At 33.6% G+C, this 115,343-nt stretch carries 114 protein-coding genes (2 of these 114 running past the window's edge); 68 read left to right on the top strand and 46 right to left on the bottom strand.

Going from position 1 to position 115,343, the window contains the following annotated elements; genetic code table 11:
- Positions 1 to 274, top strand: the 3' portion of a protein-coding gene (pdxH, locus tag I5M07_RS03665) for a pyridoxamine 5'-phosphate oxidase (RefSeq protein WP_200104835.1). 374 nt of this gene lie to the left of the window's left edge; the window shows 274 of its 648 coding nt (coding positions 375-648); its start codon lies off the left edge, out of view; it ends in the stop codon at positions 272 to 274.
- 174 nt (positions 275 to 448) lie between these two features.
- Complete coding sequence (locus I5M07_RS03660; RefSeq protein WP_200104834.1) at positions 449 to 976, top strand: CAP domain-containing protein; 528 nt, start codon at positions 449 to 451, stop codon at positions 974 to 976.
- A gap of 157 nt (positions 977 to 1,133) precedes the next feature.
- Here I5M07_RS03660 and I5M07_RS03655 read toward each other — a convergent pair whose 3' ends face one another.
- A complete protein-coding gene (locus tag I5M07_RS03655; RefSeq protein ID WP_200104833.1) occupies positions 1,134 to 1,682 on the bottom strand; it encodes a DUF4494 domain-containing protein in 549 nt (182 codons plus the stop codon).
- Between the two features lie 237 nt (positions 1,683 to 1,919).
- On the opposite strand from I5M07_RS03655, the gene I5M07_RS03650 reads away from it, so the two are divergent.
- From I5M07_RS03650 to I5M07_RS03615, 8 genes are all read left to right on the top strand, one after another.
- Positions 1,920 to 2,204, top strand: coding sequence for a hypothetical protein (locus I5M07_RS03650; protein WP_200104832.1), 285 nt, complete (start codon positions 1,920 to 1,922; stop codon positions 2,202 to 2,204).
- A gap of 183 nt (positions 2,205 to 2,387) precedes the next feature.
- Positions 2,388 to 4,274 (top strand): molecular chaperone DnaK, encoded by a 1,887-nt coding sequence (dnaK, locus tag I5M07_RS03645; RefSeq protein ID WP_200104831.1) that lies wholly within the window; start codon positions 2,388 to 2,390, stop codon positions 4,272 to 4,274.
- A gap of 632 nt (positions 4,275 to 4,906) precedes the next feature.
- The gene (locus I5M07_RS03640; RefSeq protein ID WP_200104830.1) at positions 4,907 to 5,938 is read left to right on the top strand and encodes a helix-turn-helix domain-containing protein; all 1,032 of its coding nucleotides are present in this window, start codon (positions 4,907 to 4,909) and stop codon (positions 5,936 to 5,938) included.
- A gap of 325 nt (positions 5,939 to 6,263) precedes the next feature.
- Positions 6,264 to 7,493 (top strand): sensor histidine kinase, encoded by a 1,230-nt coding sequence (locus I5M07_RS03635; protein WP_200104829.1) that lies wholly within the window; start codon positions 6,264 to 6,266, stop codon positions 7,491 to 7,493.
- 21 nt (positions 7,494 to 7,514) lie between these two features.
- Positions 7,515 to 11,075, top strand: a complete 3,561-nt coding sequence (locus I5M07_RS03630; protein ID WP_200104828.1) for a response regulator — start codon at positions 7,515 to 7,517, stop codon at positions 11,073 to 11,075.
- A gap of 15 nt (positions 11,076 to 11,090) precedes the next feature.
- The gene (locus tag I5M07_RS03625) at positions 11,091 to 11,456 is read left to right on the top strand and encodes a response regulator (RefSeq protein WP_200104827.1); all 366 of its coding nucleotides are present in this window, start codon (positions 11,091 to 11,093) and stop codon (positions 11,454 to 11,456) included.
- Between the two features lie 7 nt (positions 11,457 to 11,463).
- Positions 11,464 to 12,273, top strand: a complete 810-nt coding sequence (locus I5M07_RS03620; protein ID WP_200104826.1) for a CheR family methyltransferase — start codon at positions 11,464 to 11,466, stop codon at positions 12,271 to 12,273.
- Positions 12,270 to 12,839: a chemotaxis protein CheB gene (locus I5M07_RS03615; RefSeq protein WP_233621930.1), complete on the top strand. Its 570-nt coding sequence runs from the start codon at positions 12,270 to 12,272 to the stop codon at positions 12,837 to 12,839. Before I5M07_RS03620 ends, I5M07_RS03615 begins: the two co-directional genes overlap by 4 nt.
- On the opposite strand, the gene I5M07_RS03610 is transcribed toward I5M07_RS03615, so the two are convergent.
- From I5M07_RS03610 to I5M07_RS03585, 6 genes are all read right to left on the bottom strand, one after another.
- On the bottom strand, positions 12,833 to 13,402 hold the full coding sequence (locus I5M07_RS03610) for a pentapeptide repeat-containing protein (protein ID WP_200104825.1): 570 nt from the start codon (positions 13,400 to 13,402) through the stop codon (positions 12,833 to 12,835). The genes I5M07_RS03615 and I5M07_RS03610 overlap by 7 nt on opposite strands.
- A gap of 42 nt (positions 13,403 to 13,444) precedes the next feature.
- Positions 13,445 to 13,879: a DUF6526 family protein gene (locus I5M07_RS03605; protein WP_200104824.1), complete on the bottom strand. Its 435-nt coding sequence runs from the start codon at positions 13,877 to 13,879 to the stop codon at positions 13,445 to 13,447.
- 290 nt (positions 13,880 to 14,169) lie between these two features.
- A complete protein-coding gene (locus I5M07_RS03600) occupies positions 14,170 to 14,745 on the bottom strand; it encodes a PhnA domain-containing protein (protein ID WP_200104823.1) in 576 nt (191 codons plus the stop codon).
- 34 nt (positions 14,746 to 14,779) lie between these two features.
- Entirely contained in the window at positions 14,780 to 15,241 is a 462-nt protein-coding gene (gene coaD / locus I5M07_RS03595) for a pantetheine-phosphate adenylyltransferase (protein ID WP_200104822.1), read from the bottom strand.
- A gap of 55 nt (positions 15,242 to 15,296) precedes the next feature.
- Complete coding sequence (locus I5M07_RS03590) at positions 15,297 to 15,986, bottom strand: DUF421 domain-containing protein (protein ID WP_200104821.1); 690 nt, start codon at positions 15,984 to 15,986, stop codon at positions 15,297 to 15,299.
- 6 nt (positions 15,987 to 15,992) lie between these two features.
- Positions 15,993 to 16,964 (bottom strand): D-alanine--D-alanine ligase, encoded by a 972-nt coding sequence (locus I5M07_RS03585; RefSeq protein WP_200104820.1) that lies wholly within the window; start codon positions 16,962 to 16,964, stop codon positions 15,993 to 15,995.
- A gap of 108 nt (positions 16,965 to 17,072) precedes the next feature.
- Here I5M07_RS03585 and I5M07_RS03580 point away from each other — a divergent pair, with 108 nt between their 5' ends.
- Together I5M07_RS03580 and I5M07_RS03575 are read left to right on the top strand one after the other, a co-directional pair.
- Positions 17,073 to 17,693, top strand: a complete 621-nt coding sequence (locus I5M07_RS03580; protein WP_200104819.1) for a PASTA domain-containing protein — start codon at positions 17,073 to 17,075, stop codon at positions 17,691 to 17,693.
- The gene (locus tag I5M07_RS03575) at positions 17,683 to 18,720 is read left to right on the top strand and encodes an RluA family pseudouridine synthase (protein WP_200104818.1); all 1,038 of its coding nucleotides are present in this window, start codon (positions 17,683 to 17,685) and stop codon (positions 18,718 to 18,720) included. The genes I5M07_RS03580 and I5M07_RS03575 overlap by 11 nt, the downstream gene beginning before the upstream one ends.
- A gap of 37 nt (positions 18,721 to 18,757) precedes the next feature.
- Here the strand turns inward: I5M07_RS03575 and I5M07_RS03570 are convergent, their stop codons facing one another.
- On the bottom strand, positions 18,758 to 19,360 hold the full coding sequence (locus tag I5M07_RS03570) for an NUDIX hydrolase (protein WP_200104817.1): 603 nt from the start codon (positions 19,358 to 19,360) through the stop codon (positions 18,758 to 18,760).
- A 7-nt stretch (positions 19,361 to 19,367) separates the two neighbouring features.
- On the opposite strand from I5M07_RS03570, the gene pyrE reads away from it, so the two are divergent.
- From pyrE to I5M07_RS03545, 5 genes are all read left to right on the top strand, one after another.
- Complete coding sequence (pyrE, locus tag I5M07_RS03565; RefSeq protein ID WP_200104816.1) at positions 19,368 to 20,009, top strand: orotate phosphoribosyltransferase; 642 nt, start codon at positions 19,368 to 19,370, stop codon at positions 20,007 to 20,009.
- A 27-nt stretch (positions 20,010 to 20,036) separates the two neighbouring features.
- The gene (locus I5M07_RS03560; protein ID WP_200104815.1) at positions 20,037 to 20,429 is read left to right on the top strand and encodes an SRPBCC family protein; all 393 of its coding nucleotides are present in this window, start codon (positions 20,037 to 20,039) and stop codon (positions 20,427 to 20,429) included.
- Positions 20,430 to 20,576: 147 nt separating this feature from the next.
- A complete protein-coding gene (locus I5M07_RS03555; RefSeq protein WP_200104814.1) occupies positions 20,577 to 21,014 on the top strand; it encodes a response regulator in 438 nt (145 codons plus the stop codon).
- Positions 21,015 to 21,023: 9 nt separating this feature from the next.
- Positions 21,024 to 21,638 carry a biliverdin-producing heme oxygenase gene (locus tag I5M07_RS03550; protein ID WP_200104813.1) on the top strand — a complete coding sequence of 205 codons (615 nt, stop codon included), beginning with the start codon at positions 21,024 to 21,026 and terminating at the stop codon, positions 21,636 to 21,638.
- A 3-nt stretch (positions 21,639 to 21,641) separates the two neighbouring features.
- Entirely contained in the window at positions 21,642 to 23,903 is a 2,262-nt protein-coding gene (locus I5M07_RS03545) for an ATP-binding protein (protein ID WP_200104812.1), read from the top strand.
- Here I5M07_RS03545 and I5M07_RS03540 read toward each other — a convergent pair.
- On the bottom strand, positions 23,900 to 24,628 hold the full coding sequence (locus I5M07_RS03540; protein ID WP_200104811.1) for a biotin--[acetyl-CoA-carboxylase] ligase: 729 nt from the start codon (positions 24,626 to 24,628) through the stop codon (positions 23,900 to 23,902). The two genes, I5M07_RS03545 and I5M07_RS03540, sit on opposite strands and share 4 nt — an antisense overlap.
- A 92-nt stretch (positions 24,629 to 24,720) precedes the next feature.
- Here I5M07_RS03540 and rsfS point away from each other — a divergent pair, with 92 nt between their 5' ends.
- From rsfS to I5M07_RS03505, 7 genes are all read left to right on the top strand, one after another.
- Entirely contained in the window at positions 24,721 to 25,092 is a 372-nt protein-coding gene (gene rsfS / locus I5M07_RS03535; RefSeq protein ID WP_200104810.1) for a ribosome silencing factor, read from the top strand.
- Between the two features lie 15 nt (positions 25,093 to 25,107).
- The gene (ftsH, locus tag I5M07_RS03530; RefSeq protein ID WP_200104809.1) at positions 25,108 to 27,024 is read left to right on the top strand and encodes an ATP-dependent zinc metalloprotease FtsH; all 1,917 of its coding nucleotides are present in this window, start codon (positions 25,108 to 25,110) and stop codon (positions 27,022 to 27,024) included.
- Positions 27,025 to 27,137: 113 nt separating this feature from the next.
- Entirely contained in the window at positions 27,138 to 27,740 is a 603-nt protein-coding gene (locus tag I5M07_RS03525) for a lactate utilization protein B/C (protein WP_200104808.1), read from the top strand.
- Position 27,741: 1 nt separating this feature from the next.
- Positions 27,742 to 28,545, top strand: a complete 804-nt coding sequence (locus I5M07_RS03520) for a phosphatidate cytidylyltransferase (RefSeq protein ID WP_200104807.1) — start codon at positions 27,742 to 27,744, stop codon at positions 28,543 to 28,545.
- Positions 28,535 to 29,191 carry a phosphatidylserine decarboxylase family protein gene (locus tag I5M07_RS03515; protein WP_200104806.1) on the top strand — a complete coding sequence of 219 codons (657 nt, stop codon included), beginning with the start codon at positions 28,535 to 28,537 and terminating at the stop codon, positions 29,189 to 29,191. The genes I5M07_RS03520 and I5M07_RS03515 overlap by 11 nt, the downstream gene beginning before the upstream one ends.
- On the top strand, positions 29,192 to 29,479 hold the full coding sequence (locus I5M07_RS03510) for an acyl-CoA-binding protein (RefSeq protein WP_200104805.1): 288 nt from the start codon (positions 29,192 to 29,194) through the stop codon (positions 29,477 to 29,479).
- Positions 29,469 to 30,248, top strand: coding sequence for a superoxide dismutase (locus I5M07_RS03505; RefSeq protein ID WP_200104804.1), 780 nt, complete (start codon positions 29,469 to 29,471; stop codon positions 30,246 to 30,248). Before I5M07_RS03510 ends, I5M07_RS03505 begins: the two co-directional genes overlap by 11 nt.
- A gap of 61 nt (positions 30,249 to 30,309) precedes the next feature.
- On the opposite strand, the gene I5M07_RS03500 is transcribed toward I5M07_RS03505, so the two are convergent.
- Both I5M07_RS03500 and I5M07_RS03495 read right to left on the bottom strand, forming a co-directional pair.
- A complete protein-coding gene (locus tag I5M07_RS03500) occupies positions 30,310 to 30,735 on the bottom strand; it encodes an HIT family protein (RefSeq protein WP_200104803.1) in 426 nt (141 codons plus the stop codon).
- A gap of 121 nt (positions 30,736 to 30,856) precedes the next feature.
- Positions 30,857 to 33,115, bottom strand: coding sequence for a TonB-dependent siderophore receptor (locus I5M07_RS03495; protein ID WP_200104802.1), 2,259 nt, complete (start codon positions 33,113 to 33,115; stop codon positions 30,857 to 30,859).
- A 280-nt stretch (positions 33,116 to 33,395) separates the two neighbouring features.
- Here I5M07_RS03495 and I5M07_RS03490 point away from each other — a divergent pair, with 280 nt between their 5' ends.
- Positions 33,396 to 34,559 (top strand): MFS transporter, encoded by a 1,164-nt coding sequence (locus tag I5M07_RS03490; protein ID WP_200104801.1) that lies wholly within the window; start codon positions 33,396 to 33,398, stop codon positions 34,557 to 34,559.
- 92 nt (positions 34,560 to 34,651) lie between these two features.
- Here the strand turns inward: I5M07_RS03490 and I5M07_RS03485 are convergent, their stop codons facing one another.
- Positions 34,652 to 35,371 carry a hypothetical protein gene (locus I5M07_RS03485; protein ID WP_200104800.1) on the bottom strand — a complete coding sequence of 240 codons (720 nt, stop codon included), beginning with the start codon at positions 35,369 to 35,371 and terminating at the stop codon, positions 34,652 to 34,654.
- A gap of 401 nt (positions 35,372 to 35,772) precedes the next feature.
- On the opposite strand from I5M07_RS03485, the gene I5M07_RS03480 reads away from it, so the two are divergent.
- The 7 genes from I5M07_RS03480 (at position 35,773) to I5M07_RS03450 (ending at position 44,962) form a co-directional block, all read left to right on the top strand.
- On the top strand, positions 35,773 to 36,111 hold the full coding sequence (locus I5M07_RS03480; RefSeq protein ID WP_200104799.1) for a P-II family nitrogen regulator: 339 nt from the start codon (positions 35,773 to 35,775) through the stop codon (positions 36,109 to 36,111).
- Between the two features lie 36 nt (positions 36,112 to 36,147).
- Positions 36,148 to 37,350, top strand: coding sequence for an ammonium transporter (locus tag I5M07_RS03475; RefSeq protein ID WP_200104798.1), 1,203 nt, complete (start codon positions 36,148 to 36,150; stop codon positions 37,348 to 37,350).
- 157 nt (positions 37,351 to 37,507) lie between these two features.
- Positions 37,508 to 38,443 carry a YihY/virulence factor BrkB family protein gene (locus tag I5M07_RS03470; protein WP_394369041.1) on the top strand — a complete coding sequence of 312 codons (936 nt, stop codon included), beginning with the start codon at positions 37,508 to 37,510 and terminating at the stop codon, positions 38,441 to 38,443.
- Positions 38,440 to 38,970 carry an NADPH-dependent FMN reductase gene (locus I5M07_RS03465; protein WP_200104797.1) on the top strand — a complete coding sequence of 177 codons (531 nt, stop codon included), beginning with the start codon at positions 38,440 to 38,442 and terminating at the stop codon, positions 38,968 to 38,970. The genes I5M07_RS03470 and I5M07_RS03465 overlap by 4 nt, the downstream gene beginning before the upstream one ends.
- Positions 38,971 to 38,974: 4 nt before the next feature.
- A complete protein-coding gene (pncB, locus tag I5M07_RS03460) occupies positions 38,975 to 40,156 on the top strand; it encodes a nicotinate phosphoribosyltransferase (protein ID WP_200104796.1) in 1,182 nt (393 codons plus the stop codon).
- A 158-nt stretch (positions 40,157 to 40,314) separates the two neighbouring features.
- The gene (locus tag I5M07_RS03455; protein WP_200104795.1) at positions 40,315 to 42,180 is read left to right on the top strand and encodes a DNA topoisomerase IV subunit B; all 1,866 of its coding nucleotides are present in this window, start codon (positions 40,315 to 40,317) and stop codon (positions 42,178 to 42,180) included.
- Between the two features lie 82 nt (positions 42,181 to 42,262).
- On the top strand, positions 42,263 to 44,962 hold the full coding sequence (locus I5M07_RS03450; protein WP_200104794.1) for a DNA gyrase/topoisomerase IV subunit A: 2,700 nt from the start codon (positions 42,263 to 42,265) through the stop codon (positions 44,960 to 44,962).
- Between the two features lie 25 nt (positions 44,963 to 44,987).
- On the opposite strand, the gene I5M07_RS03445 is transcribed toward I5M07_RS03450, so the two are convergent.
- From I5M07_RS03445 to I5M07_RS03405, 9 genes are all read right to left on the bottom strand, one after another.
- Positions 44,988 to 45,623: a 3'-5' exonuclease gene (locus I5M07_RS03445; protein ID WP_200104793.1), complete on the bottom strand. Its 636-nt coding sequence runs from the start codon at positions 45,621 to 45,623 to the stop codon at positions 44,988 to 44,990.
- Between the two features lie 4 nt (positions 45,624 to 45,627).
- On the bottom strand, positions 45,628 to 47,547 hold the full coding sequence (locus tag I5M07_RS03440) for a DUF294 nucleotidyltransferase-like domain-containing protein (RefSeq protein ID WP_200104792.1): 1,920 nt from the start codon (positions 47,545 to 47,547) through the stop codon (positions 45,628 to 45,630).
- 89 nt (positions 47,548 to 47,636) lie between these two features.
- On the bottom strand, positions 47,637 to 48,401 hold the full coding sequence (locus I5M07_RS03435) for a TerC family protein (protein ID WP_200104791.1): 765 nt from the start codon (positions 48,399 to 48,401) through the stop codon (positions 47,637 to 47,639).
- 25 nt (positions 48,402 to 48,426) lie between these two features.
- Complete coding sequence (locus I5M07_RS03430; RefSeq protein ID WP_200104790.1) at positions 48,427 to 48,801, bottom strand: DNA topoisomerase IV; 375 nt, start codon at positions 48,799 to 48,801, stop codon at positions 48,427 to 48,429.
- Positions 48,802 to 49,047: 246 nt separating this feature from the next.
- Positions 49,048 to 49,620, bottom strand: coding sequence for a pentapeptide repeat-containing protein (locus I5M07_RS03425; protein ID WP_200104789.1), 573 nt, complete (start codon positions 49,618 to 49,620; stop codon positions 49,048 to 49,050).
- A gap of 9 nt (positions 49,621 to 49,629) precedes the next feature.
- Positions 49,630 to 49,848, bottom strand: a complete 219-nt coding sequence (locus I5M07_RS03420; protein ID WP_200104788.1) for a DUF6095 family protein — start codon at positions 49,846 to 49,848, stop codon at positions 49,630 to 49,632.
- A 69-nt stretch (positions 49,849 to 49,917) separates the two neighbouring features.
- Positions 49,918 to 50,733 (bottom strand): N-acetylmuramic acid 6-phosphate etherase, encoded by an 816-nt coding sequence (gene murQ, locus I5M07_RS03415; protein ID WP_200104787.1) that lies wholly within the window; start codon positions 50,731 to 50,733, stop codon positions 49,918 to 49,920.
- 172 nt (positions 50,734 to 50,905) lie between these two features.
- A complete protein-coding gene (locus I5M07_RS03410; protein WP_200104786.1) occupies positions 50,906 to 51,577 on the bottom strand; it encodes a ZIP family metal transporter in 672 nt (223 codons plus the stop codon).
- A gap of 77 nt (positions 51,578 to 51,654) precedes the next feature.
- The gene (locus I5M07_RS03405; RefSeq protein ID WP_200104785.1) at positions 51,655 to 52,419 is read right to left on the bottom strand and encodes a class I SAM-dependent DNA methyltransferase; all 765 of its coding nucleotides are present in this window, start codon (positions 52,417 to 52,419) and stop codon (positions 51,655 to 51,657) included.
- Positions 52,420 to 52,545: 126 nt separating this feature from the next.
- On the opposite strand from I5M07_RS03405, the gene I5M07_RS03400 reads away from it, so the two are divergent.
- Positions 52,546 to 53,715, top strand: coding sequence for a THUMP domain-containing class I SAM-dependent RNA methyltransferase (locus I5M07_RS03400; RefSeq protein WP_200104784.1), 1,170 nt, complete (start codon positions 52,546 to 52,548; stop codon positions 53,713 to 53,715).
- 148 nt (positions 53,716 to 53,863) lie between these two features.
- A complete protein-coding gene (locus I5M07_RS03395; RefSeq protein ID WP_200104783.1) occupies positions 53,864 to 54,100 on the top strand; it encodes a hypothetical protein in 237 nt (78 codons plus the stop codon).
- A 37-nt stretch (positions 54,101 to 54,137) separates the two neighbouring features.
- On the opposite strand, the gene I5M07_RS03390 is transcribed toward I5M07_RS03395, so the two are convergent.
- The 3 genes from I5M07_RS03390 to rlmD are packed head-to-tail and all read right to left on the bottom strand — an operon-like array spanning position 54,138 to position 56,868.
- The gene (locus tag I5M07_RS03390) at positions 54,138 to 54,920 is read right to left on the bottom strand and encodes a DUF6048 family protein (RefSeq protein WP_200104782.1); all 783 of its coding nucleotides are present in this window, start codon (positions 54,918 to 54,920) and stop codon (positions 54,138 to 54,140) included.
- The gene (locus tag I5M07_RS03385; protein WP_200104781.1) at positions 54,892 to 55,431 is read right to left on the bottom strand and encodes a DUF6452 family protein; all 540 of its coding nucleotides are present in this window, start codon (positions 55,429 to 55,431) and stop codon (positions 54,892 to 54,894) included. The genes I5M07_RS03390 and I5M07_RS03385 overlap by 29 nt, the downstream gene beginning before the upstream one ends.
- Positions 55,432 to 55,455: 24 nt before the next feature.
- Positions 55,456 to 56,868: a 23S rRNA (uracil(1939)-C(5))-methyltransferase RlmD gene (gene rlmD / locus I5M07_RS03380; RefSeq protein ID WP_200104780.1), complete on the bottom strand. Its 1,413-nt coding sequence runs from the start codon at positions 56,866 to 56,868 to the stop codon at positions 55,456 to 55,458.
- Between the two features lie 157 nt (positions 56,869 to 57,025).
- On the opposite strand from rlmD, the gene I5M07_RS03375 reads away from it, so the two are divergent.
- The gene (locus tag I5M07_RS03375; RefSeq protein WP_200104779.1) at positions 57,026 to 58,075 is read left to right on the top strand and encodes a sensor histidine kinase; all 1,050 of its coding nucleotides are present in this window, start codon (positions 57,026 to 57,028) and stop codon (positions 58,073 to 58,075) included.
- A 693-nt stretch (positions 58,076 to 58,768) separates the two neighbouring features.
- On the opposite strand, the gene ilvD is transcribed toward I5M07_RS03375, so the two are convergent.
- From ilvD to I5M07_RS03350, 5 genes are all read right to left on the bottom strand, one after another.
- On the bottom strand, positions 58,769 to 60,457 hold the full coding sequence (gene ilvD, locus I5M07_RS03370) for a dihydroxy-acid dehydratase (RefSeq protein WP_200104778.1): 1,689 nt from the start codon (positions 60,455 to 60,457) through the stop codon (positions 58,769 to 58,771).
- Between the two features lie 163 nt (positions 60,458 to 60,620).
- The gene (locus I5M07_RS03365) at positions 60,621 to 61,607 is read right to left on the bottom strand and encodes an aldo/keto reductase (protein WP_200104777.1); all 987 of its coding nucleotides are present in this window, start codon (positions 61,605 to 61,607) and stop codon (positions 60,621 to 60,623) included.
- Positions 61,608 to 61,675: 68 nt separating this feature from the next.
- Positions 61,676 to 62,563, bottom strand: coding sequence for a cysteine synthase CysM (cysM, locus tag I5M07_RS03360; RefSeq protein WP_200104776.1), 888 nt, complete (start codon positions 62,561 to 62,563; stop codon positions 61,676 to 61,678).
- A gap of 2 nt (positions 62,564 to 62,565) precedes the next feature.
- Positions 62,566 to 63,357: a serine O-acetyltransferase EpsC gene (gene epsC, locus I5M07_RS03355; RefSeq protein ID WP_200104775.1), complete on the bottom strand. Its 792-nt coding sequence runs from the start codon at positions 63,355 to 63,357 to the stop codon at positions 62,566 to 62,568.
- Between the two features lie 125 nt (positions 63,358 to 63,482).
- A complete protein-coding gene (locus tag I5M07_RS03350) occupies positions 63,483 to 63,716 on the bottom strand; it encodes a DUF2752 domain-containing protein (RefSeq protein WP_233621929.1) in 234 nt (77 codons plus the stop codon).
- A gap of 153 nt (positions 63,717 to 63,869) precedes the next feature.
- On the opposite strand from I5M07_RS03350, the gene I5M07_RS03345 reads away from it, so the two are divergent.
- Entirely contained in the window at positions 63,870 to 64,055 is a 186-nt protein-coding gene (locus I5M07_RS03345; RefSeq protein ID WP_200104773.1) for a hypothetical protein, read from the top strand.
- Positions 64,045 to 64,602: a DNA mismatch repair protein MutS gene (locus tag I5M07_RS03340; protein ID WP_200104772.1), complete on the top strand. Its 558-nt coding sequence runs from the start codon at positions 64,045 to 64,047 to the stop codon at positions 64,600 to 64,602. Before I5M07_RS03345 ends, I5M07_RS03340 begins: the two co-directional genes overlap by 11 nt.
- 125 nt (positions 64,603 to 64,727) lie before the next feature.
- Here the strand turns inward: I5M07_RS03340 and I5M07_RS03335 are convergent, their stop codons facing one another.
- Complete coding sequence (locus tag I5M07_RS03335; RefSeq protein WP_200104771.1) at positions 64,728 to 65,696, bottom strand: hypothetical protein; 969 nt, start codon at positions 65,694 to 65,696, stop codon at positions 64,728 to 64,730.
- A 123-nt stretch (positions 65,697 to 65,819) separates the two neighbouring features.
- Between I5M07_RS03335 and I5M07_RS03330 the strand changes: the two genes are divergently transcribed.
- Complete coding sequence (locus tag I5M07_RS03330) at positions 65,820 to 66,944, top strand: cysteine desulfurase family protein (RefSeq protein ID WP_200104770.1); 1,125 nt, start codon at positions 65,820 to 65,822, stop codon at positions 66,942 to 66,944.
- Positions 66,945 to 66,953: 9 nt separating this feature from the next.
- Here the strand turns inward: I5M07_RS03330 and I5M07_RS03325 are convergent, their stop codons facing one another.
- A complete protein-coding gene (locus I5M07_RS03325; protein ID WP_200104769.1) occupies positions 66,954 to 67,514 on the bottom strand; it encodes an L-threonylcarbamoyladenylate synthase in 561 nt (186 codons plus the stop codon).
- A gap of 214 nt (positions 67,515 to 67,728) precedes the next feature.
- On the opposite strand from I5M07_RS03325, the gene I5M07_RS03320 reads away from it, so the two are divergent.
- The 10 genes from I5M07_RS03320 to I5M07_RS03275 all read left to right on the top strand — a co-directional run bounded on the left by I5M07_RS03320 (position 67,729) and on the right by I5M07_RS03275 (position 78,281).
- On the top strand, positions 67,729 to 68,727 hold the full coding sequence (locus I5M07_RS03320; RefSeq protein WP_200104768.1) for a zinc dependent phospholipase C family protein: 999 nt from the start codon (positions 67,729 to 67,731) through the stop codon (positions 68,725 to 68,727).
- A 266-nt stretch (positions 68,728 to 68,993) separates the two neighbouring features.
- Positions 68,994 to 69,851, top strand: coding sequence for an ATP phosphoribosyltransferase (gene hisG / locus I5M07_RS03315; RefSeq protein WP_200104767.1), 858 nt, complete (start codon positions 68,994 to 68,996; stop codon positions 69,849 to 69,851).
- Positions 69,852 to 69,924: 73 nt separating this feature from the next.
- The gene (hisD, locus tag I5M07_RS03310) at positions 69,925 to 71,208 is read left to right on the top strand and encodes a histidinol dehydrogenase (RefSeq protein ID WP_200104766.1); all 1,284 of its coding nucleotides are present in this window, start codon (positions 69,925 to 69,927) and stop codon (positions 71,206 to 71,208) included.
- 115 nt (positions 71,209 to 71,323) lie between these two features.
- Positions 71,324 to 72,367, top strand: a complete 1,044-nt coding sequence (gene hisC, locus I5M07_RS03305; RefSeq protein WP_200104765.1) for a histidinol-phosphate transaminase — start codon at positions 71,324 to 71,326, stop codon at positions 72,365 to 72,367.
- A 2-nt stretch (positions 72,368 to 72,369) separates the two neighbouring features.
- The gene (gene hisB / locus I5M07_RS03300) at positions 72,370 to 73,506 is read left to right on the top strand and encodes a bifunctional histidinol-phosphatase/imidazoleglycerol-phosphate dehydratase HisB (protein ID WP_200104764.1); all 1,137 of its coding nucleotides are present in this window, start codon (positions 72,370 to 72,372) and stop codon (positions 73,504 to 73,506) included.
- 80 nt (positions 73,507 to 73,586) lie between these two features.
- The gene (hisH, locus tag I5M07_RS03295) at positions 73,587 to 74,168 is read left to right on the top strand and encodes an imidazole glycerol phosphate synthase subunit HisH (protein WP_200104763.1); all 582 of its coding nucleotides are present in this window, start codon (positions 73,587 to 73,589) and stop codon (positions 74,166 to 74,168) included.
- Positions 74,169 to 74,229: 61 nt separating this feature from the next.
- On the top strand, positions 74,230 to 74,952 hold the full coding sequence (hisA, locus tag I5M07_RS03290) for a 1-(5-phosphoribosyl)-5-[(5-phosphoribosylamino)methylideneamino]imidazole-4-carboxamide isomerase (protein WP_200104762.1): 723 nt from the start codon (positions 74,230 to 74,232) through the stop codon (positions 74,950 to 74,952).
- A 72-nt stretch (positions 74,953 to 75,024) separates the two neighbouring features.
- Positions 75,025 to 75,780 carry an imidazole glycerol phosphate synthase subunit HisF gene (gene hisF / locus I5M07_RS03285; RefSeq protein ID WP_200104761.1) on the top strand — a complete coding sequence of 252 codons (756 nt, stop codon included), beginning with the start codon at positions 75,025 to 75,027 and terminating at the stop codon, positions 75,778 to 75,780.
- A gap of 85 nt (positions 75,781 to 75,865) precedes the next feature.
- A complete protein-coding gene (gene hisIE, locus I5M07_RS03280; protein WP_200104760.1) occupies positions 75,866 to 76,462 on the top strand; it encodes a bifunctional phosphoribosyl-AMP cyclohydrolase/phosphoribosyl-ATP diphosphatase HisIE in 597 nt (198 codons plus the stop codon).
- A gap of 166 nt (positions 76,463 to 76,628) precedes the next feature.
- The gene (locus I5M07_RS03275; RefSeq protein WP_200104759.1) at positions 76,629 to 78,281 is read left to right on the top strand and encodes a M1 family metallopeptidase; all 1,653 of its coding nucleotides are present in this window, start codon (positions 76,629 to 76,631) and stop codon (positions 78,279 to 78,281) included.
- Here the strand turns inward: I5M07_RS03275 and I5M07_RS03270 are convergent.
- Positions 78,278 to 79,021 (bottom strand): Dph6-related ATP pyrophosphatase, encoded by a 744-nt coding sequence (locus tag I5M07_RS03270; RefSeq protein WP_200104758.1) that lies wholly within the window; start codon positions 79,019 to 79,021, stop codon positions 78,278 to 78,280. The two genes, I5M07_RS03275 and I5M07_RS03270, sit on opposite strands and share 4 nt — an antisense overlap.
- A gap of 92 nt (positions 79,022 to 79,113) precedes the next feature.
- On the opposite strand from I5M07_RS03270, the gene I5M07_RS03265 reads away from it, so the two are divergent.
- Together I5M07_RS03265 and I5M07_RS03260 are read left to right on the top strand one after the other, a co-directional pair.
- Entirely contained in the window at positions 79,114 to 81,177 is a 2,064-nt protein-coding gene (locus I5M07_RS03265) for a M1 family metallopeptidase (RefSeq protein ID WP_200104757.1), read from the top strand.
- A gap of 43 nt (positions 81,178 to 81,220) precedes the next feature.
- Complete coding sequence (locus I5M07_RS03260; protein WP_200104756.1) at positions 81,221 to 82,126, top strand: patatin-like phospholipase family protein; 906 nt, start codon at positions 81,221 to 81,223, stop codon at positions 82,124 to 82,126.
- A gap of 56 nt (positions 82,127 to 82,182) precedes the next feature.
- Here the strand turns inward: I5M07_RS03260 and I5M07_RS03255 are convergent, their stop codons facing one another.
- Together I5M07_RS03255 and I5M07_RS03250 are read right to left on the bottom strand one after the other, a co-directional pair.
- Positions 82,183 to 82,533, bottom strand: coding sequence for a hypothetical protein (locus I5M07_RS03255; RefSeq protein WP_200104755.1), 351 nt, complete (start codon positions 82,531 to 82,533; stop codon positions 82,183 to 82,185).
- Between the two features lie 125 nt (positions 82,534 to 82,658).
- Positions 82,659 to 82,820, bottom strand: coding sequence for a DUF1328 family protein (locus I5M07_RS03250; RefSeq protein ID WP_200104754.1), 162 nt, complete (start codon positions 82,818 to 82,820; stop codon positions 82,659 to 82,661).
- A gap of 253 nt (positions 82,821 to 83,073) precedes the next feature.
- Between I5M07_RS03250 and I5M07_RS03245 the strand changes: the two genes are divergently transcribed.
- The 3 genes from I5M07_RS03245 to I5M07_RS03235 are packed head-to-tail and all read left to right on the top strand — an operon-like array spanning position 83,074 to position 85,381.
- Positions 83,074 to 83,832: an MlaE family ABC transporter permease gene (locus I5M07_RS03245; protein ID WP_200104753.1), complete on the top strand. Its 759-nt coding sequence runs from the start codon at positions 83,074 to 83,076 to the stop codon at positions 83,830 to 83,832.
- A 2-nt stretch (positions 83,833 to 83,834) separates the two neighbouring features.
- Positions 83,835 to 84,608: an ABC transporter ATP-binding protein gene (locus tag I5M07_RS03240; RefSeq protein WP_200104752.1), complete on the top strand. Its 774-nt coding sequence runs from the start codon at positions 83,835 to 83,837 to the stop codon at positions 84,606 to 84,608.
- A 26-nt stretch (positions 84,609 to 84,634) separates the two neighbouring features.
- On the top strand, positions 84,635 to 85,381 hold the full coding sequence (locus I5M07_RS03235) for an MlaD family protein (RefSeq protein ID WP_200104751.1): 747 nt from the start codon (positions 84,635 to 84,637) through the stop codon (positions 85,379 to 85,381).
- A 56-nt stretch (positions 85,382 to 85,437) separates the two neighbouring features.
- Here the strand turns inward: I5M07_RS03235 and fahA are convergent, their stop codons facing one another.
- Positions 85,438 to 86,721 (bottom strand): fumarylacetoacetase, encoded by a 1,284-nt coding sequence (fahA, locus tag I5M07_RS03230; RefSeq protein ID WP_200104750.1) that lies wholly within the window; start codon positions 86,719 to 86,721, stop codon positions 85,438 to 85,440.
- Positions 86,722 to 86,830: 109 nt separating this feature from the next.
- On the opposite strand from fahA, the gene glyA reads away from it, so the two are divergent.
- Both glyA and miaE read left to right on the top strand, forming a co-directional pair.
- Positions 86,831 to 88,105, top strand: coding sequence for a serine hydroxymethyltransferase (gene glyA / locus I5M07_RS03225; protein ID WP_200104749.1), 1,275 nt, complete (start codon positions 86,831 to 86,833; stop codon positions 88,103 to 88,105).
- Positions 88,106 to 88,214: 109 nt separating this feature from the next.
- Positions 88,215 to 88,808: a tRNA-(ms[2]io[6]A)-hydroxylase gene (miaE, locus tag I5M07_RS03220; protein WP_200104748.1), complete on the top strand. Its 594-nt coding sequence runs from the start codon at positions 88,215 to 88,217 to the stop codon at positions 88,806 to 88,808.
- Between the two features lie 55 nt (positions 88,809 to 88,863).
- Here miaE and tpiA read toward each other — a convergent pair whose 3' ends face one another.
- The 4 genes from tpiA to I5M07_RS03200 form a co-directional block, all read right to left on the bottom strand.
- On the bottom strand, positions 88,864 to 89,616 hold the full coding sequence (tpiA, locus tag I5M07_RS03215; RefSeq protein WP_200104747.1) for a triose-phosphate isomerase: 753 nt from the start codon (positions 89,614 to 89,616) through the stop codon (positions 88,864 to 88,866).
- A gap of 51 nt (positions 89,617 to 89,667) precedes the next feature.
- On the bottom strand, positions 89,668 to 90,162 hold the full coding sequence (locus I5M07_RS03210; protein WP_200104746.1) for a TlpA family protein disulfide reductase: 495 nt from the start codon (positions 90,160 to 90,162) through the stop codon (positions 89,668 to 89,670).
- Between the two features lie 226 nt (positions 90,163 to 90,388).
- The gene (locus I5M07_RS03205; RefSeq protein WP_200104745.1) at positions 90,389 to 91,489 is read right to left on the bottom strand and encodes a BT_3928 family protein; all 1,101 of its coding nucleotides are present in this window, start codon (positions 91,487 to 91,489) and stop codon (positions 90,389 to 90,391) included.
- Between the two features lie 26 nt (positions 91,490 to 91,515).
- Entirely contained in the window at positions 91,516 to 92,061 is a 546-nt protein-coding gene (locus I5M07_RS03200) for a DUF1599 domain-containing protein (protein WP_200104744.1), read from the bottom strand.
- A gap of 128 nt (positions 92,062 to 92,189) precedes the next feature.
- Between I5M07_RS03200 and folP the strand changes: the two genes are divergently transcribed.
- Together folP and I5M07_RS03190 are read left to right on the top strand one after the other, a co-directional pair.
- The gene (gene folP / locus I5M07_RS03195) at positions 92,190 to 93,020 is read left to right on the top strand and encodes a dihydropteroate synthase (RefSeq protein ID WP_200104743.1); all 831 of its coding nucleotides are present in this window, start codon (positions 92,190 to 92,192) and stop codon (positions 93,018 to 93,020) included.
- A complete protein-coding gene (locus I5M07_RS03190; RefSeq protein ID WP_200104742.1) occupies positions 93,013 to 93,663 on the top strand; it encodes a hypothetical protein in 651 nt (216 codons plus the stop codon). The genes folP and I5M07_RS03190 overlap by 8 nt, the downstream gene beginning before the upstream one ends.
- Here the strand turns inward: I5M07_RS03190 and I5M07_RS03185 are convergent.
- Positions 93,660 to 94,307 carry a DsbA family oxidoreductase gene (locus I5M07_RS03185; protein ID WP_233621927.1) on the bottom strand — a complete coding sequence of 216 codons (648 nt, stop codon included), beginning with the start codon at positions 94,305 to 94,307 and terminating at the stop codon, positions 93,660 to 93,662. The two genes, I5M07_RS03190 and I5M07_RS03185, sit on opposite strands and share 4 nt — an antisense overlap.
- Before the next feature lie 118 nt (positions 94,308 to 94,425).
- On the opposite strand from I5M07_RS03185, the gene I5M07_RS03180 reads away from it, so the two are divergent.
- Complete coding sequence (locus I5M07_RS03180) at positions 94,426 to 95,046, top strand: L-threonylcarbamoyladenylate synthase (protein ID WP_200104741.1); 621 nt, start codon at positions 94,426 to 94,428, stop codon at positions 95,044 to 95,046.
- 188 nt (positions 95,047 to 95,234) lie between these two features.
- Here the strand turns inward: I5M07_RS03180 and I5M07_RS03175 are convergent, their stop codons facing one another.
- Genes I5M07_RS03175 through I5M07_RS03165 form a run of 3 tightly spaced genes read right to left on the bottom strand, consistent with a single transcriptional unit; the run spans position 95,235 to position 97,598 of the window.
- Complete coding sequence (locus I5M07_RS03175) at positions 95,235 to 96,074, bottom strand: OmpA/MotB family protein (RefSeq protein ID WP_200104740.1); 840 nt, start codon at positions 96,072 to 96,074, stop codon at positions 95,235 to 95,237.
- Positions 96,075 to 96,111: 37 nt separating this feature from the next.
- The gene (locus I5M07_RS03170; protein ID WP_200104739.1) at positions 96,112 to 97,131 is read right to left on the bottom strand and encodes a glycosyltransferase family 2 protein; all 1,020 of its coding nucleotides are present in this window, start codon (positions 97,129 to 97,131) and stop codon (positions 96,112 to 96,114) included.
- Between the two features lie 17 nt (positions 97,132 to 97,148).
- Positions 97,149 to 97,598: a type I restriction enzyme HsdR N-terminal domain-containing protein gene (locus tag I5M07_RS03165; RefSeq protein ID WP_200104738.1), complete on the bottom strand. Its 450-nt coding sequence runs from the start codon at positions 97,596 to 97,598 to the stop codon at positions 97,149 to 97,151.
- A gap of 99 nt (positions 97,599 to 97,697) precedes the next feature.
- Here I5M07_RS03165 and holA point away from each other — a divergent pair, with 99 nt between their 5' ends.
- From holA to ettA, 5 genes are all read left to right on the top strand, one after another.
- Positions 97,698 to 98,702, top strand: coding sequence for a DNA polymerase III subunit delta (gene holA, locus I5M07_RS03160; protein WP_200104737.1), 1,005 nt, complete (start codon positions 97,698 to 97,700; stop codon positions 98,700 to 98,702).
- A gap of 41 nt (positions 98,703 to 98,743) precedes the next feature.
- Positions 98,744 to 98,926 carry a CAL67264 family membrane protein gene (locus tag I5M07_RS03155; protein ID WP_200104736.1) on the top strand — a complete coding sequence of 61 codons (183 nt, stop codon included), beginning with the start codon at positions 98,744 to 98,746 and terminating at the stop codon, positions 98,924 to 98,926.
- Between the two features lie 215 nt (positions 98,927 to 99,141).
- Entirely contained in the window at positions 99,142 to 100,620 is a 1,479-nt protein-coding gene (locus tag I5M07_RS03150) for an alkaline phosphatase PhoX (protein ID WP_200104735.1), read from the top strand.
- 70 nt (positions 100,621 to 100,690) lie between these two features.
- Positions 100,691 to 102,511 carry a cytochrome-c peroxidase gene (locus I5M07_RS03145; RefSeq protein WP_200104734.1) on the top strand — a complete coding sequence of 607 codons (1,821 nt, stop codon included), beginning with the start codon at positions 100,691 to 100,693 and terminating at the stop codon, positions 102,509 to 102,511.
- A gap of 101 nt (positions 102,512 to 102,612) precedes the next feature.
- Positions 102,613 to 104,304 carry an energy-dependent translational throttle protein EttA gene (gene ettA, locus I5M07_RS03140; protein WP_200104733.1) on the top strand — a complete coding sequence of 564 codons (1,692 nt, stop codon included), beginning with the start codon at positions 102,613 to 102,615 and terminating at the stop codon, positions 104,302 to 104,304.
- A gap of 148 nt (positions 104,305 to 104,452) precedes the next feature.
- On the opposite strand, the gene I5M07_RS03135 is transcribed toward ettA, so the two are convergent.
- The 3 genes from I5M07_RS03135 to I5M07_RS03125 form a co-directional block, all read right to left on the bottom strand.
- Entirely contained in the window at positions 104,453 to 105,226 is a 774-nt protein-coding gene (locus I5M07_RS03135; protein ID WP_200104732.1) for a 4'-phosphopantetheinyl transferase family protein, read from the bottom strand.
- The gene (locus I5M07_RS03130; protein WP_200104731.1) at positions 105,204 to 109,214 is read right to left on the bottom strand and encodes a non-ribosomal peptide synthetase; all 4,011 of its coding nucleotides are present in this window, start codon (positions 109,212 to 109,214) and stop codon (positions 105,204 to 105,206) included. Before I5M07_RS03130 ends, I5M07_RS03135 begins: the two co-directional genes overlap by 23 nt.
- A 61-nt stretch (positions 109,215 to 109,275) precedes the next feature.
- The gene (locus tag I5M07_RS03125) at positions 109,276 to 110,433 is read right to left on the bottom strand and encodes an AMP-binding protein (protein WP_200104730.1); all 1,158 of its coding nucleotides are present in this window, start codon (positions 110,431 to 110,433) and stop codon (positions 109,276 to 109,278) included.
- A 712-nt stretch (positions 110,434 to 111,145) separates the two neighbouring features.
- On the opposite strand from I5M07_RS03125, the gene I5M07_RS03120 reads away from it, so the two are divergent.
- From I5M07_RS03120 to I5M07_RS03100, 5 genes are all read left to right on the top strand, one after another.
- Entirely contained in the window at positions 111,146 to 111,571 is a 426-nt protein-coding gene (locus I5M07_RS03120) for a T9SS type A sorting domain-containing protein (RefSeq protein WP_200104729.1), read from the top strand.
- A 9-nt stretch (positions 111,572 to 111,580) separates the two neighbouring features.
- A complete protein-coding gene (locus I5M07_RS03115; RefSeq protein ID WP_200104728.1) occupies positions 111,581 to 112,321 on the top strand; it encodes a hypothetical protein in 741 nt (246 codons plus the stop codon).
- Positions 112,321 to 114,477: a hypothetical protein gene (locus I5M07_RS03110; protein ID WP_200104727.1), complete on the top strand. Its 2,157-nt coding sequence runs from the start codon at positions 112,321 to 112,323 to the stop codon at positions 114,475 to 114,477. Before I5M07_RS03115 ends, I5M07_RS03110 begins: the two co-directional genes overlap by 1 nt.
- A 362-nt stretch (positions 114,478 to 114,839) precedes the next feature.
- On the top strand, positions 114,840 to 115,076 hold the full coding sequence (locus tag I5M07_RS03105) for a helix-turn-helix domain-containing protein (RefSeq protein WP_200104726.1): 237 nt from the start codon (positions 114,840 to 114,842) through the stop codon (positions 115,074 to 115,076).
- A gap of 84 nt (positions 115,077 to 115,160) precedes the next feature.
- On the top strand, positions 115,161 to 115,343 hold the 5' portion of the coding sequence (locus I5M07_RS03100; protein WP_200104725.1) for a helix-turn-helix domain-containing protein. 21 nt of this gene lie beyond the right edge of the window; the window shows 183 of its 204 coding nt (coding positions 1-183); the start codon lies at positions 115,161 to 115,163; the stop codon falls past the right edge of the window.

The raw sequence follows: 115,343 nt of genomic DNA, 5'->3' as shown, positions 1-115,343 counted from the left end.
TTTTGAGAGCCGACCAGATGGCAGTAAATTAGGCGCTATTGTTTCCGATCAAAGTCAAGTTATTCCTTCTCGTAGCTATCTTGAAGAAAATTTAAAACAATTAGAACTTGATTATCACGACAAACCCATCGTACGTCCAGAGCATTGGGGCGGATTTATAGTATCGCCTGTTGAAGTAGAATTTTGGCAAGGAAGACCTAATCGCTTGCATGACAGAATTCGGTACCAACTACGAGAAGATTTTTCTTGGACGATCGATCGTTTGGCACCTTAACAGTATTAGTAATTGTAAGTAAAATAATATATAATTTAAAAATCGATGTATTTCATCGATTTTTTTTGTTAGTTAACCGATAAACTACTTAAATTTAAACCAAGAAACAAGATGTAACCTATTATAGTAAAAGCGTTTGCCCCAAACACTACTTTAAATTTAATTACTACATTTATGAAGCCTGCATTTAAAAATTTATTGGTTTGTATTTTTGTGTGGGCTTTGGTTTCTTGTTCTGCCGATTCGTACGCAGAAAATACCGAATTAACCGAAACTTCATTTATTCAGAATGTTGCAGGTAATCCTTTAGTAATAAAATACAGTTACAACGATTTGGAGTTAGAAACACTTCAATTAGTTAATGAATATCGTAAAAGTATCGGATTGAATGAATTGCAAAAAGCAGATTTTATTTCCACTTTATCAAAAGAACATAATGAAGAAATGATTTCGACTAAAACGTTTAATCACAATGGTTTTTCGGATCGTTCTAAATCCATAATGAAAACATTAAGTGCGCGTTTAGTTGCAGAAAATTTAGCTTATAATTACAAATCGCCTAAAGCGACTGTTCAAGCGTGGATAAATAGCCCCGATCATAAAGCGAATTTAGAAGGTGATTTTACTCACTTCGGAATTGCAGTGACTCTTGATGCTCAAACAGGTAAAACGTATTATACCAATATATTTGCAAAATTATAATCTTACTTGGTAAGATTTGAAGATTCCCTTTTTAATTAGTTTTATTTATTAAAACGTTTGTCTTTTGCCGTTAAATTCTTTTAACGGCAAATTTTTTATATAAAAAAAGCGAGAATTTGAATATCCTCGCTTAATAATACATACAAATAATGGCCTATCAAGCCTCTGTTTCTATTGCAAATTCTTCTGTATCAACCAAATCATTTGCAAAAGTTTCGGGTTTAGAGGCTTTCAAAGCATTAAAGCGGTTTAAAGCTTCTAAATCATCTTCATCGCCACTAAAATAAGGGAAAACATCCATAATTCCAGATTCAGAAATTGCCGGAATGGTATAATCTCCCATGGTATTTTTCATGGCAGATACCGTATTGTCATAAGCCTCTTTTACATCGTTGGCTTGTACCAAAAGATACATATTGGTTTTACGTTCTTTTCCACTCTCTTCGTCGTAAGCCACTAGTGAAACTTTCGATTTAAACCAGCGATCGCAATTTTCAAAAGGATGGATTTCGGCTAAATTGGCTACTTTGATCGTAGTGATTTTGAATTCTTCGCTCACATACGCTGCCATTTCTTCGTTAATTCGGGATTCGGCTTCTGTATACGAAATAGCATCAACCAAATAAGGTTCTGTTACTACTTTTTGCGCTCCCGATTCATCCAGTTTTCTATATTTTACTTTGCATTCATACCAAATTGTGCTCATAGTTTTTTTTTAAAGGGGGAGCAAATATAAATTTTCGGACTTATTAATTTGACAATTATTTAAAATAGATATTCACAATTTGCAATAATGCCGTTGTAAATTTGAGTAAGATTTAAAAGGCCATTTTAAATCTTTGTCATTGAGTAATATAGAAATTTTATAAAATATAAGAAACGAGTTGTAAAATTTATAAACACTATCATTTGCAAATTTGTAATACAATAAAATTTAAAAAAAATGGAAACAACAGATATATACAAACGTTTTAATTCATGTTCAAGTAAAGAACCAATTGTAATTAGTGATAATTCAAAACCACTTCAAAATATTGAGCAATATAAAAGCTGGATAGGTGCCGAATTATACCGTGATTATCAAAAAGAGTTTAAAAAAGCTGCATCTCAAGAAACAGAAAGCACGGATAAAGCAGTTAGTTACAATTCGAGTATGGGATATACCGAAGAACTGTTGATCAATGAAGCTTTGATGGGACAACGCAATCGATTTGCTAGTTCGTATTAAATTTAGATTTATTTAATATCCCTTTTAGTTTTACTGACAGATGTAAAAATGTCAGTGTGTCAGTATTGTTTTTACTTCTAAAAGCAGAAAACTGACATTTTACTCTTGTTTTTTAACTTGGCATAAAGATTGACTTATGCAAGAAGAGTTTAAAAATTAATATCAAAATTAAATATATAAAAAATGGGTAAAATAATCGGAATTGATTTAGGTACTACCAACTCTTGCGTTTCTGTAATGGAAGGAAACGAAGCAGTAGTAATCCCTAATGCTGAAGGAAAAAGAACTACACCATCTATCATCGCTTTTGTTGAAGGTGGCGAAATTAAAGTGGGGGATCCTGCAAAAAGACAAGCAGTAACTAACCCTACTAAAACAATTGCTTCTATTAAACGTTTTATGGGACATTCTTTTGCAGAAGTACAAGACGAAGTGAAAAGAGTTACTTATAAAGTAGTAAAAGGTGACAACAATACGCCACGTGTGGATATTGATGGGCGTTTATATACTGCGCAAGAATTGTCAGCAATGACACTTCAAAAAATGAAAAAAACAGCAGAAGACTATTTAGGTCAAACTGTTTCTGAAGCAGTTATCACTGTTCCTGCTTACTTTAACGATGCACAACGTCAAGCTACAAAAGAAGCTGGTGAAATTGCAGGTCTTAAAGTTATGCGTATCATCAACGAGCCAACTGCTGCGGCACTAGCTTACGGATTGGATAAAAAAGGAACTGATCAAAAAATTGCTGTTTACGATTTAGGTGGAGGTACTTTTGATATCTCTGTTCTTGAATTAGGAGATGGTGTTTTCGAAGTATTGTCTACAAACGGTGATACGCACTTAGGTGGTGATGATTTTGACCAAGTTATTATCGACTGGTTGGCAGACGAATTCAAATCAGAAGAAGATGTTGATTTGCGTTTGGATCCAATGTCCTTGCAACGTTTGAAAGAAGCTGCTGAAAAAGCTAAAATTGAATTATCTGCTTCAGCCGAAACAGAAATCAACTTGCCTTATGTAACAGCTACGGCTTCTGGACCAAAACACTTAGTTAAAAAATTATCTCGTTCTAAATTTGAGCAATTAGCAGATTCTTTAGTAAAACGTTCTATGGAGCCTGTTGCTAAAGCATTAAAAGATGCTGGTTTATCAACTTCAGATATCGACGAAGTAATCTTAGTAGGTGGTTCTACTCGTATCCCAAGAATTGTGGAAGAAGTAGAAAAATTCTTCGGTAAAAAAGCATCTAAAGGTGTTAACCCTGACGAAGTTGTGGCTATCGGTGCTGCTATTCAAGGTGGTGTACTTTCTGGAGATGTAAAAGATGTATTGTTACTTGACGTAACTCCATTGTCTTTAGGTATCGAAACTATGGGTGGTGTAATGACAGTTCTTATTGAAGCTAACACTACTATCCCAACTAAAAAATCGCAAGTATTCTCTACTGCTGCTGATTCTCAACCATCTGTTGAAATTCACGTATTGCAAGGAGCTAGAGCAATGGCTGCTGATAACAAAACAATTGGTCGTTTCCACTTAGATGGTATTCCACCAGCACCAAGAGGAGTTCCTCAAATCGAAGTTTCTTTTGATATTGATGCTAATGGTATCATCAAAGTTTCTGCTACAGATAAAGGAACTGGAAAATCGCACGACATCCGTATCGAAGCTTCTTCAGGTTTAACTGCAGAGGAAATCGAAAAAATGAAAAAAGATGCAGAAGCGAATGCTGATGCTGACAGAATTGCAAAAGAAAGAGCTGAAAAATTGAACGAAGCTGATTCTACTATCTTCCAAACTGAATCTCAATTGAAAGAGTTAGGAGATAAAATTTCAGACGAGCACAAAACAGCTATCGAATATGCTTTAACTGAGTTGAGAATGGCACACCAATCTCAAGATCTTGATGCTATCCAAAAAGGATTAGACAATGTAAATGCAGCTTGGAAAACAGCTACAGAAGCAATGTACGCTCAAGGTGATCAAGCTCAAGGAGCTGCACAACCACAAGGTGAAGCACCTCAAGGAGATAACGTTGAAGACGTAGAATTCGAAGAAGTGAAATAATTACTGATTAATATCAGTTAATAATAGGTGTTAAACCGTTGTAAATGTAATGTTTACAACGGTTTTTCTTTTTTTATTTTTTTTTGTTTTTAATATTTTTTGCCATGTATGTGTATGACATTCTAACGGGACTTAAAAAACAATAAAGTTCACTTATGTAAACTTATAGTGCCTTAATTAGGAGATATGGAAGAAAAACTATTGAGTAAACAACGCTTAGCTGCGAATAAGATTTTCTGTTCAAAAGCGTGACTTCATTCAAATGCTCGTCTAAATATTGCATTGAGATATAAAGACTAAAGATACAGCCACTTAAAAAGGAAACACTATCCGATTTTTACCGCCATACTTTATTAGATGTTATTTCAAGTTAAAAATGAATTAGTCAAATTTCTTTTAATGCTGATTTGATTAATCTTTTATTTTAATTAAACCGTTGATTTAATGTGTTTTGAATGGGTGTTTTTAAGTTTGAAAATGTTATTTGAAAAAAATATTTTCACTATCTGCGGAATTATGAAACTAATCTAAAAAATTGTATAACAACTTCCGACTACAAATTGAGGAACTTTGAAATATCAAAACAAAGCAACTCTAGTATAGCATTTAAGTTTAATTTTAATTCGGAAGCAATGAAAAATATCAGTCTACAAACAGCAAAAATGGAAGCCCTTTTTAATGGGTTACAAACAAATTTTGGAGGTGATTTGTCAACCGAAACCAATGAATACGTTTTGCATTTATCTACAGATTTATGTGAAGGAAAAATTGAAGGAATGACTTATGAAGAAGGAATTTCGTATGTACAATTTGACATCACTTTTAACGAGTCGATTTCATTTCATATAAGTCCATCAAAGTCAACACCTATTATTTTGGCTTATTGCTCAGAGGGAATTTTAAACCACCGTTTTAGTGATGATCAAAAAATGCATGTTTTAAACAAATACGAAACTGCAATAGTTACTACGACTAATGTTCAAGAAAACGAATTGTTTTTTGAGAAAGACAAAACGACCAAAATTTTATTGATTTTAGTAGATGCTGCTGCCGAAAAAGCCAAAATGAACAACGGATTAAATGCTGTTTTGTTAGAGACATTTAAAGATTCTTTATCCGAAAATAACAATTTTATTCATTTAGGCCCACCTAATTTCAGAATTGCCGAAAAAATTGAACAACTTAACGCAATTAAACAAAAAGGATTGGTTCGTAATTTATTGAAAGAAGGTATTTTCAAAATTATTTTAGCTTTAGAAATAGAACAACATGCTAATCGTGCCACAGCAAATCAATCGAATGAATATGCTAATATCAGTATTCGTGACATTGATGCGGTGAAACAAGTATCCGAGTTGATCAAACAACAGCCAGATGCGTCCTTTACTATAAAATATTTATGCCAAAAATCAGGTTTGTCTGCCAATAAATTACAAGAAGGATTTAAATTGGTTCACAAACGCACTGTAAATGATTTTATTACCAATGTCCGAATTGAAAAAGCCGAAAACTTAATACGTTGTTCAGATTTGAATATTTCCGAAATTGTCTACAGCATCGGATTTTCTAGTAGAAGTTATTTCTCCAAAATATTTAAAGAAAAATACAATTGCAGTCCAAAAGAATACAAATACAGCCACAATTCGCTAGCTATTACAGCCTAATATATTGAGATTCTCTATTCAAAAAAACAGCTTTCTAATTAGAGCTGTTTTTTTAGTATATAAAAACATTAATTTATAAACATCAGACCTAAGAAAAATTAACGCAATAAAATCAAAAGGTAACTCAAAAAATAGTTTCTTAAAATGTTAAAAAAGATTTGGTAAAATACCCGATTTTAAATCCTAATAAGCATTCTTATTAGTTCTTTTTTTTTACATTTGAAAAGTAGCTTTTTTAAAACCAAATTCAAGTCCTAATTTCAAAACGAAATCGGCATTTTATTGTTTAATTAATCCATCTTTCTGAAAACAGCTTCCCCTAATTATGATTTTAATTGTCGATGATATTGAAGCAAATATAATTGCACTACGTAAAATTTTGGAACTCCATAATCTAGAAGTAGATACAGCAAATTCAGGAGAAGAAGCACTAAAAAAGATTTTAAGAACCGAATATTCTTTAATCATTATGGACGTGCAAATGCCTAAAATGGATGGTTTTGAAGTAGCCGAAATTTTGGCAGGAAACAAAAAAACCAAAGATATTCCGGTGATATTTTTATCGGCTGTAAATAAACAAAAAAAATTCATTTCTAAAGGCTACGAAACGGGCGGAGTGGAGTACATTACCAAACCTGTTGATCCCGATTTACTTATTTTAAAAGTCAAAACTTTTCTTAAAATTTACAACCAACAAAACGAACTTAAAATTGTTCGTGATTTGTTGTCTAAAGAAATAGAAATCAGAAAAAAAGATCAGGAAAATTTAGAAAATATAGTTGCAGAACGAACTAAAGAATTGGTTTTAAAAAACGAAGAATTGGAAATGCGCAACCACGAATTGCAACAATTTTCTTGGGTAGTTTCACATGATTTAAAAGAACCTGTTCGCAAGATTCAAATTTTCATCAAAATCATCAAAGAGAAGTTTTTAATTCAGGAAGAAAAATCGTTAGATTACATCGACAGAACCATTCGCTCGGCCGAAAGAATGCAAAATTTAATTACGGATTTACTTGAATATTCGCGACTTTCTTCAAATGTTTCGCCTCAAGAAACCGATTTGAATTTAATTATAAACGAAGTAATTGCCGATTTTGATTATTTAATAGAAAAAAAGGAAGCTACTATTTTAGTAGATAATATGCCAACTTTAACGGCAATCCCGAGTCAAATGCGACAAATTTTTCAAAACCTTATTGGTAATTCTTTAAAATTTGCCCAAGACGATGTACTGCCTTTAATTCAAATTACTTCCGAATTAATTGCCGAAAAATCCTTTGATAGTGAGGTTTCTGAAAACGGAAATTATTGCAGAATCAAAGTGAAAGACAACGGAATAGGTTTTGATGAAAATTATATTGACCGAATATTTATGATTTTTCAAAGTTTGAATGACCGAAGTGCTTACGAAGGAACCGGAATAGGTTTGGCGATTGCCAAAAAAATTATCGAAAAGCACAATGGTTTAATTACGGCACAAAGTGCTCCTAATAAAGGCGCTACTTTTATCATTATTTTGCCTTTAACCAACCAAATAAATTTACTACAATAATTATTTAGCGATTTACACAATATGAATGGGAATTTTAAAAGAAATGTTTTAATTAGTTCTGGGGTTTCGGTGCTTATTTTATTAATAAGTTCTACAGCCTCATTTTTAAGCATTCGAAGCTTGCTTACCAGTAACGGATTAGTAAATCACACGCAAGATGTGATTTATAACCTAAACGAAGCGAATACGTTATTGTTAGAATCGCAAACAAGTATGCGAGGTTATTTGGTTTCTGGAAAGACGAATTTATTATCTGATTATGAACAAAATGAGATGAAAACCGATTCGTTTTTTAATGTAGTCGAAGAATTAACCGATGATAATCCGAGTCAGCAAAAAAGATTACATCAAATTAAACCGTTGTACCAACAATATTACCGTTTTTTGAATCAAAAAATCCTAGAAAAGAAAAACGGAATGGATTTTTTGGTGAATGATTTGGATCGTGGTAATGAACTAATGTCTAAAATCAAAAACATTAGTAAACTCATCGAAAAAGAGGAACAGGGTTTACTTAAAAAACGTATTTCAGATTCGGAGCGTTATGGCAAATACAGTTCTTTATTAATCATTATAGCCTTCGCGATTGCTCTTTTTATAAGCGTGGTGTTTTTAATTCGGATTTTAAAAGATTATGAACAGCGACTCGAACTGCAGCGTGAATTACAAAAAAAGGAAGAAGAAACCGCCCTGCGTATTGCTACCATTAGTGATGTGGCCTCTCAAATTTCGGAAGGTGATTATGATATTGAAGTAGAAGATAGTTATAGTGATACCTTAGGAAGTGTAAGTAGCTCCCTAAACAATATGGGAAAATCGTTAAAAGAATCTTTTCTGTTGTTGTCGCATAAAGAATGGTTGCAAGCAGGAGTTGCTGAGCTGAATAATGTAATGTTAGGTGAAAAACTTATGAATGTGCTTTCGTACGATATAGTTAAGTTTTTGGCTGTTTATACTAAAAGTAGTGCTGGTGTTTTGTATTTACTAAAAAGCGATACCTTACACGCCGCTGCGGGATACAGCCATATTATTACGCCTCAACGTGAAAAATTTAAAGTAGGTGAGGGGTTAATTGGAGAAGCAGCTCTTTCTAACGATTTATTAGAATTAAAAACTATTGATTCCAATGATATTCAAATTTCCTACGCTTTAGGCGAAATTAAACCCAAACATGTAGTAGCTTTTCCTGTAAAAGATAACAAAGTAGAAGGGGTTATCGAGTTGGCCAGTATTTATGGTTATACTGATTTAGATTTGGATTTCTTAAGACAAGTTGCTAATAATATTGGTATTGGCTTGCGTGCTACTTTAAACAGAAAACGTTTAAGTGATTTATTAGAAGAAACACAAGCACAATCCGAAGAATTACGTATTCAACACTCCGAAATGGAGGCAATAAATGCCGAGTTAGAAGCACAGACTGAAAAATTACAAGCTTCGGAAGAAGAACTTCGTGTGCAACAAGAAGAATTGCAACAAACTAATGAAGAATTGGCCGAACGCAGTGTTTTATTAGAGGAAAAGAATACCGAAATTCAGAAAAAATCAGAAGATTTAGAAATAACCACGCGTTATAAATCAGAATTTTTGGCAAATATGTCGCATGAGCTGCGTACACCGTTAAATTCAATTTTGTTATTGAGTCGATTGTTGGCAGAAAATAATGACGACAATATGAATGACGAACAAATTGAATTTGCTAAAGTAATTCAGAGTTCCGGAAATGGATTGTTAGGTTTAATTGACGAAATTCTAGATCTTTCTAAAATTGAAGCTGGTAAAATGGAATTGGAGTTTTTAGATGTTTCGGTTAAAGAAATTACCGATACGATGAAAAACCTTTTTTCGGAAGTAGCAAAGGAAAAAAATATTGGCTTTAAAATTGTAACCGATCATGCGCCATTGGTAATTAGAACCGATAAGATGCGATTGGAACAAATCATTAAAAATTTGATTTCGAACGCAATTAAATTCACGACCGAAGGAGAAGTTACTTTAGAAGTAAAACTCGATCCCGAAAATAATAAAACAATTTGTTTTGTAGTAACCGATACCGGAATCGGAATTCCATTAGCCAAACAACCTTTGATTTTTGAAGCTTTCCAACAAGCAGATGGTTCTACCAAACGTAAATATGGCGGTACTGGTTTGGGATTATCAATTAGTCGCGAATTGACTAAATTGTTAAAAGGAGAAATCAAATTAAAAAGTACCGTAAACCAAGGAAGTGAATTTACACTTTGTTTACCTGTTTATGGAAATAAAGCATCAAAAAAAATAAAAGAAATCGAAAGCGACGATGCCACCATTTTATTACCTGAAACGGCACATCCTGTTGTCAAAAAGTTTATTAGCGCCACTATTCCAGATGAAATAGAGGATGATAGAAACGATGTAAACCCAACGGATAAAGTAATTTTAATTGTTGAAGACGATATCAATTTTGCTAAATCATTACTAAAGTTTACCCGAGCGCAAGGTTATAAAGGTATTGTGGCAGTTCGAGGAGATTATGCTTTAAATTATGCGTTATTATACAAACCAATCGGTATTTTATTGGATATCGAATTGCCGATAAAAAGTGGTTGGGAAGTGATGGAAGATTTGAAAGGACATTCGCAAACGCGTCCAATTCCGGTGCATATTATGTCATCTCACAAAGTAAAACAAGAAAGTTTGTTAAAAGGCGCAGTTAACTTTTTAGACAAGCCAGTCGCTTTTGAAAAGATTCCGTCTATTTTTGAAAAAATTGAGCAGATTATAAGTAAAGAAGCGCAAAAAGTATTGATTATTGAAGACAATCCACATCATGCAAAGGCATTGGCTTATTTCTTAGAAACCTATAACATCAATTCTGAAATTAAAAGCGAAATTAATGAGGGTGTAAATGCGTTAACAAAAACCAATGTGGAATGCGTAATTTTGGACATGGGAATTCCAGACAAACAAGCCTATGATATTTTAGAAGGCTTGAAAAAAACACCAGGACTTGAAAATTTACCTGTAATTGTATTTACAGGAAAAAGTTTGTCGATGAAAGAAGAGGTGAAAATTAAAAAATACGCCGATTCGATTATTGTGAAGACTGCTCATTCGTATCAAAGAATGCTTGATGAAGTTTCGTTGTTTTTACATTTGGTTGAAAGCAATAAAGATGCTTCAAAAGTCAATAAGAAACTCAATATGTTAAACAATATTTTGAATGGTAAAAAAGTATTAATTGTAGACGATGATGTTCGAAATATTTATTCGTTAACCAAATCATTAGAAGTATTTAAAATGAATTGCATTAGTGCTATCGATGGAAAAGAAGCTTTAGCGATGTTAGAAGAAAATCCAGATACCGATGTAGTATTACTCGATATGATGATGCCAAACATGGATGGTTACGAAACTGCCGAACGCATTCGGAAAAATCCATTATTCAAAAAATTGCCTGTGATTGCAGTTACGGCAAAAGCCATGACAGGCGATAGAGAAAAATGCATTAAAGCAGGAGCTTCAGATTATATTACCAAACCAGTTGATGTGGATCAGTTGCTTTCGTTGTTACGTGTGTGGTTATATGATAAAATAAACTAAAATTAGTATTGGATAATGAGCCCTAAGAGAATATTAATTATTGATGATGATTCACGAAATATTTTTGCTTTAACCGCAACGTTGCGAGCCAAAAAGTTTGAATGTGTTTCTTGTTTAAGTGCCGAAGAGGCCATAAATAAATTAAAAACAGATGAAGTTTTTGATGCTATTTTAATCGACATGATGATGCCCGAAATGGACGGGTACGAAGCAATTCCCCAAATCAAAAAAATACCTACAAGAAAAGATGTATTAATAATTGCCGTAACCGCTCAAGCCATGGTAGGAGATCGTGAAAAATGCCTACTAGCAGGAGCCGATAATTACATATCAAAACCTATCGATGTAGATAAGCTATTAGAGGCATTGGCTATGATTTAAAGATATTATGATAGAAGATAAAGAGTTAGATTCACTTATAAATGAAGTGTTTGAACATTATGGATTTGACTTCGGAAATTATTCAAAAGCATCGCTTAAAAGGCGTGTGGATAGATTATATCAATTGGATGGTTTCAGCCATTTCTATGAATTTTTATACCGAATTCGTTCCGACGAAGAATATTACAAGCGTTTAATAGAAGAAGTTACCGTTAACGTCACCGAAATGTTTCGTGACCCCAGTTTTTATGCTGTTTTACGAAATGAAATAGTGCCTTTATTGGCCACAAAACCTTTTGTACGGGTTTGGCATGCTGGTTGTTCTACAGGCGAGGAAGTCTTTTCGATGGCCATTTTGCTTAAAGAAGCGGGTTTGTTACACAAAGCACTTTTGTATGCCACGGATATTAATGCAAGCGTTTTAGAAACCGCCAAAAAAGGCGTATTTCCGTTACGAATGATGAAGTTGTATTCGGAAAATTATATGGCTTCGGGCGGTACCGAAGATTTTTCATCGTATTACAGTGCCAATTTTAACATTGCGAAATTCAATACCGAATTATCTGATAAAATGGTTTTTTCGCAACACAATTTGGTTTCGGATACTTCGTTTAATGAGTTTGATTTGATTTTGTGCCGAAATGTATTAATTTATTTTGATAATAATTTGCAATCACGTGTAATCCAGTTGTTTGACGATAGTTTATCCTTATTAGGATTTTTAGCATTGGGTTCTAAAGAAACCATTAAATACACAGGAGGGAGCAATAAATTTGTTCAGTTGCGAAAAGAAAAAATCTGGAAAAAGATAAAATGAGACGAAGATGTAAATTATTAATCATTGGCGGATCTGCGGGAAGTTTACAAGTTTTGATAAACATTCTGCCTAAAATTGTTTTGCCAATTCCTTTTGCTATTGTAGTAGTTGTGCATCGTAAGAATACCTATGATACTATTTTGGAAGATTTAATCGCCTTGAAAACAATGATTCCGGTAGAATATGTTGAAGATAAAACCGTTTTGGCACCTGGAATCATTTATGTGGCACCCTCAGATTATCATTTGCTTTTTGAGGATAAAAATACACTTTCGTTGGATGGTTCTGAAAAAGTAAATTACAGTCGACCGAGCATTGATGTGTCATTTGAGTCGGCTGCCTTGATTTTTAAGCAAGAATTGGTTGCTATTTTACTTTCGGGAGCCAACGCCGATGGCACGAAAGGAATGCAAACCATACAAGAAGAAGGCGGTGTTACCATAGTACAAAGACCCGAAACAGCCGAAATTCCGTACATGCCCGAATATGCTATTCAAAATTCGAATCCCGATTTTATTTTTACAGAAGATGAAATTGTAAATTTTGTAAACTCTACTATTCAATAAACCAAAATATCATATTTGCTTAGCAAACCTTTCACTTCATTTTTTGAAAATTGTGCTTTTTTAATTTTTGTTATAGTCGGATCAATACTGTAATTGAAACTGCTAACAAAGTTTGTTTTATTGGCATTGGCTTTGCTAAATTCAGCGCGATACAAGTCGCATTCAATAAAATGTAAACCCGAAATGAGCGCATCCATAAAATCGACCGCTACCAAACTACTTTTAATAAAAGAAGCATTTTTTAGATTGAGCGAATAGAATTTGGAGAAATTAAGTACGCAATTTTCGAAGTTGACTTCAAATATTTTACGGTCACACATGGCAAAATTCACGCCTTTTATCTCGCAATTCTTAAATAAAACAGTTCGAAATGAAACATGGTTTATTTGTGCATCGTTAAAATTGCAACCTAAAAAAAAGCAATCTATAAAAGCATTTGCTTTAAAACTACATGCCGAAAATACACAGTTTATAAAAGTACAGCCTTCAAATTCTTTGTAGTTTAATTCATTTTCCGTAAAAACAAGATCCTGATAATTTTTATCTGCAATGTACTCTGACATTCTTTAGTAGTTTGAAAGCAAAAATAATAAAATAAGCCTGTTTTACACTCTTTCGTAATCGGGTTTCCAATTTACTATATTTTTTTTGATGGTTTTAGCAGACCATTTCTCGGAAATTGTTTTCTGAATTAAAAGGATTAATTCTTCATCAGGCGCAAAACGTAAAGCGAAAATTTGACCATCATTGAGTTGCGTTTCCAATATTTCAAATCTTTTTCCGGTTAAGGCAAAATAGCGATAACGCATTTCGAGTTTCACAATGCGATTTTGTAAAGTCAAAGCATAATGTTGGCGCAACATAAAAGATAAGATGAAAACAAATACCAGCAGGATTACGATAAAAGTCCAGATTAATGGTTCACTGGAATTATAGCCATAATAACAAGCTAACCCAATAATAATCATTAAAATCGGGTAAAATACAAAGTGATGTGGCGTGTAAAAACGAATATGGTTGGAGTAGGATTGTGTTTGCATGATTTATTTTTTCTTAAAATTAATTTTTTTAAGTGCCATTTAGTTTATATAATTTCAAAAAAAAAGTGCAAGATTTTACTTAATCTTACACTTTGAATAAATAATTAGTTAATTGAATTTAGTAAGCTGACATATAATTTTTTCGCTAAATGTGTTTTTAAAGGGATTATCTTTTTGATTTACATAAAGTTAAATAAAAAATATTTTGTAAGAAACAAGATGTAAAATTTTTGTTAAAAAATATTTTTGTATATTAAAGCAGCATTTTATACAAATTCAAATTAAGTGTATTAGGTTTTTTTGACGTACTGCGTGATAATTACAATTTGTTGTCCATCAACTTTTCCTTCAATATATTCAGCATTTTCATGGTCTAATCTGATGTTTCGTACTGCAGTACCTTGTTTGGCTACCATACTCGAACCCTTGACTTTTAAATCTTTAATTAAAACCACAGAATCGCCATGTTCTAAAATAACACCATTGCAGTCGCGATGTACTAATTTGGTTTCGTCTTCATCTGCCACTCCCGATTTTGCCCAAGCTAAAGTTTCTTCATCTAAATACATCATTTCAAGTAATTCTTGCGGCCAATCTTCGTTGCGTAAATGATGTAGTAAGCGCCAACTCAAAACTTTTACTGCTTGATGTTCACTCCAAATACTATCATTTAAACAGCGAAAATGATTAGCATCTATTTGCTCCGGATTTTCAGTTTGGTTTAAACACTTTTCGCAAACTAAAACAGATTCGTCTAATCCACCTTTTATAGTAGGCAAAAGCGTATAAACACTTAGATTATCAACACTAGAGCAGATTTCGCATTTGGATTGGCTTCTTTGGTGTAATTCTTTTTCTAAATTCATTTTTTATTTTTTTGTTACAAAAGGCTTCGTAACCTTATTTTTCATTAACTCGTACCGCTTTTGGAACCAATATTTCGTATTCGCCTCCATTTCGTAATACATCGCGAACAATACTGGAACTGATGAAAGAAGTTCTAGCAGCCGTTAACAAGAAAACAGTTTCTATTTTGGATAATTTTCGGTTGGTATGTGCAATGGCTTTTTCAAATTCAAAATCGGCCGGATTTCGCAAACCTCTCAAGATAAAATCAGCTTTTAAACGATGGCACAAATCAATTGTTAAACCTTCGTATGTAACCACTTTTACTTTTGGTTCGTTTTTAAAAGTTTCTTCAATAAAACGCTTGCGGTCTTCTAAAGAAAACATGTATTTTTTTTCGGCATTTACTCCAATGGCAATTACAATTTCATCAAATAACGAAATAGCTCGGTTGATGATGTCTTCGTGACCTAAAGTAATAGGGTCAAACGAACCCGGAAAAATAGCTTTTCTCATGTAATAATGGGTATTGATTTTAGCAAAGGTACAAGGTTTGGGTGAAAAGTTAAGCCTACGCTTTTCGAATTGTATTAATGGCTTCGACCCATTCGGTATGGTTACAATTGGAACAATTGGCTTTTGTCGGAGTTAAATTGGAAACTTTTCCACAAAAAGCACAAGCATACAATCCGTTTTTGGTGATTATAGCAGATTTTTTATCATACAATTGAGGCAATATTGGCAATCCAAATTTAACTTCGTCATCGGGATAATAAAAAGCACTTATTTCGCCACTGGTTTCTACATAAGCATTTTTTATTTGGCCCAAATGTTCAATTGATTTCATGCGTAATTCTAAAAAAAATTCATCTTGAGCAAGACTTTCTTTTTTGAAAGAATCTAAAGAAAATTCGCCATCGTCAATTATACATTCGGTTTTGCCTTCAATAAATTTTTCAAATTTTTTGCTTTTACTAGTTAGCCATGTAATGGTTTTGTAGAATAAAATGATGATTACAATTACCACTACAGCGGGTAAAATACCCACATCTTCATACAGCATTGGGTCTCCTGCAGCCGAACCTAAGGCAATTATAATAACAGTTTCGAAAACAGAAAGTTGGCGCACACCTCTCTTGCCGGCAATTTTAAGTGCCAGTAAAAGAATGGTAAACATGATTAATGATCGAAACACAACTTCGATTAGAAATAGTGAGGGCAAATCATTTAATAAGATTCTTTTCCAATCGATTGTAATCATTCGGTTTTATTTAAGTGCTAATTCAATCGCGTTAGAGAATAATTCTTCGAGCGAAATTCCGGCTACTTCGGCTTGTTGTGGTAATAAACTTTCGGTTGTAAGTCCCGGAATGGTATTCATTTCGAGCATATGAGGTTCGTTGTTCACGATGATAAATTCGCTTCTTGAAAAACCTTTCATTTTTAAAACTTCATAAGCTCGTTTGGCAATTTCGCTTACTTTTTGAGTTAGTTCTTCTGGAATGCGAGCAGGCGTAATTTCTTGCGATTTTCCTAAATATTTGGCTTCATAATCAAAAAAGTCATTTTCCGAAACAATTTCAGTAATTGGCAAAACCGTCACTTTTCCTTTATAATTAATCACACCAACCGAAACTTCGGTACCGTCTAAAAAGCTTTCAATAATAATTTCGTTATCTTCTTTGTACGCCATTTCAATAGCAATGGGTAATTCGTTTGCTGTTTTTACTTTTGATATACCAAAACTAGAACCAGCTTTATTAGGCTTTACAAAGCAAGGCAAACCAACTTTCGAAACAATTTCTTCAGAATTTATAAGATCTCCTTTGTTTAAATAATAAGATGTGGCCGTTTTAATTCCGTATGGTTTTAAAACCGAAAGCAAATCACGTTTGTTAAACGTTAAAGCTGCTTGGTAATAATCGCATGAAGTTTGCGGAATTTGAAGCAATTCAAAGTAAGCTTGCATCAAACCGTCTTCGCCAGGTGAACCATGAATGGCATTAAAAACACAGTCAAATGTAATTTTTTGGCCGTTTACATCTGTTGAGAAATCGTTTTTATCAATTGGGAATTCGGTATCATTTTCATCTACATAGACCCACTTTTCTTTAAAAATATGAATGCGATAGCCGTTGTATTTTGTTTTATCTAAGTATTTAAAAACGACGTTTCCGCTAATTAAGGATATTTTATATTCGCTAGAATATCCGCCCATGATAATGGCTATGTTTTTCATTTTATAAAAAATTGGTTAAGTAGATAAAGTTGTAAACCTATGTCAAACAAAATTATCATTTTTTTTGAAACGAAATAGGTTTATCTTTGTCTCACAAAAAAATAATCTATGAGTTTACGTAAATATCTAGTAAGTCGCGTTTTTTTAACGCAAGTTTTAATTGCCTTAGCTATTACGGCCGTTTTAGTGTATTTGTTTATGCATTGGCTCACTTTTACAACCGATCACGGACATGAATTAGCGGTGCCAGATTTACGCAAATTAACCGAAGAACAAGTTGAAGAAAAGCTAGACGGAATGGATTTGGACTATGTACTTTTGGATAGTGTGGATTTTAGAAAAGAATTTCCTAAAAATAGTGTAGTTGAACAAGATCCTTTGCCTGGTACTAAGGTAAAAGTGGGACGAAAAATATACATTAAAATTAATGCCTCTGGATTTTCATCAGTTCGTATTCCAGATTTAATAGAAAAAACCTACAGAGAAGCCGTACCAACCTTAAAGGCGCTTGGTTTACAGGAAGGAAAAATTACTTACATTCCGAATTTAGGTAAAGACATGGTTTTGGAAATGCGTTATAAAGGTCGTAATTTGAAAGTTGGCGACCGCGTATTAAAAAACTCAAAAATCGATTTGGTTTTAGGTGATGGAAAAGCAAGTTATGAAGATGAAAGTCAGGCTTCGGATACCATTCCAGCCGTAGACGAAAACACCGCAGATGAACAGTAATATTAAAAATTTAGATTTAGAAGAAGAATTATTCGAACATTATAGGTTTGAAGTTCCTAAAGGGCAAGCATTATTGCGTATTGATAAATATTTGATGAATTTAATTGAGAATGCCACTCGAAATAAAATTCAAAATGCTGCTTCCGAAGGTAATATTTTTGTAAATGATATTCCCGTAAAATCAAATTATAAGGTAAAACCTTTTGATGTAATTACGATTATGTTATCGCATCCGCCTTTTGAAAACCATATTATTCCCGAAAATATTCCTTTAAATATTGTTTACGAAGACGATGCTTTGTTATTGATTAATAAAGAACCAGGTTTAGTCGTACATCCTGGACATGGAAATTATACAGGAACTTTGGTGCATGCGTTGGCGTATCATTTTGAAAATTTGCCAATGAACAGTTCCGAACGACCTGGATTGGTTCATAGAATTGATAAGGATACTTCGGGATTATTGGTAATAGCCAAAACGGAAGCAGCTATGACTAGTTTAGCCAAGCAATTTGAAGCCAAAACCACAGAAAGAGAATATGTAGCTTTGGTTTGGGGAAATGTTATAGAAGATAAAGGAACCATCGAAGGTAATTTAGCGCGTCATTTGAAAGACAGAATGCAAATGGCCGTTTTTGCTGATCCTGAAATTGGTAAACCTGCCATTACACATTATAATGTTTTGGAACGATTTGGTTATGTAACTTTAATTTCATGCCAGTTGGAAACGGGGAGAACCCATCAAATTCGTGCCCACATGAAACATATCGGACATCCTTTATTTAATGATGAACGTTATGGTGGCCATTTAATTTTGAAAGGAACAACTTTTACCAAATACAAACAATTTATTGAAAATTGTTTTAAAGCTTTGCCAAGACAGGCATTGCATGCTAAAACGCTAGGATTTAATCATCCTACAACGGGCGAATTGATGCGATTTGATACCGAGTTGCCACAAGATTTTCAAGATTGTATTGAAAAATGGCGCAATTATTCTAAATCCCATCATGCCGATGAAGAATAAAAAAAAGTCCAAAAGCGTGTTTAGCTTTTGGACTTTTTTATTGGGTTATTTTTGTTTCTTCAAAAAGTAATTTAATGTTTTCGTAAGAGTTTTTTAAAGCGTCTTGAATTTGTTGTGGATTTAACCAGGCTACTTTTTCAATCCCCTCATTGGCTTGACCTTTTGGCGTTCCATCAAAATTGGTGTGCATTTCAAACCAATGCGTTATTTTGAGTTTGTATTTGCCATTACGTTTAAAGACATGATAGGTTTTTTGTAATTTATTAGTGATTTTAAGTTTGTTTACACCCGTTTCTTCTTCTACTTCCCGCATGGCGGTTTCTTCAATTTCCTCGCCTTTTTCGGTGCCACCTTTAGGTAAATCCCATTTTCCATTTCTAAAAATAAACAAAACTTCTCCTTTTTTATTATAAACCAATCCGCCGCCCGCTTTAGCCACAGGAATTTTAGATTTAAGCGTCTTCATGATTTCCTTTTCATCAGGATGATATAAATAGGCTTTTTGAATTTTATTCTGAAAAATTTTAACAATAAGTTGTTCTATGTCAATACTTTCAAGTAAAAACAATTGAAAATTGGTCTCTTTTGTGATTTCATTTGTCAAAAAAAGAGGTTTGTCGTTCACAAAAACTTTATACATTTGTACTATGATTTTTAATAAAGATACTGCCGAAAAAACAGCCGAATTGCTTTTGCAAATAAATGCAATTAAATTGAATCCAAAAAATCCTTTTACATGGGCTTCTGGATGGAAATCACCAATTTATTGTGATAACAGGCTAATTCTCTCTTTTCCTGAGATAAGAAAATTTATAAGTAATGCTTTTGCAGATTGCATTGAAAGGCAATTTGGAAAACCCGATGTTATTGCAGGTGTTGCTACCGGAGCAATTGGCGTAGGTATTTTGGTTGCCGAAGCATTAGATTTGCCTTTTGTTTATGTGCGACCAGAAGCTAAAAAACACGGTAGGCAAAATCAAGTGGAAGGACATTTTGAAGCCGGACAAAAAGTTGTGGTGGTTGAAGATTTAATTAGTACAGGAAAAAGTAGTTTGCTTGCTGTAGAGGCTTTGCGAAATGCTGGTGCTGATATTTTAGGAATGGCAGCTATTTTTACTTACGGTTTTGATGTTGCTGAAGAAAACTTTAAAGCAGCAAATGTTGATTTATTTACCTTGAGTAATTACCCTAACTTATTAAATTTAGCGGTTGTTAAAGAATATATTTCCAAAGATGATTTGGAAACTTTAAAAGAGTGGAGTGTAAACCCTTCAACTTGGAATCAGTAAAAATCACCTTCAAAACTATTACCTAAAATGAATTTAGAAAGTCCTAAAGTAACCGTGCCAAAATCGGCTCAAGAATTATTTGATTTGCTGAGCGATGTTAAAAACTTTGAAAAGTTAATGCCCGAAAATATTGCAAAATTTGAGGTAATTGGTGAAGATTCTTTTATTTTTGGTTTAAAAGGAATGCCCGAAATCAAACTTAAAATGAAAGAAAAAGTAGCTCCAAACAAAATCGTTTTAGGCGCAGCTAGTGATAAATTACCCTTTACTTTGGTTTCGAATATTGAATCATTATCGGATAATTCAAGTGCTGTTAAACTTGATTTTGAGGGCGAATTTAATCCAATGATGGCCATGATGGTAAAAGGACCAATCGGGAAGTTTATTGAAACTTTGGCTACTAACATGAGCAAACTGTAAGATTTTGTTATCAAGTTGAAAGTATTTATATCTTGCAAATTTACAGTCTGTTAGTAAAATTGAAATTGGCGGTTATTTAACACATTTTGGTCTTTCAATTATTTATATTTGTAATAATTGCATTTAATTCCCCAATTTCTTACAAATATGAAAAATCAACTTACTATATTTTACACCGACGACGATCAAGAAGATTTAGAGTTTTTTATCGAAGCTTCAAGCGATATTGGAAACCACTTGAATGTTGTAACACAAAATTGTGGTAAAAAATTATTATACGATTTAGAAAATCCACCACCAAATCCGCATATTGTTTTTTTAGATTTAAACATGCCGGGTTTTAGTGGCTTTGATGTTTTACAACAACTCAAAAGTTCGGGTAATTTCAAGGACATACCGATTGTCATCTTTTCGACTTCAAACGATATTCAAATTATTGAAAAAAGTAGAGCATTAGGTGCTAGTTACTATATATCAAAACCAACTGATTACAATCTGTTGAAAAAAACAATTGAACATGCAGTAAATATCGATTGGAATACTTTTAAACCAACAAGTAAAGAATTCGTTTACATTAATAATTAACTAGTTTCCATGAGTATTGATAGCCAAAAAAGGAAGCCATCAACTTCCATTTCTTTTTTGGAAGTATTAAGGAGTCAAACTTCCGAAGCGCATAAAAAGTTAGAATCCCTACCACTATCTAAAAGCATTATAAACCCACAAATTACTTTGGAACAATATGCTTTGTATCTTAGTTTAATGCACGATGTGGTTGAAAATTTAGAACAAAATATTTACCCTATTCTTTCTGATGTGATTTCAGATTTAGAGAACAGAAAAAAAGCAATTTGGATTGAAAACGATTTAAAATCAATTGGAAAAGAAAAAAAAGCAATTAACTTTTCTTTTGAAAATACTAGTGCAATCTCGGTTCCATTTGCTATGGGAATTATGTACGTTTTGGAAGGGTCAACTTTGGGAGGTCGATTTATTCTGAAAAATATACAAGAAAACTTAGGTTTAACACCCGAAAATGGAGCTTCTTATTTTGATGGATATGGCAATAAAACCGGAAGTACATGGAAAAAATTCTTATCCGAAATGACTGATTTTGAAAATAAAACCAATTCGCAAGATGAAATAATAAAGGGTGCCGAATATGGTTTTACGGTTATGGAGCAGCATTTGTCTACAAATTCGTTTTAGTTTATGAAGATTAGAGATATTGTTAATCGCGATATTGTAAATTTAACCAATTGCGAATTTGAACCTATTCATATTCCGGGAAGCATTCAGCCTCATGGTTTTTTAATTGGGGTTAATATCCTTTCATGGAAAATAGAATTTTGTAGTGGAAATGTAGAATCTTATCTTGATTTAAAACCTTCTCAAATTTTAAACACAGATTTTGAAATTGTTTTTGGTGAAGAAATAAAAAAAACAGCAAGCGATTACATTCAAAAGAATCGGGCGGTTTTATCAGATCCATTTCAATTAAATTTCAATAATAAAGAATTTTTATGCACTATACATAAAAGTGGTGAAAACTATATTTTAGAAGCAGAACCTTTTTTAGAAAACACGGTTAAAACAGGAGATGTTTACAATCAAACTTCTCAGTTTTTATCCTACATGAACGACACGCATACGCTTCAAGAATTATGTGCGCAAGTTGCCAAAGGAGCACGTGAAATTACGGGATATGATCGGGTTATGATTTATCGATTTGATAAAGATTATAACGGTGAAGTTTTTGCCGAAAGTGTGCGTGATGATTTAGAGCCTTTTTTAGGTTTACATTACCCGCATACTGATATTCCGGTTCAAGCTAGGGCTTTGTACATGCAGAATTTACTGCGAATGATAGTCGATATTAATTATACGCCCGTTCCGCTTTTCACAATCGATGATGGTAACAACTCAAAAAATCTCGATTTGAGTTTGTCGTTGTTAAGGAGTACATCACCAATACATGTAGAATATCTTCAAAATATGGGTGTAGGCGCAACATTGACAATTTCGCTTATTCATCAAAAAAAACTTTGGGGTTTAATAGCGTGTCATCATTATAGTCCTAAAAATATTACGCACGAAATGCGTTTAGCAGCGCAATTGCAAGGACATTTTATCACTTCTCAAATTGATATTAGACAATCTAATGAAGAATACGAAGTGGCGCGTAAATCAAATATTGCCCTAGAAAAATTGAATTCTTTTGATTTGTCGGCGAACGAAAAATCTTTTGAAACTATATTAAAGAGTGCTGAAATTTTAGAAGTTTGCAATGCGGCAGGGGTAGCTATTATTTTTAATTCAAAAATTTATAAAAAAGGCTTAACCCCTGATGATTTCAATATCCATAAATTAACAAAAATCCTCGCTATACAATCTAAAAACAGTTTTTTTGTTAGTGATAAAGTAATTGATTTTTTGCCTGATTCGGCTGATTTTTGTGCTGAAGCTTCTGGAGTTATTTTTCATGCTTTGAGTTTGGATGGTAATGATAGCATTATTTGGTTTCGACCAGAATCGTTAACAGAGTTAAATTGGGCAGGTGATCCTAAAAAAGCAATAGTTAAAGATAGTAAAGGACTTTATCCTCGAAATTCATTTAAATTATACAAAGAAATTGTAAAATGCCAAAGTAAAGTTTGGTTGCAACCCGAGCTTAATGCCGCTGCCAATTATGCGCATACGCTTCAAAAACAATTGAATTTATTGATTATTTCGCAAGAGGAAGAGAAATACCGAAAATTAAGCGAAGTCCTTAAAGAAACTAATTCAGAATTGGAAAATATAAATTGGATAAGTACACACGATTTGCAAGAGCCGCTTCGGAAAATTCAAATGATTTCTTCTCGAATTTTAGAAAAAGAAGAAATAAAATATTCGGAAAATATTATCAATTCAATTCAGAGAATGAATAACTCGGCTAACCGGATGCAAACGCTTCTTATTGATATTTTAAAATATACGCGGATTAAAAATGCAGATGAAGCTTTTGAAATAGTAAATCCGAATGTTATTTTAGAAGAGGTTTTATTGGATTTAAGTGAGTTAATAGAGGAGAAAAAAGCGGAAATTACGATTGAAAACCTACCTAAAATTAAAGGAATGCCTTTTTTAATGAAGCAACTTTTTTCGAATCTATTGCAAAATTCATTAAAATATACAGAGGAAGGAAAGATTCCAGTTTTGATGGTGAAATCATTAGGCGTTCAAAATGTAGATGGAGAAGGTGCTTTTGAAGTCTTAGCTTTTTCAGATAACGGGATTGGTTTTGAGCAAATTTTTGCCGAGAAAATTTTTAAAATCTTCAGCAGGTTACATGCTCAAGAAGCCTATAAAGGTTCGGGCGTTGGGTTAGCACTTTGCAAAAAAATCATGCAAGCGCACAAAGGGTTAATTTTTGCTTTTGGTGAACTCGGTAAAGGGGCTATTTTTAAATTGTATTTTCCTGTTTCCAATTAATACAACAGCGTGATTTCTTTTATATCAAATTCCGCAATTGAATCGTCTTCAAGCTGCACTTGTAATTTTCCTGTCTTAGAAACGCCTAAAATAATTCCCATAAAATGTTCGTTTTTGGTATTTTGAAAAGGCATCGGAACCCCTTTTTTAAATAATTTTTGAAAATAAATTTGCCATAATTTTTCAGAATTGGTGCGCCATTCAGTAATTGTTTTTTTAATTCGAGCGGTAATTAATTCGGGAAAAATGGTTTTGTCAAATTCTTTATTACAAATTACAGCTAATGAAGAGGCTTTAGGAAGGTTTTCAAAATCGGTTTGGTTTACATTTAGTCCAATTCCGATGATAGAATGAATTTCTCCGCCAGATTTGTGTATGTTCTCTATTAAAACACCGCCAATTTTTTTATTGTATGACATTATGTCGTTTGGCCACTTAATGCTTAATTGCGGAATGTTTAGGTCTTCTAGAACCTGATTAATTGCTAAAGAAGTAATTACAGATAAATCAAAAACCTGATCGTTAGGTGTTAAGGTGTTTTTTGTCAAGATACTAAGAGTTAGGTTTTTACCGCTTTCTGTCGCCCATGTTGCGCCTCGTTGCCCTTTTCCATTAGTTTGATTTTCTGCAGTTACCATGGTAAAGTTTTCTAAGTCCTCCTGACTGTTTAAAGTTTTTAAAAAGTCGTTGGTAGAATCTATGGCATCGAGTTTGATTAGTTTCATTTAATTAATATAATTTACTAAATTTAATATTTTGTTAAGGTTCAAAAATAAACACAAAATTTGGTAACTTTACAAACTTATATAAATAATTCATGGCGAAAAAGACTGTTAATAATGATGTTCTCCTAGCGAACATAATAAAAGGAATTGAAGAAGTAAAAGGAAATGACATCGAAATATTAGACTTGCGAGAAATTGACACTTCGGTGTGTGATTATTTTGTAATCTGCAATGGTAGCTCCAATACTCAGGTAAATGCTATCGTAAATTCTATTCAAAAAACGGTATCAAAAGAATTAAAAGACAAACCTTGGCATGTTGAAGGAACCGACAATGCCGAATGGGTTTTGATGGATTATGTGCATATTGTAGTGCATGTTTTTCAAAAACACATCAGAGAATATTACAATATTGAAAGTCTTTGGGGTGATGCAAAAATCACTACAATCGAAAATAAATACTAAAGAATAATTTATCAAATGGCGAATAACAATCCAAATAAATTCAAAATAAGTCCTTGGTTAGTATACAGTGCAATACTACTGGTTTTCTTGTTTATTAGTTTTGCAACTGGCGGATCTAGTTTTCAAGAACCAGCACAGCTAACATCTTCTGATTTTAATAAAATTTTAGAAAAAGGGCAAATTGAAAAAGTTATAGTTTATAATAAATCGGAAGCCGAAGTTTATTTAAAAGCAGAGGCACTTAAAGAAAAAGAAAATGCCAAAGTGGCAAAAGATATTTTTGATCAGCCAAATAAAGGACCTCATTACACTTTAGAAATTGGTAATGATCAAATATTTCAATCGAAACTGGAAAATGCAGTTAAAGAAGGGAAATTAAAAGGCTACAATTTTGAGAAAAAAAGTGACTGGAGTGATATTATAATCAGCTTGTTACCGATTATTATCATTATTGGAGTTTGGATTTTTATCATGCGAAAAATGTCAGGTGGAGCTGCTGGTGGTGGTGGTCAAATTTTCAATATTGGGAAATCAAAAGCGAAATTATTTGATGAAAAAACCGATATTAAAACCACTTTTAAAGATGTAGCTGGTTTAGAAGGAGCGAAAGAAGAAATTCAGGAAATTGTTGAGTTTTTAAAAAATCCAGAAAAATACACCAATTTAGGAGGTAAAATTCCAAAGGGAGCTTTGCTAGTAGGGCCTCCAGGAACTGGTAAAACATTATTAGCTAAGGCGGTAGCTGGAGAAGCTCAAGTACCTTTTTTCTCGCTTTCAGGATCTGATTTTGTTGAAATGTTTGTTGGAGTAGGAGCATCGCGTGTACGTGATTTGTTTAAGCAAGCAAAAGAAAAATCACCATCAATTATATTTATTGATGAAATTGATGCTGTAGGTCGTGCTCGTGGAAAAAGTAATATGTCGGGTGGTAATGATGAAAGGGAGAATACTCTTAATCAGCTTTTGACTGAAATGGATGGATTTGGAAGTAATTCGAATGTAATCGTTTTAGCAGCAACAAACCGCGCAGATGTATTGGATAAAGCGCTGATGCGTGCTGGTCGTTTTGACAGACAAATTTATGTTGATTTACCAGATATTCGCGAGCGTGCTGAGATTTTTAAAGTGCATTTAGCGCCTATTAAAAAAGTAGAAGGCCTTGATTTGGACTTCTTAGCGAAGCAAACTCCTGGATTTTCGGGAGCTGATATTGCTAACGTTTGTAACGAAGCGGCATTGATAGCGGCTCGAAATGATAAAAATGCAGTTGATAAGCAAGATTTTCTAGATGCCGTTGATAGAATTGTAGGAGGTCTTGAAAAGAAAAATAAAATTATTACTCCAGAAGAGAAAAAAGCAATTGCTATTCACGAAGCGGGTCATGCTACCGTAAGTTGGATGTTAGAGCACGCAGCGCCGTTGATTAAAGTGACTATTGTGCCACGTGGACAAAGTTTAGGAGCGGCTTGGTACTTGCCAGAAGAAAGACAAATTGTAAGACCCGACCAAATGTTAGACGAAATGTGTGCTACTATGGGAGGAAGAGCGGCTGAAAAGGTAGCTTTTAATAGAATTTCAACTGGTGCATTGAGTGATTTGGAAAAAGTAACACGTCAGGCAAAAGCAATGGTTACCGTATACGGCTTGAATGATAAAATAGGAAATGTTACCTATTATGATTCAAGTGGGCAAACCGATTATAATTTTTCTAAACCTTATTCAGAAGATACGGCGAAGATAATTGACAAAGAAATATCCGATTTAATCGAAGGTCAATATCAAAGAGCTATCGAATTATTAGAGCATAATAAAGATAAATTGTTTCAACTTGCTGATATTCTGATAGAAAAAGAAGTGATTTTTAAAGATGATTTAGAAGCAATCTTTGGTAAGAGAACTTTTGATAAAAATTTAGAAGAACAGGTTTCATAACACTTAGTTATTAACAGTATAATGTATAAAATCTTAATTCAAAACCCGCTTTTGAATTAAGATTTTTTTATCTTTGAACGTTTTCAATTAATTTGTAAAATACTTCTTAGATAATGAATTTTTTTAAAAAAATATTTGGCTCTAGTACTGATTCTTCAGAAGAAGAAAATAGCAGTGAATATTACCATGCAGCCGCCGAATCTAATCTTTCAATAGACGAACAATTCATTTTTAATTTTAAAAAAAATGGAGGTAAATTTTTATACTGTGAAAATCTAAAAGAAGTTAGCGAACAATTTGAAAATATTTTAGCCGAAAACGATTGGTTCGAAAATGAAGTTTTATGCTATGAAACGAGACTTTTTAAACTTTTAGAAGAAAATAAATTACCTTACCAAAATATCAGAAAACCCCGATTTTTATTAGCTGCTTGTGAAAATTTAATTGCCGAAGAAGGCTCAATTTTATTTTCATCCAAACAAATTAAACAACACAAGCCTAATGATTTGCCAATTAACATCGTGATTGTGGCTACAACAAGTCAAATTTTACCAGCTAAAAGCGATTCCTTAACTGCTATTAAGCGCAAATACGATAAGGATATTCCAACCAACATCACGGCGATGAAATATTTTGAAAAAGCGAAAGACGAAGATTTTACACAATACGGTAGCGTTGCAAAAAATTTGTATTTATTGCTGCTAGAAGATTTGTAATATGAATGAAACCCTCAAGAGAGCACTTTCTGGAGCAGTCTACATCCTATTATTAGTTGCCTCCATACGATTTTCTACAGATAGTTTCTTTTTATTATTTGGAGTATTTCTTTTAATTGCTATATATGAGTTTTGCTTATTAATTAAAACAAATGTCATTTTTCCAACTTTTTTAGCTGCTACACTTTATACGTTAGCCTATGTTAGCCATTTAGATCGTACCTACGATCAGGTTTTGTTATTTATAGCATTGTTATCCACCGTAAAATGCCTCTTTTTTTTATTTGAAGAAGAAAGTTCCGAAATGAGTATATATCAAAAGTATTTTTATATAATTGGATATATCATTTTGCCTTTTATTTTTATTACCAAAATTCCGTTCGGTATTAGAGGTTACAACCCTAAAATAATTATTAGTATTTTTATATTAATTTGGACCAACGATACCTTTGCTTACATTGTCGGAAAATCAATTGGAAAACACAAACTTTTTGAGAAAATTTCGCCAAAGAAAACCATTGAAGGATTTGTTGGTGGAGTAGTTTTTACAGTAATCGCTAGTTTTGTAATCTCCGAATACTATATAGAAGGGGCGCGTTATGTATGGATTAATATTGCTATTATAGCGGCTATTTTTGGTACATTAGGCGATTTAGTCGAATCAAAATTTAAACGTGTTGCGGGAGTGAAGGATAGTGGTGCTATAATGCCAGGTCACGGAGGGGTTTTAGATCGTTTAGATAGTATTATATTTGTAGCACCAATTGTATTTTTATTATATCAAATTTTATATTATGTTTCATAAAGAAGGGACAGCGTCGATTTTTTTAGCCACTATTTTCACGGCAGTAGTTTTATTACTTTCGGATTATTTTATAACAGAGACTACTTGGTTGCGAATGACATTACAAATAGCTGCATTGTTGGTTTTAATCATTGTATTGCAATTTTTTAGAAACCCGAAGCGATCAGCGGTTTTAGATTCGAATACAATTGTGGCTCCTGTTGATGGAAAAGTAGTGGTAATTGAAGAAGTATACGAATCGGAATACTTTAAAGACAAACGTATTCAGGTTTCTATTTTTATGTCACCTATAAATGTTCATGTAACGCGTTACGCTATTAGTGGATTGGTAAAGTTTAGTAAATACCATCCTGGTAAATTTTTAGTAGCTTGGCATCCAAAAGCTAGTGAAGAAAATGAAAGAACTACCATTGTGGTAGAAAATGAAACTTTTGGCGCTATTTTGTACCGACAAATTGCGGGAGCTTTAGCAAAACGAATTGTAAATTATGCCAAAGAAGGAATGCAAGTAATTCAAGGTACAGATGCCGGTTTTATTAAATTTGGTTCTCGTGTAGATTTGTTTTTACCAATTGGAACTCCGATAAATGTAGTTCTTAATCAAAAAGCAATTGGTGGAAAAACGGTTATTGCAAAAAAGGAGTAAATGACTCAAAAAGATTTGGATATTCGTTTTGATGAAGCTGTAGCATTAGCTTCAACGATGACGCAAGCTTCTTTGCCTCAAGATGTGCAATTGCGTTTGTATGCTTTTTACAAACAAGCTACAATTGGTACGGCAAAATACAATCAATCAAACGATATTGATTTGCGTAGTGCTTTTAAAACAAATGCCTGGATGCAAATTAGCCATTATTCTATAGATGAAGCTAAAGAAGCGTATATTGACTTGATTTATTCTATAAACGAAAATAATTCTGAGTATGAAAAATAAATTACTTTTAGCGGTTTTTCTTTGTAGTGTTTTCTCAATAATATCTTGTAAAGATGATCGATTGGTTGAAGTTGTAGAAGTACCGCTTCCTACAAAAGAAGAGAAAGTGATAATCGGTAGCCCAATGGATGTTAAGGCAGAGCCAGGTTCTTTTTCAGTAGCAAAATTACCCTATGCTTATGATGCTTTAGCGCCTACAATTCGTTCGTTTACATTAGAAACACACTATTCGAAACATTATTTAGGTTACACGAATAATTTAAATAAAGCGGTAGCAGGCACAGTATATGAAAATATGACAATTGAAGATATTTTGTCTAAATTAGATTTGAATAATGCTGCTCTCCGCAATAATGCTGGTGGTTATTATAATCACACTTTATATTGGAAATGCATGACTCCTAAAGGTAGGGATGTGGCTACTGATACTTTAGCGGGTTCTATCGAGAAAGATTTTGGTTCTTTTGCCAATTTTACTTCACAATTTAAAAGCAGAGCTAATAAACAATTTGGTTCGGGCTGGGCTTGGTTGGTCGTAGATAAAGCAGGGAAATTACAAATTACCACTTCGGATAATCAAGACAATCCGTTGATGAAAAATGCTTTGGTGCCCGGAATTCCGATCTTAGCTTTAGATTTATGGGAACATGCCTATTATTTGGATTATCAATATCGAAAGAAAAATTATATTGATGCTTTTTTCAAAATTATTGACTGGGAAAAAGTAAATGAAAATTATAAGGAAGCTTTAACCAAGATTAAGAGATAACAAAAAAGAGGTTATTACATTGTGTAACAAGCTCTTTTTTGCTAAATTAACATTATTTGATTTATAAATTCGATTTGATTTTTTGAATTACCTCTTCGTATTCAGCATCCGAAAGGAAAATTTTCTTCGGATTCATTTCGAAAACACTTCCAAAACAAAAACCATCTTGATACTTAGGAACAATGTGCATGTGCAAATGTGATAAAGTATCGCTGTAAGCACCGTAATTGATTTTATTAGGTTCAAACGCTAAGGAAATTGCTTTGGCAACTTTGGCTACATCTTCAAAAAATAAATTGCGTTGTGCATCGCTTAATTCGTATAATTCTATTCCATGATCTTTGTAAACTACATTGCATCGTCCTAAATGCGATTGTTCTTTAAAAAGAAAAACTTGCGCCACTTGCAAATCTGTAATTTTAATCATTAAATCATGTAAAGTGTCGTTGTTCTGACAATATAAACATTCTGAAACCGGTGAAATCATGTTGTTGTATTTGGTTGGTGAATAATTGGAAATATTTGCAATAAAAATAAAAAAACTTTTTCTGATTCTTCGAGATGAATTATCAGAAAAAGTTTTTATAATCTTGAAATGTTCTTATTTCTTAAAACTTGTATTTCAAACTTCCCATTACTTGTCTTGGCGCAATTGGATTTACACTGTAGTTTTCGTGTACAGTATAATTAAGTTCGTTTGTAATATTTGATAATTTAACCAATAACGATATTTTTTTCCAGGTATATCCAGCTGAAACATCTACGGTAGTGTATCCATCTAATGGAATTTCTCTGTGGTTAATTCCGTCAGGATAAAGGGTTGTATTTGAATTATATTGGTCGTTCCAACCTCCCATACGATCACCTATGTAATTTCCGATAGCACCAAGAGCCACTCCTTTAAAAAATCCAGCTTGAACCGTATAAAAGAAACTCAGGTTAGCCGTGTTTTTTGGTGTTCTTGTCAAACGATCACCTTCAATAAAACTCCCGTTTAATCCAGATGTTTTCGTGTAAATCATGTTGTTATAGCTATAACCTGCATTAATATTAAAACCTTCAATCGGACGAGCACTAAAGTCAACTTCAACACCATCACTTCTAGTTTCACCACTCAAGGTTTTGATGCTAGTATCACTATTTAAACTTCCATCAGCTTTAAATTCGGCAGTTTGTGCTAAATTACTGTTTGTAATGCGGTAAACCGTTACGTTGGTGGTTAACAATCCTTTAAAGAAATCGGTTTTGATTCCTGCCTCGTATTGGTCAATCATAGAAGGTTTAATGGGTTGTAAGTCTACTGTGGTTCCCGTGTTTGGACTAAAAGAGTTAGAATAACTTGCAAATAACGAAACATCTTTGGTTGGTTGGTACACTAATCCCACTTTAGGTGAAAAAGCATTATCTAATTTTTTAGCTCCTACAGTTGGAATACCATTTTCTGGTTGCCCATTTCCGTTGGTTTCTTTATACGTAGTTACTTCTGATTCTTGCCAAGACCAACGAATACCTGCTAAAAGTTTAATTTGATCGGTAAATGAAATTAAATCTTGAAAATAGACACCAAAACGATCCGTATCTGTTTTAGCAATTTGCGTAGCTCTAGCTGAAGAAGGAATATCCATTCTTTGGATTGCTGGATCGAAAGTGAATAAGTTTATATTGTCATAAATGGTAGGCAAGTATTTACCGTTTGCATCCATTACATATTTTTCATTGAAGGTAAAGGTATAAGAAGTAGCAAATGAATTTTCCCAATCAGCTCCTGTAAAAATTTGGTGTTTTACACTTCCGGTTTTGAATTTTCCTTGTAAGCTCAATTGTTCACCAAAAATCGCTTCCTCATTCTTGTTTTTAGCTAAAGATCGATTCCAGTCACCAGGAACCGCATAAGAATCCAATCCAGATAATTGCGCAGTAGAATAATTTCCTCTGTCAAACGATTGGAAAGAAGTATTAAAATTCAAGGTCCAATTTTTATTGAAATCATGGTTTAAAAGGGCAGAGGCGCTGGCCGATTTGGTAGTTCCATTTGACCATAAAGCACCATAAAATGCATTTCGAGGCAAATCTAAAATTTCTGTCCCGATCATTCCAGTTCCAAAATCGGGAGTCCAATCGGCAGTTAAATAATCTCCTTGAACCGTAATTTTAGTTTTGTCGCTAATATTAAATAAAAAAGACGGATTAAAATAGAAACGCTCGTTTTTAACTACATCTCTAAAACTTTCCGAATTTTCATAAGAAGCATTCACTCGGTAAGCGATTGATTTGCTCAACGGACCGTAAAAGTCTACAGTTGGTTTGTAAAAAGCAAAACTTCCTACTTGCATTGAAACTTCTCCCCCTTTTTCAAATTTAGGTGTTTTGGTAACTAAGTTCAAAATACCGCCGGGAGCCACATTTCCGTACAACAAAGCAGAACCTCCTTTTAAAAACTCAACTTTTTCTAAAGAAGCCACATCGGGGATAGAACCTGAGTTGTAACGAAAACCATTTTTAAGCATATTATTAGCTCCCATATCATAGCCTCTAGACCAAAATGATTCTTGAGCACCACCACGAGCTGAACCCACATAAACACCATTAGCATTTTTAATTACTTCACTCAAACGAATGGCTTGTTGTTGCCCGATAACTTCGTTACTAATAACCTGTACACTTTGTGGTAAATCCATTACTTTAATTCCAGAACGTGCGGCAGTAACGGGTTTTTTAGATTTGTTGGTTGTTACAATTACATCGTTTAAGCTTTCAGCTTCTTTTGAAGTAATGGTATCGTTTACAGCTTTTTGTTTGCTGTTGTGTTTTTGACCATAAGCACCTAGGCTTAGTATCGAAATTCCAAGGACTAAAATAAATCTCATAAATATTTATTAAGAATAATTAAAAATAATTTCCGGCTGCAAATGTAATAGGAGAATTTTAGATTTTAACTATTAATTTAGATTTATTTAATATAATTTTGTAACATTTTTTTTTCATTTTGTTTTGAAAAAGATACTTTTTTATCTTAGAATTTGGTTATATTTTTCTGTATTTTTTACTTAAAAAAAAGCTGGTTTTTTTTAGATTTGTTTTAAATGATTTCCGTCTTGAATCCGATTTTAAAGCCTATATTTGCGGCCTTAAATCGAAGAAATTTTCATGCTCATTTCCTATTTTAAAAAAATCCAAAATACACCCAAAGCATATCGACTTGCCAATACCATCTTTTTCTTTGTTTCGGGTTTTGGTTATTCGTCTTGGGCTTCTCGAATTCCAGATATTAAAAATCAGCTTGGATTAAGCGAAGCAGCATTCGGAACCGTTTTGTTTGCTTTTCCTGTTGGTTTGATGTTTACAATGCCATTTACCGGAAAATTATTAAACAAATACAGTAGTCGTTATTGTATGGTTTTAGGAGCTGTGTTGTTTAATGTGATGTTAGCATTACCCGGATTTGCGAGTCAGGTTTGGCAGTTGGTTTGCATTCTTTTAATTTTTGGTGCTTCTCGAAATATTTTCAATTTATCGATAAATGCACAATCACTCGAGGTTCAAAAATTATATAAAAAATCGATAATTACTTCATTTCATGCTGTTTGGAGTTTGGCGGGATTTACGGGTGCTGGTATCGGATATGTAATGGTAACACAACACATTGCGCCTTCCATGCATTTGCTCGGAATTAGTTTGGCCATGATGGCTGTTACAGTTTGTTTTTATCCGATGGCAATTTTAACAGAACCGGTTCCTCAAGCCAAGAAAAAATTCCTAACAATTCCCGAAAAAAGTATGATTAAGTTTGCTTTAATTTGTTTTGTAGCCATGGCTTGCGAAAACACCATGTATGATTGGAGCGGAATTTATTTTCAAAATGTTTTGCATGCTTCACCTAAATTAACCACAGCAGCATTTGTGTTTTTTATGACGGCTGTAACTTTAGGACGTTTTTTAGGCGATTCGGCAGTAATGAAATATGGTACAAAAAAAATGTTGCTTTATAGCGGCATATTAATCACCTCGGGGTTTCTTATTTGTTTTGTATTGCCTTATGTTTATCCAACGATTGTAGGTTATGTTTTAATTGGAGTAGGGGTTTCGTGTGTTGTTCCTTTGGTGTTTAGTATAGCTAGCAAATCTTCCAATTTAAGTACAGGAACAGCTTTAACCTCGATTTCTACTATTGGGTATTTGGGATTTTTACTTGTTCCGCCAATGGTTGGTTTTATATCGGAATATTTAAGTATGAAGTGGTCTTTTTTAATTATGTCCCTTTTGGGCGGACTCATGATAAAAATGGTGACAAAAATAGAAGAACCTAATTAAGGACACTTAAAAATTAGGTATAAAAAAAACATTCTTTTAAACTTGGAGAATTTCCTCTGTTTAAAAGAATGTTTTAAGTAGTAGTGAAAAAATTATTTTACGATAAGTTTATAAGTAGCCATTTTCCAGACTTCATCAAACTTTTTACCGTTATGCTCACCTGCTTCTTTTTCAGTTATAGCAAACTCGGCCATATAATTTCCTGACCAAATAGGAGTAAAAGTTACTTCACCTTTATCATTACTCCACAATTCTTTTTCCCAACCATTTGGAGCAATTACTTTAATTTTTTGACTTTTAGCAATTTGATTTTTGTAACGAGCAACAAGTGTTACGGGACTATCTTTTTTTAATGAAGTAGGATTCGAATTAAAAACTGAAATTTCATTGTTATTGTTTTCGGCAACATTTCCGGTAACTGCTTTTCCTACCGCTACGGTGGTACTTGAATTATAGTCTAATTTCATAGTTCCGTAAACATCTTTTACCAAATGGTGCATTACAATAGTATAAACCCCTTCCTCTTCTGGTGTAAAAATCGCTTGGTATTTGTTGTCTAACATTTTTGACTCTAATTTGATTTCTTTTTTAGAAGGCGAAATGGCAATTAAGCTAAAATCTTTCAAATCCGAAAACCATTTGGCAGCAGGCGTAATGTCATTATCGGCAAATTCGCCAAAGTAAACATTGATTTCTTGTGATTTACCTTTGTTTCCGTTTGCATTTGTTTCAATCCATAAGGCATGGGCAAACGAAGTAGTGGTTGCAAAAAGCAAGGCTATTATTAAAGCAGCATTTTTTAATTTTTTCATAATAATGATCTAAAAGTTGAATTTTAAGTGTTTTGCAAATTTAAAATTAAACTTGTAAATCTTCATTTTTATTTAGATTTAATTTTAATAAGAGATTATTATGCGTTTTAAATAATTGTGAATTAGTAGGTTAGTTTTTGTTTTTTATGACTTTAGCAGTTGTTTTTTCGTTAATTAAAGCAATACCCCTAAAATTCAAATGGTTTTGATAGCGTTCTGAATTCAATCTGTTTTGTTGTGTTTTTGCTTTTTTTAATATATCTAATCTGTTTTAGTATTAAAAAAATAGGGTGTAAAATTATAAAAACATAAAAATACGTTTTGCTACCCATAAAAATTAGGGGGTATGAGAATAAAAATATATTTTTACCCCCGAAATCAAAATATAAACCAACAGTATTATGAAAAAAATTGAAGCAGTTATTCGAAAGTCAAAATTCGAAGATGTAAAAGTTGCTTTACATCAAATTGGTGTAAACTTTTTTAGTTATTGGGATGTTACCGGAGTAGGTAACGAAAAAGAAGGGCATGTTTATAGAGGAGTAAGTTACAGTACTTCCGATATTCAGCGTAGACACTTGTCTATTGTAGTTTCGGATCCTTTTTTAGATCGCACTGTAGAGGCAATTTTGCAATCGGCTTATACTGGAATGGTAGGAGACGGTAAAATATTTGTTTCGGATGTCATTGAAACCTATAGAATAAGAACCAAAGAAAGCGGTACTGACGCCGTTAACTAAAACTAAAAACTTTTACAAATTATAAAAATATAATATATGGATACGAATGCTGTATTAGATATAATGTGGATTTTAATCTGCGGAATTTTAGTGTTTTTCATGCAAGCCGGTTTTACTTTGGTAGAGGTTGGTTTTACACGTTCAAAAAACGCTGGAAACATCATCATGAAAAATTTAATGGATTTTTGTATTGGTAGCGTTGCTTTTTGGGCTATCGGTTATTCCTTAATGTACGGTGAATCTATTTCTGGATTTATTGGAACGCCAAGTTTACTATTTGACAATGCAAAAGAAATGCATAGTTTGTTCTTTCAAACTGTATTTGCTGCAACGGCTGCTACAATCGTATCTGGAGCTATTGCTGAGCGTACTAAATTTACCACTTATTTGATTTTCTCTTTGTTAATGACTTTGGTTATTTATCCAATTTCAGGAAGCTGGGTTTGGAATGGCGGAGGTTGGTTGGCTCAAATGGGCTTTACTGATTTTGCTGGTTCAACAGTAGTGCACTCTGTTGGAGGATGGGCTTCGTTAGTTGCTGCTGCTTTGGTAGGACCAAGAATTGGTAAATACAATACTGATGGAACTTCAAATGCAATTCCGGGTCATAACATCGTTTTAGGTATGATTGGAGTATTTATTCTTTGGTTAGGTTGGTTCGGATTCAACCCAGGTTCGCAATTAGCAATCTCTGGAGATAACGTAACTGCCGTATCTGGAATCTTTATTACAACTAATTTAGCGGGTGTTGCAGGTGCTTTAGCTGCGATGTTTGTAACGTGGATTATCTACAAAAAACCAGACGTATCGATGACATTAAATGGAGCTTTGGCTGGTTTAGTGGGAGTTACTGCAGGATGTGCCGTTGTAAGTCCGTTTGGAGCTTTCATTATTGGATTAATTAGTGGAACTGTTGTAGTTTTCTCAATCGAATTTATTGACAAAAAATTAAAAGTTGATGATCCAGTAGGTGCTGTATCGGTTCACGGAGTTTGTGGTGCATTAGGAACTTTATTAGTTGGTTTGTTTGCTACAGACGGTGGTTTATTCTACGGTGGTGGATTTGATAAATTAGGTGTACAAGCAATTGGTGTTTTTGCAATTGGAGCTTGGGCTGCTGTTGCGTCTTTCATTATCTTGTATATTTTAAAAGTAACTATGGGATTACGTGTAACCAAAGAAGAAGAAGTAGACGGATTAGATATTCACGAACATGGATCTAACGTTTACAACGACTAAGAACAATTTTACTCTTTTTTTAATATTTAAAAATCTGCTACTGAAATATGTAGCAGATTTTTTTTTGCTTTCAATGGAGAAAATGCAATCTTTTTCAGCAATTATAAAAGGTATTATATGGCATAATACCGTAATTTTAGTTGATAAATTAAAAATTATGGTTTTGAAAATTAAATCCATTGCAATAAAAACTTTTGAATTATTTAAAGAAGCCACTTTAGCTTTTTTAGATGACAATGCTATAAAATTAAGCGCCGCATTATCGTATTACACCGTATTTGCCTTACCACCTTTATTGATTATTATCATAACCATTTGTGGTTTTTTCTTCGGTCAAGAAGCTGTTACAGGGGAATTATACGGGCAGATTAACGGACTAGTTGGTGATGATGCAGCAAAGCAAATTCAAGATGCCATAAAAAATGTAGCCTTAGCCGATAGTAATGTTTTTGTATCCGTATTTGGAGTGGTTATGCTGATAATTGGTGCATCGGGAGTTTTTGCAGAGATTCAGAGTTCCATTAACTTCATTTGGGGCATTAGTGCAAAGCCGAATAAAGGTTTGAAAAAATTCATTCAAAATAGATTAATGTCTTTTTCAATGATTGCTTCGGTTGGATTTTTGATGTTGGTTAGTTTGTTTGTAAATACTATTTTAGACCTAATCAGTGTCCGAATGAAAGTCTATTTTCCCGAGAGTTCCTATTATTTTTTCTACATAATCAACATCATGTTTGTTTTAGCCAGTATTACGTTTTTATTTACCATTATTTTTAGAACCTTACCCGACGGAATTATTCGTCTTAAAGATGCTTTAATTGGTGCGGTATTTACTGCGGTTTTATTTATTTTAGGAAAGTTTGCAATTGGATATTATTTAGGAAATTCCACTGTTGCTTCGGTTTATGGCGCAGCGGGTTCGGTGGTAATTATTCTGGTTTGGGTTTATTATTCGGCTATAATTCTGTATTTTGGAGCAGAATTTACTAAAGTATATGCTAATAAATACGGAGGAGACATCATTCCAAATAAATATTCAGTCGAAATTAAAAAGGAAATTATAGAAGTAGAACCTAAAATAACACAAAAATGAAAAAAATAATCGCTTTCGGAGGAAGTAATAGTCTTTCATCCATTAATAAAAAATTAGCTACTTACGCTTCAAGTTTAGTCGAAAATGCAACCGTTGAAGTGCTCGATTTAAATGATTTTGAAATGCCTTTATTTGGAGTCGATTTAGAAAAAGAAATTGGGCAACACAATTTGGCTCAAGCATTTTTAGATAAATTGGCTTCGGCCGATATTTTAGTAGTTTCTTTAGCCGAAAACAATGGAGATTATTCGGTAGCCTTTAAAAATATATTAGATTGGTGCTCACGAATTACCAAAAATATTTTTGCCGATAAAAAGATGTTGTTACTTGCTACTTCGCCTGGGCCACGAGGAGGCGCTTCGGTTTTGGATATTGCTAATAATGCTTTTCCGCGTTTTGGAGCAGAAATAGTGGCAACGTATTCTTTGCCTAGTTTTAATGATAATTTTGATTTGGAAAATGGTGAAATTACCAACGAAGAATTGCAAGCGGAGCTACAAAAAATAATTGCAGATAATTTTAAATAGCACTATGACAGCAGTTCGACTTCACTCTATTATAGATAATGATTTCTATAAATTTACCATGCAGCATGCGGTTATCAAGTTATATCCCAATGCAAAAGTAAAATATGCCTTTATCAACAGAGGCAAGCATATTTTTCCGAAAAATTTTTCTAAAAAACTCCGCGAAGCTGTTGATGCTATGGCTGAGTTGAAATTAACAACTGCCGAAAAAGAATTTTTAAAACAAAACTGTCCGTATCTAGATCCAACTTATTTGGATTTTTTGCAAGGTTATCAATATGATCCCGCCGAAGTTGAAATTGAACAAAAGGGGGGCGAATTAAATGTGACCATTCAAGGGTATTGGTACCGTACGATTTTATGGGAAGTTCCGTTAATGGCTTTAATTTCAGAACTTTTTTATGCTACTCAAAAAGAACTTGTTCGAGTTTCCGATGAGGAAGTAAAAAGAATTACCAAAGAAAAAATTCAAAATTATAACGCTTTAGAAGTTGTTATTTTAGAGTTTGGCACGCGCAGACGTCATTCCTATGCTGTGCATCAAATTGTGAACGAAACACTTGAAGAATTTGGAGCTAAAAGCTTTTTAGGAACGAGTAACGTACATCTATCGATGTTATTAAATCGAAAACCCTCGGGAACGCATGCGCACGAATGGTTCATGTTTCATGCTTCACAATACGGTTTTAAAGTGGCCAACGCGGTAAGCCTTGAAAATTGGACAAAAGTTTACGAAGGTGATTTAGGAATTGCCCTCACGGATACATATACTACTGATGTTTTTTTGGAACAATTCAATAAAAAATATTCGAAGCTTTTTGATGGAGTGCGACACGATAGCGGTGATCCAATAGAATTTGCCAAAAAAACCATTGCACACTACGAAAAAATGGGCATCGATCCAAAATCTAAGATAATAGTATTTTCGGATGGTCTCAATATGGATAAAGTGAAAGTCATTGCCGATTATTGCCGAGGTAAAATTAAAATGTCTTTCGGCATAGGTACAAATTTTAGTAATGATGTGGGTTTAAAACCAATGAATATGGTGATTAAGTTGGTGGAAACCAAACCCGAAAACAGCCATTGGGAGGGAGTGGTGAAACTTTCTGACGAAAAAAACAAGCATACAGGTACTCCTAAAATGATTGCTTTGGCGCAACAAGTTTTAGGAATTGCACCTTGATTTTTTTGGAGCGAAATTCTTTTTTTCTATTTTTAAGGAGTCGGTTTTTTAAAGAGACACAAATTTTCGTTTTTGGCGTAATTTTGTTGGTATCTTTACTAAATTGACTTTCATTTTTTGTAGAGATATAGTACATTAGCCAAAAATCCATTTTATATATGCTAGAGCAAAATCAGTACACGGAAGATAATATTCGTTCACTTGACTGGAAAGAACATATTCGTATGCGTCCAGGGATGTATATTGGTAAACTTGGTGACGGTTCTTCTCCAGACGATGGTATTTATATTTTGCTCAAAGAAGTGTTAGATAACTGTATCGATGAGTTTGTGATGGGGGCTGGTAAAAATATCGAAGTTACTATTAAAGACAAAACGGTTTCAGTACGCGACTATGGTCGTGGAATTCCACTAGGAAAAGTAGTCGATGTGGTTTCTAAAATGAATACAGGTGGTAAATACGATTCGTTAGCGTTTAAAAAATCGGTTGGTTTAAATGGTGTGGGTACCAAAGCAGTAAATGCCTTATCAACATATTTTAGGGTAGAATCGGTTCGTGAAGACCAACAAAAAGCCGCCGAATTTTCGGCAGGTAATTTAGTTCTCGAGGAAGAAGTTATTACTACGACCAAACGAAAAGGAACCAAGGTTGTTTTTACTCCGGATGAGAAAATTTTCAAAAACTACAAATTCCGAAATGAATATGTAGTTCGAATGCTCAAAAACTATTGTTACCTAAACAATGGATTGACCATCATTTATAATGGAGAAAAGTTTTTTTCTGAAAACGGATTAAAGGATTTATTAGAAGAAACCATCAGCGAAGATGATTTAGAATATCCAATTATTCATTTAAAAGGAGATGATATCGAAATTGCTTTAACGCACAGTAAAACCCAGTATTCCGAAGAATACCATTCCTTTGTAAATGGACAAAATACAACGCAAGGAGGAACGCATTTAGCCGCCTATCGCGAAGCAATTGTAAAAACAATTCGTGAGTTTTATAACAAAAGTTTCGAAGCTTCTGATGTTCGAAAATCGATTGTAAGTGCTATTAGTATTAAGGTGATGGAGCCGGTTTTTGAATCGCAAACCAAAACCAAATTGGGCTCTACCGAAATAGGTTCAGAACCTGGAATGCCAACAGTTCGAGCTTTTGTAAATGATTTTATTAAAACCAATTTAGACAATTACCTTCATAAAAATACCGAAACAGCCGATGCCTTATTGCGTAAAATTTTGCAAGCAGAGCGCGAGCGAAAAGAATTATCAGGTATTCGAAAATTAGCAAAAGATCGTGCTAAAAAAGCCAGTTTACACAATAAAAAACTAAGAGATTGCCGCGCACATTTAACCGATACAAAAAATCCTAGAAATTTAGAAAGTACACTTTTTATTACCGAGGGAGATTCGGCTTCGGGATCCATTACAAAGTCTCGCGATGTTAATACGCAAGCCGTTTTTAGTTTGCGAGGAAAGCCGTTAAACTCGTACGGCATGAGTAAAAAAATTGTGTACGAAAATGAAGAATTCAACTTGTTGCAAGCCGCTTTGGATATTGAGGAGGACATGGAAAATTTACGCTATAACAACATTGTTATCGCTACCGATGCCGATGTCGACGGAATGCACATTCGCTTGTTGTTGATTACTTTTTTTCTTCAGTTTTTTCCCGAATTAATCAAAGAGGGGCATTTGTATATTTTGCAAACACCTTTGTTTAGGGTTCGAAACAAAAAAGAAACCATTTATTGTTATTCCGAAGAAGAACGAAAAGCCGCTATCGAAAAATTAAAACCCAAACCAGAAATTACCCGATTTAAAGGATTGGGAGAAATTTCGCCAGATGAGTTTAAAAATTTCATAGGCGATACCATCCGACTAGAACCCGTGATGATGGACAAGCACACTTCCATTGAGCAATTATTGTCTTTTTACATGGGTAAAAATACACCCGACAGACAAGAATTCATCATCAATAATTTGAAGGTGGAGTTAGACACAATCGAGGAAGCAATTTAGGATGGAAAATCGTAGACAGTGTCTATGAAATGTAAAATCCATCACCATTACGAACTAGACATTATTCTTTTTATTAAAATAAATGAAAGACGAAGAAGAAGATAACATTATTCCAAACGAAGACGAGAATAACGAAGCGGTAAATGAATCTACCAATCAAGAAGGTTTTGAAGACATCACCACTTCGGGCGGAATGCAGCATTTTTACGAAAACGACGAAAACAGCGAAGATACCATTACCAAAGTTACCGGAATGTACAAAGACTGGTTTTTGGACTATGCTTCGTATGTAATTCTTGAACGTGCCGTACCGGCTATTGAGGACGGTTTTAAACCTGTTCAGCGTCGAATAATGCACTCGCTTAAAGAGTTGGATGATGGTCGTTATAACAAAGTGGCCAATGTTGTGGGACATACCATGCAGTATCATCCGCACGGTGATGCGAGTATTGGCGATGCCATGGTACAAATTGGTCAAAAAGAATTGTTAATAGATTGCCAAGGTAACTGGGGAAATATTTTAACTGGTGATGGTGCCGCAGCTTCTCGTTACATCGAAGCACGATTGAGTAAATTTGCTTTGGATGTTTTGTATTCGCCAAAAATTACCGAATGGGGACTTTCGTATGATGGTCGTAAAGCCGAACCTATTAATCTTCCGGTAAAGTTTCCGTTGCTTTTAGCACAAGGTGCTGAGGGTATTGCCGTTGGACTTTCCACCAAAGTATTGCCTCATAATTTTAACGAGTTAATTGATGCTTCGATTAAAATTTTGAAAGGAAAACCTTTTACGCTTTATCCGGATTTTATGACTGCCGGAATTGCCGATGTTTCCAATTATAATGATGGAATGCGTGGTGGCCGAGTTCGAGTACGCGCAAAAATTTCGCAGTTGGATAAAAATACGTTGGTGATTACGCAAATTCCGTTTTCAACCAATACTTCGAGTTTAATTGATAGTATTTTGAAAGCCAATGAAAAAGGCAAAATCAAAATCAAAAAAATCGAAGACAATACAGCTGCCGATGTTGAGATTTTAATTCATCTTTTCCCTGGTGTATCACCCGATAAAACCATTGATGCGTTGTTTGCTTTTACAGCCTGTGAAACTTCGGTGGCGCCTTTAGGTTGCGTTATTGAAGATAATAAACCGTTGTTTATTGGCGTTTCGGAAATGTTAAAAATTTCGACTAATCGCACAGTCGATTTGCTTCGACAAGAATTAGAAATTCAGTTAGAAGAATTAAAAAACAAATGGCATTTTTCTACTTTAGAAAAAATCTTCATTCGCGAAGAAATGTATATCGATTTTAAACTATACGGAGATCGAGAGTCGTTATATGCCTATATGTATGATCGTTTTGAGCCATTTAAAGCTTCATTTGTAAGAGCCATTCACGATGACGATTTACAAAAATTAACGCAAATTCCAATGATTCGTATTACGCGTTTTGATTCGGATAAAGCCGATGAATTGATTGCGAGATTGGAAGACGAAATGAAAGAAGTGGAGCATAATTTGGAGCATATCACTGATTTTGCTATTTCTTATTTCGCCAAATTAAAAGAAAAATACGGAAAAGGTAGAGAGCGCCAAACAGAACTTCGTATTTTCGATGATATTGAAGCCACAAAAGTAGTTTTACGAAACACCAAATTATATGTGGATAGAGTGGAAGGTTTTGTGGGTACAAGCTTGAAAAAAGACGAATACGTAACCGATTGTTCGGATATTGATGATGTTATTGTGTTTCTTCGAGATGGAAGTATGATGATTACCAAAGTCGATGCCAAAACCTTTGTTGGAAAAGACATCATTCATGTGGCTGTTTTTGATAAAAGCGACAAACGAACCATTTATAACATGGTGTACCGTGACGGAAAATCGGGGCCATCTTATATCAAACGTTTTAATGTTTCGGGAGTTACTCGTGATAAATTATACGATTTAACCAATGGAACGAAAGGTTCTCAAATTTTGTACTTTACTTGTAATCCTAACGGAGAAGCCGAGGTGATTACTGTATTATTACGTCAAGTTGGTAGTATTAAAAAATTAAAATTTGATATTGATTTTGCCAATTTGGCCATTAAAGGTCGTGGTTCAAAAGGAAATTTAGTTACCAAATATCCTATCAAAAAAATCGAAATCAAAGAAAAAGGAATTTCCACTTTATTACCTCGAAAAATTTGGTTTGATGACACCGTACAGCGTTTAAATGTAGACGGTAGAGGCGAATTGTTGGGCGAATTTAGACCTAGTGATAAGCTGCTAATCATTACACAATCGGGCAAGTTAAAAGTGGTTATTCCAGAATTGTCTACGCATTTTGACCAAGACATGATTGTATTGGAGAAATGGATTCCTAAAAAACCGATTTCAACCATTTATTACGATGGTGAAAAACAAAAGTATTATGTGAAACGCTTTTTGGTTGAAAACGAAAGCAAAGAAGAACTTTTTATTACCGAACATCCTAATTCGCAATTAGAAATTGTGTCGACAGATTACCGACCTGTAGCCGAAATTGTTTTTGCTAAGGTGAAAGGAATTCAAAAAGAAAACCTTTGTGTGGATTTAGAAGAATTTATTTCGATAAAAGGTATCAAAGCACTTGGAAATCAATTGACTGCAGATAAGTTAAAACAAGTTAATTTGTTAGAATCCTTACCTTATGAAGAACCAGAAGAGGAACCCGTAAATTCCACCATAATTTTGGACGATACGAATGTAGAAACCCAATTAGATGATGACGGCCAAATTGGTTTGGTTTTAGAATAAAAAAAAGCTCTTTCGGGAGCTTTTTTTATTTGAATAAATCGGCCAAAACGAGTTCTTTTTTTTCTTTCAATCTTTTGATGATTTTCAGAAAGGCAATGGCTGTAATGTAAGCATCGCCTAGGGCTGTGTGTCGATCCTTTTTTGAAATATCAAATTTATCGGCCAAATCATCTAAGGAATATTGGTCTTTCCTTTCAAATAAATAGGACTTAATTAAGGTTTCTTTGTATAAATAGGCAGTATCTAATTTTTTGTTAGTTAATTCGGGTAAACCATGTCGCGCTAAAGCTTTGTTAATCATGGTAACATCAAAAAAAGTATGATGTGCCACGATAATAGAATCGCCTAAATAGGCTAAAAAAAGTTGTAAAACCTGCAATTCCGAGCGGTGATGCAGAACATCGCTCCGTAATATACCGTGAATGTGAGCTGAATTTTTATCATAATGCTCTTGATCCATATAATGTTCGAAAGCCGTATTTATTTCGATAATTCCGTTTTGCAATACTAGAGCTCCAATGCATAAAATACGGTCGTTTTCATAGTCAAATCCTGTTGTTTCGGTATCCAAAACCACAAACCGGCACGATTCAATGGGAACTTGTAATTCGTTTTGTTCGTCTTCGGATGTCCAAAATTTAAGTTTATCAATAATACTCATATTTTTAGCCTAATAAATTCCCGTTGTTGTATCGAACCGAAATTAATTCTTGCAATTCTTTTATAGTTTTAAACGTACTTTTTAGTTTGATTTTTTCGGTTTTAGAAAGCGTTTCTAACGCAATAAATTGACCAGAATCGTTGTGTAAAAGACCTTGTTTGGTTCTAAATTTCAATAAAGCTTTAAACGAATACGCGCAGGATAAAAACAGTTCGGCATTCTGCGGCTCTAAGTCGGCTAATTTTTCAAAACGTTCGGCCGTGTTGTTAATACCTTTTACTGAATGCGATAAAATTAACAAACGCGCGGCATCGGTAAGTGGCATCAAGGCACGCCTTTTTATATCAAAATGATCTTTGTTAGCTCCGTCTTGTTCTACCAAGAATTGCCTAAAAAAACCAGTAGGAGAAGGACTTTGCAAAGCACCACTAACCAAATGACGGTAAAAATCGGGATTTGCTTTTACATCTGTAAAAATATATTCGGATAAATGATTAACCAATTCGGCATCGCCATACGTTAAACTATAATCAAAAAAAATGAAAGATAACAATACTTCATTTTTGCCAGGATTGGTAATCCAATGATGAACCTGTTCTTTCCATTCGTCTAAACTCAAACACCATTTCGGGTTAGAAGCCATCATTTCGGCCGGACAATAATCATAACCAATGGCATTTAAACCTTTGTTTACCAGCGATGCAAATTTTAAAAAATAGATTTTTGTTTCGGCCTCAAAAACTTCCGAAACATTTTCATAAACAATAGCGTTGTCCTGATCGGTATGTAACATTTGTTCACTTCGACCTTGACTTCCTAAAGCCAACCAGGCAAATTTTACTGGTGGCGGACTGCTCATTTTTTCTAACGAAATTTCGATGACGCGGGTTATACAAGCATCATTTAATTCGGTTATAATTTTGGAAATGAGTGTCATCGGAATGTTTTGATCCAAATAACCTTGCAACAATTGCATAATTCGGGTTCGAATGGGCTTTATTTCTTTGGCTTTGGTAACTCGTTTTAACGCTTTGATTAAAACCGCAGGATTGTTTCCGAGTGTCACCATTAAATCGTGTTTGGATAAAATACCCACAATTTTAGTATTCGGAGTACCATCTTTGGTCAAACACAAATAACTGATATTGCTTTTCATCATGGCCATTTGCGCCTCGGTAACCGTAAGTTTTTTGGGATAAGTGATTACCGGCGAAGTCATAATGGTTTCGGCTGTAGTGGTAATTGGATATTGACCGGTTACAATTTTATTGCGTAAATCTTTATCGGTTATAATGCCAATTGGAAGCATTTCGTCTTCAATTAAAATAGCTCCTACTTTTTTCTTGGTTAAAATTTCGGCAATTTGCTTTACGGTTGTCGAGCGACTGCAAGTGACAATTTTTTTGGAATATTTAATAGGTTGAAGGTCAAAAATTTCTTTTTCCGAATGCACTTCATGTTCCAGGATTTCACCGTATAATTTATCTTTATGAATATCCGAATACGGATTTTTGGTATTGGAAGCGTAACTTTCTATCAAAAAATTCCCAATAGCTTTATTCTCCAACGCATAGGGTTTGAAAACCGAAATCGGAACAGCGTATAAAATACTTTCTTCGTGAGCACTGGCTTGCATGACATAATTTTCTTGTGCTAAAAGCGGACGCAAACCAAAAATATCACCTTCATCGCACATGTCTAATATGTCATGATTTTGATTTTTTTTTAAAGCTACAGCCCCTTTATGAACCACATAAAAACAATCGTGTGTTTTATCATTTTCGGCAAAAATCACAGCATCTTTATCTTTATAAACAATTGATATTTGCTCAGAAAGCACCTCTAAATCACGTTTACTTAATAAAGTAAAAGGGGGGAAATTTTTTAAAAAATCGGCAACTCGTTGTGAGATTGTATTTTTCATTATTGATACAGCTAGTTAGTTTTGTAAAGCTAAAAAATAAAATAAAAAAAGCCCCTTGATGGAGCTTAATATATCAAAAATAGATTGGTTTATTTTCGAACTTTCATATTAATAAATTCTACCGCCACCGAAAAAGCAATGGCAAAATACAAATAACCTTTCGGAATGGCGCCAATGTGTTCGCCTAACAAAGTCGCTTCGGATAAGTGCATGCTTTCGGTAATGAGCATAAAACCAATTAAAATTAAGAAAGAGAGTCCTAAAATTTGAATCGACGGATTTGCATTAACAAAATTACCAACGGGTACGGCAAACAACATCATAATTAAAACCGAAATAACCACAGCGGTAATCATAATCGTAAGCGCACCTTGAACCCCATTAGTCATCCCAACTGCCGTTAAAATAGAATCCACCGAAAAAATCAAATCGATTAATAAAATCTGAACAATAACATTCGAAAATGACTTTTTAGCAGCCGTTTTTAAGGTTTTTTCTTCTGCACCATGATGGTCTACTTTTTCGCTAATTTCTTTGGTGCTTTTGTAAATTAAAAACAAACCTCCAGCAAATAAAATCAACGCCTGACCCGTAAATTCCGCCGAAAACCAACTCCAGTTTACGCCAAACAAAGTTTGTTTCATGGCAATTAAATATGAAATTCCCATTAGCAAGCCAATTCGCATAAACATGGCCAAAAACAAACCAATTCGTGTGGCTTTTTTACGGTTTTCCTCTGGCAATTTTCCGGTTACAATCGATATAAAAATGATGTTATCGATACCCAAAACAATTTCCAGAAAGGTTAAGGTTAATAAGGCTATCCAAGCGTCTGCATTTAAAAAAACTTCCATTTTTATATTAATTTGTTCACTTAATTTACTCTAAAACTCGGGTAACAGTTCCTTTTTGTTTCTGATCCGATCCGACCAAACCAAACTCAAACGTGTACGAATCTTTTTGGGTGGTTAAAATTTTCATACTAATTGCCTTTTCTTCAGCCTTATTTTTCGGATGTAATTTTTGTAAAACATATTCGCAATCGCTTACCCAACGAATCGAGGCGGTGTCTGTTTTTCCTTCGAAAGTCTCAATTTCAATGCTATCTTTACGTTCAAAAATAGTGGTTTTGGTAACACCATCTACTTGGTATTCAAATTTGAATTTACCGGTTTTAAAATCTTTACAATTGTGTTCGGTTTGATAACACGAAATGAGTGTTACGAAAGGTACAAGCGCAATTAATTTTTTCATTAGTTTGGTTTTTAGGAGCTATTCCTGCTATTCGCTGCAATCTTTTTTGTTTTAAAGAAAAACAAAAAAGGATTTTCGCTGCTATCAGGGCTATTAAATTTGTTACGAATGAAATTGTTGCATTTCATTCAACATCAGTAAAGTTCTTTATTTCTTTTGGTTTAGCAAATTTTTCCGAATTGTATTTTAGAAGAAATTTTACCTGAATAAGGTTCTTTTCAAATTGAAAAAATTATGGATTTTGAATTACACAATTTTAATGTCGTATTTATCCAAAAGTCCTTCTAATCCTTGGGTTGAAAATTTAGCCTTCTTCATGGGGTTAAATTCGGGATCAATTTTGTAGTTATAAGCTGTTCTAAAATCGGCGCCCGCCAATTGTGTTTCGTTAAAAATAGCCCCTTGTAAGTCGCAATTATCAAAAACGCTATTGGTTAAATTGTTTCCAATAAACGTAACTTCTTGTAACGAGCAATTATGAAATTGGGTTTTAGGCATTTTTTTGTTTGTAAAAACGGCATAATTCAAATTGCATTCTTCAAAACGGACTTGAAATAAAAAATCATCACATTCGTTAAATTGAATTCCTAATAATTTCGAATTTTTAAAAGACACATTTTTCAAACTCGTTCCAGCCAAACTGGTCATCGAAAGGTTACAATCAATAAATTCGCAGTCTAAAAACGTGTTGTAGGCAAAATTACTATTCGAGAAATCACAGTTTTTAAAAACACAATCTTCAAATTCGCGATTGTTGATTTTTTTATCGATATAAACGACTTTTTCAAAAGTTTTCTGAATGTGTAGCAACTGTTCCATGAATACATTTTATTTGTCGTTAAAAATTCCGTTAACGATGGTTTTTAATCCTAAAAAAATCAACCACATAGCACCAATACAGGCCACAATTCCAATTCCGAGTACCAAATAATGCCAATTGGTATGTTTGTTCATAAAAGCATTATAAATGAGCGATGGGCCAATAAACAAAAGGGGTAGGGCTCCCGTTAAATACTTTAAACCTTTTGAAAGAAGTGTTTTGTTCATGTCTGTGTTATGTTTTTTATCGATTCACCCCTCAGAAATCAGTCGATTTGATATAAAAACCGGTTTGAATTATTTGGCATTATAAAACTGAACTGCTTTGCGAACACTGCCATGATTTTGGAGTAATTCGGCCGCTTCTTCATAACTCACGTCAATTTCTTCCATAATCATTTTGGTTCCTCTATCAACTAATTTGGTGTTGCTCAATTGCATATCGACCATTTTGTTGCCTTTTACTTTTCCTAACTGAATCATCGTGGCGGTCGAAATCATGTTTAAAACTAATTTCTGAGCAGTTCCAGCTTTCATTCTCGAACTTCCGGTAACAAATTCGGGTCCTACAATGACTTCAATAGGAAATTGAGCGGTTTGCGAAAGTGGACTTCCAGCGTTACACGAAATACTTCCGGTTAGGATATTATTTTGATTGCAAGCTTCTAAACCTCCAATAACGTAGGGCGTTGTACCCGAAGCAGCAATACCAATTACAGCGTCATTTTCATTTATTTGAAATTCTTGTAAATCAATCCAAGCTTGCGAAGCATTATCTTCGGCGTTTTCTACTGCTTTACGAATGGCTTGATCGCCACCAGCAATAATGCCCACGACTAAATCAAAAGGAACTCCAAAAGTAGGTGGACATTCCGAAGCGTCGACCACACCTAAACGTCCCGAAGTACCGGCGCCAATGTAAAACAAACGACCGCCGTTTTTCATTCTAGCCACAATTTGAGTGACTAATTTTTCGATTTGTGGCAAGGCTTTTTCTACAGCAAATGGTACGGTTTTATCTTCGTTATTGATATTTGAAAGTAAGTCCGAAACCGACATTTTTTCTAAATGTTCGTATTTGGAAGATTGTTCGGTAGTTTTTATGAAGCTCATTTTTTTTGGTGCTGAGTTGAAAAGAGTCAAAGGTACTAAGTTTTCCAGAAGTTTAATAATCGGTTGATAATTCTCCTCCAATTGTTGGATTTAAATTTGAGATTATAAAAATTTTGCAGTTCTGATTGTCTACTACTTTTTTAGAAAGTTAAGATTCGATTCAATCTTTAGTTTATAAAAAATAAGCCAAAACAATTCCTAAAACAATCATAGAAACTTTAGCGATATTAAATTTATGTCCTTCGCTACTTTCGAAAATAATAGTGGACGAAATATGAAATAAAATTCCAATTACAATAGCGGTAATTTCATTGTGGTAATGACTCAGTCCGGTTAAATATTCAGAAGCAAAAGTACCTAGTGGCGTCATCAAAGCAAACGTAAGCATAAAAGCAAAAATAGCTTTTTGATTAAGATGTGAGTTGATAAAAAAGGTCGTTAAAATAATAGCAATTGGAAGGTGATGAATGGCTATACCAATAGCTAAATTATCATGATGATGTCCAACCGGAAAACCTTCTAAAAAGGCATGAATACACAAACTAATAAACAATAACCACGGAATGTGCGACATGTTAGGATGTCCGTGAACATGCCCGTGTTCGGCTCCTTTCGAAAAAAATTCGAGTATAATTTGGAATAAAATTCCAATCATGATGAATATACCCACATTGTGATTGTGCGACTCGTAAACGTCTGGCAATAAATGCATCACAGTTAGCGATAATAAAAAAGAACCGCTAAATGCTAATAATAATTTTAAGTTGGTTTTGTTTTTTGGTTTGATGAGTAACGCAAAAACATAACCCAAAAGCACAGAAAATAAGGGTAATATATAGTTCATTTTGAATGTGTTTTATTGGGATAACTAACTCTTGTGTTTTGTTTATTCAAAAGTTAAAAACGAAGTTAATCGGGAATTTATTTAAAAATCATGATTAAGCGTTCGCTTTCGGTTTTGTGGAATTTTTTCAGTTTGTAATCACCAAAAATATCAAGTAAATAAATACCAGCTTCATCCATTAATTCTTTAAAATCATCTAAAGTTAACGCTTTTACTTTTTCGGTAAAATGAAAGGATTTACCTTGGTCTTCAAAATCGATTTCTTTAAAAATATGGCCGTCGGCAACGTATCGTTTAATATGAAATTCAATGCCATCTACTACTTTCACTTCTTCGGGAACAAGCGTATTAATTACTTGGTGCACGTTCATAAAATCAATTACAGCAAATCCATAATCGGTCAAACTAGCTTTAATCGCTTTTAGTGTGGTTAAATTATCTTCGTCCTTTTCAAAATATCCAAAACTGGTAAAAAGGTTGAATATAGCATCAAATTTTTCGTCAAAAGGTTGTCGCATGTCGTGTACCTTAAAACGCAAATGCAGGTTGTTGTTTTTGCTGGCTTCGGCAATGCTATTTTCAGATAAATCGGCACCTAAAACTTCGTAACCCAATTGACTTAAATAAATGGAATGACGACCTTTGCCGCAAGCTAAATCCAAAACTTTGGCTTTTTCGGGCAAGTTTAAATAATGGGTCAAATTATCCATAAAATGTTGTGCCTCGCGGTAATTTCTTTCTTTGTATAAAATATGGTAGTAAGGAGTGTCAAACCAAGAAGAAAACCAAGTCTCGGTTTGGTTATCTAAGTGGCTTTCTGATTTATGATGTGCTTCAGACATTTATTTTTTTCAATTAATTCCAGTCCGCAAATTTAGTGTATTTTTGCAGAAAATAACTATTTCACCAGCTACAAAGCGTTTCGATTTTGACGAATAATAGTCCTTGGTGAGTATCACTAGTATATAATGGAAGAAAATTTTAAAATGATAGCCAAGACTTTTTTTGGTTTTGAAGAAATACTCGCTAAGGAGTTACAACTTTTAGGAGCCCAAGAAGTCGAAAAAGGAGTTAGAATGGTAAGTTTTAAAGGAGATAAAGGATTTATGTATAAAGCCAATTTATCGTTAAGAACCGCTTTAAAAATTTTAAAACCCATATATTCATTTCGAGCCAATAATGAAAAAGCACTTTATAAAGGTATTTCGGGAGTTAATTGGTCTAAATTTTTAAATGCTAATCAAACGTTTGTTATTGATGCTACGGTACATTCGGACTATTTTAACCATTCCGAATTTGTTTCGCAAAAATGTAAAGATGCTATCGTAGACCAGTTTAGAGAACGTACGGGGCAGCGTCCGAGTATCGACAAAGTGTATCCCGATTTGCGTATCAACATCCATATTGGCAAAGATCAGGTTTCGGTAGCTTTGGATACTTCGGGAAATTCATTGCATCAAAGAGGCTATCGAACGGCAACCAATATTGCGCCTATTAACGAAGTTTTGGCTGCCGGTATTTTATTGCTTTCGGGTTGGGAAGGCCAAAGTCATTTTTTAGACCCTATGTGTGGTTCGGGAACTTTTTTAACCGAAGCAGCCATGATTGCGTGTAATATTCCGGCAAACATTAATCGTCGTGAATTTGCTTTTGAAAAATGGAAAGATTGGGATAATGAGCTGTTTGAAACCATTGTGGATAGTTTGATGAAAAAAACAAAAGAATTTCATTTTACCATTAAAGGGTTTGATAAAGCACCAAGTGCCGTAAATAAAGCCAAAGACAATATTAGAAATGCCAATTTAGAAGATTACATTTCGGTTTCAGAAGGTAATTTTTTTGATTCCGAAAAAGAAGTACAAGGCCAATTGCATATGGTTTTTAACCCCCCGTATGATGAACGTTTGGATATTCAGATGGAAGGGTTTTATAAAAATATTGGCGATACCCTCAAACAAAGTTATCCGGGTACCAATGCTTGGTTTATTACCGGTAATCTAGATGCATTAAAATTTGTAGGTTTGCGACCATCTAGAAAAATAAAATTATTTAACGGTAGTATCGAAGCCCGTTTGGTAAAATACGAAATTTACGAAGGAAGCAAAAGAACAAAATTTCAAAACGAAGAATCGAAGTAATTAAGATGCTGATTTTGTTACGTTTTTAGCCTTAAATTCAACTTTTAATAATATAAAAGAATAACAAATTTCGGGTTCATTAATACTAGGTTTTTAAAGAAAAATTCTTTTCAACTTAGTCACTTTGAATCTTTTCAAATGTAAAAAAATGAGTAAATTACAAGTAAGAGCTTTTTTGTATCAATTGGGGTGTTTTGCCTCATTATTTATTGGAGTGCGTTTTTTAGTAGCGCAATATACTGGTTTAACCGGAATTTGGATTCCGTTAACGGCTTTTGTTGTAGCTACATTGGCTTCGCCAAAATTTCAAGCGGTAAAAACCAGAGATGGCGAACGATTGTTTATGAAATGGATTTTTATAAAAGGAATTAAAGAAATAGGATAAAAAAATACGAGACTTTAACATCTCGCATTTTTTTATTTTATTCGGTCTCAATTTTAATTTTCTTCTTATAAATTGGGATGAAGTACGATACAGTGTAATTAAACCCGACACCAAAACGACCATCATACGTCCTGTTAAAGCCCGGAATATATAAATTATCAAATTCACCCGGTGTATTGTTGGTTACCAAACCTTTTAGTTGTACGCTAAATCCAACAAAAATATTATTGAAAACTTTGGCTTTTAACCCCATATTAACCTCAATCCAACTAGCATTTAAACCACTGTACGATTGACCTGAAGCTTTAGGAGGCATTTCGCCCCAATAGGGATGCGAATTGTATATTTTATAATCAATCAGTTCTTGGCTAAAAGTACTAAAACCGTAACGTAAACCAATTGAAATAATGTTTTCCATATCCAACCAGTTTTCGTACGTATTGTAGTCAAATCCGGCTTTTATATATTGTCCTTTTGAGTTAGAAGTTAACCGATCATCTTCTGTGGTTTTATTTTCAGAACCTAATTCAGCTGCTAAAAAATAACGTTTAGACAACCGATAATCGCCGACTAATTCAATTCCTTTATAATTATGATCCCAAAAAGCCCTAGTCAGTTTAAATAAATCAACTCCTACACGCAAACCATACCGATGGGTTTTAATTGTGTCTTGTACTAGTTCGGGAACCGCTTCGGGAGTCACTGCTGTAACAGGAAACGAATCGGTTTGTATCGTCAGCGTGTCTTTTACTTGAGCCCGAATACCAAAAGAGCAAGATAGTAGCCAAAAACTAAAAAAATACTTTAAAATGTGCTTCATTTTCGTTTTCGATGTTAGGTTCTACTAGTTCCACAATTTGCATCCATGATCCGTCGTTGTTGACTCCGTCTGTTTGCACAAAAGGATTTGACGAATTCAATTCATATACGGTTTTAAATCCGCAAGCTCGGGAAACGTATTCGTCTCTTCGGCTGTAATTAAAAGTAATAATGTCTTCGTTTATTAAGGCAGGATTTGAATTTCCATCATTTAATATAAAAGAGTAGGTGCAAGTATCTTCGTTTGTTTTTAAAGGAATGGCAATTGAACTGGCGTTGGTTCGGTATTTACTATCGTCGGTCGCTGTTTCATTAAATACAATACCTTCACTCATACCTTGTCCAATTACTTTTAAGTTCGTTACTGTTTTAAGTAAATCGGGATTGTTAATATCGTAAAATTCGATAATCAATCGAGGGGTGGTTGGGGTATTTGCATCACAAATATCATCTTTTTCGCATCCGGATAGAGCAAAAGTGAACAGTAATACCAAACTAATGATTTTTTTCATCTTCAATTTTTTATAAAACCAAGTTTATTTAAGTTCTAAAAGTACTACATTTTCTACGTGATGGGTTTGCGGAAACATATCCACAGGTCGTACACGAGTAACTTTGTATTTTTCGTCCATTAAAGCCAAATCACGAGCTTGTGTTGCTGAATTACAACTTACATAAACCACTTTTTTAGGTGCAATTTTCATAATTTGTTCTACCACATCCTTATGCATACCATCTCTTGGCGGATCGGTAATAATAACATCGGGTTGACCGTTTTGAGCAATAAAAGCATCGTTAAAAACGACTTTCATATCGCCCACAAAAAAGTCACAATTGGTAATGTTATTTCGTTCGGCATTGGCTTTTGCATCCAAAATAGCATCTGGAACACTTTCTACTCCAATAACTTTTTTAGCTTTTTTCGAAACAAATTGAGCAATTGTACCCGTTCCTGTATACAAATCGTAAACCGTTTCGTTTCCGGTTAGTCCAGCAAAATCACGGGTTATTTTGTATAATTCATACGCTTGATTCGAATTGGTTTGGTAAAAAGATTTGGCATTAATGCTAAATTTTAAACCTTCCATTTCTTCTAAAATGTAATGGCGACCTTTAAATAACACAATATCTTGGTCGTAAATAGTATCGTTCGCTTTGTTGTTTACCACATATTGCAACGAAGTAATTTCTGGAAATTTATTGGAAAGGTGATTGAGTAACAATTCTCTTTCTTCTTGATTGTCTTCGAAAAACTGCACCAAAACCATGATTTCGCCCGTAGAGGCAGTTCGAATCATTAAGGTTCGCAACAAACCTTCATGCGCTCTTGGATTAAAAAAAGCCAGTTGGTGCTCGTTAGCAAAATCCCTAACTTCATTACGAATAGCATTAGAAGGATCTTCTTGTAAATAACATTTTTCGATGTCTAGAATTTTATCCCACATTCTAGGAATATGAAATCCTAAGGCATTTTTATTGTCGAATTCGACGTCATTTTTAATTTCCTTTTCAGTTAACCAACGGCTGTTTGAAAACGAAAATTCCATTTTGTTTCGGTAAAAAAATTGTTTTTCCGAACCTAAAATCGGTTCAAATTCGGGCAATTCAATTTTTCCGATGCGCTGTAAATGATTTTTAACCTCGTTGTGTTTGTAAAATAATTGTTGGTCGTAGTTCATATTTTGCCACTTACAACCTCCACAAACACCAAAATGTTGACAAATAGGTTCGACACGATGTTTAGAAAGTTCGTGAAATTTCACGGCTTTTCCTTCATAATACGCTTTGCGTTTTTTTAATGTTTGAATATCAACTACATCACCCGGCACTACATTTGGTATAAACACCACTTTTCCGTCGGGTGCTTTGGCTACTGAAACTCCTTTTGCGCCCGCATCCAGAACTTCTATTTGATGAAAGACAACTTTGTCTGTATTTTTTCTTCCCATAGCGCAAAAATAAGTGTTTGCGCAGTTTTTTGAATTTTATTTTTAAAATATTTTATGAAATATTGTTTTTTAACACTTTAATTGCGTTTAAAAGTTAACTTTGTTTTTAGCAAATTGTCCCAAAATCTGCGAAATAAACAATAATACTAATACCACAATGAGATTTTATCAGAAATTATCCCAAATTAAATTTCTTAAGAGAAGTTATGCCTTTAAGTTTTTGTTTGTTGCTTTTGTAGGAATTCATATTCCGCTCATCGGAATTTTATTTTTTGTATTATTTGATGATAATAATTTGAATCCCCTTTCGATTTTGATTTTTTCGTTAATCATGACTTTGTTAGCAACGGCAATCACCTTATTATTATTAAATAAATTGATAAAACCCATTTCTATCGCTTCGCAATCATTAGAAAAATATAGGTCGAGTAGAATTTTATCGACTTTACCTACCAATTATAAAGACGAAGCAGGATTGTTAATGCGTAATATTCAAGAATCCATTTACGAAGCCGAAACCTTTAGGCAAGAAAAACAAGATTTGATTTTTATGCTTTCGCACGATTTGAAAAATTTTGCCGGAAATCCGCAAGGTTTGGCCAAATTGATTATTAATGAAACGACTTCCGACTCGATTAGACACATGGCCGAATTAATTTGCCAATCAACCGATTTGCAATTTAGGTATATCGAAAACTTTATAAAATTACTGAAAGAACAAGATGAAATTTCGCGCATTGTGCATGAGCCTCGTTTGTTGTACTTTCAGGATATAGTGAGTACTGCTACCGAGCAAGTTAGTCAGCGATTGCTGCAAAAAAACATTACCTTACAAACCAATCTGGAAGTTGACAAAGAACTTTTAAATATAGACGAAGGTTTTATGGCTCAAGTTTTGGTGAATCTTGTCGTAAATGCGATTAAATTTTCGTACCAAGATGGCACGGTGAAATTGCGTAATTTTAAAGAAAACGGCATTTTATATTTTACCATTTCGGATAACGGAATGGGGTTTGATAAAATGCACAAAGAAGAAATTTTCAAGAAGTTTACCAAAATGAGCAAATTAGGTACCGAAAACGAATCTTCAACCGGTTTGGGACTCTATTTATGTAAAAAAATCATCGAAAGACACGGCGGAAAATTATACGCCACCAGCGAAGGGAAAAACAAAGGCGCCGTTTTTACTATTGAGTTTGAGTTGTGATTGGATTGATTTGTGAGATGATTAGCTACTAGTTGTACATCATATTCCCCGAAAAAATCTTATGATATTATGTGTTTTGAAATTTGGAGTATTTACGACAATATTACAGCTAGTAGTTTATTGGGGAATTTTTCATCTTATCCAGAAAACATCACATTTAGTTTCGAATACTGAGTTTCTTTCAGATGCTCACTATTTTTATTCAGCGGGATTAATTGGTATTTTTTTGCTTATTTCAAATATAGTATCAGTAATTTTAAATTCTAAAAGAGGTAACACAATTTATGCTTATATTCTTTCATTATTAATAATTTTAGCTTGGTCTGAAGATTTATTTAGATGGCCTTATGAAACTTTAATATGTATTAGTATAGGTTTAATTACAATTTTTAGTAAACCTTATATTGACAACATTTGGACGAAATAGTTACATTTAAAAAGTCTAAGTAATAACTATTGCTAGGCATAATTGTTTGATTTATTTTATACTTGAAGTCAATAATTCGCGAAGTAAGATTTATAAGGGAAGAATATAATCAGCACGATTTCGTACAGCTGCTGCTGAAGCAAAACTGAATTTAAAAATCTCAATAAAGCTATTTAAAAGTGTTGTGTTCTCAAATAAAACAAAACCCCGAAGTTGTACTTGATACAATTTCGGGGTTTGTTTTTGCAAAGCAATTTTGCATATTTCTATAAATCCGATTTTAAAACCGCACCATTACTCGCGTTGGTTACTAACGAACGATATTGTCCTAACCATCTTGAGGTAAGTTCTTTTTTAAGAGGAACAAAGGCAGCTCTACGTTTGGCAATTTCTTCCTCACTTAAATTAACTGACAAAATATACTGGTCAACGTCAATATGGATTTCATCGCCATCTTGAACCAGTCCAATCATTCCGCCTTCGGCTGCTTCGGGTGAAACGTGTCCGATAGAAGCTCCTCTGGTGGCGCCACTAAAGCGACCATCGGTAATTAACGCCACTTTGTCGCCTAACCCCATTCCCATAATTAAAGAAGTTGGAGCTAACATTTCTTGCATTCCAGGTCCGCCTTTTGGTCCTTCGTAACGAATTACAACCACGTTTCCAGCTTTTACTTTTCCGCCTAAAATACCTTCAATGGCTTCTGGCTGTCCATCAAAACAAACGGCTGTTCCTGTAAAAACACGATCACCGGTAATTCCGGCAGTTTTGATCACAGCACCTTGCTCGGCTAAATTTCCGTATAAAACCGCTAAACCACCTACTTGTGAATACGGGTTATCAATAGTGTGGATAATATTAGTGTCTTTGATGTAAGCATCTTTGATTTTTTCTAATATTGTTTCTCCAGTAATAGTTAAATTGTCTAACAAAATATCATCGCCTCTTTTTGTCATTTCTTTCATCACGGCATTTACACCACCTGCAGTGTTAATATCTTCCATGTGAACGGTTGACAAACTTGGCGAAATTTTTGCAATATGCGATACTCTTTTAGAGATGGTATTGATGTCTTCTAAATTGAAATTTACATTGGCTTCTTTGGCGATAGCTAACATGTGTAAAACAGTGTTTGAACTTCCGCCCATTGCCATATCTACAGCAAAGGCATTTTTTACGGCATTTTCATTCAGAATATTTTTTAGTTTGAATTTTTCGGTTTGTGTACTATCTTTTGCAATTTCACAAATTCTGCGGGCAGCTTGACGGTACAATTCTTCTCTTTCTTTAGTCAAAGCCAAAATAGTTCCGTTTCCAGGAAGAGCAATTCCCATAGCTTCCATTAAGGTATTCATCGAGTTGGCTGTAAACATTCCGGAGCAACTACCACCACTCGGACATGCATTACATTCGATGTCTTTTAATTCTTCATCGGTTATTTCTCCCAATTCGTGTTTTCCTACTGCTTCAAAAGCCGTAGCTAAGTCAATTGGCACGCCGTCTTTGGTATGACCTTTTTTCATTGGCCCACCACTTACAAAAATGGTCGGAACATCTACACGTAAAGCGCCCATAATCATTCCTGGAACAATTTTATCGCAGTTCGGAATGGCAATCATGGCGTCTAATTTGTGCGCATTCATTACCGTTTCGATTGAGTTGGCAATGATTTCTCTAGAAGGTAACGAAAAAAGCATTCCATCATGTCCCATCGCAATACCGTCGTCAACTCCAATCGTATTAAATTCAAAAGGCACACAGCCATTGGCTTTAATTTCTTCTTTGATAACACGTGATACACGGTCTAAAAAAAAGTGTCCGGGAATAATTTCGATATAGGAATTGGCTACGCCAATAAATGGTTTTTCAAAGTCTTCATCAACCAATCCAGTGGCTCTAAATAAAGATCTATGTGGGGTTCTTTGATGTCCTTTTTTTACTTCATCACTTCTCATAACTTATTTTCTTTTTTTTTATTTTTTGGAGGTGCAAAGATAGATATTTCAATGTTTTTAATAGACTATACTGTTAAAATTAGCGGGTTTTTAACGTAAATGCTGCAGTATAAAAAATAAAAAACCTCAAAAATGAGGTTTTTAAAAAGTTGGTGTTTGAATGTTACCATAAGTGGTGAACTTCTTTCTTAATGTATTGTTCGTAAACAGCATTCATTGCTGCTATTTTTTCGGGAGTTAATTCCGGTAAATCGAATGTGGAAAGATTCGAAATGACTTGATTTTCGGAAGAAGCACCGGGAATGATACAACTAATTTCGTTAAAACTTAATATCCATTGTAAGGCGATCGGGGCTAAATTTTGAACCTCTGGGAATAGTTTTTTTATTTCGTTTACTGCTTGTAGTCCCAAATCATAATTAATTCCAGAAAAAGTTTCTCCTTTATCAAAAGAAGCGCCTTCGCGATTAAAAAATCGGTGATCCTGATTATGAAAAGCAGTTTCCGAAGTGAATTTACCCGTTAACAAACCACTTGCTAAGGGAACACGAACAATGATTCCGATATCTTTTTTTTGTGCTTCTTTAAAAAACAATTCGGATGGGCGTTGTCTGAAAAGATTGAAAATAATTTGTACCGTACTCACGTTTTCATATTCAATGGCTTTTAAAGCTTCTTCTACTTTTTCAACACTTACGCCAAGATTCAGAATTTTACCTTCTTGTTTTAATTTATCAAAAAGTTCAAAAATTTCCGTACGGTAAAAAACTTCGGTAGGAGGGCAGTGTAACTGAATTAAATCGACGGCATCCAATTGCATTCTGCGTAAACTGTTTTCTACATATTGACGTAAAATTTTAGGCTGGTACCCTTCGTTAACATGTGGATTGATAAAACGGCCACATTTGGTCGCCATATAAATACGTTCTGATCTTGAACGTATTGCTTTTCCAACAGCTATTTCGCTCAATCCATTTTCGTAAACATCGGCGGTATCAATAAAATTTACGCCGTTATCAATAGCAGTATTGATAATGGTTTCGGCTTTTTTTTCATTGAATCCTGATCCCCATTTGCCGCCAACTTGCCAAGTTCCTAAAGCAATTTCGGATATGTTGAAATTGGTTTTACCTAATTTTCTATAGTTCATTTTGTGTTTAAAATGTTTGAATTTATATGAAGGAATTGGGTGAATAGCCTATGAATCTTTAAATTCCGTTAATCAAATAAGTCCGAAGATAAATAACGATCACCTCTGTCGCAAATGATAGCCACAATTACCCCTGATTCTAGTTTTTCGGCTAGTTTAACAGCTACCGCTACCGATCCACCGCTACTCATTCCGGCAAAAACGCCTTCTTCAAGCGCTAGCCTTTTGGTCATGATGCGGGCTTCTTCTTCGCTAACATCAATAATAGTATCCACTTTAGTTGCATCAAATATCTTAGGTAAATATTCGGTTGGCCATTTTCGGATTCCTGGAATTTGTGAGCCTTCGCTTGGTTGTGCGCCCACAATTTCGATGTATTTATTTTTTTCTTTTAAATAAGTAGAAGTTCCGATGATGGTTCCGGTGGTTCCCATTGCCGATACAAAATGCGTTACGGTTCCGTTAGTGTCTCTCCAAATTTCGGGACCTGTAGTGTTGTAATGCGCTTTCCAGTTGTCCTCATTTGCAAACTGATTTAGCATGATATATCCGCCTTCAGCTACTTTTTTATCAGCATAATCCCTAGAGCCAATAATGCCTTCGCTAGCAGGTGTCAAAATTACAGTAGCTCCATAAGCGCGCATGGTTTGCACGCGTTCTTTGGTTGAATCTTCAGGTAAAATAAGCTCAATTTCAATACCTAACATTTGGGCAATCATAGCCAAAGCAATACCGGTATTGCCGCTTGTGGCTTCAATAAGTTTGTCACCGGGTTTGATCTCGCCTCTATCTAAAGCCGACTGAATCATATTATAGGCCGCACGATCTTTCACACTACCTCCGGGATTATTTCCTTCGAGTTTCAGTAAAAGGGTTACGTTTTTATTTTTGACCAAATTAACGGTTTCCATTAAAGGCGTATTTCCAATAAGGTCAACTAGTTTTTGAGGTTTCATATTTATTTAATTTCTTTAAGTCGTACTTCGGTTGTGGTAGTGTTTAAAACCATCGATTTTGGCGGAATGGTTTTGGTAACCCAAGCATTTCCGCCTACAATGCTGTCTTTTCCAATAGTGGTTTGTCCTCCTAAAATGGTTGCATTGGCATAAATACAAACATTTTCTTCAACGGTTGGATGTCTTTTGGCGTTTTTCATTTCTTTGCTAACGCTCAAAGCTCCTAATGTGACTCCTTGGTATATTTTTACATTTTTTTCAATGACAGCCGTTTCTCCAATTACAATACCGGTAGCATGATCTATAAAAAAGGGCGATGCAATTTTAGCACCCGCATGAATGTCGGTTCCTGTGATACGGTGTGCATATTCGCTCATCAATCTCGAAAAAAGCAATAATTCCAAATGATACAGCTCATGACTTAAACGGTAAATAGCAATCGCATAAAAACCGGGATATCCCAAATAAACCTCTTCGATACTGTTAGAAGCCGGATCGTTCTGTAAAATATAAGCCGCATCTCGATTGAGTTTTTCCAATACAATCGGCAATTTGTCTAAAAATTTATCCCATGCTCCGGCACATAAATTTCCGGGTTTTTGACACGTTAAATTGGCAATTTCTTTAAACTGAATTTCCAATTCGCTAATGCTTTTTTCTAAAGGAGCTTTTTTGTCAAAAAGGGTATAAAATAATTTTTCGGTAAAGTTTTCGGTTTTAGTTTTGATTCCGTAATTGATAGAAACGGCTTCTTTTAAAACTAATAGATTAGAAATGATATCTTTTTTAGTCACAATAATTGTTGGTTTTTTATTGGATAAATATAAGGCTTTTCTTGAAATTCGTGTTCAAGAAATTTAGATTTTACCAAATATTAATCGCAATTTACGAAGAAGTAAAGCTTCGGGAATTATCTAATTTAAATCACAAAATGTTTAAAATAATAGCCGCCTATCATAAACATAGCATTTATAATTCCGATACCCCAACTCCATTTTTTTAAATAGTCCGATTTTTTGAAGTAATACATTACTAGAAAAATAAAAAATAATAGACAAGAATAAATAGCGGGATACATAAAAAAAGCTGCTGAAAATTCGCCTTTAAAAAGTAAGAATAAAGAGCGCTGAAATCCACATCCTAAACATTCCATTCCGAACAAGGTTTTGCTTAAACAGGGTAGCATGTAGTTTTCAAAATCAGCCACAGTTTTTTTTACAATTTTACAAAAAATAAACGAGATACCGAGTTAGGGTTATGTATTGCTGTTTTAAGTTTTGTATTTTTGATTCCTCAAAATAGGAGTATGAAAAAAGTAAAAATACTTATTATGGTTTTGGCAATATTAATTATCATGTACCAACAAGTTGCAACCGAAAAAAACATTTACATAACCGTAATTGCGGTTGCTGTTTTTATGTTTGGCATGATGCAATTGAGTGCTAAAACACCAAGTAAAAATAAAGATAAAGAAGATACAGATGTTGAGTAAAGGGGATAAGGTTTCGGTTTTAGATGAAGCAATTGATGGAATAGTTGTTTCGGTTAAAAATGATCAAGTTTTGATAGAAACTACAGAAGGTTTTTCGATGACTTTTTCTGTCAATGAATTAGTTAAACTGCATGATTCTAGTAATTTAATGAATTCTATTAAAAGTTTTGATGCAGGTTATATTTCCAAACAAAAAGAAGAGCCAAAACCAAGGAGTTTTGTGAAAGAACGAAAAAATAAAGGTGAAATACCGCCACCAGAATTTGATTTGCATATCGAAAAATTAGTCCCCAATAAACGCGGCATGTCCAATTTTGATATTTTGACGTTGCAAACAGATACGGCTAAAAGACATATTGAATTTGCCATTAAAAACCGCATTCCTAAAATAGTTTTTATCCATGGTGTTGGCGAAGGAATTTTAAAAGCAGAGCTCGATTTTTTATTTGGTCGTTATGAAGGAATTGATTTTAACGATGCAAATTATCAAAAATACGGCTTAGGTGCAACGGAAGTTTACATCCGACAAAACGCAAAATTGTTCTAAAAACACAGCTGAATTTCTTTTTGTAATAGCGATATTTTTATTCAAAATAGGAAACAAAGTTGCATGAAAAAGCCTTCATTTTATCATCAAAATGAAGGCTTTTTTTTGTAAGAATTTTTTAAATTTTAATTGGTAGTATTAAGCTCACCAAATAAGAAACTATCTCCTAATTTAAACGTACTATTTCCTTTTTTTAAGGTAGTCGATTTAAGGGTAATTGTGTGTTTAAATGCATTTGGTCCGTTCGTTTCGGTTACGACTTCAATCACACCACTTTGATTTGCTACACCATCAACGCCTAACCAAGTCTGACTTACAACTGGTAAAATTGGAGTAGTGGTTTGGCAAAAATAACTTTCAGATAAAACACCTTCGCTAAAGGTTTTATAGGTTAATTTATTAGTGGTACTGGTAATTAATCCCGTTCTAGGTGTACCTGGTACCGTTACTTCGTTTTTAATCAAATTCGGATCGATATTATCAATTGTAATAGATGAGCTTGAAGTGTAGTTGTACAATTGCTTTGAAGTAGCACATTGGTTGGTTCTCGAAGGTTGAAAGCTTAAATTTAATGCGGCTACAGAGGTAACATACTCGCCAAAATCAAACTCGTTATAGACTTGAGGGCCATCGGTTTTTTGGAAAGTTATGTTTTTAAACTTGATATTGTGTGTGTATCCGGTAATTCGAGTGCTATTATTGGTCTCGTCTGTAGTAGTGTTTTGTGTGGTAAAAATTTCAATAATTCCACCTGTTGCAGTCCATTGGTCGGTTACATTAGGAAGAGCTGGCGGAATCGTAGAACAAATATTATCGGCGCTCACTGTGCCGTTGTAGGCTCTGTAAATTACGCGGTATGTACTGTTGTTTATGTTGTATTGTAAGGGTGTGTTGGTCTCGGATGGCTCATCAACAATAGCGCCTTCGGGCATTTGCAATAACATTGATTCGTTTTCATTTAGCTTATAAATGATTCCGTTGGTACAACTTTGCACCGAAGCATCTTCAAAATTGATGGTGTCCACATTCAGATTGCCGTCATCGCATCCGTTTAAAACCAAAGTTAAGAATGCTATGCAAAAGATTTTTTTCATAAAGTGATTTTTACAAGTCAATTATTTTTTGACTTTTGATCTAGTAAATTGGCTTCAAAAATAGTGAAAAAATTGCCAATTCATTCTAGCCTCAGCCTAATTGATATTTTTTAACTTTGTGCCATGAAAAAGATTTACCTTGATAATGCTTCCACCACAGCGCTGCGCGATGAAGTAATCGAAGAAATGGTTGCCGTTTTAAAAAATGATTATGGAAATCCATCTTCAACTCATAGTTTTGGTCGAAATGCTAAAACCATCATTGAACTTTCCCGAAAAAAAATAGCCGCAATTTTAGGTTGTAGTGCACAGGAAATACTATTTACTTCAGGCGGAACCGAAGGTGATAATATGATTTTAAGATCGGCAGTTGTTAATTTGAAAGTAGAGCGTATCATTACGTCTAAAATTGAACATCATGCGGTTTTGCATACTGTTTTAGCACTCGAAAATCAATATAATATTCAGGTACAATATGTAAAGGTTTTGCCTAACGGAAGTATAGATTTAACTCATTTAGCGCAACTTTTAAGTGACCAAAAGAAAACGTTGGTGAGTTTGATGCATGTAAATAACGAAACGGGGGTTGTGTTGGATTTGCAACGAGTGGGACAAATTTGCAAACAAAGTAAAGCTTATTTCCATTCGGATACGGTGCAATCAATAGGGAAGATGGTGTTTGATTTGCAAAACTTGTCTGTTGATTTTATGGTGGCAAGTGCTCATAAATTTCATGGCCCAAAAGGAATAGGATTTGTATATATTCGAAAAAATTCGGGTTTGCAACCTTTGCTTTTTGGTGGTGAACAAGAAAAAGGATTGCGTGCCGGAACCGAAGCGGTACATCAAATTGCAGGAATGTCAAAGGCTTTAGAATTGGCTATTTTGCATTTGGAAGAAGAAAAAAAACACATAGAAAATCTAAAAGAATATTTAATAAGCCAATTGAATGCTTATTTTCCGGGTTATAAAATTAACGGAAAAAAAGAAGATTTTTATCCGATTTTGAATATTACGTTTCCTTTTCCGGCAAATAAAACGGCGATGATTTTGTTTAATTTAGATATGAAAGGAATTGCGGTTTCTAGAGGAAGTGCTTGTCAATCGGGCAGTGTGCGACCTTCGCATGTGTTGCAAGAAATGCTTACAGAAGAGGAGTTGAAGTTACCAAACCTCCGTATTACATTCAGTCATTTTAATACCAAAGAAGATGTCGACGACTTAATAGCTGCTTTGAAAACTATTTAGAAAACTATTTTATTTCCGAATAATTTTTACCTGAGAATCTTGGGTTAATTTAATAATGGTTGATGGTTTTCCGCCAATTTTATCTTGATTCCAATTCACAACATAATCCACTCCTTTGATAATTTCTGGGTTGATATCTTTAAAGCCTATTGGAGTGGGTTGTCCCGAAATATTGGCCGAAGTAGAAACCAATGGTTTTTTCATTCGTTCCATTAATTTGTAGCAAAAAGGCTCTTTAACCAATCGAATACCTAGCGTTTTGTCTTCGGCAATAATATTAGGAGCTACATTTCGTGGATTGTCTAAAATAAGTGTAGTGGGCTTATCGGCTAAATCTAAAATTTGCCAAGCCACTTCAGGAATATCTTTAAAAACATTGTACATCATGCGTTCGCCATTCATCAATACAATCATACTTTTGGTTTCTTCGCGTTGTTTTAAAGCATAAATCTTTTTGATTGCTTCGGCATTGGTAGCATCGCATCCAATTCCCCAAACGGTATCAGTGGGGTATAAAATAATACCACCTTCTTTAATTACTTCGTATGCTTTACTAATTTCCTGATCCATCTTTTCTTTTTTTGGTTTGCAAATATACTTATATAATGAGAATTAAGAAGATGCTGTATAGAAATTTGATATTGGTTTTGCTGTAAAATTTACTCTCGAATTATCGGAAATAATAGATTTTAGTTGAGGAAAGTTAAATTTTTGTATAATAAAAGGGCGTTGTATTGAAATGTTTTTAAAAGAAATATCTTTGTGCTACAAATTTAATCTTTATATGAAAAACAATTTTTTTAAATCAAAAGGAAGTATTGTTTTACTTCTTGCTGTTGCATTTGCTACCCTTTCTTGGGGAATTGTAGGTCACGAACGCATAAATAAAGCGGCAATTTTGGCTCTTCCAAAACCCATGTTGATATTTTTTTACAATCACAACGATTTTATTACTCAGGAAGCCTCTGTTCCCGATATTCGTAAATATGCTTTAAAATATAAAGAAGAAAATCCGAGGCATTATTTTGATATGGAAAATTTCGGGTCGTTAGATTCTATTCCGCAAAATTTAACAGCGGCAAATGCGAAGTATGATGCTAAATTTTTGAGCAATAACGGTATTTTGCCTTGGTATATTGAAGAAATGATGGGTAAATTAACCCAAGCTTTTAAAGATAAAAACCGTGCTGAAATATTGTTTCTATCGGCAGATTTGGGTCATTATATTGCTGATGCACACATGCCTTTGCATACTTCTGCCAATCACGACGGACAGTTAAGTGACCAAAAAGGGATTCACTCGCTTTGGGAAAGTAAATTGCCCGAAATGTTTTCTAAAAATTACCAATTGAATGTGCCGCAAGCGCAATATTATGAAAATGTTCATCAAGCTATTTGGGATATGATTAACGATACGCATAGTTTGGTAGCTCCTTTATTAGAAGTGGATAAAAAATTGCGTACTGCTACACCAGAAAACCAGGTTTTTAAAATGGATTCTGAAGGAAAAGTGCTTAAAAGCAAATACAATTCGGCTGTTTTTTCTGATGAATATGCCAAACAATTACACCAACAATTAAATGGTATGGTCGAAAACCAAATGAAAAAGGCCATAACAGCCACCTCAAGTTTTTGGTACACAGCTTGGGTTAATGCAGGTAAACCCGATTTAAGCGATTTAGATGCTCCTGAATTAACCAAACGCAATAGTAAAGCCTTAAAACACGATTTGAAATTATTCGCAAACGGAAAATTGTTTGGTTTTAAAAGCCAAAATGATTGATTTTAATTTAACAATAAATTCTTGATAAGTTAAATTAAAAGTTGTGGTTTTAAGTAAATAACTGGTATATTTGCAATCGAAACAAAGAATAACAATCAAAATGATTTCAATTCAATTACATCATCATCATTTGCATAATTGCTCTCAAGCGATGTGTTAATGGTATGCGTGTAAAACATCATATTTATAAACCCGTTTGAGTACATCAAACGGGTTTTTTGTTACCGATTCTTTGTACTCAAACTATTAACCAAAAAAAATAAAAAATGAGTACTTTAAAAATTGCCATTCAAAAATCAGGACGTTTAAACGAAGATAGTATTCAGATTCTGAAAGATTGCGGAATTTCAATCAACAACGGTATCGATCAATTAAAGGCGGAAGCGTCTAATTTCCCTTTAGAAGTTTTGTATTTACGAAATTCGGATATTCCTCAATACCTAATTGATGGAGTAGTGGATATTGCTATTGTGGGCGATAATCTTTTGGTAGAAAAAGGAAAAGACATCGAAGTAGTTCAAAAATTAGGCTTTTCTAAATGTAAAGTTTCAGTAGCAGTTCCTAAAACTTTCGAATATAATTCTATAAAAGACTTAAACGGATTGCGTATTGCAACTTCATACCCAAATACGGTAAATGAATATTTTGATTCGTTTGGTCTAAAAGTAGATATTCACCAAATTTCTGGCTCGGTTGAAATTGCACCCAATATCGGTTTGGCCGATGCGATTGTTGATATTGTTTCAAGCGGCAGTACGTTGTTTAAAAACAATTTAAAAGAAGTAGAAGTAATTTTGAAAAGTGAGGCGGTTTTGGCGGTTTCTCCAATGGTGACTCCCGATATTCAAGAATTAATTGATAAATTGAAATTCCGAATACAATCGGTTTTGCGTGCCCGTAATTCAAGATATATTTTGATGAATGTGCCTAATGATAAAATTGAAGAAGTGGGGCAGATATTACCTGTTTTGCGAAGTTTGACAGTGTTGCCTTTGGCTCAGGAAGGTTGGAGCAGTGTGCATTCGGTAATTGATAAAGATACTTTTTGGGAAGTAATCGATCAATTAAAAGCCGTTGGAGCCGAAGGAATTTTGGTTTGCCCAATCGAAAAAATGGTTTTGTAAAAGACTTAAATTTTGTTTCGATAAATAAAACTTAGTAACTCAGCATCTTAGAAACTTAGTAGCTTAAAATAAAATGAACAAAATATATAATCCAGCTCAAAATACATGGTCAGAAATTTTAAAAAGACCAACCAAAACAGTTGATGATATAGAATCAACGGTGAAGGAAATTTTTAAAGAAGTACAGAAAAAAGGAGACGAAGCCATTTTAAAATATACGTCAATTTTTGATGGTACAGCTTTGGCTACTTTTGAAGTGACTACTGCTGAAATTTCTGAAGCTCAGGCTTTAGTTTCCGAAGAATTGAAATCAGCTATTCAATTAGCAAAATCAAATATTGAGAAATTCCACGCTGTTCAAAAGACAAGTAAAATTGAGATTGAAACAACTGAAGGTGTAAATTGCTGGCAAGAAAAAAGACCTATTCAAAAGATTGGTTTGTACATTCCAGGAGGAACTGCTCCTTTGTTTTCAACGGTTTTGATGTTGGCTGTTCCGGCTAATATTGCGGGTTGCAACGAAATTGTTTTGTGTTCGCCACCGGATAAAAATGGAAAAATAAATCCTGCTATTTTGTATGCCGCTAATTTATGTGGTGTAACTAAAATATTAAAAATAGGAGGGATCCAAGCTATTGCAGGTATGACTTTTGGAACTGAATCTATTCCTAAAGTATATAAGATTTTCGGTCCTGGAAATCAGTTTGTAACAGTTGCCAAACAACTGGCTACTCAATTTGGTGTTGCCATCGATATGCCGGCTGGTCCTTCGGAATTGTTGATTGTCGCTGATAATACGGCTGTTCCAGCTTTTATAGCTTCGGATTTGTTGTCGCAAGCAGAACACGGAACGGACAGTCAGGTGATTTTGGTTTCTACTTCAAAAGAATTGATTGATGAAGTTGAAAAAGAAATCGAACTGCAATTAGATGTTCTTCCAAGAAAAGCTATTGCTGAAAAAGCCACTGCTAATTCCAAATTAATTTTTGTAGAAAATGACAAAATTGCTTTGGAATTAATCGATGAATATGGTCCAGAACATTTTATTATTTGTACCAAAGACGAAGATTTTTATGTCAATAATATTGGTAATGCAGGTTCGGTTTTTATTGGAAATTATACACCCGAAAGCGCCGGAGATTATGCTTCAGGAACCAATCATACGTTGCCAACTAATGGTTATGCCAAGAATTATAGCGGAGTAAATTTGGATAGTTTTACTAAATCGATGACATTTCAGAAAATTTCTGAAAAAGGAATTAAAAACATTGGTAAAGCAATTGAAATTATGGCCGAAGCCGAAGGATTGCAAGCGCATAAAAATGCAGTTACTTTGAGATTGGAGAGTTTAAAATAGAAAAAAGAGACAAGAAGCAAGAAAAGAGATTAATGAAGAGAATGAAATAGAGTAACTATTAAGATTAAGTCTTTCCTCTAGCATCTTTCTTCTTTTCTCTTAAAAAATAAAGAACATGAAAAATTTCGATATAAATAATATAGTTCGTGAAAACGTTAAGTCGATGAAGCCTTATTCTTCGGCTCGTGATGAGTTTGAAGATTTTGATACTGCCGATATGATATTTTTGGATGCTAATGAAAATCCATTTCAGAATGGTGTAAATCGTTATCCAGATCCGCAACAAAGCAGTGTGAAAGCAGTTTTAGCGAAAGAAAAAAACGTAAATACCAATCAAATTTTATTAGGAAACGGAAGCGATGAAGTTTTGGATTTGTTATTCAGAGCTTTTTGTGAGCCTAAAATCGACAATATTATTTCATTACCTCCAACTTACGGGATGTACGGTGTTTTGTCAAATCTTAATAATATAGAAAACAGAGAAGTTTTACTTTCTACTGATTTTCAACCACAAGTAGAAAAGATTTTAGAAGCTGTTGACGCCAATACAAAAATTATCTTTTTATGTTCACCAAATAATCCTACAGGAAATTCTTTTACAACAGAAAGTGTAACCACTTTATTGGAAAAATTCAATGGATTTATTGTGATTGACGAAGCATATATTGACTTTTCAGAAAAGGCAAGTTGGTTGGCAAAAATAGAAGAATATCCAAATTTGGTTATTACGCAAACACTTTCAAAAGCATACGGTTTAGCAGGAATTCGTTTGGGAATTTGTTATGCTTCTGCAGAAGTAATTTCGGTTTTAAACAAAATAAAGCCACCTTACAATGTAAATGAATTGACGCAATTAAGAGCTTTGGAGCGCTTGAGTAACCCTGAAAAAATAAAATCTGAAATAGCTTCAATTATTGAACAAAGAGAGCGATTACTTAAAGTATTAGTTGATGTAAGTTTTGTAGAAAAAATTTATCCAACAGAAGCTAATTTCATCTTGATAAAAGTGGATGACGCTAACAAAAGGTACGATGAATTAATCAAGAAAGGAATTGTAATTCGCAACAGAACGACACAACCTTTATGTGAAAATACCTTGCGTTTGACTATTGGAACAGAGGTTGAAAATAAAAAATTAATGGAAGCATTAAAATCTTAAAAATGAAAAAAGTACTTTTTATAGATCGTGACGGAACGATTGTTTTAGAGCCAGAAGGATTACAATTAGACAGTTTAGATAAATTAGAATTTTTTCCAAAAGCTTTTCAATATTTGGCAAAAATTGCCAATGAATTGGATTTTGAATTGGCAATGGTAACCAACCAAGACGGTTTAGGAACGGATAGTTTTCCTGAAGATACGTTTTGGCCAACGCAAAATTTTATCTTGAGAGCCTTTGAAAACGAAGGAGTTTTATTTGATGATATTTTTGTAGATCGTTCGTTTCCTGAAGACAATGCGCCAACTCGTAAGCCGAGAACGGGAATGTTGACGAAATATATTAATAACCCAAACTATGATTTAGCAAATTCATTTGTATTAGGAGATCGTTTGACTGATGTGGAATTGGCGAAAAATTTAGGTGCAAAAGCCATCTTTATGAACACGACTGATGGAGCAGGAAGTAATGAAATCAGTGCTAAAAGAGAGGAATTAGATGCTACAATTGTGTTGCAATCTACCGATTGGAAAGCGATTTATGAGTTTTTAAAATTAGACGAACGTACGGCTTCTATCACCAGAAAAACGCACGAAACAGATATTTACATCAACCTGAATTTGGATGGAACAGGAAAAAGCAAAATCGATACGGGAATTGCTTTTTTCGACCATATGTTAGATCAAATTTCACGTCACGGACAAATGGACTTGGAAATCTTGGTAAAAGGAGATTTAGAAGTTGACGAACACCACACGATTGAAGACACCGCAATTGCTTTAGGAGAAGTTTTCGCAAAAGCATTAGGAAACAAATTAGGAATCGAACGTTACGGTTTTTGTTTGCCAATGGATGACTGCTTATCGCAAGTAGCCATTGATTTTGGAGGAAGAAATTGGTTGGTTTGGGAAACGGAATTCAAACGTGAAATGGTGGGTAAAATGCCAACCGAAATGTTTTTCCACTTCTTTAAATCTTTTTCTGATGGTGCCAAAGCGAATATCAACATCAAAGCGGAAGGCGATAACGAACACCACAAAATTGAAGCAATTTTCAAGGCTTTCGCCAAAGCAATAAAAGTGGCTGTAAAACGTGACACAGAGAAAATGATTTTGCCAAGTACGAAAGGAATGCTGTAATAAGTCATAATGCCGAAAGTCATAAAGTCGAAAGTAAACGACATTAGGACTTTTGACTTTTGACTTTAAGACTAAAAAAAATGAATATAGTAATCATAAATTACGGAGCAGGAAACATTCAAAGCATAATGTTTGCCATCGAAAGATTGGGCTACAAAGCAGTTTTGAGCAACAATCCTGACGAAATAAAATCAGCTGATAAAGTGATTTTTCCAGGAGTTGGAGAAGCAAGTTATGCTATGAACAGATTAAAGGAAAGTGGTTTAGATACTTTGATTCCAACTTTAACACAACCAGTTTTAGGAATTTGTTTGGGAATGCAATTGATGTGTAATTCATCCGAAGAAGGAAATACAAAAGGATTGAGGATTTTTGATGTCGATGTAGTTAAATTCTCTTCAAAAGTAAAAGTACCACAAATGGGATGGAACACGATTTACAATCTAAAATCAGATTTATTTAAAGGAATCGCTGAGAAAGAATATATGTATTTGGTTCACAGTTTTTATGCGACAATTTGTAAAGAAACCATAGCAACAACTGAATATGAAGTAGAATATTCATCAGCATTAGAAAATGGAAATTTCTACGGAACACAATTCCACCCTGAAAAAAGTGGTGATGTAGGGGAGAAAATTCTGGGAAATTTTCTTGAATTATAAATTAAGTTAAAGACTTTAAGACTTTAAGACTTTCAACTTTAAAACATTAAGACTAATTAAAATGAGAATAATACCAGCTATAGACATCATCGAAGGAAAATGTGTTCGTTTATCCAAAGGCGATTACAATACCAAAATCATATACAACGAAAATCCGTTGGAAGTAGCCAAAGAATTTGAAGCACACGGAATCGAATATTTACATTTAGTAGATTTGGATGGAGCAAAATCCAGTAAAATTGTCAATTATAAAATATTAGAGCAAATTGCTTCACAAACCAAATTGAAAATTGATTTTGGTGGTGGATTGAAAGCCGATTCTGATTTGAAAATTGCTTTTGAATCTGGTGCAAACCAAATTACAGGCGGAAGTATTGCTGTGAAAAATCGTGCAGTTTTTGAAAAATGGATTGCTGAATATGGTTCAGATAAAATCATTTTAGGAGCTGATGCGAATAATGAAAAAGTAGCTGTTTCAGGATGGTTAGAAGATTCAAATGAAGATTTAGTTCCATTTATTCAAGACTATCAAACCAAAGGAATTCAGTATGTAATTTGTACTGACATTGCAAAAGATGGAATGTTGCAAGGTCCAAGTTTTGATTTGTACGCTAAGATTTTAAAACAAGCAGAAGGATTAAAATTAATCGCATCCGGAGGAATTTCAACCTTTGATGAATTACCAAAATTAGCCGAAATAGGCTGTGAAGGAACTATTATCGGGAAAGCGATTTACGAGGGTAGAATTTCGTTGAAACAATTAGAGAATTATATAATTGGTTGATAGTTGTTGGTTGTAAGTTGATAGTTTTTATCGACCAACAACCAACAACGGTCAACTAACAACTTATAAAATATGCTTACAAAAAGAATAATCCCTTGCCTCGATATCAAAAACGGAAGAACCGTTAAGGGTGTTAATTTCGTAGATTTGCGTGATGCTGGAGATCCTGTGGAATTGGCCAAAATCTATTCGGATGAAGGTGCTGATGAATTGGTTTTTTTGGATATTTCGGCAACCGAAGAAAGAAGAAGAACATTGGTCGATTTAGTTCGAAAAGTAGCTTCGACGATTAATATTCCGTTTACGGTTGGCGGTGGAATTTCGGCTGTGGAAGATGTGGAAGTATTGTTGCAAAACGGAGCTGATAAGGTTTCCATTAATTCATCGGCTGTGAAAAATCCACAGCTAATTAACGATTTGGCAAACAAATTTGGTTCTCAATGTGTGGTAGTGGCAATTGATGCCAAACAAATTGATGGTGAATGGATGGTGCATTTGGTAGGTGGAAAAGTTCCAACAGAAATCCGATTGTTTGATTGGGCTGTTGAAGTAGAGCAAAGAGGAGCTGGAGAAATCCTTTTCACCTCAATGAATAATGATGGAACTAAAAGCGGTTTTGCCAATGAAGCTTTGGCTAGATTATCAGAATTGGTTAATATTCCGATTATTGCTTCGGGAGGAGCAGGAAATATTCAACATTTTGTAGATACTTTTGTTGATGGAAAATCGGATGCAGCATTGGCAGCAAGTGTGTTTCATTTCAAGGAAATTGAAATCAAAACATTAAAACAAGAACTTAAAAATAACAATATAGAAGTACGTCTCTAAGAAGTGTGAATTATGAAGGATTAAGTATTTTATAAAATCCTTTTTTTACTTACTACATGATACTTACAACTTAATACTTAAAATAATGAACATAGATATCAAAAGCGCCCACGGATTGATTCCGGCAATTATCCAAGACAGTGAAACTAAAAATGTTTTGATGTTGGGTTATATGAATGAAGAATCGCTTCAAAAAACAATCGAAACTCAAAAAGTAACTTTCTTCAGCCGTTCCAAACAAAGACTTTGGACAAAAGGCGAGGAGAGTGGTAACTTTTTAGAATTAGTTGATATAAAAAACGACTGTGATGGCGATACCCTTTTGATTCAGGCAAAACCGGTTGGCCCAACTTGTCATACCGGCGCTGATACTTGTTGGCAAGAACCTAATCACGAAAATTTCGGTTTTATTTCGAATTTAGAAACGATTATAAAAGATCGAAAAGAAAACGCAAATGCTGATAAGAGTTATGTAGCTTCTTTATTCGAAAAAGGAATCAATAAAATTGCTCAAAAAGTTGGAGAGGAAGCGGTAGAAGTCGTGATTGAAGCCAAAGACAATGACGATGATTTATTTTTAAATGAAAGTGCCGACTTGTTATTCCATTATTTGATTTTATTGCAAGCAAAAGGATTTCAATTAAAAGATGTGATTGGCATTCTAAAACAAAGACATAAATAATTTGAACCGGCCTTAGGTCGGTTTTTTATATTCCTGATTTTCATTAGTTTCAAAAAGTAAAATGTTAAAATCGAATAAATCTACTTAGTGTAGTGCTGTTTTGTAATCAATGTGGTTATTTTTGTTACATTTTGAAAAATTTTAAGTTATTCAATTGTATTTTAAAATGAAGAAATTAGCCGTATTACTATTGTTTGTTTTAAGCAGCAGCAGTATTTTTTCGCAAGGACTTTTAAACAAGTCCGAAGTAAAGTTTACTCACCAAGATACCTTGCGAGGCAGTATTACCAAAGAACGCGAGTGGTGGGATTTAAAACACTATCATTTGGCAGTAAAAGTGAACCCAAAAGACAGCACTATTGTGGGTTCGAATACCATAAAGTATACCGTTATAAAACCGTATCAAATCATGCAAATTGATTTGCAAGAGCCGATGCAAATTTATAAAGTCACACAAAACGGACAAGAATTACAGTTTAAACGTGATGGTAATGCTTTTTTTATCACTTTGGAAAATCTTCAAAAAATAGGCAATACCAATGAAATTATTGTTTCTTTTGGCGGAAAACCAAAAGTTGCGGTTCGCCCGCCTTGGGATGGTGGTATTACTTGGCAAAAAGACAAAAATGGAAATGATTTTATCGCTTCTTCATGTCAAGGTTTGGGAGCTAGTGTGTGGTGGCCCAATAAAGATCACATGTACGACGAGGTTGAAAACATGTCAATTAGCGTAAATGTTCCCAGTAATTTAACGGATGTCTCTAATGGCCGGTTGCAAAGTGTCGAAAATGAAAAAGATGGAACAAAAACATTTAATTGGTATGTTTCTAATCCTATTAATAACTATGGGGTAAATATCAATATTGGTGATTATGTTCATTTTTCTGAAAAATTTAATGGAGAAAAAGGTATTTTAGACTGTGATTATTATGTTTTGAAAGACAATTTAGCCAAAGCAAAAAAACAATTTGAAGATGCTCCTAAAATGTTGAAAGCATTTGAGCACTGGTTTGGACCTTATCCTTTTTATGAAGACAGTTATAAATTAGTCGAAGTGCCGTACTTGGGTATGGAACATCAAAGTTCGGTTACCTACGGGAATCAATATAAAAATGGTTATTTGGGTTCCGATTTAAGTGGAACCGGTTGGGGGTTGAAATTTGATTTTATCATTATTCACGAATCGGGTCACGAGTGGTTTGCTAATAATATCACCTATAAAGATATTGCCGATATGTGGATTCACGAAAGTTTCACTAATTATTCGGAAAGTTTGTTTTTAGAATATTACTATGGCAAAAAAGCGGCTTATGAATATATTTTAGGCAACCGAAAAAACATTGAAAATGATAAACCTATCATTGGTCATTATGATGTTAACAACGAAGGTTCGGGCGATATGTATTATAAAGGCGCCAATATGTTGCACACCTTACGCCAATTAGTGAATAATGACGAAAAATGGCGTCAAATTTTAAGAGGTTTAAATAGTACTTTTTACCATCAAACGGTCACTACGCAGCAAATTGAAGACTATTTGAGCGAACAAACAGGAATGCACTTAAAACCATTTTTCGATCAGTATTTGCGCACAACGAGGGTTCCTACTTTAGAATATTCGTTTTCAGGAAAAAAAATGCATTACCGTTGGGTGAATTGCGTTCCCGATTTTGATATCCCTGTAAAAGTATCTCTTGACGGGAAAGAGCAACTTTTAAAACCAACAACTCAAATGCAAAGTTTATCGGTTTCGAGTAAAAATTCAAAACTAGTTGTTGATGAAAATTTTTACGTTACCAGTTTGAATGTAACACCTTAATGGTTTGCTTTAATAAGTAAATCGCAATACCAAAATCCATAATCAAAAGCAGAGTCATCATTACTGTCACAAGCCGTATTTGTAGACTCTGTTTTTGGTTTTTCATATTTTCGATAAACAATTTCTCCAATTTCAAATTCAATAGGTTTTGAAAAAATCGGACCATCAAAAGTAAAAGTATGAAACTCACCATTTTCGCCGCAAACGTCTACATTTTCGGGTAAATCGGCAATAAATTTTTTGTCGATTACACGGCCTACAAAACTTTTGTCCAAATACTGTTCATTTACACAAACCACAATGGTTTTAAATCCCAATTGCAAAAAATCCTGAATCAAATTCGTAGTCGGAATTTTCCAAAGCGGAAAAACAGCTTCTAAATCCATTGTGGCTAATTTTTCTTCGCGGTATTTTCGTAAATCTTCTAAAAAAATATCTCCAAAAATAGAATGCGTAACGCCCTTTTCTTTCAATTTAAATAAAGTTTCTCGCATTACATCTTCGTAAATTTCCATGCTCGGCATTTCTGGTAATTCCATTATTTTAAGAGGAATACCGATGCTTTCAGCTTGTTTTATAATTAATTCGGTTCGAACACCATGCATCGAAACACGATTGTATTTTTGATTTACACTCGTAAGCAAACACTCAATTTTAAATTCGTTTTGTTGGAGAATTTTATATAAGGCGAAGGCAGAATCTTTTCCGCTACTCCAATTAAAAAGGGCTTTTGGTTTCAAATTAGGTAGTTTTTCAAAAAGTAAACTTACGAAATAGGATTAAAAGATGAACTGAAATCTTTAAATTTGAATGCTACTTCTAATTCGTCAAGATGAAATATTTATTGTTTTTTTTCTCTCTTTTTACATTTGCACAACAAACCCAATTTGTTGACTTTAAAACGGCGAACGGCCAACTTGTGATTGATGCAAAAGAAAAAAAAATACACGGAACTGTAACCTATCAATTGGATGTTTTAAAAACGAGAGATACCATTAAAATAGATGCTCGTAAAATGCAGTTTTCGAAAGTTTTGTTGGATAATAATGCAATTGATTTTAAAGTAACCGACAATCAATTGTTTCTTATTCATTCGTTTGTTGCGGGAAAAAAAACGATTGAATTAACCTACGAAGCGACTCCAAAACAAGCTCTTTATTTTGTTGGAAGTGAGGCTACCCATAACTTGCAAATTTGGACACAAGGGCAAGGACGTTACACCAGCAATTGGTTTCCGAGTTTTGACGATGTTAATGAAAAAATGATTTTTAATCTAGACATCACTTTTGATTCGGGTTATGAAGTGGTGGCTAACGGACTTTTAAAAAATAAAATCCAACAAGGGCAAAAAAACATTTGGCAATACCGTATGCAGGAACCGATGAGTTCGTATTTGTTGATGCTGGCCATCGGTAAATTCGATAAAAAATGTAGCTACTCAAAGTCTAAAATTCCGTTAGAAAATTATATGGAGCCAGCTGATGCTTCCAAATTTGAAACCACTTATTTTGGTTCTAATCAAATTTTTGATTTTCTCGAAAAAGAAATTGGAGTGAAATATCCGTGGCAAATTTACCGTCAAATACCCGTACGTGATTTTTTATATGCCGGAATGGAAAACACATCTTCTACTTTATTTTCAACTAATTATGTGGTGGATAGCATTGGTTTTTCGGATAGAAAATATACAAATGTAAATGCGCACGAATTGGCTCATCAATGGTTTGGTGATTTGATAACTGCGAAAGAAGGCAAACATCATTGGCTGCAGGAAGGATTTGCAACCTATTACGCTCTTTTAGCCGAAAAAGAATTGTACGGCGAGGATTATTTTTATTTCAAATTATACGAAACGGCACAGCAACTAAAATTCGCATCTAGAACCGATACGATTCCGGTTTTAAATGCGAAAGCGAGTTCGTTGACTTTTTACGAAAAGGGAGCGTGGGCTTTGTTTGTTTTGCATCAAAATATAGGCGATAAAGCCTTTAAAAAAGCTATTAAAAATTATTTGAATTCCTACGCTTTTCAAACCGTAACTACCGATGATTTTTTAACCGAAATCAATAAAGTTTCCAAATACGATACCGAAAGTTTTAAGAAAAATTGGCTGGAAACAGTTGCATTTAACACGCAAGAAGCAAACGACTTACTCCTAAAAAACAAACAAATTCAATTGCTTTTTGAAGTGGAAAAAGTAAAGAAAGAGCCGTTAACTCAAAAAGCCGCTTTTTTTAAGAAAGTCCTACAATCGGATTGTTATTTTAAAATCAAAGAATACATTGTCCAGCAGTTGAAAAATGAAAATTATCCTGATAAAAAAGAATTACTTCAATTAGCACTTCAAACCAATATAGTTTCGGTACGTCAGGAAGTCGCAGCAAGTTTACCTAAAATCCCGTCTGACTTTAAAGCACAGTACGAAACGTTATTACAAGATCAATCGTATCAAACTCAGGAAATAGTCCTGTATTATTTGTGGTCTAATTTTCCGAAGGATCGTTTTCGTTATTTAGAATTATCCAAAAATTGGATCGGTTTTAACGATTATAATTTGCGAACATTATGGCTTTCTTTGGCGCTTTCAACTGAAAATTATTTACAAAATCCGCAGGAAGCGGTTACCGAATTGATTGCTTTTTCTTCTCCAAAATACGAAGCCTATACGCATCAAAATGCTTTGGAAAAGTTGTTGAATTTTAATATTTTATCGGAGGAAGTATATATTAATTTAGTAAACGCTACTACGCATCACATGTGGCAATTTTCCAAATATGGAAGAGATACAATTCGAAAAATGCTTAAAAATCCATCAGATCGTGCTGTTTTTGAAAGAATTTTGCCTATTTTGAACCCTGACGAACAATTTCAATTGAATAGGTTACTGAAAGAATAAACAAAAATCAGCGACTAAAATTTAGAAAGACGATTTAAAATTTATGAGAGCATTGGTCATTTCAGGTGGTGGAAGTAAAGGCGCATTTGCCGGTGGCGTAGCCCAATATTTAATTCAGCAAAAAAAGCACCAATACGATTTGTATTTAGGAACATCTACGGGTAGTTTGCTCATACCACATTTGGCTTTGGGCAAAATGCAAAAAATTCACCGAATTTACACCAATGTCAACGGTAAAACGATTTTTAATGTAAGTCCGTTTGTGGTCAAACAAAAGAAAGGAATTCCGATAGTAACAGTTAATCATTTTAATGTTATTCGGCAGTTTATTAAAGGAAAACGAACTTTTGGCGAAAGCCAGCGTTTATTAGAATATATCAAATCGAATTTTACTTTAACCGAATTTAACATTCTAAAAGCATCCAAAATAGACATTATTATAACCGTTACGAATCTTACTAAAAACGAGCCCGAATACAAATCGATAAAGCATTCCAGTTACGAAGAGTTTTGCGAATGGATCTGGATTTCGAGCAATTATATTCCGTTTATGAGTATTGCTACAAAAGACAATTGCGAATACGGAGATGGCGGTTTTTCGAGTTTGGTTCCAATTCGTGAAGCTATTAACCGCGGGGCAACCGAAATTGATGTAATTGTGTTAGAAACAGAAGTTAATACCTCTAAAAATGTTATTGGGAAAAATCCATTTTCGTTAATGATAGATTTGTTTCGGATTGCTTTGGATCAGGTTGAAAGACACGATATTATAATCGGAAAATTATTAGCTTCGAGTAAAGATGTCAAATTGAATTTGTATTATACCCCAACAAAATTGACCGACAATGCTTTGATTTTCAATAAAAATGAAATGAAAAAATGGTGGGAGCAAGGTTACGAATATGCTCAAAATAAATCAGAATTGATGAGCGATCACAAAAAAATGTAAATAAAAAAGGCTTAACATTTGATGCTAAACCTTACTATTTTAAACGAAAACGGTTTTTATTTCGAACGTTTATCTTCGTTGATGTTTTCTTTTTCTGACACTTGTTTTTGAGGGATATTTTTAAAAAATTCCGCAGCATCCAAATCGGCCGATGGACCGTAACCCAATAAATAAGTCCCTTTTACGCGATTTGCAGTTTCAATAACATACAAAACCGACATGTCATCGGGATTACTCATTCCTTCATATCGATGCTCGGCAACAATAAAAATTTCTTCGGGTTGGTATTTGTATTTCGATTCGGTGTCCATTAAACATCCTTCGGTAAATAAAAAATTAGTCCGGTACCCTTTTCCTTGATAATGATTGATGTAATCAATTTCATGTTTATCATAATTAATTGCCATGATTTCCTTTTTTTAGATTTAAATAAGAGCCAAACAACGTTTTTAAAACAATGTCAATTACACATTATATTATAACGCGTTGTTTGGCTTATTTCAATTTGTAAAATGAGTATTGATGTAGTTTTTTAAACATTTCTTCTACCGCTAATCAACGACAAGATGAATAAAATGATAAAAATAAAGAACAATACTTTGGCTATACTAGCAGCACCAGCTGCAATTCCACCAAATCCGAATATTCCAGCAATTATTGCCAAAATTATAAATATAACTGTCCAACGTAACATAAGCTTTAAATTTAAATGGTTATTAATTAGGCCGTACTTTTTACGGGCTTTTCTTATTACAAATTTGGCAGAAATATTTTGTCAAACTTAACTCATATAAAAAGATTATTAACTCTTAAAATATTATCATATAATTAGTTATGATGCGAATTCTGTAAGGTATTTTTAAAAAAGTATAATTTTTTTTTCTTAAAATAAGAGAATTTTACAATTGATTTACGCAACATATAATCATTATTTAAACCTAATTATCTTGATAGTATATTTAAAAAATAAATTTGAAGCCATAGGTGATGTTACCTTGTTTTCATGGCGTTTTTTTAAAGAACTTTTTGTGCCTCCGTATGAGTTAAAAGAGTTTTTTAAACAATGTTATATAATAGGATACAAATCGCTGCCTTTGGTGGTGATTACGGGTTTTATTATGGGGTTGGTTTTAACCTTACAATCACGCCCAACCTTAGTTAGTTTTGGTGCCGAATCGTGGTTACCTGGAATGGTAGGTTTATCGCTTATTCGTGAAATTGCACCCGTTATAACCGCTTTAATTTGTGCCGGTAAAATTTCATCGGGAATAGGAGCAGAGCTGGGTTCTATGAAAGTAACCGAACAGATTGATGCCATGGAAGTTTCGGCCATTAATCCATATAATTATTTAGTGGTTACACGAGTTTTGGCCACCACTTTAATGATTCCGATTTTGGTCATTTTTGCAGATGCTGTTGGGATTTTTGGAGGGTATGTAGGAATGAATATTCATAGTAAAATTACCTTGTACCGCTACCTTGCACAAGTGTTTGATTCGCTCGAATTTTTAGATATTATTCCGGCAACAATTAAAACCTTCTTTTTTGGTTTTTTTGTTGGAATGATTGGCTGTTACGAGGGTTACAATGCCTCTAACGGAACAGCAAGTGTAGGTAGAGCCGCTAATTCGGCAGTAGTAACAGCTTCGTTAATCATTTTTATAATAGACATGATTGCGGTACAAATAACCGATTTATTTTTTTAGTTATGGAAACACAAATACACGAAATACCTACTCAAAACGAACAAAAGAAAGAAGCAATTATCGAAATTAATGATTTGCAAAAATCTTTTGGTAAAAACGATGTTTTAAAAGGAGTTAATTTAAAAGTTTTTAAAGGAGAAGACGTCGTGGTTTTGGGCCGATCTGGTTCTGGCAAATCGATTACGATAAAATGTTTAGTGGGTTTGGTAAAACCCGATAAAGGCGAGTTGAAAGTTTTTGGGGAAGACATTGTGAATTACAATTTAGAAGAACTCAATGCAGTTCGTGTCAAAATAGGATTTTTATTTCAAAGTGCCGCTTTGTATGATTCTATGTCCGTTCGACAAAACTTGGCCTTTATCTTGCAAAGACATCGAAAAGATTTAAGCGCTGCTGAAATGAAATCCGAAATCATGGATGTTTTGGAAAGTGTGGGTTTAGAAGAAGCGGTTGATAAAATGCCATCTGAGCTTTCGGGCGGAATGAAAAAACGAATTGGATTGGCTCGTACTTTAATTTTAAAACCCGAAATTATTTTGTACGATGAGCCGACTACAGGTTTGGATACCATTACTTCAAAAGAAATTAGTGATTTGATTTTAGATATTAAACACAAACGTAAAACAACTTCAATTATCATTACCCATGATATGGATTGTGCCAAAAGAACGGCGGATAGAATCGTAATGCTAAAAGATGGCGTTATTCATACCGAAGGGACTTACGATGAGTTAGCCAAAAGTGAAGATGAATGGGTAAACGCCTTTTTTAAATAAAAAACAAAAACATAAACCAAAAAATTATGAGCAAAGAATCTACATATATCTGGAAACTAGGAATGTTTGTTGCCCTTGGGTTGCTTCTTTTTATAGCGACAATCTATTTTATTGGCAAACAACAAAATTTATTTGGAGATACCTTCGAAATGGAATCCAAATTTAAAAATGTAAGCGGACTCGAAGTAGGAAACAACGTACGTTTTTCGGGAATTAATGTCGGAACCATCGAAGAAATTCATTTAGTAAACGATTCGACCGTTGTAGTAAAAATGGTCATTGAAGGTGAAGTGCAAAAATTCATTAAATCTGATGCGAAAGCCACAATTGGTTCCGAAGGTTTGATGGGAGATAAAGTTTTAACCATTATTCCAGGAACACATTCCAATAAAATTATCGAAAACGGCGCCACAATTACTTCTATAGAAGCAATTGAAATGGATGATTTAATGAAAAGTGTGAAAAAAAGTGTAGACAATGCAGGTGTGATCACAACTGAATTAGCAACTTTTTCGCATAATATGAATCACGGAGATGGTGCTTTATCTAAACTTGTTACCGATAAAAAAGTTGCCACAAGTCTCGAAAAAACCATGAAAAACATTCAAAGCGCATCCAAAGGTTTAGATGAAAATATGGAAGCAGCAAAAGAAAACTTTTTGTTAAGAGGTTATTTTAGAAGAAAGGAAAAAGAAGCTAAAGAAGATTCCATTCAAAAGGCAAAAGCCATGAAAGAAGATTTGCCGAAAGAGGAAAAAAAGAATAAAAAGTAAAACATTTGACAGTATAAAAAAAAGCGCCTTTTAGAAATGGCGCTTTTTTTTAAATATTATTTTCTGATATAAGGCGGTAACAATTGGCTGGAAACCTCCCCAAAACCAATTCGGATTTCGTTATTTTTACAATATCCTCTAAAAATAACGGTATCGTTATCTTCTATGAATTTTCTTGTAGTGCCGTCTTTCATTGTTAACGGATTTTTTCCTCCCCAAGTCAATTCTAACATAGAACCATAACTATCAGGTGTTGGTCCCGAAATGGTTCCAGAACCCATCATATCGCCCGAATTTACACGGCATCCGTTAGAAGTATGATGTGCTAATTGCTGCGTCATGGACCAATATAAATATTTGAAATTCGTTTTCGTTACTAAATTTTCTTCTTGGTTGGAAGTTTTAATATACGCTTCTAATCGAATATCGAAGGCTTTTTTTCCTTTGGTTTGCAAATACGGAAAAGGAGCAGGGTCTTGTTTTGGTCCTTTGGTTCTAAAAGGTTCTAAGGCATCCATAGTTACAATCCAAGGCGATATTGAAGAAGCGAAATTTTTAGCTAAAAAGGGCCCTAACGGAACGTATTCCCATTTTTGAAGATCACGTGCGCTCCAATCGTTTAAAAGTACCATACCAAAAATATAATCTTCTGCTTCATGCGCCGGAATGGCCTCTCCCATAATATTGGCATCAGTTGTAATAAACGCAGTTTCCAATTCAAAATCAACCGAACGCGAAGAACCAAAAACGGGTTCTTTTTCACCTTTTGGCAACATTTGTCCCAGTGGTCTGTGAACCGGAATTCCAGATGGAACAATGGTCGAACTTCGTCCGTGATAAGCTACAGGTAAATGCAACCAATTGGGCAAAAGAGCATTATCAGGATCTCTAAACATTTTACCCACGTTGGTGGCATGTTCTTTACTTGAATAAAAATCGGTGTAATCGCCAATTAAAACAGGCAATTGCATTTCGACATCTTCAATATTAAAAATGATTATTTCGCGTTGCTTTGGATTATCTCGCAAAACAGGATTGGTGGCATCAAAAATATCGGCTATTCGATTTCGAACCAAACGCCAGGTTTTTTTACCATCCGAGATAAAATCATTCAACGTATCTTGCATAAACATGTCATCGGTAAGCTCAATTCCATCAAAATAATGAAGTTGTTGTAACGCACCCAAATCAATTGCAAAATCTCCAATTCTAGTACCAACCGTTACCACATTTTCTTTTGTAAGGAAAACACCAAATGGAATATTTTGAATAGGAAAATCACTTTTTTCAGGCACTTCTAACCATGATTTTCTTTTAGGATCGTTGGCTGTTATAGGCATGTTTTGTTAATTAGATTGTTGAAAAAATACTTTTCAAATATATCATAATCTAGCTGTACAACAAACGTTTTTTTGTATTTTTGCATCAAAATTAACGAAAATCAATACAATGCAACGCGACAAACAAATATTTGATCTTATTCTAGATGAACAAGAAAGACAAATTCACGGATTAGAATTAATCGCTTCAGAAAATTTTGTAAGTGATGAAGTAATAGAAGCAGCTGGTTCTGTTTTAACTAACAAGTATGCAGAAGGTTATCCTGGTAAAAGATATTATGGTGGTTGCGAAGTTGTTGATATAATAGAACAAATTGCTATCGACAGAGCCAAAGAATTGTTTGGTGCCGAGTATGCAAATGTTCAACCGCATTCTGGATCTCAAGCTAATGCATCTGTTTTTCATGCTTGTTTGAAACCAGGTGATAAAATTTTAGGTTTTGATCTTTCTCATGGTGGACACTTAACTCATGGTTCGCCAGTTAACTTTTCAGGAAGAGTTTACCAACCTGTTTTTTACGGTGTAGAAAAAGAAACGGGTCGTTTGAACTACGATAAAATTCAAGAAATTGCTACTAAAGAGCAACCAAAATTAATCATTGCAGGTGCTTCGGCCTATTCGCGTGATATGGATTTTGCTCGCTTTAGAGAAATTGCAGATAGCGTAGGTGCTATTTTGATGGCTGATATTTCGCACCCTGCAGGTTTAATTGCCAAAGGATTATTAAATGATCCAATTCCACATTGCCATATTGTAACCACAACTACGCACAAAACATTACGTGGACCAAGAGGTGGTTTAATTTTGATGGGTAAAGATTTTGAAAACCCATGGGGATTAACTACTCCAAAAGGAGAAATCAGAATGATGTCTGCCTTATTGGATTTAGCTGTTTTTCCTGGAAACCAAGGAGGACCTTTAATGCACATTATTGCTGCTAAAGCAGTGGCTTTTGGTGAAGCTTTGCAAGATGAGTTTTTTACTTATGCCATGCAATTACAAAAAAATGCAAAAGCAATGGCCGAAGCATTTGTTAAAAGAGGATACGATATTATTTCAGGTGGAACCGATAACCACATGATGTTGATTGATTTGAGAAACAAAGGAATTTCGGGTAAACAAGCAGAAAATGCTTTGGTAAAAGCCGAAATTACAGTAAATAAAAACATGGTTCCTTTTGATGATAAATCGCCATTTGTAACTTCTGGAATCCGTGTTGGAACTGCAGCCATTACCACTCGTGGTTTAGTAGAAGCAGACATGGAAACAATTGTAGCTTTGATTGATAAAGTATTGACTAATCATACCGATGATGCTGTAATTGAAGAAGTAGCAAATGAAGTTGATGAAATGATGAGCGAAAGACCAATTTTCGTTTTCTAAAAAAAAACAAATTGTCATAAAGTTTTAAAAGTCGAAAGTCAATTTTATTATTTTGACTTTCGACTTTTTTATTACAGCTTTTGATATTTTAACTTAAAAGAATAAAAAAATGGGCGTTTTACGATTAGAGTTGCCAACCGATCCAAGATGGGTAAATATTGTAGAGAAAAACATCGAAGAAATTTTGACCGATCACGCTTGGTGTGAACAAAAAGCGGCCACCAATGCCATTACCATAATTACCAATAATTCGGAACATCAAGATTTAGTTAAAGATTTATTGGCTTTGGCTAAAGAAGAAATTGATCATTTTGAGCAAGTTCATAATATTATTATCAAAAGAGGGTTGACGCTTGGGCGTGAGCGTAAAGACGATTACGTTAATGAACTTTATATGTACATGAAACGCAGTATTGATGGGAGTAGGGTTTCGGGGTTGGTAGAACGTTTACTGTTTTCGGCTATGATTGAAGCACGAAGTTGCGAACGTTTCAAAGTTTTATCTGAAAATATTCAGGATAAAGAATTGGCTCTTTTTTACCGCGAATTGATGGAAAGCGAAGCTGGACATTATACTACTTTTATTACATATGCTCGTAAATACGGAAAAGGAATTGATGTTGAAAAACGTTGGCGCGAATGGCTGGAATTTGAAAGTAAAGTAATTGCAAATTACGGGAAAGGAGAAACCATTCATGGATAAAAAAAGAGATTTTACGTTTATGTAAAATCTCTTTTTTTTGTACTATTTTAAAAATTTAGATAGCAGAAACAATTGCTAAAAAATCATCTGCTTTTAATGCTGCACCACCAATAAGACCACCATCTACATCGGGTTTAGAGAAAATTTCTTTTGCATTTTCAGGTTTTACAGATCCTCCGTATAAAATGGTTAATTCATCCGAAATTTCGGCACCAAATCTCTTGCGTACAGTTTCTCTAATAAATTCGTGCATTTCTTGCGCTTGTTCAGGAGAGGCAGTTTCTCCTGTTCCAATTGCCCAAACAGGTTCATAGGCCAATACAATTTTTGACCAAGATTCGTTAGCAATATGAAACAAGCCATCTTTCAATTGGTTTTCAACAATATTAAAATGATTGTCGGATTGACGGTCTTTTAATTCTTCTCCAAAGCAAAAAATGACAGTCATTTCATGAGCCAATGCGGTATCAACTTTGTAGGCAATTAAAGCATCGGTTTCATGAAATAAAGAACGACGTTCCGAATGCCCTAAAATTACGGTTTTAACACCGATACTTGTAAGCATATCAGCTGATATTTCACCTGTAAAAGCGCCACCTTCGGCTTGGTGCATATTTTGTGCGGCAACACCAATATTTGCCGATTCTAATTGCGTTACAGCTGAAGCCAAATTTACAAAAGTGGGTGCTACAATAACTTGAGCTTCGGTTGTAGCGGGAATTTTAGCCATTAAATCCTGTAAAAGTGCTGCTGTTTGTTGCGCATTTTTATGCATTTTCCAGTTACCGGCAACGATTTTTTTTCTCATTTTAGTTTTTTAGTTAATTAATTATAAATTGTTTTTTGAGTTTTTTCGAATTTATTTTAGATCGTTTAAAGTTTGATTGATTTGATCAAAATCGGTTTCAATAGCGCGGTAAGTAAGAATCGCACCTTTTTTGTCTACAATGATGTATCTCGGAATCCAATCTAAGTCAATGGCTTTTCCAAAATTACCTTTCATGCCATCATTGGCCATAAAATGGTCTCCTTTTAATTGATGTTTATCAATTCCGATTTTCCATTTATCCGCCGTTTTGTCCATCGAAATAAAAACATAATCTACCTCGGGATGATTGGCTTGTAATTCTTTAAATTTAGGCATTGCTTTGATGCAATCACCACACCAAGATGCCCAAACTTCTATTACAATAGTTTTTCCTTTATGTTTTTTCAAAATATCTTGAAACGACATTTGGCCATCATCAAGGGTTAATAATTTTTCGGATAAGGCTTCTGTAGAGAAATTGTTTTTTTGTGCATTCGAGCAAGAAAAGGTAATGAATGCTACGATTGCGAGTAGAATTTGTTTCATTTTTATTGAGTTTTAACAAAGTTAAACAAACATTCTAAAATTAAAACGGAATTAACAAAAAACAAACAACTCTTATAAAAAAGCTTTTTGGTATTGTAAATGTTTGTTTTGTAAAAATGAAAACGTAATAGTTTACGCTGTTGCGGAATTTTAATTACATGTTTAACCAAAAAAAATCCCTGAAAAAGTTTTTCAAGGATTTTAAACAGCTAAAAAGTGGCTGATTTTATAATTTTAAGTCGGCTGTATCATTATAATGTACTTTTTGAACGATTGTTCCTGAGTTTAAAACCACTATACTCGGATTGGCTCTTTCGATAGTTTTAAGCGCTATCATATCGCAGAAATAAAAATCAATTGGCAATTGATATTGTTTTTTTGCTTGGGCAATTTCGGTTTCACCCGAAGCAGTCATTCCAATTACTTTATACCCTTTTGATTGCGCTTCTTTTACTACTCCCGCTAATTTTTGCATTCCTGAAGGATCAGAAACCTTTAAATCGTACGTTACCAAAATAACTAATTTAGGTTCTTTTAAAAATTCATCTTTATGATCAATATCGTCTTTGACCATGGTAAAATCATGGATAGGAGGAACATAACCTTCTGTAATTATTTTGTCCTTACGGTCAACAAAAGTTGCTCCTTCGGGAATATTCATCAAATCATTTTCTGTAAATTCTTTATTTTGGCCATTCACATTGTAAATAAAAACCATTTCAACCACCGATTGCGGTGCTCCCTCTGGAATTTCCATTCCTTTTTCAATATTGTTTCCTACTTTATACGGACGAAAATCAATAATAGGATTGTGGTTTAAAACCCAAATAGCGATAAAAAGGCAAACAACAATAGAGGCGTAAGCTAAAATATTTTGAATGTTTTTAGCAAATAATGGTTGAATTAATTCTTTGTTGAAGAATAGAATAAGAATAAAAAACAATAAAACAACATCTTTGGTAAAGGATTCCCAAGGGGTTAAGTGTAAGGCATCTCCAAAACAGCCACAATCTTTTACAACATCAAAATAAGCCGAATAAAAGGTGAGAAAGGTAAAGAAAACGATTAAAAGCAATAAACACCAAATGGTTGCTTTTGCTCGATATCCAATTAATAAAAATACGCCTAAAACTACTTCTAGAATCACTAAAAAAACGGCCATACTTAGTGTGAAAGGAACTAAAAAAGGCATGTTAAAAACGGGTTCACTAAAATATTCGGCTAATTTATAGGAGAAACCTACAGGGTCATTGAGTTTAATTAAGCCAGAAATTATGAATAAAACACCAACAAAGATTCGGGAAAATTGGGTAATGATACGTTTCATTATAGAAAATTATGGGGATTTTTAATTTATTTTGTTGTGATTGGATTTAAGATTAATGCAAAAACAGCATAATTGAGCATATCTTGATAATTAGCATCAATGCCTTCAGAAACCAAGGTTTTTCCTTTATTATCTTCAATTTGTTTTACGCGAAGAATTTTTTGTAAAATCAAATCGGTTAAAGAACTCACACGCATGTCGCGCCAAGCTTCGCCATAATCGTGGTTTTTAGCCAACATCAACTCCTTTGTAAGTCGCACTTTTTCGTCATATAGTTCGGTGGCTTTAGCTACATCTAAATCGGGTTGTTCCACTACGCCTAATTCCAACTGAATAAGTGCCATAACCGAATAATTGATGATGGCAATAAATTCGCCTTTTTCGTCTTCATCAATTTTTCGTACATCGTTTTCCTGTAAACTTCGAATGCGTTGCGCTTTTATAAATATTTGATCGGTTAAAGAAGGAAGCCTTAATATGCGCCATGCACTTCCGTAATCTTTCATTTTATTGATGAATAAAGAGCGACAAATGGTAATAATTGCATCAAACTCCTGAGAAGTATTCTTCATTATTTTGGTGTATATTTGTTTTAATGTCTTCAAAAATAGGACATTTTTTTTGGAAATTTTATCCAAGAAGGCAGGAATGTTCCGAATCTTTTTTAATTTTTATAGCAAAACACCTAGCAAAATACAAGATGACAATTAATTGTAAAGGCCAACTTATCGACCTATCGCAACCAAAAGTGATGGGAATTTTAAATGTGACTCCAAATTCGTTTTATGACGGCGGAAAATACCAATCGGAATCGCTTGTTTTAGAGCATGTTGAGAAAATGCTTGCCGAAGGAGCTCATTTTATTGACATTGGTGCGTATTCGAGCAAACCTAATGCCGAATTTGTTTCGGAACAAGAGGAAATAGATAGAATTATGCCGGTTGTAGAGTCTGTTTTAAAACAATTTCCTGAAGCGCTTTTATCAATAGATACTTTTAGAGCAAAGGTTGCCGAGGTTTGTTTAGAGAATGGAGCTGCTTTGATTAACGATATTGCTGCGGGGAATTTAGATTCGGATATGTTTAAAACGATCGCCAAATTTAACGTTCCCTACATTATGATGCATATGCGTGGAACGCCCAATAGCATGCAGCAACAAACAAATTATGAAGATTTGGTGTCAGAAATGCTATTTTATTTTTCAAAAAAAATCAACGAAGCTAGAAGGTTAGGAATTACCGATTTAATTATCGACCCAGGTTTTGGTTTTGCTAAAACATTGGATCAAAACTATGAAGTTTTACAAAAATTAGAGCTTTTCTCGGTTTTTGAGTTGCCACTCTTAATGGGAATTTCTCGAAAATCAATGATTTATAAAGAATTAAAAATTGCTAATGATGAGGCTTTAAACGGAACAACAGTTTTAAATACAATTGGTTTGACTAAAGGAGCTTCAATTTTGCGTGTACATGATGTTAAAGAAGCGGTTCAATGTGTTAAATTGTTTCAAAAAACGAATCAAAATGGGTAAAGTTGGATTTGGATTGTTGCTTTTTTTGGTGTTTTTATCTTGTAAAAAACAAGATGTTTTACTGCCAAAATCGGATTTTTCATCTACTACGGAAATCACAGATTATTCTCCGATTTATCTTTTTTTCAAAACAAATCAAAACGATACGATTGCAGAATTGAACCGAAAAAACAGTATTATTTCAACCAACTGGATTTTTCATGTAGATAAAAGAATGTCTTTGAAAACGGTAATTCCTCAAGTAATGAAACTTCAGGAAAAAAAGAGATCTGAGAAAGCACACAAAAACGAAAATGCCGAAAATTATTATTCCTACGCCGACTCACTTCATAAAAATTTGGCTTTCTTAAAATTTACTCGTGTATTTTACAAACTCAAAAAGCCAGTTAAGGATACAGTTGAAATGCATTTTTTATCGAAAAATAAATTGCAAATTATTTTAACAGATAACGGACAAAACGTTTTTGATTTTTCTAAGAATAAAGAAGCGTTTCTGAGTTATTTAAAAAAAACGACTCAGCCTATTTGCCTTTCTTTCGATAAAAAAATGTATTTTGAGGATTATATTCAAATAAAAATTGAGTTAGAAAAAAACAAAATTTTTAATGAAATTGCAATTGCTCCCGTTGAATATCTGTATTAATTCGAATCGGTGCTTAACGATTCAATCGTTTTAACAAAATTCGTAACCGGTTGCGCGCCCGAAATGGCGTATTTTCTATCAAAAACAAAAAACGGAACGCCTTGAATTCCTATTTCCTGCGCTTCTTTCATGTCTTTTTGTACTTCATTTGCATACATTTCTGGATTTTCTAAAACGGCAATTACTTTTGATTCTTCAATTCCCGCTTGAACTGCAAACTTTTTTAAAATTTCAGGATCGTTTAAATTTTTTCCATCAGTGAAATAAGATTTGAAAAACAATTCTTTTAATTCTGTAGCCACATTTTCTGTTGCAGCTAAGTGCAACAAACGATGCATGTTTAAAGAATTGGTTACCACTGTTTTTTCAAAATCATATGTCAAACCGACTTGAGCAGCTCGTTCGACTACGTTTTGATGCATGGCTTTCGATTCGGCTACCGAAATTCCTTTTTGTTGCGCTAAAGAAGTATAGCTATTTTGAGTAGAATCGGGTTTTAAATTCGGATTTAACTGAAAACTTTTCCATTTTATAATAAAGGATTGATTTGGAAACTCTTTTAACGCTGCTTCTAAATGTCGTTTTCCGATATAGCAAAAAGGACAAAGTATATCAGACCAAATTTCGATTGTAATAGGATTCATAATTTTTTTTATGTAACTTAGAGAAGCTGTTTGAAGTACTATAGATGCTGATAAACGAGCTTTTCAGTATATTTGAAAGTAAATATATGCTTTTTTGCAAAAATATAAAAAATAAACAATGGCCGAATTTATAAAAATATATCCCGATAAACCTAGCGAAGCAGCCATAGAAAAGGTGGTTAAGGTCTTAAAAAATGGCGGATTGGTGATTTATCCAACCGATACGGTATATGGTTTGGGTTGCGATATTACGAATTCAAGGGCTTTAGAAAAAATTGCTCGAATAAAAGGAGTTAAACTCGAAAAAGCCAAGTTTTCTTTTATTTGCCACGATTTGAGTAATTTATCGGATTATGTCAAACAAATAGATACAGCTACTTTTAAAATTTTAAAACGTGCACTACCTGGTCCTTATACCTTTATTTTGCCGGGAAATAATAATTTGCCGAAAGAATTTAAAAAGAAAACAACTGTCGGAATTAGGGTTCCGGATAATGCTATTGTTTTAGAAATTGTAAAAATGCTTGGAAACCCGATTGTTTCTACTTCTATTCGGGATGATGATGACGTGATTGAATATACAACCGACCCTGAATTAATTTTTGAGAAATGGCAAAATTTAGTGGATATGGTTGTGGATGGAGGTTACGGAGATAATGTGGCTTCGACTATAATAGATTTATCTGATAATGAGCCTGTTGTAATTCGTGAGGGAAAGGGAGATTTGGAAATTCTGTAAAAAAAGATAATTTTACAAGTTATGTAAAGATTATTTTTTAATTTCGTTAAAAAGAAAGCGAATTATCCCCCAAAGATATTGTAATTCTTAATTCTATATTTAATTGGTTATTAATAAAAGATTAAGGATACATAAAAGCAGGTCAATTGACCTGCTTTTTCTTTATATCCTTGATATGTTAAATCAAATTATTGTTTATTAGCTTGATTTTTCATTTCTTTCTCAATCATATCATAGAATTGATCGATTTTTGGCATAACAACAATACGAGTTCTTCTGTTACGTGCTTTGTTTTCGGCACTGTCATTAGGTACTAAAGGTACATAAGAACTTCTACCAGCTGCAATTAAACGAGCAGGATTAACACCTAAGTCGTTTGTCAATATTCTTACAATTGAGGTAGAACGTTTCACACTTAAATCCCAGTTGTCTAATAAAACACCATTACCTCTGTATGGAACATTATCGGTGTGACCTTCAACCATACATTCAAATTCTGGTTTGTCGTTTACCACTTTAGCTACTTTAGCTAAAACCTCTTTTGCTTTATCGGTTACTTCATATTTACCGCTTTTAAATAACAATTTATCAGCAATCGAAATGAATACCACTCCTTTTTCAACATTAATTTCAATATCTGGGTCGTTAATTCCAACCGAACTTTTTAAGCTGGTAACCAAGGCTAATGTTACACTGTCTTTTTTAGTAAGTGCATCTTGTAATCTTGAGATTTTTAAATCTTTTTCTTTTAAACTTTCTAAAGATTTTTCTAAGTTTTCAGCACCTTTAGAGGTTAACATAGTTAAATCTTTTGAGCTATTTATTAAATCTTGGTTGTGCTCTTTTAAGCTTGCGGCGGTTGCAGCATACGCAGCTCTTTCCTCTAAACAAGTATTTAATTTTACAGTAGTACTGTTTAATAAATCTTGTGTTTCTTTGTTTTTAGCCTCTAAGTCTGCATATTTCTTTTTAGAAACACACGAAGACAAAACAAGTAAGACGGATAAAGCGGTTATTACTTTTTTCATAAATTTTTCAAATTTTAATTAAACATGGATTACAAAGTTAGGTTTTAATATACTCTTTACTGTTAAAGATTTCTTTAAATGTTGTCATTTTTTTTAAAAAATAGATAAAAACGATGCTTTTTACATTAAAATATGCATGGTTTTTTGTAATAGTTCTCTTATTGCAGTATTTTATTAAATACCAGTAAAAAAAGAAATGAGCTTTTATTATGGCCCAAAAATGCTTGAATTTAAATTGGCTTAAAAACCGAATTCCAGCAATTCCATCTAAAATCAATCTAACAAAGAGCGTACCAAAAATTATGTTAAGAGGTAAGTTTTTAACCAACATGAACAACGAATTTCTAAAATTGAGGTATGTTTTTTTTGCATTCTCCTCATTTAGAGTAGCTCCACCAACATGATAAACAGTTGAGAGCGGGTTGTATTGAATGTCAAAATTTAAATTGTTAACTCTCCAACACAAATCAATTTCTTCTTGATGGGCGAAAAAGCTATTATCAAAACCATTTAATTGGTTATATATTGTGCTTCGAATAAAAAAACATGCTCCCGATGCCCAAAAAATTTTACACGAATCATCGTATTGTCCTTGGTCTTTTTCTACGGTATCAAAAATACGACCTCTACAAAACGGAAAGCCATATTTGTCAATAAAACCTCCTGCTGCACCGGCATATTCAAAATAATCTTTTTTCTTAAAATCCAATATTTTAGGCTGAATAATAGCTGTATTGGGTTCGTTTTTAAAGTTTTCTAAGATAGGATTTAGCCAATTTTCAGTCACTTCAATATCTGAATTGACTAATGCAAAAATCTCGGCATCTATATGTTTTAAGGCTTCATTATATCCTTTTGCAAACCCAAAATTTCCTGAGTTTTGAATAATTTGTATTTCTGGAAAATGCTGTTTTATAAAAGAAACCGAATCATCTGTCGAGGCATTATCGGCCACGTATAAAGTTGCTTCGGGCGAAAACGCTATTATTGAGGGTAAAAATTGTTCTAATAATTGTTTTCCGTTCCAATTTAAAATGACAACTGCTATTGTATTCAATGTAAGGCGATTTTGAGTTAAAGAATGGTGTAATTCGGAATTTCGGGTAAAAAATGGTATTGTTCTTTTACGGCATCTATTTTACAAAAGTAATGATTGAGTCCGTTAGTTACCATTAAAAACTGCGAATTCAGCGTCATATTATATTGCGCAATTTGATCAAAAGTGGCTTGAGAAATGGTTATTTGAGGTGCTTTACATTCGACTAAGATACAAATTGAACCATCAGAATTATAAACCACAATATCGTATCGTTTTCGTAATCCGTTAACAAAAAGCACTTTTTCAACATTTATAAGTGATTTTGGGTATTTTTTCTCGACTAAAAGGAACTGAATCATGTGTTGTCTGACCCATTCTTCGGGAGTTAATAGGATGAATTTTTTCCTGATTTCATCAAAAATTGCCGTTTTATTTTCACTATTTTTGAATCGAAATGGATAGGAAGGGAAATTTAATGGCTGCATGAGACAAATATAATTTGAAAATTAGTCAATTTGGAAATTAGAGAATGAATTTTTCCATTAAAACTACAGACTAATACTTAAAACAGAAAACTAAAATTAATGGATGAAGTAGTAAAAATAGTCAATGACCTTAAAGCCGGCAACATCAAACCTATTTATTTATTGATGGGTGAAGAACCTTATTATATTGATAAATTGGCCGAATATATCGAAGAAAATTTGCTATCCGAAGACGAAAAAGGTTTTAATCAAACAGTTTTGTATGGAAGGGATGTTGCCGTAGAAGACATTGTTGCTACTGCAAAACGCTATCCGATGATGGCCGAAAGACAAGTGGTTATTGTAAAAGAAGCGCAAGATTTATCCCGAACGATTGATAAACTCGAACCGTATGCTGCAAATCCTTTAGAAACAACCGTTTTGGTTTTGTGTTACAAATATAAAACGCTGGATAAACGTAAAAAAGTCACCAAAGAAATTGCAAAAAAGGGATTGGTTTTTGAAAGTAAAAAATTATACGAAAACCAAGTTGGCGACTGGATTAAGCGTGTTTTATCTGGAAAAAAATATGCTATTGAGCCAAAAGCGAGCGCCATGTTAGTAGAGTTTTTGGGTACCGATTTAAGTAAAATTAATAATGAGTTAGAAAAACTTCAAATTATTTTACCTCAAGGCACTACCATTACACCACAGCATATTGAAGAGAATATTGGCTTTAGTAAAGATTATAATGTTTTTGAACTTCGAAAAGCTATTGGAGAACGCAACCAACTCAAAGCGTATAAAATTGCCGAAAATTTTGCTCATAATCCTAAAGAATATCCATTAGTAATGACTACCGGATTGGTTTTTGGTTTTTTTGTGCAATTACTAAAATACCACGGGCTAAAAGATAAAAATCCTGCCAATGTAGCCAAAGTGTTAAGTGTTAATCCTTATTTTTTGAAAGAATACGATGTGGCTATCAAAAATTTCCCGATGCGAAAAGTTAGTCAAATCATATCGGCGCTTCGAGATATTGACGTAAAAAGCAAAGGAGTTGGTGCAAATGCATTGTCGCAAGGGGATTTGCTAAAAGAAATGCTTTTTAAAATTTTTAATTAGCCGCTAAAAATCCCGATATTTGCAATAAAATAAAAGAAATTATGGGAATGAATAAAAATACCATTTTAGGTTGGGCTACTTTAATAATGGTCTTTATGGGTTTTCTGTTAATAGGACTTGGCATTTTTAAATACAGCGAAGTTTCCGGTTGGGGTTTTGCCGCCGTTGGAGTTGGTTTTTTAGCTAATGCTTGGGTTTTTAATGCTTTAAAAGGAAGAGTCTAAAATTAAAAAAGATTTTATATAGAGAAACTATCGCTTTTCGGCGGTAGTTTTTTTGTTATTATAGGTTTGTTAATACAGTATGTTTGCACAAAATTAACTTCTTAATATTGCCTTAAAATTGCGGTAAACTAATCGTCATAATTTGAATAGACTCCCATAACCTTCTGAAATAATTTTGCGTATAGTTTTGTTAAAAAAAATAAAACAAAAAAACTATGAAATTACATTCGGCAAAAAGAGTGAGTCTCTTATCTCTATTAGGTTTGGTCGTTTTGGGTTGTCAAAATGACGAAAATGATTCCAAAAAAACAAATACGGACATTGATTTTGGTAATACTTCTTCAGTTCCCGCTTTAGTAGTGGCGCATTCAGGATTCGAAAATTTACTAATTACGCCCATGATTAGTAGTGGCGACGTACTTCCTCAATCTCCAGAATTTAAATATGGTGCACAACCTGATGGTGCTGGTTTTATGAAAGATCCAAATGGAGACGGTTATATCATGATTACCAATCACGAAATTTTGCAATCGGTTTCTAGAGTTTATTTTGACAAAACTTTAAAAGCGGTTAAAGGAGATTATATTGTGGATGCGGTAGGAGGAATGACTCGTTTGTGTTCGGCAACGTTAGCAACGCCAAGTATTCACGGTTTTGGTCCGATGTTTTTAACGGCGGGAGAAAGTGGTGAAGAAAGTATGGTTCACGGAATCGATCCATTGGGATTATCAAGTCTAAAAAGTCGTAAAGATCGCGTTTTGCCTGCTTTAGGAAAAGCCAGTATGGAAAATGCCGTGCCACTTACTAAAGAAGCTTATCCAGGAAAAACCGTAATCGTAATCGGTGAAGACCAATCGTATTCAACTTCTCATGCAAGTGCTGGTCAAGTAATTATGTACGTAAGTTCAACTGTGGGCGATTTGACAAACGGTAAGTTGTATGCTTTGAAAAGAAACGACGGCAATCAGGTAGAAACGTCAATGAACATCGGAACTTCTTTTGATGTGTCTTTTGTTGAAATTCCAAATGCTAAAAATTTAACCGGAGCCGAAATCAACAATACAGTTAATAGTTTAGGAGCCATTCGTTTTTCGAGAGTTGAAGATGTAGATTACCGAAAGGGTTCTGCTAAAAACAATCGTGAAATTTATTTTACTGCCACTGGTCAAGCTACTAACAATGCGCCTGTTAACGGATATACCATGTGGGGAAGAGTGTACAAATTGGTTTTAAACGATGCTAATCCGTTGGTGGGTAAATTAGAATTAGTAGTTGAAGGGGATTCAACGCCAGGTACAGGCATTATCAATCCAGATAACTTATGCGTAACAGAAAATTATGTTTATATTCAAGAAGATGGAGATTCGTATTATGCCGATGCAAAACACGACTCATATATTTGGCAATATAATATCGCTTCTAAAGCCAATAAACCGTGGTTGAACATGAACCACAAACGTAATGATGCTACTTGGAATGCTACTTATAATCAAACAGGTGTAATGAAATTTGGAAGCTGGGAATATGGTGCTATGGAAGATATTTCGGATGTGATTGGTGTTCCAAATACTTTTATTGTTAACATTCACCCACATACTTGGCAAAAAGATGCGTTTTTAAATGCTGATGGAAGTGGCGTAAGTACCAACAAAGAAGGAGGTCAAACCGTTATTATTAGAAATGTTCAGAAATAATAATTGAACTAAAATCATACATAAAAAACAGCCCTTTTTTTAGGGTTGTTTTTTGTTTTATCTATAAAAAATGAAATCGAATACCCTAAAAAGCATTAAAAATTTTTTATTGCTAATACCAATTACCTTATTTTTTTTATTTTCAAATTGCCAAAAAGAATACACACCACTTTCTATTCAAGACGAATTGATTTTAAATGTTGAAAAGGCTAACCAAAAAACTGCAGCTTTTTTGGAAATCGCAAAAAAAAGCGATGACGGAAAAAAAATACAGCATGCTTTTATTCAAGCTCGATTGTCATATAAAAAAATAGAGTGGGCGGTTGAATATTTTGCTCCCGATCCGGCTCGTTTTATTAATGGTCCTGCTTTAGATGAACTCGAAGTGGCCGAACATACTTTTTTACCTCCTAGCGGATTTCAAGTTATTGAAGAACTCATTTATCCAACATATTCAAAAGAAAATAAAACCGATTTAGTTAAAGAAATTAAAGTTTTAAACGCCAATTTCAAGCAAATTAAACAGCATTTAAGTGCTATTACTATTTCAGATTCGCATATTTTGGATGCATCAAAAATGGAACTAAACCGAATTTTAGCCTTGGGCATCACCGGATTTGATTCGCCTATAGCCCTTAATTCAATTCCCGAAGCAATCGTTAGTTTAGAATCTTTGAAAACGCTACTTTTTAAATTGAATTATAAAAATCCCAAATCGGATAATTGTAAAGAACAAATCGCGCAAAACCTAACTCAGGCCACAGCATTCTGCAAAAAAAATCCTGATTTTATTACTTTTGATAGGGCTTTTTTTATCAAAAAATATTTAAATAAGATCAGCCAGAATTTAGTTGTTTTTCAAAAAATAAATGACATAAAAAACACCAATAAAACCAGTGTGGTTAACCCTAATGCCACTACTATTTTTCAAAAAGATGCTTTTAATGTCAATGCTTTTATTCCTTCCGATGAATACCAATTTTCAGAAGCTAAGGCGCTATTAGGAAAAGAATTGTTTTACGAAAATTTACTTTCAGATAACAAAACACGAAGTTGTGCTTCTTGCCATGATCCCGAAAAAGCGTTTACCGATGGGCTAAAAACCAATCAAACTTTAGCGGGTTTGCATTTGGAAAGGAATACACCAACTTTAACGTACGCTGCTTTTCAAAATGCGCAATTTTGGGATATGCGTCAACTTGATTTAGAAAAGCAAAGTTTGGATGTGATTCAGAATAAAGACGAAATGCACGGTGATATTAAAGCGGCTATAACAATAATTACGAAAGATAAAAAATACCAAAATCTATTTCAAAAAGCATTTCCAGACTCGAATAAAATCGAAGAATGGCAAGTACAAAATGCCTTGGCGAGTTATATACGCTCCTTAAATACATTCGACAGTAAATTTGATAATTACATGCGTGGCGATTCGGACGATTTTACCGAAGAAGAAAAATTAGGTTTTAACCTTTTTGCAGGAAAAGCCAAATGTGCCACCTGTCATTTTATTCCTTTATTTAACGGTACTGTTCCGCCTGCTTATCAAAAAACAGAGCAAGAAGTAATTGGAACTCCGGCTGATAAAACAGGTTTAAAATTAAGTCCCGATTTGGGTAGGTACAAAATGTATCCGATGGCACAATTAAAAAATGCTTTTAAAACGCCAAGTTTAAGAAATGTGGCCAAAACGGCTCCGTATATGCATAACGGAGTATACAATACATTAGAAGATGTGGTCGATTTTTACAATAAAGGCGGTGGAATTGGCTTAGGAATTTCGGTTGAAAATCAAACATTACCTTCAGATAAATTAGAATTAAAACCAAACGAAGTCAAAGCGCTAGTTGTCTTTATGAAAACCTTGACAGATAAGGAATACCAACCTTAATTTGGTCTGAAAGCTGCTTAAGGAATGTTGCAGTTCGCTTCTTTATTATTTCTATTTTAATAGTATCTTTGTGTACTTTAAAATTATAAAATACGTATTATATGTCAGACGATAAAAAGGTCATTTTCTCAATGCAAAAATTGAGTAAAACCTATCAAGGAGCCGATAAACCAGTACTTAAGAATATTTATTTGAGTTTCTTTTACGGAGCTAAAATCGGTATTTTAGGACTTAATGGTTCAGGTAAATCTTCTTTGTTGAAAATTATAGCAGGAATCGATAAAAATTATCAAGGAGATGTGGTTTTTCAGCCAGGATACAAAGTAGGTTACTTAGAGCAAGAACCAATTTTGGACGAATCGAAAACCGTAATCGAAATTGTTCGCGAAGGTGCTGCTGAAACTATGGCCGTTTTAGATGAATACAACCAAATAAATGATTTATTTGGTTTGGAAGAAAACTATTCAGATCCAGATAAAATGGACAAGTTAATGGATCGTCAAGCGGCATTGCAGGATAAAATCGATGCTTTAGGTGCTTGGGAAATCGATACCAAATTAGAAATCGCAATGGATGCTTTACGTACTCCAGATGGTGATACACCAATCAAAAACCTTTCGGGTGGAGAGCGTCGTCGTGTAGCTTTGTGTCGTTTGTTATTGCAACAACCAGACGTATTGCTTTTGGATGAGCCTACCAACCACTTGGATGCCGAGTCGGTGCTTTGGTTAGAGCAACACTTAGCGCAATATGCAGGAACTGTAATTGCTGTAACGCACGACCGTTACTTTTTGGATAACGTTGCAGGTTGGATTTTAGAGTTGGATAGAGGAGAAGGTATTCCTTGGAAAGGAAATTATTCTTCTTGGTTAGACCAAAAATCAAAACGTTTAGAGCAAGAAGAAAAAGTAGCTTCAAAACGTAGAAAAACATTGGAGCGCGAGTTAGACTGGGTTCGTCAAGGTGCAAAAGGTCGTCAAACCAAACAAAAAGCGCGTTTGCAGAACTATGATAAATTGTTGAATGAAGACCAAAAACAACTGGATGAAAAATTAGAGATTTACATTCCAAATGGTCCTCGTTTAGGAACTAATGTTATCGAAGCCAAAAATGTTGCCAAAGCTTTTGGAGACAAATTACTATATGACAACTTAAACTTCACTTTACCACAAGCGGGAATCGTTGGAATTATCGGACCAAATGGTGCTGGTAAATCGACTATTTTCAAAATGATTATGGGTGAACAAGCTACAGATAGCGGAGAATTTTCAGTTGGTGAAACTGTAAAAATCGCTTATGTAGATCAGTCGCATTCTAATATTGATCCAAATAAATCAATCTGGGAAAACTTCGCCGATGGTCAGGAATTGATTATGATGGGCGGAAAACAAGTGAATTCAAGAGCTTATTTGTCACGTTTCAACTTCGGTGGAGGTGAACAAAACAAGAAAGTTTCAATGTTGTCTGGTGGAGAGCGTAACCGTTTGCACTTGGCGATGACTTTGAAAGAAGAAGGAAACGTATTGTTACTGGATGAGCCTACGAACGACTTGGACGTAAATACGCTTCGTGCCTTAGAAGAAGGTTTGGAAAATTTTGCAGGTTGTGCTGTGGTAATTTCGCACGACAGATGGTTCTTAGACAGAATTTGTACGCACATTCTAGCTTTCGAAGGGGATTCAGAAGTATATTTCTTCGAAGGAAGTTTCACTGAATACGAAGAAAATAAAAAGAAACGTTTAGGCGGTGATCTAACTCCAAAACGTTTGAAATACAGAAAACTAATTAGATAATAATATATTTCTAATATAAAACATAAGCCTCAAATTCAGCTGAATTTGAGGCTTATGTTTTATTGTGTTTTACAAATTTATTGCTCACAAGTTCAGGTTTAAAATCCTTAAATTTATTATAGTACTTTAAGAAAAGTATTTTGCTCAATTAAAAATTTAGGGTATTAGGAATGCTATAATGTGCTATTTTTATGGGGGTTGAAGTCACTTCTTCAAAGGCTATAGCTCCTAAATAAGCATTTGTTAATTCAAAACTATTTACCTGCCAATTTTTATGGTTTTTTATCATAGTGGTGTTGATGGTATGGGGACCTTCTACACAGGGAATATTTTTAAAATCATCGTCAATTCCTTTTCCTAAGGCTTTTACAAAAGCTTCTTTTCTTGTCCAATACGTGTAAAAAGTTTTCTTTTGGTTTAAGGAACTTTCAATGTTAAAAATTTCATGGTCATGAAATATATTAGGAAAAAGACAAGAGAAATTAAAATCATCGGCCATAAATTCTATATCAATTCCAATTGGTTTTTTTGAAATGGCAAAAGCAGCAAAATTATGAGCGTGAGAAAGGTTAAAATGAATTTCGGGGTGAGATGCCAAAAAAGGTTTTTTGGTGATGGTATAATCAAAAGAAATTGATTTAGCTGCCAATTTGGTATAAGCAGCTAAAAGCATTTTCATTAACGCTCTATAAATAATAAACTGATTTTGGTCTGTTTCGTCATGAAAGGAATTTGCCTTATTTTGTTCATTCGAATTAAGCATTTGATACAGTTCGTTTTTTAATTCTAAAAAATCAGGCAAATGCACACTATAAATCGTGATGTCATTCTGCTGTAACTCAAAGTCCATTTCAAAGTTTAATGGCTTATTTTTTACATCGCTAAAAGAAACAAAAAGATTAGGCGCTTGCATGTTTTTCATCTAAAATGTTTTGTAATAACCTTGCTAATTTGATATCATTTGGTGGAGAAACAATATCTAAATGTTTACCAGTAATGTCATGAATGGTAACACCATCTTGCGCTGCTTTTTTCCACCCCAAATAAATAGGGTCTTTTTTGTAATCATCATCATCTTTTGATCGAAATAAATCGACTTTAAATTTTTGAGGTTTTAGCTGATAACGGTCTACTATTTTATTAACCATACTATTGGCTTCGGTAAATTGTTCTAGAGCTAAGGCTTCTTGCTCGGTTATTTTGTCTCCTAATCCTAATTTTGTTTTTAATACATAATCTTTTTTTCCATTAAATCGTTTTTTAAATCCTTTCAAGCTTGAAAACATTTCTATTAAATAATCAAACCTTCGATGGGTTATATCCAAATATCGGATTGCTTTTTTTTGTTTGAGGGTACTGTAATAATAAGAGGAATCTATGCAAGAGTCTAATAATGCAGTTAAGCTAACTTCTTTACCTTGTTGTTTTAATTGGCGAGTCATTTCAAAAGCGACCACGCCACCAAAAGAAAAACCAGCAATTGCATAAGGGCCAGAGGGATTCACCTTTGTGATAGCGTCAATATAATGAGCTGCCATTTCTTCAATGGATTCATACCATTCGTTAAAACCATTTGATTTTATTCCCTGAATACCATATATAGGTTGGTCTTCATCAAACTTATTAGCCAAACTCACAAAATTCATTACATTTAAACCCGCTCCATGAATAATAAAAAGAGGTGTTTTATGCCCAGAAGTTTTTAAGGGCACCAAACAATCCGAATACGAATCGTCGTCAGTTTTGATAAATTTTGCGAATTTTTCTACTGTAGAATATTTGAATAAAGAAGATAAAGGAATACGTTTGCCTGTAATTTTTTCAATTTCGGTCATGATTTTCAATGCTTTGAGTGAGTGACCTCCCATTTCAAAGAAATTTCCAAAAATATCAATGTTTTTTATATTCAAACTTTCTTCCCAAATGCCAGCTACTAACTCTTCGTCTTTGGTGCGAGGGGCAACGTATTCGGTTTTATTTGTTATTTCTGATTTGTAGTCGAATAGCGATTTTCTGTCTATTTTGTCATTCAGGGTTTTAGGCATTTTGTCTAAAATGTGAAAAACATGCGGAATCATGAACTGCGGTAATTTGGCAGCCAATTCATCTCGCCAAGCCCGAATATGGTTGGCATCTTCGACTAATGATCCTTCATTGGCTACAACAAAGGCAACAAGAATATCATCTTTTGCTAGTACTACAGCCGATTTTACATTTTCAATAGCCATTAATGTATTTTCAATTTCTCCAATTTCAATTCGGTGCCCCCTAACTTTTACTTGGTGATCTTTTCGCCCTACACAAGCCACTTCGTTGGTAGGCAACAATTTTCCCATATCACCCGAAAGATACATGATAGCATCTTTGTCATTTGAAAATTTATTTGGTACGTATTTGGCTTCCGTAAGATCGGGTCTTCCTAAATACCCTTTTCCAACACCATCACCGGCAATGGCAATTTCACCCACTTCATTTTCGGGTAAAAGATTTCCGTTTTCATCTAGAATATAATATTGCATATTGGCAATAGGTGGGCCAACTGTAATTAGAGTTTCTTCTGTTTTAATGTGTTTGAATGAAGAAAAAATGGTCACTTCGGTAGGACCGTATAAATTCCAAAGTTCATTGCTTCTGTAAATTAATTCTTTAGCTAATTTACTAGGTAAAGGTTCACCGCAGCACAATAATTTTAAAGGTAATTTTTCTGTCCATCCCGTGTCCATTAACATTTGGTATGTAGTTGGAGTACCTACAATAAGTGAAATTCGTTCTTTTTCGAGCACCTCATTTAAAAAGCGTCCATCACTTGCAATTTCATGATTTGGAATTACTAAAACACCTCCTTTAAATAAAGGGAAAAACAATTCAAAACTTGCAATATCAAACGAAATGGTAGAAATGAAAGGCACTCTGTCTTTTTCATTTATACCAGGTGTTATAGCCATGTGAGACAGTAAATTAACCAAATTTTTATTGGAAATTTTAGCTCCTTTTGGCCTTCCTGTCGAACCCGAGGTATACAATAAATAGATTACGTTTTCGGGATCTACATAGGTTTTTAATTTAGTAGAAGGATATTGATCTAAAGCATCGAAAACATCTTCAAACAAAAGCGTATTGGCACATTTAGGAAGTGATGATGAAATAGTTTTACTAGTAATTAAAAATTTTGCCTGAGCATCTTCGAGCATAAATTCAACCCGCTGGCTTGGATATTCATGATCGAGTGGGAGATAAGCTGCTCCACATTGAATTACTGCCATAATTGCATACACCAATTCAGGATTTCTAGGAGAAGAAACCGCAATATAATCGCCTGGTTTTACACCTTGTGCTTCGAGATAATGGGCAAATTGGTTTACTTTTTTATGTAATTCTCGATAGGATATTTTTTCAGATTTATATTCGATAGCAATATTATCGGGTGTTAGTTCTGCTTGTTCACTAAGCAAGGCGGACAATGAAACATTTGGATAAGAAGTTTTAGTATTATTTAATTGCTCATATTGCGCTAAATAATTTTTTTCTGAATCTAATAAATTATTTAACGGTATATCTGAATCCACCACTATTTGAGACATAATATTTTTAAATTCGTCCATCATATTTATGATTGTATTTGGTTTGAATAAGCTGGTGTTATAATACCATTCAAAAACAGCATTGTTGTTTCGTTTGCAAATGGTAAGCTGAATTTCAAACGGACTAAAATCTCTTGGATTGGTTTTTAGTTCATGTGATAATCCATCAAAAGTTATTTTGCTATTACTGTCTTGGTTTATATCAATAGTCATCGCAACAGGAATTAACGGAATTCGAGAGGGATCTCTGGGGATTTCTAAATTTTTTAGAATTTGACCAAAACTGATTAAGCGGTTTTCGTAATCTTTTTGAATTTCGGAATTTCTTTGTTTTAAATGATTTGCAAAAGTAGAACTCATATCAATTTTGCTGCGTAATGGAAGTAAGTTTACACAATCGCCTACTAAATTGGGCATATTTAAATAACGGTTTCCAGACGTAGCAAGCCCTACAACCAAATCCTTTTGACTGGTAATTTTACTTAAAAAGATTTCATAAGTAACCAATAAAGTCGTAGTTAAACTGCAACCCGCAGATTTGCCCATTTTTTTTAATTGGGTCATGAGGTCATAATCTAAACTAAAATCCAATCGTTTACTAGTATAAGTTCGGAAAGCTGGTCGCGGAAAATCAAGAGGTAATTCAAGCGTTGGAACTGATTCTTTATAAATATTTGTCCAATATTTTTCAGTAGTTTTAAATTCTGCACTATCAGAAAAGCTGTTGATTTTTTCTGCATATTCGCTAAATCCTTTAGGCGATTCTAAATGGATTTCATTATGCTGTACATAATTAGAATACAATAAACTCAGTTCTTCCAAAATTAAATCGATACTTAATCCGTCGGTGATGATATGATGAAATGTTAGGGTTACCAAATGTTCAAAATCATCTATTTTTATAATTTGTACTTTAAATAATGGACCATTTACTAAGTCGAATAATTCATTTACCTCTGTTTTAACTATTGTATTAATTTCATTTTTTAAGTTACCCGTTTGATCTGTGAGATCATGAAAAATAATTTTTATGTCAATGTCATTATAAACACACATAAAATGCCCATCGGGACTAAAAGTAGCTCGTAAACTTTCATGACGCAATATTAAAGATTGTAGTGCTTTTTCATATTCTTCTTGAATAAAATTTCCTGTAAATTTTAAAGAAACGGATAAATTATAGGATTTATTGGCTTCAGAGCCTCCTATGATACAATCAGACCAAATTTCTTGTTGTGAAGATGTTGTGTTTATAACTCGTTCAATTTCAGGAGAAAATGGATTAAATTGGGCTTTGGATTCGGTTAGTTTTTTTGTAATGTTTTCCATTTTTGTTCAATTTTGGATGATTGTATTTTAAGAATTAACCTTTTATGATTAATTGTTTTTCTTATAATGATTTAATAACGATATAGTTTCCTTGGCGGTTGGGGTCGGCAATGAACCAGGCTGGATTTCCATTTTTGTCACGACCTAGCCGACTTCCATTTACTGGTGGCTGATTGGCCATAATGATGTATTTTTTTTTGCTGGTTGTTGCCGCTGTAGCATGCCCGTTTTGGTTAAAAAGAAACAATGGTTGTTGTATTTTATGAAAGCCATTTGTCCCGTTCGTTTTGTGTTGAGTGCCATTTTTTAATTCAATTGTATCAAAATGATTCGCTTTAATTTTATTTAAAGAATCCTGCTGTTTTTTTGCCCCAATTTTTTTATGATATAAATGCTCTATTTTCTGATTTAAAATTTGAATTTGGATCGCAAGTTCTTCTAAATTCAATTGAATATTTTCGATTGTTTTAAGCGTTTTTCGATTTAAATTTTCGTTATAAAAATTACTGTTTCCGTTTATAACAATAGTTTCACCTTTCAGTAAGGGGAGGAATAATTCGGTTATTTGATGACACAAATTTGTTTTTAATTCAATTAACTTCTTTTGCTTAATTTCAAATTCAATCGGTTTATTTTTAAGAAAATCAATCAAATTTTCATGTGTTATTTTTACCCTCTTTAGTTTTTCGGTAGCGGTAGGTATGTACATTACAGAAGCAATTGATTTAGGTTTTGGTTTAATAGCAATTGATTGGGTAGAATAGCCATTTAGTGATGCTAAAATGTCTTCGATAAATAAAATTTTTGAAGATTTATTTTTAATATTTTGTCCTGTTTTTGAAGTAATTAAAAACCTAAAATCGGATTCAGCTGTATTGTCTTCAATATTTTGGAATAACGATTCCGAATCCTTTTTTACATAAACTGCACCACATTCAAAAATTGCTAAAATTAGCGCAATTATTTCCGGACTATCTTCAAGATTAATTGTTACTAAATCGCCTTTAGATAAACCCTCAGCTAAAAAATAATGGCTCATTTGATGACTTTTTGCAACTAATTGTTCCAAGCTTAATTTTTGATCTTCGCATACAATCGCTACAGTATTAGCAGTAGTTTTAGCTTGATGCACAAATAGTTCATATAGTGATGTGCATTGCTTATTTAATTCAGTCCAATGCATTTTAGGATTTAAACTATTGTGGTTTGTTTTTTTCATTTTAGCAGTTTAATATTTTCAAACAAAATCGATTTGATATAATAAGATTGACTGTGTGCTTCTGGTAAAGGTTTGATTTTGGTTTTATGATTGATTCAAAATAAAATAAGATTTTTAATGTTAAATAAAATATTCTTGAACAATACTTTCATTGATAATTCCTTATTTAAAATCGGATTATCAATTTTGTTAAAAACTATACGCTGTGTGTAGGAGTTTTGAAGCTTTAATTATAGTATAAAATTAAGATTTTAGTGTTTTTTGGTTTCCAAATTTAGTTGTTTTTTATCCGTGATTAGGAAAGTAAGTAACTCATCATGAGCTTTTTTGAAATGGTTTTAAAGCCCTTTAAGAAGTTTTTTTTAAAAGTTTTTGCAAGTTTTGAGAATTTTAAAAAGATTTGACCCTAATTAAATTTTGCATCAAAGTTTAAGATTATTTTTTTAACCTATTTTCTCTTATTTTATTTTATAAATTTTTACTAAAACAGTAGGTTAAGTTATGTTAAAATATTGGTTTTATGTAGTTTATCGATTAAATTGTTAATTTTATCGATTGTTTTATTGAAATAAATATTTTTGCGAAACCCAAATCTAATACATATAAAACAGTGAAAAAACTAAATCTCCGATTTTACAACCTACTCATACTCTTAATTATACTGCTTCCTTTTAAAGGACATTTTCAAACTGCTTCTACTAATTCGGATCAAATGGAAACGATAATTTCATCTGGTAGTAATGCGTCTGGTAGCACAGGCTCTATTGCGTATTCTATTGGACAAGTTTTTTATACGTATATAGGAGAAGATTCTAATTACAATGTCGCACAGGGTATTCAGCATGAAATATCTGCATTATTGAATACTAAACCGGAAATAGATAAAGTAGTTACCCAAATGTTTGTTTTTCCAAATCCAACAACGGACTATGTGACTTTGAAAATGGATGGATATGAATTGGATGCTAACAATCAATTTTACCAAGTTTTTGATTTGCAAGGAAAGCTCCTGCAGCAAAAAAATATAGCCGAAGGAGAAACCCAAATTCATTTAGATCATTTGAGTCCTTCTGTCTATATTCTTGTGGTTAACAGAGATAATAAAGTAGTAGAAACATTTAAAATAATTAAAAAATAAAAATATACAATGAAAAAAGCATTTGCCCTTTTAATTTTACTTTTCGCATTAGCACCTAAGTTAGTAGCTCAATCTCCCGAAAAAATGAGTTATCAAGCTATTGTACGTGCTCAAGATAATAGCTTAGTTGTCAGCTCAAAAATTGGTATGAAAATAAGTGTACTGCAAGGTAGTACTTCGGGTATTATTGTATACCAAGAAACGCATTTTAAAACGACCAATAGTAACGGATTGGTTTCTCTTGAAATTGGTACGGGATCCGTAATTACAGGCGATTTTAGTAAAATAGCTTGGGAAAAAGGACCTTATTTTATCGAAACACAAGTAGATGTAAAGGGGGGAAGCAGTTATAATATCATTGGTTCTACACAACTTTTAAGTGTGCCCTATGCGCTGCATGCTAAAACAGCAGAAAGATTAATAGGCGGATCAACAGGAGGAACAAGCAGAGCAGCTATTATTTCGGTAAAAGCGTCTAGAAATATGGCAAGTACCGATATAAATAATACTATCGAATGTACTACATCTTCTACTTTAACCTTAACTCCCGATTTTGGAAGCATGTTAGTGGGTGATACAATAAATCTCGAAGCACATAACGGTGCTATTTTAACTATAAAAGCCTCATCTGGAGTTAATTTGAATTATAATTTAAATGGAAGTGCTATCTTTACTAGTGAAACAGGAAATGTAAGATTTGGAATGTTACGCAAAACCGGAACTAACTCTTATATCATATCAGGACAATAATGAAAAAATTGCTTTTTTTAATGCTTTTTTCTGCTATAGGTTTTTCTCAAAATTATCAATATGCAGTTAATCAAGCTCCAAAACCAACCGAAGCCCAAAAGGGTGTTGATAATCAACAAGAAGAAATTGACTATTTTAATGCGTATTTGTTGCCTATAACCAAAAAGGCTACTCTTCAACAAGCATTAGATACCTATGGTTCTGTACGCCTAGAAAAAGGGGATTATTCGGGAGTAGATATTGTAATGAAAAGCAACCAAAAGCTATATGGACATCCTTCACTTACGAAAGTTTCCAATATCACCATTGCTGCTGGAAGTCAAAATGTACATTTAGAAGATTTGTTGCCACAAAGTAAAATTATAAAGTTTGAATCAGGAAATGTCATTTCAAATTGCACTTTTAAAACTATAAAATGGGCGATTTTACAAGGAACTAATTTTATGTTAGAAAACTCAACTATAGTAAATTTTATGGGGAGAATAAATTTTGATTGCAGTCAATCAGGATTTTTCAGAAATAATAAAATTATAAGGCACCAAATTCAAGCTCACTCAAATCAACTTATAATGAAAGGTAATTCAGTAACTCCAAGTTATGGAAATGTTCATTTGCAAACAAATTTTTTACAACCACATGGGGATGCAACGGAACTGGATAATTTAAAATCAGTCAATTTTGTAGGTATAGATGCTGAAGCATGGAATTTAGAAGGGGAAGGAACAAAATCTATGTTTTTTGCTAGAAATATGGGAAGCATAAAAATATCAGATTTTGGAGGAGGAAACAGTTATTCAGCTGTTAGAACTCCATCTTTTGATATTGAAACTGATGAAATGTATTTTGTTAATAAATTTTTGAGTTTTCCTACCGATGTTTTTTCTTCTAAAACAAATGTTCTTATGATTAATGGTAATGGAAGTTATATTCGAAAAGAAGGAAATGTTTTAGGATATGATTTTTTGGCTAACATTGATAAAGATCATGAAATTCAGTATAAATTTAATGGTAAAAATGATATACTTAATAATAACGCAAAAAATATAATTTCAAAAAAAATAGTTGGAACACAATACAATCCTTGGTCAAGACCAAATTGGGAATTAATACCAGATCCTTTAGGTTTAAATTGGAGAACCGATAGTAAAGATAAACCAGATAGCACTGCTTATATACAAAACCTTATAGATAAAAAAGGTATTGCAGAATTACCTGAAGGAGTTTTTTACATTAAGTCTACTCTAAATTTAACAGTTGATGGAACAAAAGGGATCATAGGAAAAGGAACAGGTAAGACAGTTATCGTTGGTATTGATGATACTTTTCCTTTAATTACATTAGTGGATTCAGATAATGGGAGTCACGATTTTTTACTGTCTCATATAACTCTTCAAGGAGGAAGTATAGGAGTTTATTCACCTGATGAAATTAAGCTAATAGCCTTTACGAATTTAAAATACGTTTCTTTTAGAGATCAAAAATATGGGATACACTTGTATAGAAACACCGGATTTGATAATTGTTTTTTTGATCATTTAAGTTTTATAAATTGTAAAATAGGTTTTTTTCAAGATCCTAATCCCAATATGGCAGGAGAAGAATACGGTTATGTAGATAAAACTGTTTTTTATGGTGGGCAATTTATTAATTGTGAAACAGCAGTTTCTATGAGGGCAACAAGAGGAGATTATTTGTGTGCATGGATTAATTGTAAATTTGATGGTAATGATTTAGCTTTTAATACTATAAATCTAGTTACACCAATTATTGCTAATTGCGATTTTACTAATCATAAAGGTCTTAATATTCTTAGTGGGTCGGCTTTATCGTTATACAACTGTAATTTCTATAATAATAAGACAACCGATGCTATTGTTAGTGCACAGGGTAGTTTTTTTGAAGGTTGTAATTTGATGGATGATATTCCTGTTTATTCATCAACAGGACAGCGTAATATGGTTAATAGTATTTTAAATTCAACAGTAAAAGGAAATGTTTTGAGAAATTTTGGTCAAAATCAAAGTATTTTCGTTAATAGTTCTTTGTTAGCCAATCCTTCATTAAGTAAAATGTTAGTAAACGTAAAAGATAATGTGCCTACCGTGCTAATAAATGAATCACCTGCTCCTTATCCGCAATTTTTGGTAACACAATAATTCACTTTTGATGTAGAATTGTAGTTTAAATTTTGTAAAAATAAGTGAAGAGAAGCCTTTTTTTAAAGTAGCTTCTCTTTTTTTTGTCAGAAATTTACCTGCTTTAAATTCCGTTTGAAGCATTCTATCATAATTTCCATTTTACGAAAACGTTGTAATTTTTTTCCGTTTGTATTTTATCGGATTTTACATACACTTGGTCTAATTTATTGAAAATCATTTATTAAATTTGGTACATTCGATTCATAATTAGAAAGATTCTTACATAAATATTGAAAACACTAATAATTTTTCAATGTTTTTAAAGTAAGAATAACAATGATTTAACAATAGAAATAGCAATAATGCATAAATGATTTTTTATGAAGTACCAAGTCTATGAAAACATTCGAAAAATTAGAGAATTAAAAAATCTAACACGAGAATATGTTGCCGCCGAATTGCATATGAGTACCAGCGGTTATGGCAAAATTGAAAGAGGAGATGTGGATTTGACTGTATCGAAGTTAATTGAAATCGCGAAAGTATTACAAGTATCAACCGACTTTATATTCAAATTTAATGTATCCCTTTTTTTTAACGAAAAAGAAAATAATTAAAACGTACAATTATTTGGTTTTAAAAACGTTACAGTAAATAATTGATGTTTAGGTTTTTAAAAGTAAAATTTAATAAAAAGCACTATGGAAAGTTACTATTCAAAAATTAAAGAGTACCGATTATTAAATAATCTGCCATCTGAATATATTGCAATTCAAATGGAAATAAGTGTCAAGAAATACGAAAGTATCGAAAATGGTAAAGTTGATCTCAAAATCTCAAAATTAGATCAATTGGTGAAAATTTTAGGAATTAAAAAAAGTCAA

This window comes from Flavobacterium agrisoli, from assembly GCF_016522065.1.
GTDB classification, from domain to species: Bacteria; Bacteroidota; Bacteroidia; order Flavobacteriales; family Flavobacteriaceae; genus Flavobacterium; species Flavobacterium agrisoli.
This window is presented reverse-complemented; position numbering and strand designations above follow the sequence as displayed.

Bases quoted from the DNA above. Each gene is read 5' to 3' on its own strand.
- fahA (WP_200104750.1), bottom strand. From the start codon at position 86,721: ATGCCTATAACAGCCAACGATCCTAAAAGAAAATCATGGTTAGAAGTG.
- I5M07_RS03555 (WP_200104814.1), top strand. From the start codon at position 20,577: ATGAAAAATCAACTTACTATATTTTACACCGACGACGATCAAGAAGAT.
- I5M07_RS03435 (WP_200104791.1), bottom strand. From the start codon at position 48,401: ATGGAAGTTTTTTTAAATGCAGACGCTTGGATAGCCTTATTAACCTTA.
- murQ (WP_200104787.1), bottom strand. From the start codon at position 50,733: ATGAGCTTCATAAAAACTACCGAACAATCTTCCAAATACGAACATTTA.
- hisH (WP_200104763.1), top strand. From the start codon at position 73,587: ATGAATATAGTAATCATAAATTACGGAGCAGGAAACATTCAAAGCATA.
- I5M07_RS03450 (WP_200104794.1), top strand. From the start codon at position 42,263: ATGAAAGACGAAGAAGAAGATAACATTATTCCAAACGAAGACGAGAAT.
- I5M07_RS03510 (WP_200104805.1), top strand. From the start codon at position 29,192: ATGACTCAAAAAGATTTGGATATTCGTTTTGATGAAGCTGTAGCATTA.
- I5M07_RS03325 (WP_200104769.1), bottom strand. From the start codon at position 67,514: ATGGATCAGGAAATTAGTAAAGCATACGAAGTAATTAAAGAAGGTGGT.
- I5M07_RS03590 (WP_200104821.1), bottom strand. From the start codon at position 15,986: ATGATTACAATCGATTGGAAAAGAATCTTATTAAATGATTTGCCCTCA.
- I5M07_RS03545 (WP_200104812.1), top strand. From the start codon at position 21,642: ATGAAGATTAGAGATATTGTTAATCGCGATATTGTAAATTTAACCAAT.
- I5M07_RS03250 (WP_200104754.1), bottom strand. From the start codon at position 82,820: ATGTTACGTTGGACAGTTATATTTATAATTTTGGCAATAATTGCTGGA.
- I5M07_RS03465 (WP_200104797.1), top strand. From the start codon at position 38,440: ATGAAAAAAATAATCGCTTTCGGAGGAAGTAATAGTCTTTCATCCATT.
- folP (WP_200104743.1), top strand. From the start codon at position 92,190: ATGACAATTAATTGTAAAGGCCAACTTATCGACCTATCGCAACCAAAA.
- I5M07_RS03470 (WP_394369041.1), top strand. From the start codon at position 37,508: ATGGTTTTGAAAATTAAATCCATTGCAATAAAAACTTTTGAATTATTT.
- I5M07_RS03425 (WP_200104789.1), bottom strand. From the start codon at position 49,620: ATGGAACAGTTGCTACACATTCAGAAAACTTTTGAAAAAGTCGTTTAT.
- I5M07_RS03345 (WP_200104773.1), top strand. From the start codon at position 63,870: ATGAAAAAAGTAAAAATACTTATTATGGTTTTGGCAATATTAATTATC.
- I5M07_RS03505 (WP_200104804.1), top strand. From the start codon at position 29,469: ATGAAAAATAAATTACTTTTAGCGGTTTTTCTTTGTAGTGTTTTCTCA.
- I5M07_RS03660 (WP_200104834.1), top strand. From the start codon at position 449: ATGAAGCCTGCATTTAAAAATTTATTGGTTTGTATTTTTGTGTGGGCT.
- pyrE (WP_200104816.1), top strand. From the start codon at position 19,368: ATGATTTTTAATAAAGATACTGCCGAAAAAACAGCCGAATTGCTTTTG.
- hisA (WP_200104762.1), top strand. From the start codon at position 74,230: ATGAGAATAATACCAGCTATAGACATCATCGAAGGAAAATGTGTTCGT.
- I5M07_RS03400 (WP_200104784.1), top strand. From the start codon at position 52,546: ATGGAAGAAAATTTTAAAATGATAGCCAAGACTTTTTTTGGTTTTGAA.
- I5M07_RS03495 (WP_200104802.1), bottom strand. From the start codon at position 33,115: ATGAGATTTATTTTAGTCCTTGGAATTTCGATACTAAGCCTAGGTGCT.
- I5M07_RS03560 (WP_200104815.1), top strand. From the start codon at position 20,037: ATGAATTTAGAAAGTCCTAAAGTAACCGTGCCAAAATCGGCTCAAGAA.
- I5M07_RS03155 (WP_200104736.1), top strand. From the start codon at position 98,744: ATGGGAATGAATAAAAATACCATTTTAGGTTGGGCTACTTTAATAATG.
- pncB (WP_200104796.1), top strand. From the start codon at position 38,975: ATGACAGCAGTTCGACTTCACTCTATTATAGATAATGATTTCTATAAA.
- I5M07_RS03445 (WP_200104793.1), bottom strand. From the start codon at position 45,623: ATGAGTATTATTGATAAACTTAAATTTTGGACATCCGAAGACGAACAA.
- I5M07_RS03105 (WP_200104726.1), top strand. From the start codon at position 114,840: ATGAAGTACCAAGTCTATGAAAACATTCGAAAAATTAGAGAATTAAAA.
- hisB (WP_200104764.1), top strand. From the start codon at position 72,370: ATGAAAAAAGTACTTTTTATAGATCGTGACGGAACGATTGTTTTAGAG.
- I5M07_RS03430 (WP_200104790.1), bottom strand. From the start codon at position 48,801: ATGAAAAAATTAATTGCGCTTGTACCTTTCGTAACACTCATTTCGTGT.
- I5M07_RS03350 (WP_233621929.1), bottom strand. From the start codon at position 63,716: ATGGAATGTTTAGGATGTGGATTTCAGCGCTCTTTATTCTTACTTTTT.
- dnaK (WP_200104831.1), top strand. From the start codon at position 2,388: ATGGGTAAAATAATCGGAATTGATTTAGGTACTACCAACTCTTGCGTT.
- I5M07_RS03610 (WP_200104825.1), bottom strand. From the start codon at position 13,402: ATGTCAGAGTACATTGCAGATAAAAATTATCAGGATCTTGTTTTTACG.
- I5M07_RS03175 (WP_200104740.1), bottom strand. From the start codon at position 96,074: ATGAAAAAAGTAATAACCGCTTTATCCGTCTTACTTGTTTTGTCTTCG.
- I5M07_RS03475 (WP_200104798.1), top strand. From the start codon at position 36,148: ATGGATACGAATGCTGTATTAGATATAATGTGGATTTTAATCTGCGGA.
- ilvD (WP_200104778.1), bottom strand. From the start codon at position 60,457: ATGAGAAGTGATGAAGTAAAAAAAGGACATCAAAGAACCCCACATAGA.
- I5M07_RS03265 (WP_200104757.1), top strand. From the start codon at position 79,114: ATGAAATATTTATTGTTTTTTTTCTCTCTTTTTACATTTGCACAACAA.
- miaE (WP_200104748.1), top strand. From the start codon at position 88,215: ATGGGCGTTTTACGATTAGAGTTGCCAACCGATCCAAGATGGGTAAAT.
- I5M07_RS03540 (WP_200104811.1), bottom strand. From the start codon at position 24,628: ATGAAACTAATCAAACTCGATGCCATAGATTCTACCAACGACTTTTTA.
- I5M07_RS03395 (WP_200104783.1), top strand. From the start codon at position 53,864: ATGAGTAAATTACAAGTAAGAGCTTTTTTGTATCAATTGGGGTGTTTT.
- holA (WP_200104737.1), top strand. From the start codon at position 97,698: ATGGATGAAGTAGTAAAAATAGTCAATGACCTTAAAGCCGGCAACATC.
- I5M07_RS03655 (WP_200104833.1), bottom strand. From the start codon at position 1,682: ATGAGCACAATTTGGTATGAATGCAAAGTAAAATATAGAAAACTGGAT.
- I5M07_RS03605 (WP_200104824.1), bottom strand. From the start codon at position 13,879: ATGCAAACACAATCCTACTCCAACCATATTCGTTTTTACACGCCACAT.
- tpiA (WP_200104747.1), bottom strand. From the start codon at position 89,616: ATGAGAAAAAAAATCGTTGCCGGTAACTGGAAAATGCATAAAAATGCG.
- I5M07_RS03570 (WP_200104817.1), bottom strand. From the start codon at position 19,360: ATGTATAAAGTTTTTGTGAACGACAAACCTCTTTTTTTGACAAATGAA.
- hisC (WP_200104765.1), top strand. From the start codon at position 71,324: ATGAAAAATTTCGATATAAATAATATAGTTCGTGAAAACGTTAAGTCG.
- I5M07_RS03490 (WP_200104801.1), top strand. From the start codon at position 33,396: ATGCTCATTTCCTATTTTAAAAAAATCCAAAATACACCCAAAGCATAT.
- I5M07_RS03115 (WP_200104728.1), top strand. From the start codon at position 111,581: ATGAAAAAAGCATTTGCCCTTTTAATTTTACTTTTCGCATTAGCACCT.
- I5M07_RS03335 (WP_200104771.1), bottom strand. From the start codon at position 65,696: ATGAAAAAAATCTTTTGCATAGCATTCTTAACTTTGGTTTTAAACGGA.
- I5M07_RS03365 (WP_200104777.1), bottom strand. From the start codon at position 61,607: ATGAACTATAGAAAATTAGGTAAAACCAATTTCAACATATCCGAAATT.
- I5M07_RS03580 (WP_200104819.1), top strand. From the start codon at position 17,073: ATGAGTTTACGTAAATATCTAGTAAGTCGCGTTTTTTTAACGCAAGTT.
- I5M07_RS03130 (WP_200104731.1), bottom strand. From the start codon at position 109,214: ATGGAAAACATTACAAAAAAACTAACCGAATCCAAAGCCCAATTTAAT.
- I5M07_RS03110 (WP_200104727.1), top strand. From the start codon at position 112,321: ATGAAAAAATTGCTTTTTTTAATGCTTTTTTCTGCTATAGGTTTTTCT.
- I5M07_RS03320 (WP_200104768.1), top strand. From the start codon at position 67,729: ATGAAAAACAATTTTTTTAAATCAAAAGGAAGTATTGTTTTACTTCTT.
- cysM (WP_200104776.1), bottom strand. From the start codon at position 62,563: ATGAAACCTCAAAAACTAGTTGACCTTATTGGAAATACGCCTTTAATG.
- I5M07_RS03375 (WP_200104779.1), top strand. From the start codon at position 57,026: ATGAGATTTTATCAGAAATTATCCCAAATTAAATTTCTTAAGAGAAGT.
- I5M07_RS03485 (WP_200104800.1), bottom strand. From the start codon at position 35,371: ATGAAAAAATTAAAAAATGCTGCTTTAATAATAGCCTTGCTTTTTGCA.
- I5M07_RS03190 (WP_200104742.1), top strand. From the start codon at position 93,013: ATGGGTAAAGTTGGATTTGGATTGTTGCTTTTTTTGGTGTTTTTATCT.
- coaD (WP_200104822.1), bottom strand. From the start codon at position 15,241: ATGAGAAAAGCTATTTTTCCGGGTTCGTTTGACCCTATTACTTTAGGT.
- I5M07_RS03550 (WP_200104813.1), top strand. From the start codon at position 21,024: ATGAGTATTGATAGCCAAAAAAGGAAGCCATCAACTTCCATTTCTTTT.
- rsfS (WP_200104810.1), top strand. From the start codon at position 24,721: ATGGCGAAAAAGACTGTTAATAATGATGTTCTCCTAGCGAACATAATA.
- I5M07_RS03260 (WP_200104756.1), top strand. From the start codon at position 81,221: ATGAGAGCATTGGTCATTTCAGGTGGTGGAAGTAAAGGCGCATTTGCC.
- I5M07_RS03255 (WP_200104755.1), bottom strand. From the start codon at position 82,533: ATGGCAATTAATTATGATAAACATGAAATTGATTACATCAATCATTAT.
- I5M07_RS03625 (WP_200104827.1), top strand. From the start codon at position 11,091: ATGAGCCCTAAGAGAATATTAATTATTGATGATGATTCACGAAATATT.
- I5M07_RS03185 (WP_233621927.1), bottom strand. From the start codon at position 94,307: ATGAATCCTATTACAATCGAAATTTGGTCTGATATACTTTGTCCTTTT.
- I5M07_RS03440 (WP_200104792.1), bottom strand. From the start codon at position 47,547: ATGAAAAATACAATCTCACAACGAGTTGCCGATTTTTTAAAAAATTTC.
- I5M07_RS03520 (WP_200104807.1), top strand. From the start codon at position 27,742: ATGAATGAAACCCTCAAGAGAGCACTTTCTGGAGCAGTCTACATCCTA.
- hisIE (WP_200104760.1), top strand. From the start codon at position 75,866: ATGAACATAGATATCAAAAGCGCCCACGGATTGATTCCGGCAATTATC.
- hisG (WP_200104767.1), top strand. From the start codon at position 68,994: ATGAGTACTTTAAAAATTGCCATTCAAAAATCAGGACGTTTAAACGAA.
- I5M07_RS03620 (WP_200104826.1), top strand. From the start codon at position 11,464: ATGATAGAAGATAAAGAGTTAGATTCACTTATAAATGAAGTGTTTGAA.
- I5M07_RS03210 (WP_200104746.1), bottom strand. From the start codon at position 90,162: ATGAAACAAATTCTACTCGCAATCGTAGCATTCATTACCTTTTCTTGC.
- I5M07_RS03340 (WP_200104772.1), top strand. From the start codon at position 64,045: ATGTTGAGTAAAGGGGATAAGGTTTCGGTTTTAGATGAAGCAATTGAT.
- I5M07_RS03585 (WP_200104820.1), bottom strand. From the start codon at position 16,964: ATGAAAAACATAGCCATTATCATGGGCGGATATTCTAGCGAATATAAA.
- I5M07_RS03120 (WP_200104729.1), top strand. From the start codon at position 111,146: ATGGAAACGATAATTTCATCTGGTAGTAATGCGTCTGGTAGCACAGGC.
- I5M07_RS03600 (WP_200104823.1), bottom strand. From the start codon at position 14,745: ATGAATTTAGAAAAAGAATTACACCAAAGAAGCCAATCCAAATGCGAA.
- I5M07_RS03405 (WP_200104785.1), bottom strand. From the start codon at position 52,419: ATGTCTGAAGCACATCATAAATCAGAAAGCCACTTAGATAACCAAACC.
- I5M07_RS03410 (WP_200104786.1), bottom strand. From the start codon at position 51,577: ATGAACTATATATTACCCTTATTTTCTGTGCTTTTGGGTTATGTTTTT.
- I5M07_RS03240 (WP_200104752.1), top strand. From the start codon at position 83,835: ATGGAAACACAAATACACGAAATACCTACTCAAAACGAACAAAAGAAA.
- I5M07_RS03480 (WP_200104799.1), top strand. From the start codon at position 35,773: ATGAAAAAAATTGAAGCAGTTATTCGAAAGTCAAAATTCGAAGATGTA.
- I5M07_RS03180 (WP_200104741.1), top strand. From the start codon at position 94,426: ATGGCCGAATTTATAAAAATATATCCCGATAAACCTAGCGAAGCAGCC.
- I5M07_RS03420 (WP_200104788.1), bottom strand. From the start codon at position 49,848: ATGAACAAAACACTTCTTTCAAAAGGTTTAAAGTATTTAACGGGAGCC.
- I5M07_RS03615 (WP_233621930.1), top strand. From the start codon at position 12,270: ATGAGACGAAGATGTAAATTATTAATCATTGGCGGATCTGCGGGAAGT.
- I5M07_RS03205 (WP_200104745.1), bottom strand. From the start codon at position 91,489: ATGAAACGTATCATTACCCAATTTTCCCGAATCTTTGTTGGTGTTTTA.
- I5M07_RS03330 (WP_200104770.1), top strand. From the start codon at position 65,820: ATGAAAAAGATTTACCTTGATAATGCTTCCACCACAGCGCTGCGCGAT.
- ftsH (WP_200104809.1), top strand. From the start codon at position 25,108: ATGGCGAATAACAATCCAAATAAATTCAAAATAAGTCCTTGGTTAGTA.
- hisF (WP_200104761.1), top strand. From the start codon at position 75,025: ATGCTTACAAAAAGAATAATCCCTTGCCTCGATATCAAAAACGGAAGA.
- I5M07_RS03630 (WP_200104828.1), top strand. From the start codon at position 7,515: ATGAATGGGAATTTTAAAAGAAATGTTTTAATTAGTTCTGGGGTTTCG.
- I5M07_RS03275 (WP_200104759.1), top strand. From the start codon at position 76,629: ATGAAGAAATTAGCCGTATTACTATTGTTTGTTTTAAGCAGCAGCAGT.
- I5M07_RS03150 (WP_200104735.1), top strand. From the start codon at position 99,142: ATGAAATTACATTCGGCAAAAAGAGTGAGTCTCTTATCTCTATTAGGT.
- I5M07_RS03200 (WP_200104744.1), bottom strand. From the start codon at position 92,061: ATGAAGAATACTTCTCAGGAGTTTGATGCAATTATTACCATTTGTCGC.
- I5M07_RS03390 (WP_200104782.1), bottom strand. From the start codon at position 54,920: ATGAAGCACATTTTAAAGTATTTTTTTAGTTTTTGGCTACTATCTTGC.
- ettA (WP_200104733.1), top strand. From the start codon at position 102,613: ATGTCAGACGATAAAAAGGTCATTTTCTCAATGCAAAAATTGAGTAAA.
- I5M07_RS03650 (WP_200104832.1), top strand. From the start codon at position 1,920: ATGGAAACAACAGATATATACAAACGTTTTAATTCATGTTCAAGTAAA.
- rlmD (WP_200104780.1), bottom strand. From the start codon at position 56,868: ATGGGAAGAAAAAATACAGACAAAGTTGTCTTTCATCAAATAGAAGTT.
- hisD (WP_200104766.1), top strand. From the start codon at position 69,925: ATGAACAAAATATATAATCCAGCTCAAAATACATGGTCAGAAATTTTA.
- I5M07_RS03125 (WP_200104730.1), bottom strand. From the start codon at position 110,433: ATGAAAAAAACAAACCACAATAGTTTAAATCCTAAAATGCATTGGACT.
- I5M07_RS03640 (WP_200104830.1), top strand. From the start codon at position 4,907: ATGAAAAATATCAGTCTACAAACAGCAAAAATGGAAGCCCTTTTTAAT.
- I5M07_RS03385 (WP_200104781.1), bottom strand. From the start codon at position 55,431: ATGAAAAAAATCATTAGTTTGGTATTACTGTTCACTTTTGCTCTATCC.
- I5M07_RS03455 (WP_200104795.1), top strand. From the start codon at position 40,315: ATGCTAGAGCAAAATCAGTACACGGAAGATAATATTCGTTCACTTGAC.
- I5M07_RS03165 (WP_200104738.1), bottom strand. From the start codon at position 97,598: ATGCAGCCATTAAATTTCCCTTCCTATCCATTTCGATTCAAAAATAGT.
- I5M07_RS03525 (WP_200104808.1), top strand. From the start codon at position 27,138: ATGAATTTTTTTAAAAAAATATTTGGCTCTAGTACTGATTCTTCAGAA.
- glyA (WP_200104749.1), top strand. From the start codon at position 86,831: ATGCAACGCGACAAACAAATATTTGATCTTATTCTAGATGAACAAGAA.
- I5M07_RS03635 (WP_200104829.1), top strand. From the start codon at position 6,264: ATGATTTTAATTGTCGATGATATTGAAGCAAATATAATTGCACTACGT.
- I5M07_RS03500 (WP_200104803.1), bottom strand. From the start codon at position 30,735: ATGATTTCACCGGTTTCAGAATGTTTATATTGTCAGAACAACGACACT.
- I5M07_RS03235 (WP_200104751.1), top strand. From the start codon at position 84,635: ATGAGCAAAGAATCTACATATATCTGGAAACTAGGAATGTTTGTTGCC.
- I5M07_RS03145 (WP_200104734.1), top strand. From the start codon at position 100,691: ATGAAATCGAATACCCTAAAAAGCATTAAAAATTTTTTATTGCTAATA.
- I5M07_RS03575 (WP_200104818.1), top strand. From the start codon at position 17,683: ATGAACAGTAATATTAAAAATTTAGATTTAGAAGAAGAATTATTCGAA.
- I5M07_RS03515 (WP_200104806.1), top strand. From the start codon at position 28,535: ATGTTTCATAAAGAAGGGACAGCGTCGATTTTTTTAGCCACTATTTTC.
- I5M07_RS03135 (WP_200104732.1), bottom strand. From the start codon at position 105,226: ATGAAAAACATGCAAGCGCCTAATCTTTTTGTTTCTTTTAGCGATGTA.